The following is a 97,380-nucleotide window of genomic DNA, read 5'->3' on the forward strand; positions in this document are numbered from 1 at the left end:
GGCGAGCCGAATCGGGTCGTACAGCGGGCCGAGCGCGACGCAGCTCCCGATCTCGAGGTCGTCGCTCTCGGCGGCCATCGCCCCAAGCGTCGGCATCGTCCCGGAGAGGTAGCCGTCTTCCTCGAAGTGATGTTCGGAGACCCACGCGCTGTCCAGGCCCGCGTCCTCGATCTCGCGGGTCAGCCGTAGTACGCCGTCGTACAGTTCGCTGGGCTCGCGGTCGTCGTCGGGCCGCCGCTGGGCGGTGAACAGACCAGTCCCGAGTTTCATACTTCTGGTATCACGCGGAACCGGCTTAATGGTTGGCGAACCAGCTAGTGGTGGTGTTGTGATTCGATTTGAGTCCTTCTGTTACCGTTGAGATTACCACGAAAGCCCCTGGCGGTATCCAGTCGAAGGGCTCGCTGTGCGCGCTCCTTCCAGTCGCGTGCTTGCGTCGCCCGTCTTCCCGGATACCGCCAGCCCCTTTCATCCCCACCCGTATCGGCTGGTCGGACAGGCCACCGCGGGTGGGGATGAAAGGGGCTGACTCACTCGAGGAACCCGGCCGACGTAAGCACCGAACGAAGTGAGGCGCGCAGCGAGGCCTGGGAGTCGAGCGAGTCAGGGGCTTTCGTGGTGGTTTCGAGCGGGCCGTCGTCAAAGCGAGTGACGCATACTACCTCGAGTACACAGCCAGGCAGACGTTACAGCGCGCTCAGTGATTAATGACGGTGATCTCCTCGACGGGCCACTGGCTCAGGATCTCGACGCCGTTCTCGCGGACGACGACCATCTCCTCGACGCGGACGCCCTGCCGACCCGCGGGCTCCTGGGTCTCGACGGCCATCGTCATCCCCTCCTCGATCTCGATCGGATGGTCGGGGGAGAGCCCCCGCCAGATCAGCGGCACCTCGTACAGCTGGAGGCCGAGCCCGTGGGCCCAGTGGTTGGTGGTCATCTGCCAGTGTTCGTCCGCGTCGTAGTAGTCGGCGTGCTCGCCTTCCATATCGGGAAAGCCCTGCGCGATCTCGTCGGTCGTCGCGCCGGGTTCGATGCGCTCGAGCACGTCGTAGAGGTTGTCTCGAGCGGTCTCGTACGCCTCTTTCTGCTCCTCGGTCGGCTCGCCCATGGAGAACGTGCGGTAGTAGCACGACCGATAGCCCAGGTAGCCGATGTTGTAGAAGTCAGCGTAGACGAGGTCGCCGGGCCGGATGGCGCGATCGGTGGTGTTGGCCTGGTGTTTCGGCCAGGTGTTCGGCCCCGAGGTGAGGTAGCCGCCGCCGACGAAGGCGCCGTGGCGCCAGAGTTCCTCGACCGCTTCGCCCCAGACCTCGTTCTCTCGCATCCCCGGCCTCGCAGAATCCGTGATCCGCTGGAAGCCGGCCTCACAGATCGCCGCGACCTGTCGGAGACACTCGATCTCGTCCTCGGTCTTGACCTTCCGGGCGTCTTCCATCACCGACTGGGCCGTCCCGGGGTCGGTCTCGACGCCGCGGTCCTCGAAGGCCTCGAGGAGTCCCCGGTTGCCGACGTCGACGCCGAGTTTCTCGTCGGCGACGCCGTACTCCGCCATCGCCTCGTGGACGGTCTCGGCCATCGTCGACAGCAGGAACTGCCGCGCCGACGCGCTGCCGGAGGCCCGCGGCACGTTGCCGAGTCCGGGACAGGCGTACCGGATGTCGTGCAGCCACGGGCAGTTCGCCCGCTGGTTACTCGCGTGGTCGGCCGTATCCCAGTGGACGATATCGCCGTTCTCGGTGAGCAGCGTGTAGTGGTCCGCGCCGCTGCCGCCGGTCATGGCCAGCCCCGTCACGTAGCGGATGTTCGGATCCGAGACGAGCAACATTGCACCGAGGTCGGTCTCCCGGAGCCGCTCGAGGGCTCGCTCCTTGCGCTCCTCGCGCAGTCGCTGGGTGTTGATCCGCTCCTCCCAGTCGACGGCCTGCGTGCCGAGTGTGCCCTCCATGTAATCGCGCTCGTAGAACGTCATGGGCTGACGTATCAGGGGAGCCTACTAAATCGTACCGCTGTCGGCCGTCCGCCATCGTATAAGTTCCTCCGCGCCGAATGATAGCACATGCCAGTACCCGGATACGACCCGGAAGACATCGACGACACCCTCGAGTCGCTCCTCGAGGACGACGAGATCGAACAGCACCTGAGCGATTCGGAACTCGAGGCCTATCGGAACGGCGAGGTGGATCTGGTCGACCTGCTCGACGGGGACGAAATCCGGCACATCCTCGAGCGGAAGGACGCGTCGATCGACGTTCCAGACTGAGTCTCGAGTGGGCGTCCGGAAGCGAGGGAAGAGCCCCCGCTCAGTCGTCGTCCGCGTCCGCCCCGCAGCTCTCGCCGTGGCCCGGGACGTCCTGGCCCTCGATCGCGTGCTGGGGCGGGACGTCGATCGCCGGGCTCTCCTCGAAGAAGTTGACCGGTTGCAGTTTGAAGCTGTAGACCTGCACCGGCAGGATCGGCCAGTCCTCGGGTCGCGTGACGTGGTTCACGCCGAGCGTGTACCAGAGGACGAGGTCCTCCTGCTCGAGGTCACGGTCCGCCGCAGTCCACGCCGGCAGTCCCGCGCCGCCGGGGTGCTGGTTCGGATACCGACCGGACGGATACCGCTCGTCCTCGCGGAACGGCGTCGCCCACAGGTGGTAGCGGATGAATCCGGACCGTTTCATCACGCTCGAGTCGGGCTGAACCGCCGCCTCGACGTTGCCGCCGGGCATGAGCCGGTAGCCAGTCGACTTACCGAGCCGATTCTCCTCCGCTGGATTCACGACCTGCCAGTACCGGCCCTTCAGCGGGTCGATCAGCTCCTTCGCCGCCTCCTCGCTCGCCAGTTTCTCGCGCTTCGCGTAGAAGGCGTTTCCGCCGGGGTTGTGCGTCCGGTCGTCCGCGTCGCCCATCGGATCGAGTCCGTCCGGGCCGGCCGGGACCTGCTGATTCTCGACGCGGTAGAGCGTGTTCGGGCCGTCGTCGACGTTCGCGTCGAGCCGGAAGTTGAAGAAGTGCTGGTGGATCGGTCCGTTGAGCTGCGGCGCGACGAGTTCACCGTACCCCGAGGGATCCTCGTCCGGACCGACAGCGGAGACGCTGTCGATCCCCGTCAGCCGAACCTCGACCTCCATCGACGCGTCCTGGTAGAAGTACCAGTTGAAGATGTAGTCGTAGTTGCCGACGGCCGCGACGAACGAGACGACCAGCCGCCGGCGCCTGCGGACCTCGTCGCTTCCGGTTCGCCAGTCGCTGCGCTCCCACAGCGTGCCGTTGTCCTCCTCGTGGAGGCAGATGGCGTTCTCCAGGACGTTCGCCTCGCCGCCGGCGGTGTTCATCACCGCGTCCCAGTAGTGCATGTGGCCGAGGCAGTCGCAACCGTTCGTCAGCGACTTCGCGAGCCGGCCGATGTTGTACTCGCCGACGTCCATCGCGTTCTTGAACCGATCGTTGATGTCCGTCGTCCCGTACGGCACCGACATCTCGGCACACGACGCGCGGTCGATGATCGAGCGCACCTCGCCGTCGTCCTCGTAGCCGATGTCGTACAGGACGAGCCCCTCGCGCTGGGTCCAGCCCACCCGCATGTGCCAGCCTTGCCACTCGAGTTTCTGTCCCTCGACGCTCCAGCTCGGGCCGTCTGGCTGGTCGACGTTGTACGCCGTCAGATCCTCTCGCAGGTCGATGTCGCCCTCGCGGTAGGCCATCCCCTCCGGTGGGAACGGCTCGTCCTCGTCCGGCGGGCCGTAGTCGACGACCTTCACGACCTCCATCCGGTCGAGGTCCACGAAGGTGTGAACGCCGGTTACCGGTTTCGCGTACCCCTCGTCGCCAACGTCCTCGCTCGGCCGGAGGAAGGTCAGCCCGTGGGCCAGCCGCTTCGATCGGTCGACGCCCTCGGGGACGAACTCGTGGCCGACCGACCACGGATCGACCATCGCCCGATCGGTGTCCTCGACGCCGCGGCGCTCGAGCGCGGCCTGCCACTCCGAGTTCTCCTTGACCGTCTCCTCACAGGCGATGAACTCCTCGATCGCGATCGACGGCTGTGCGCCCTCGACGTGCTCCCACGACACCACCGTCTCGTCTCCCAGCGAAACGACGGTCTCGATCGTCTTTCGCTCCTCCCCGTCTCTGATGACGATCCGTGCTCGACGGTCCGGCGCGTCGCCGCCGTCGTCGTAGGCCGCGAGCGCGTCCTTCGTCGGCTCCGCCAGTTCGATCTTGATGCAGAGGCTCGAGTCGCCAATCTCTCGCTCCCCGGTGAGGATCTCGTAGGCGGATTCGATCTCGTCCGCCGAGAGCGGATCGAGCGGGTGGTCGGCTTCTGCCGTGTGTTCGAGTGCCATGGTCATCGGCAACACGGCCGCGGATAAATAGGTTGCCGGCTACTGACGGGTGGCCGCCGGACGCGCCGACCGAACGGGACGAGCGAAGGCGTCGCGACCGGGCAGCGGGAGGCTACACCGGCTCGAGTCCGTCCTCCTCGCGCAACACGTTGATGTACTTCCGGAAGCCCGACTCGAGGTCGTACTCGGGTTCGTAGCCGAGCTCCTCTTGGGCCTTCGTCATGTCGAGGTTCTGCGTCCAGGGGAGTTCGCCGTCGTCGGAGACGTCGATCTCGGCGTCGGGCAGGACGGACTCGACGGCCTCGGCGGCCTCCCGGACCGTCGCCAGCACGCCGCGGACGTTGTAGACGCGCTGGGTCAGTTCCGACTCCGGGGTGAAGGCCGCCTTCCGGAACGCCTGGGCGATGTCCTCGACGTGCTGCCAGTCGATCGCCTGGTCGCCGTACTCGACGCTGTAGGGCTCGCCGAGCGCGGGCTTTTCGATGATGTTCGCGAGGAAGGCCGACCCCCCGGTCTCACGGTAGGGGCCATAGGCGACTGTCGGCCGTAGCGCGACGTGATCCAGCCCGTAGTCCTCGTGGTAGACCCGGGCCTGGTGTTCGTTGTACTCCTTGGTCGCGCCGTAGAGCGTGTCGGGGTAGACGAGTTCGTCCTCGTCGACCCAGTCCGCGTCGTAGTTGTGCGGCGGCGCGTACGCCGCGGCCGAGGAGGCCCACGCGACGCGCTCGACCTGGTCGTCGAGCGTCCGGGCCGCCTCGAAGACGTTGTTCGTCCCCATGATGTTCACGTCGGCCGCCGCGCGCGGGTTCTCCCGCGCGGTCGTCGTCAGCAGCGCGGCGAGGTGGACGATGTGCGTCGCGCCGGTCTCCTTGACTGCGCGGATCACGTCTGTCGGTTCGGAGACGTCGCCGCGTCGCACCTCGACGTCGTCGGCGACGCCGAGTTTCTCGAGGATCTCCGTGTCCGTCGAGAGGTCGTAGGCCACGACGTCGTGGCCGTGCTCGAGCAGGTCCTGTACCACGTAGGAACCGATGAAGCCGGTTCCGCCAGTTACCAGTACGGTCGCGTTGTCGTCGTTCATGTCTGAGTAGTGTGCGGATCAGTCACGTATAGGTTGGTGATCGTTCGGATCGTCCGGCCGCGGAGGCGGTCTCGAGCGCCGTCACTCGTGGAGCCCCCCGACCGACTCGTAGAACGAGGAGGCCAGCGTGTCGGCCATGTCCTCCTCGCGGTCGATTCGCGCGTCGATGACGTGGGGCACGTCGGCCGCCTTCCCCGCCGCGATCGCGTCGGCGAACTCGTCGGGAGCGGTCACGCGCCGGCCGACCGCGCCGAACGCTTCGGCCGCTTTCACGAAGTCGGTGTCGTGAAACTCGACGCCGGCGATGTCGCCGTCCTCGTGTTGCATCTGGCGGACCATCCCGAGGCTGGTGTCGTTCAGGACGACGAACGTCGGCGCGACGCCGTACTCGACCGCCGTCTCGACGCTGTTCATCGTCATCGAGAAGCCGCCGTCGCCGGCGACCGCGATCACGTCCTTGCCGGTCGTCAGCGCCGCCGACACTGCAGCCGGATTCGCCCACCCCATCCCGCCGACGCCACCGCTTCCGAAGTAGGTGCGGACGGCCGGCGTCTGGAGGTAGTACAGCAGCCAGAACCGGTTGTTCCCCGAGTCGGCGGTGACGATGGTCTCGTCGTCGACGACCGCCTGGATCTCCTTGGCCGCGCGCTGGGGTTTGATCGGCGATGCGTCGCTCTCGCATTCGGGCGCGGTGAACCAGTCCCGGGCCTCAGCCGCGCGCTCGAGCGCCCACCCGTTCTCTGCGCCGCCGGCCTCGGCGAGCGCCTCGAGGCTCGCCTTTGCGTCGCCGATCAGGCCCACGTCGGCGGGGTAGACCCAGCCAGCGTTGCGGGTGTCGATATCGGCGTGGATAATCGTCTGCTCCTCCGGACGGATGAAGTCGGGCGCCTGCCAGTTGGTGTCCATCGGGTTCAGCCGGCAGCCGACGACGAGCAGGGTGTCGGCCTCGCTGACGACCCGGTTCGCGCCCTCGTGGCCGAACGAGCCCATGACGCCCGCGGCGCGGTCGTCGGTCTCCGGATACGTCGACTTCCCCAGATAGGAGGTGACGACGGCGCAGTCGTAGGCGTCGGCGACCGCCGCGAGCCGGTCGTAGGCCTGCGCAGCGTGGACCCCGTTGCCCGCGACGATCACCGGTCGGTCGGCGCGCTCTAAGGCCGCGACGGCGCTCGCGACGTCCTCGGCGGTCGGCGCGGCGTCCCAGGTCCGGCTCTGTTCGCGCGCGTCCCAGGCGGGCGGCGTCGGCTCGTCGGAAAGGTCGGCGGTGATCGCGTCGCCATCCAGAATGATCGCTGTCGGTCCAGGACGGTCGGCGACGGCGTGTTTGAACGCCAACTGCGTCGATCGGAGGGTTTCGATCGGCGTGCGCGGGAACCACCACTCCTTGGTCACGCCGTCTAAGATGCTCGGCAGGCTGAACCCGCCGTAGTCGCCTCGCGACTGCTGGTACGGCGCCAGCGTCGAGTACTCGCCGCGTTCGGATGCCTCGGTGAGGACGACCATCGGCGACGACGAGAGCCGCGCCTCCATCTGGCCGATCATCCCCAGGCTGCCGATCCACGGCCCCTGGCCGGCGAGCACTCCGGGCGTGCCGGTGAGCCGACCGTGCATTTCCGCCATGACGCTCGCCTCGCGCTCGTCGCGCGGACGGACGAGATCCACCTCCGACTTCGGGAGGTGCTCGAGCAACTCGATCACGCGCCCGCCGGGATACCCGAAGACGTACTCGACGCCGAGTTCCTCCAGGGTATCGACGAGCGCAGCGGCCGTCGTCGTCATTCCTCGTGGACGTGGACCGTCTCCTCAACGATCATCCGCGGCCCCGCGCCGAGGTCCACGTAGTCGGCAGCGTCGGCCTGGACTTCCCGTCCGACCTCGGACTCGAAAGCCTCCTCGAGCGCCGCCGTACTCTCGAAGGTGAACTCGAGGACGCCGTCGTACTCCGCGGCGTCGGGATTCGTCGGGAGGGACGTGCTGTAGCGCTGCAGCCCTGGAAGCTGGCGCGCGAGTTCCGCGTGATCTCCCTGCCACCAGGCGACGAACTCCTCGTGGCTGTACTCGTCCCTGCGGACGAGAAACTCGACCAGTTTTATCATACGACTGCACTGTTGGGTTCCCCCGACTTTGTTCTATCGGTGCACCCCGTTCACGTCTCTCGTGGGGAGTGTTCGCGCGCCCCGAATATCTATGATGGAAGCCCACGCTGGTGGGAGTATGACCGAGATGCCAGCGATCCGCGTCGATCACGTGGGTATCGCCGTCGAGTCGATGTCGGGCGCCGAAGAACTGCTGTTCGCGCTCGGCTGCGAGAAGATCCACGAGGAGCGAAGCGAGTACGGCGAGTTCACCTGGGCAACGTACGTCCTGGGCGACGCCTCGCGCCTCGAACTCATCGCACCGGCGGACGGTGGCGACTCGTTTCTGAACGACTTCCTCGAGCGAAACGGCCCCGGTCTGCACCACGTCACGCTCGAGGTCGCCGACCTCGACGCGGCCGTCGATGCACTCGAGGCGAAAGGCGTCTCCGTCGTCGATCGCGCCGAGTTCGACCACTGGACGGAGGCGTTCGTTCCACCGAGTAATCCGACCGGCGCGCTGTTCCAGTTGATGGAGTACGAGGACGGCTACGCCGAGACGCGGGCGGCTGGACGTCGACTGTTCGTACACGGTGATCCGCTCTGAGTAGCACGTGACCAGTCGCGTGAGCTTCGAAGACGAACCGCGGCGTGACCGGTTTTACAGTCTGAGCGTCGACACGACTATTTCCCTAGACGTCCATGGGATAGCCACGCATGCCCGATCACGAGGCAGTACTCGACGACGAAGAGCCGAACGCATACGAGTTCCAGCGGCTGTTCGAGCCGACGTCGATCGGCGACGTTGATCTTCGCAACCGGTTGATGATGACCGGCCATACGACGAATTACGCCAAGGGACGGGAGATCGATCAACAGTTGATCGATTACTATGTCGAGCGCGCGGAAGGTGGTATCGGGCTGATCGTGATGGCCTATCTCGCGAACCACCCGACCGCGCAGACCGGGAGTGCGATCGTCGGCTGGGACGAAGAAATGATCCCGAAACTCCGGCGGCTGACCGACGCCGTTCACGAGGCGGGTATCCCGATCTTCTGCCAGAACCTCCATTACGGTCGTCAGATGACCAGCCTTCTTACGGAGCAACCGCTGCTGTCGGCGAGCGACGTCCCCGGTCCAGTCAATCGGGAGATGCCGCGCGAAATGACCCACGACGAGATCGGCGAAATCGTCGAGTCGTACGCCAGGACTGCCGAGATCATCAAGCGTGGCGGGTTCGACGGCGTCGAGATCCACTCGGGCTACGGCGGTTACTTTCTCTCGCAGTTTCTCTCACCGTACTCGAACGACCGCGACGACGAGTACGGCGGCACGCTGGAGAACCGGCTCCGGATCGTCTTCGAAACCCTCGAGGCCGTCCGGGATCGCGTCGGCGACGAGTACGTGGTCGGGTTCCAAATCAACGCTACCGACGCAGCACCGGGCGGAATGGACATCGGGGAGTACAGCGACGTTGCACGACGACTCGCCGCGACCGGACAGGTCGACTACCTCGTTGTCAAGGCCGGAACCTACCAGAAACAGGATTACATCATCCCGGACATGCAACACGAACAGGAGTTGCTCGCTCCGCTCGCGAAGGACGTCAGGGAGGCGGTGAAAGCGGAGAATCCCGACGTCACGGTCGCGACGACGGGCCGAATCACGGATCCGCGAGCCGCCGACCGCGTGCTCCAGGAGGAGTGCGCCGATCTCGTTTCGATGACTCGGGGTCACATCGCCGATCCTGCGATCGCGGAGAAGGCGAAGGACGGCCGACTCGACGAACTGATCGAGTGTATGGGGTGCAATCAGGGCTGCATCGGCCGCGTCTACGACGGCGCGGAGTGTCGGTGCGTGCTCAACCCCGCGACCGGGTTCGAGGCCGAGCGCGGTCGCGGGACGCTCAAGCCGGCGGACTCCGTTCGAAACGTACTCGTCGTCGGCGGCGGCCCCGCGGGAATGAAAGCGGCCGAGGTCGCGGCCAGGCGAGGCCACGAAGTTGCCCTCTACGAGGCCGACGAAACGCTGGGCGGACAAGTTCGGTTCGCGAAGGAACTCGAGGGACGACGAGAGTTCGAGAAGCCGATCCTGTGGCTCCGCGAGGCGCTCGAGCGAGAGGGAGTCGAGGCTCGAACCGGGGTCGAGGTGACGCCCGCGCTCGTCGAAGAGGTCGACCCCGACGCAGTCGTCCTCGCGACGGGCTCGAGTCAGCCCGCGTTTCCGCGCGGCTATCGCGGCCACGGTATCACGGTCGAGGACGTCCCGGGATGGGCGGACGCCCGCGTGCTGTCGAGCACGGTGGTTCTCGCCCCGAACGTCGAAACGAGTCTCGACTACCGCGATCCGGGCGAACGCGTGCTCGTCATTGACGACGGCGAAGACCACTGGAAGGGCGTCGGCACCGCGAAACACCTCGCGAGCGAGGGACGGGACGTGCACTTCGCGATGATCGGCGGTGACCCCGGCGGCGCACTCACCGGGCCGACGAAGGCGAAGCTCCACCGCGAACTGTTCGACCTTGACAATCCGGTCTCGTTGCACGCGTTCGCGACGCCCGAGCGGATCGACTGGCCCGACGTGACGCTGCACGAGGCAGGCCAGACGGAGACGGTATCCGACCTCGATAGCGTCGTACTCGCCGGCTTCCACCGGGCCGACGACGGGATTCGATCGTCGCTCGAGTCGGCAGGATACGACGTTTCGATCGTCGGCGACGCGTTGGCCCCTCGGACGATCATGGAGGCGATTCACGAAGGAGAGGTCGCGGCTCGAAAATTGTAGGGCCGACCGAGTCGGCTTACTTGTTTTCGCTCGAGTCGTCAACGCCGCCGTCGGCTGCAACGGTAGGAGAGGAAACGGTCCCGCCGCGGACGCGACCGAGGTCCATCACTTCCTGAATGTCCGGATCGAGATCTTCGTAGGTGTTCGTCGACGTGACGAGCGACACCCCGACGAAGACGGCGTAGCCAATCACCATCGCGAGTTGGCCACCGAGGATGCCCAGCGGGAGACTGAATCCGAGGTATTCGACGCCGTACGCCATCACGAGCGTGAGGGCGAGACCGACGGCGCTGCCCCAGAGTGCGCCCTCCGCGGTCGCACCCCGCCAGTTGTAGGCGATCGCGACGCACGGAAACAGAACCGACGCGAAGATCGCCCAACCGGCCGCGCCGAGCACGAAGATGAGGCCGGGGAACGTCGCGGCGATGATCCCGGCGACGGCGAGGATCGCGAGCGTCGTCAGCCGACCGTAGAGGACTTCCTGGTCGTCAGTGATCTCCTCGCCGCGGTGTTCGAGGAAGTAGTCGTGGACGACCGCGGACGCGCCCATATTAAGAAACGCGTTGCTCGTCGACATGATGGCCGCGATGATCGCGACGAGGACGAACGCGATGACGACGTCCGGGGCGAACTCGAGTAGGGCAAGCGGAAGGGCCGCGTCCGGGTTTCCGGGGTCCGGGACGTGGCCTTCGAAGATCGCCGCCCGGACGAACGGTGCGGTGACCCAGTACAGCGCCGTCAGCATGTACGCAAACGCCGTGATGAACGCACCCCATCGGAGCAGCGAGACGTCCCTGATCATGTAGAACTTGGTCGTCGCGTGTGGCTGTCCGGCGACCGTGAGTTGAATGACGACGACGGAGAGCAGAAAGCCGATCGCGCCGAGTCCGTCCATTCCAAGCAGGGTGAAGTTGAAGAACTCGGGCTGTTCGGCCGAGATCGTCGTGATCATCGCGTCCGTCCCTCCGGGATAGTTCGCGATGACATAGTACGCCGTCAGAACCGCGCCAAAGACCATGAGCACGCCCTGGATCGCATCGGACCAAATCGAGGCGAGCATTCCACCGACAACGGTATAAAATCCGACGACGGCGAGGCCGATCAGGAGTGCCTCGAAGAAGCTCACAGGGAGGACCAGCGCACCGACGATACCGAGGGCTGCATACTGTGCGGCCAGATACCCCATACAACCGAGCAATACTGCGGTCGCACCGAGCAGTCGTACCCGTTCGTCCTCGAACCGGTAGTACATCGCGTCGGGAACGGTAATGGCGTCGCGAAGTTCACCCAGCATTCGCATCTTTCGGCCGAGCAACCAGTACGAGAGGACGAATCCGAACGGCGTTCCGACGGCGACAATGATCATGTATTCTAGCCCGACGACGAAGCCGGTTCCCGTTACGCCGATCATTCCCCAGCCACTCTGTATTGATGCAAACATGGCCAGCGCAACGACGAAGACGCCGCCACGCCGACCCGCAACGAAGTACTCCTCTCGATCGGTCTGATACCGACCGGCCAGTATTCCGATGGCGACCATCAATAGCGAAAAGAACACGAACAACACAAGCGCGTTCGGAGAATAGTACTCGACGCCGAGTTCTTCGCCCCACGTCTGAAGCGGAACAGTTGTCGATGGAACTATCATTCACCTGCACCCTCCCGACTGATTGTGTCGGTCGACTGTGTCTCCCGCTCTTCGATCTCGACGGTTTCGAATCGGTATCCGAAGTACAGCGCGAGGCCGAGGACGAGAACGACCAGCACGAGTATTATTTCGACGACTGGCGTCGGAAAACCGAAGAGGAAGCTCATCGATTAACCACCTCCTTCAGCGATCTGTGTCGGCTTTTTATCGCGTACTGTACGTACCGCACCACACGCTGGTCAGTGTCAACGTTCACCATTCCGTATATTCGGATTCTTTCATATTCAATAAATCTTGTCCCGAGAGAGATGTATAGGTCTTATAAGCAATCGTTCGAGCAATTTGAATGAATCTATACCGCGTTCGAACTACGGGAACAACACTTTTGTCAGCTCCAGCGAATTAATATCGTATGACAAGCAACTCGAAACACAGGCCGGTCGAAACCGTCGACACAGCGTTCGAGATCATCGACGTTCTCAAGCGCAAGGATGGCGCCGGGATCACCGAAATCGCCGACGAACTCGGACTCGCGAAGAGCACGGTCCACCGGCACGTGAAGACCCTCGAGGAGCGCGGACTCCTGCTCCAGGAGGAGCACAACTACCGCATCAGCACGTGGTTTCTAGACTACGGGGTTTACGTCCGCAACCGTCATCCACTGTTCGACGTCGTCAAACCAAAGGTGGACGAACTCGCCGCCGAAACCGACGAGAAGGTCTGGTGTGTCATCGAGGAGCACGGGATGGGTGTTCACATCTACGGCGCCGAGGGCCGCCACTCCGTGAAAACGCACGCCCGGATCGGAAAGCGAACACCCCTCCACCAGTTCGCCGCCGGCAAGGCCATCCTCGCCCATCTCCCCGACGAGCGGGTCGACGAGATCCTGACCGAGTACGGACTCGCCGCGAAGACGTCCCAGACGATCACCGACCGCGAGGAACTGAACGATCGCCTCGAGGGGATCCGCGAGAGAGGGTACGCGTTCAACCACGAGGAGTCGGTCCGCGGCGTGCACGCCGTCGGCGCACCGATCAGAGACCAGTCGGGAACGGCGATCGGCGCGATCAGCGTCGCGGGACCGGCGAACCGATTGCGCGATACGGCGTTGGCCGAGGAACTCCCGACGCTTTTGCTGGGCGCGACCAACGAGGTCGAGATCAACCTCGCTCACTCGTAGGCGCTCGCGACCGATCGAAACGGTGAACGATAGTGTTCGAGCTATTCGAACGAAAGAGTTCCGAATATCCGTGCGCTGAGCCGCCCGCTGGCGATGATCGACGATCGTTTTCGAGAGTCTATTACAACCATACCTTTGTAATGTATCGATAACGGTTACGAGTATGCGATCGATATTTCGTCGAATCCTTCGTCCACACATCGTTCCCACAGCTCGAACGAAGAGCGAGAACGGACGGAACGCGTACGATGGGGTGATCGACGAGAGTTACAGGCCGAGGAACTCCTCCGCGTTCTCCCAGAGGATCTTGCGCTGGATCTCCTCGTCGAACCCCAGTTCGGCGAACTGCTCGAGCCACGGTGCGGGCTCGAGCATCGGGTAATCGGTGCCGAACATCACCTTGTCCGAGAGGAGCGATTTCGCATAATGAAGCACCTGGTCGTCGATGTACCTAGGCATCCATCCCGAGAGGTCCATGTAGACGTTTCCCTTCTGCTGGCAGATGGCGAGCTGTTCTTTCTCCCAGGGGTAGGCCGGATGAGCGATGAGAATCTGCAGGTCGGGGTACTCGGCAGCCACGTCGTCGATCAGCATCGGGTTGCCGTACTTGATCTTCAGGCCGCGACCGCCGGGCGAACACGCGCCGAGCGTCGAGTTCCCGCCGTGGAAGACGACCGGGACGCCGAGGTCCTCGATCGTCGCCCAGAGCTCCTCGTGTTCGGAGTCGGAGGGGTCGAACCCCTGTGCGATCTGCTGGAACTTGAACCCGCTGAGGTCGAGGTCCTCGACGCAGCGGATCGCCTCCTCGACGCAGTCGTCCTTGAGCGGATCGACGGAGCCGAAGCCGACGAAGAAATCGGAGTATTCGTCGCGAACCTCCGCGACGTAGTCGTTCGGAACTGGCGGATTGCCGGTGTTCGTTTCGGCGTCCCAGCCCAACAGGACAGCGCGGCCGACGCCGGCCTCGCGATACTCCGCGATCATGTTCTCGTAGGTATCGGTCTCGAGATCGGCGCCGAATCGGTCGGCGGCGTCCTTCATCATCTGCCCGCCGGCGTCGTGGAGGAATTCGCTGGTCGGCTGATGCGCGTGCATATCGATTGCTCGCGGTTCGTCGAGCACCGGTAGAGAACTCATACTGTTCTCGAGACCGCGGTTCCATATGTATTTTTCTTATGAATATCTCGTTACTGTTCCGGAATAGATGAATACACTCGAACGAAACCGAACAGAAGGACCACATATATTGAATAGAGAAGGATGAAGTAGCTATCCGTCACTAAGAATGTCGTACAACGATCGTAGATTCCTGCGAACAGCCTGGGCGCCGCCAGCATTTCCACTCGCCTATTCAGTCGAAATTGCTCCAAACGGTTCCTGACGGTGAATTCGGGCGTTTGGATTGTACGACTGATCGGAATCTGATACGGGGGGACTGCTATGGAGTAGTAATTCTCAGTGGAGAGCTATCCTATGTGTGTAAGTTCATACTATTATCTCTATCTGGTAGCTTCGCTGTTTTTGATCTTGTGAAACGTCTACTCGAGGTGTTTGTCATCGAACCGATCCCAACGGCGAGGACTGCAGGCGGGAATCTCGAGTCGACAATCGAACGGGTCGAGAACGCAGCAGTACCTAATCGGTTAGAGGTCGACCGGTTCTCCCTCGTCTGCGGCCCGGTGGATCGCCTCGATAACCTGCATGTCGACGAGTCCGTGTCGACCGTCGGGATGGATCTCGCCGTCGGTGAGCACGCGATCCGCGAAATAGTCGAACACCTCTTGCACTTCTCGTTCTGCGTCGAACGTCCCGTGCTCGACCTCGACAGTGAGATCGCCGCGGGAGAGTCGCAGCGACGCCTCGCCGTGAAACGCCGGGTCGAGTTCGATCGTCCCCTCGGTTCCGGTGACCTTCAGGTGCGTATCCTCGTGGGCGCGCTGGCTCGAGGTCGAGATCATGTGGACGTCGTCCTCGAACAGCAGCGTCGAGGACGACCGCTCGTCCGGCACGTCGTCGAACGCCTCGTGATGCGAGGACATCTGTGACTGGACGGTGACCGGATCCTGCTGGAGCAGGTACCGTGCGGTGTTGATCGAGTAGATGCCGAGGTCCATCACCGACGTCCCGTACCCGGTGATATCCGGATCGAGCCGCCACTGGTCGTGGTCGGGGATCATCTCGAGCAGCGGCTGGCTGTTGGCGCCGTAGACGCTGACGGGGTCACCGACGAAGCCCGACTCGATGAGTTCCCGCGCCCGCCGAACGGCCGGCTCCGTCTGCATTCGGTAGGCGACCATCAGGGGGACGTCCTCCTCCTCGCAGGTCTCGACCATCTGCTCTGCGCGCTCGACCGTGGCCTCCATCGGCTTCTCGCAGAGGACCGCCTTCCCCAGTTCCGCGGCCGTCTCGGCGTACTCGAGATGGAACGCGTTCGGCGTGCCGATGTAGACCGCGTCGTAGGCGTCGCTGGCCGCTCCGTCGTGGTACTCGTCGTAACTGATCCCGTGCTCGACGTCGTTGTCTTCGGCGATCTCCGCCGCTTTCTCGGTCGAACTACTCACCAGCACCGAGACCTCGCCGAGGTCCGAAGACTCGATGGCCGGAATGGCGACGTCGACGGTCCACCAGCCGAGCCCGATCAGTGCGTAGCGGACGGTTCCGTCCTCCGTCGTCTGCCAGTCTCGCTCCTCGTAGCTGTCGATCCAGTCGTGCATCACTGAAAGGGTACTCGGAGAAGGAATAAAACCTCTTACCCGTTCCCGACGACCAGCACCGGGCGCGTCGCGAGTCTGGTGACCCCGTCGACCGTACTGCCGAGCAGCGCGCGTTTGAACTCCGAGCGGCCTCGAGAGCCGACGACGATGGCGTCTACGCCGCGCTCGCCCGCGTGGGCGACGATCTCCTCGTGCGGAACGCCGGCACGGAGACCCGTCTCCACGTGGATCCCTGCGTCGTCGGCCGCCTCCTCGAGCGCGGCCAGCGACGCCTCGGCCCGCTCTCGAAGCCGCTGTTCGGCCTCGTCCGGGTCGACGATATCGTTGTCGTATGCCGTCCGCGTCTCGACGACGGCGACTCCGTAGAGCGTCGCGTCGAGGCGTTTCGCGAGACCGATCGCGTGCTCGGCGGCCAGCGACGCGGTGTCGCTGCCGTCCGTCGCGACGAGAAGCGAGTCGTACATACGTGACCGTACGGACCACCGCGACAAAGATGTACAGGCTGAGCAGGCCAAAGCCTCGCCGTTCACACCCAGCGTTACTACCGTTCCGACCGAGTCGTCACTCGTCGGTAACCGGGTTTCGAGCCGACACCGCTGCGATGACGTTCTGGACGTACCGCATACTCGTCGCGATCGACATGATACCGTCCATCAGCGCCTGCTGACTCGCTCCGTCGGGATAGACGCGATACTCGACCTGAATCGTCTCGGCGTCTCGTAGTTCGCAGGACGTCCCCTCCTCGTCGAGAAACGTGTAGAACCCCGGCGTCGCGGCGAGCATCGGTCCGACGTACTGGAGCAACTCACTGCGGCGCTGGTCGTCCCGGAGCAGGGTTCTGGCTGCATCGGTGTCGAATCCGTTCCGGCCGACGATCCGGATCGGGCCGAACTCGGTTTCCTTGATGACGTGTACCGGGAGCTGTGAGAGCTCGACCTGGAAGTTGAACGCGGTCTCCTCGTCACTGTGACGAGTTACGGCACCGATTGCGGTGTCGTCCAACCACTCACGTACCTGCGTTTCGCTCACGTGCATCGACATACGGATCCGTCCACGGCTGCTCGAATAAGGCTTCAGCGCGCTCTAGCCTGCAAATCGAACGCGGACCGCAGGTAGGGGCGGGCCTGATCCGAGTCCGGGTCGCCGCGACTACTCGTTCTTCTTCGGCATCGTCGAGTGTCGCTTCACCGCCCGCATATCCGCCCGTTCGGAGGGCGGCGGCGCCATCGTCGAGTGGCGAGACGAGTCACTCGAGCCGCCGAGTCCACCTCCGTCGCCGGATCCGAGCAGTCCGTCGTCGTCGTCATCGTCGTCATCGTCGTCATCGTCGTCTTCCTCGTCGGCCTCACCCTCTTCGTCGTCTTCTTCGTCTTCCTCGATTGCCTCTTCGTCCTCGTCGGCCTCACCCTCTTCGTCGTCTTCTTCGTCTTCCTCGATTGCCTCTTCGTCCTCGTCGGCATCGCCCTCGTCGTCCGCGGCCGTTGCCTCCTCGAGCCGATCTCTCATCGATTCGATCTCGTCACCGAACTCTTCGAACGACGAACTCATCGCCGACCGAAGCCGATCCTCGAGTTCGTCGCTCGTGTCCTCGCTTGCCTCATCGTCGGCTTCGTCGGCGCTCGTGTCGCCGTCGGCCTCGTCCTCGGTCGTCGAGTCCTGTTCGCTCTCGTCGGTCTCGGCGTCGGTATCCTCCGTCATCGTCTCCTCCTCAGTTGTCGTCTCTCGAAGCTCGTGGATCACGTCCTCGAGTTCGTCCTCCTCCGACCGATCCGCGAGTCTCGCGAGGCGTACCAGTCGCTGGAGCTCCTCGACGTGCTCCGGCTCGCCCTTGGTGATCGCCTCCGGGAGCGTCTCGGGCTCGGTCCCGTCAGAAAGCGTTCCGAGGCCGACCGCCTCGAGCAGTTCGCCGGGGTCGGTCGACTCGATGATGTCGGCCGCCTCTTCGGCGAGTTCGGGCAGTTCGCGGTCGGCACCGTCGTCTTCGTCCGGGTCTGCCAGCGAGCCGCTTTCGGTGCTAGCTGCGTCCAGGAGTTCCGTGATTCGGTCGTGGAGTTGATCGGTCATGGTTCGATTCCGTTTTGGTACTGGTCGAAGCGGTCGAGGGGGTTACGCCGATTCGGCTTCCGCTTCGTCCCCGTCGTCCCCGTCGGACTCGTCGTCCTCCCCGTCCGCGACCGTTTCGATGATCTGTTCGGTCATCTCCTCACGGCTGAGGTTCGCCTTGACGCCGACGTCCTTGGCGACCGACTGCAGGTCCTGGTACGACATGACGCCCAGGAAGTCCTCAAGCGTTTCGCGTCGGAGATTCTCGAGGTCGTCGACGGACGGCTCGCTGGGTGCTTCTTCCTCGTCGGTCTCCGCTTCTTCGTCTGCAGCTTCCTCGCTCTCGTCTTCTTCCTCCTCGTCAGCTTCCGGTTCCTCCTCTAGCTCGTCCTCCTCTTCTTCGCCTTCTTCGTCCTCGTCGGCCTCCTCCGATTCGCCGTCGGTGAGGCTGCCGGCTACCGACGAGAGAGCGTCGTCGCCGACGACGCTGGCGATCGCCTCGCTGATCGCCGTCCGAATCGCCGACACGAGATCCGAAATGATCTCGCGGAGGTTCTTGCTCTCCTCGAGACCCTGTCTGAGGGTTTCCTGGATCTCTCCGCCGATCTGGGCGCCGATCTCGCGTCCGAATTGCTCGCCGAACTTGCGGCCAACGGCCGCACCGACGTCGCCACCGTCGAGATTGTCCTCGAGACTGCCGTCGCCGAGCAGATCCGCGACATCGACCTGTTCGGTGACTTCGTCGGTGACCATCTCTTTCAGTCCGGAGTCCTCACTCATCGGCCCCACCTCGAGCCGGTCGTACGAGAGAACTCGGTTTCATGGCTAGTCGTCTCCCTCATCCTCGTCCGCTTCCTCTTCCTCTTCGGATGCTTCGCTTTCGGACTCGTCGTCCTCGCCATCTTCGTCGTTGCTCTCGGCTTCTTCGTCCTCAGCTTCGTCTTCGTCCTCGGCTTCTTCTTCCTCGTCTTCGTCCTCGGCTTCTTCTTCTTCCTCAGCTTCGTCTTCGTCCTCAGCTTCGTCTTCGTCCTCAGCTTCTTCTTCTTCCTCCTCCTCAGCCTCTTCTTCCTCCTCCTCGTCTTCGTCCTCGCCGGGACTGAGCAGTTCCTCGACGACGAGTTCGCCGATGGTCTTTCCGAGGCTTTCGCCGATCTTTCGGCCGATGACCGCGCCGATCAGTCCACCGAGGGTCTCCCCGAGTGGCTCCTCCTCGTCGATCTCGCCTTCCCACTGGGTTCCTTCGATGAGTTCCTCCAGTTCGAGGTTCTCGGTGATCTTTTCGTAGTCGATCTGCTGGGTCAGTGATGTGGATTCCTCGCTCATTGTTATGCTTCGGACTGCGACGTTTCTTCGTTAGACTCTTCGTCCGGCTCGAGTTGGTCGATCAGTGCCTGGAGAATCTCCCGGACCACCGTCGCGACGAACTCCTCGACGGGGAGACTCGGTAGGAGTCCGCGGAGGCTCTCCTTCATCGTGCTGAGCGCGCCCCGGATTCTCTCTCCCGCCGAACTGAGTGCGGAGGAGATCCGGCCCTCGCCGTCCTCCTCGCTCTCGGCCTCTTCGTCTTCCTCTGCCTCGTCTTCCTCGTCCTCGCCCTCGTCACTGCTGAGGAGTTCGCTGACGAGTTCGCGCGGCTTGCTCACCAGAGAAGTAAGCGCCTCCTTGGACTTGCCCAGCAGCGAACTGATCGCCTCCTTGGGCTTGCTCAAAAGCGACTTGATGCCGCCCAGAAGCGCCTGCGAGCCGTCGAGCAGTCCGGTGACTGCCGACAGCAGGTTCCCGACCAGATTGCCCTCGCCCGGCCGGGCCGAGACGTCGAGCGTGACCGGATTCAGGTTGACCTCGAGGCCGAGCACGTCGAGGAAGAGCCCGTCGAGGTCGAGGTGCAACACGTTCGACGCGTCGTCACCCTCGTAGACGTCTTCCGCGTCCTCGACGTGCTCGCTGGTTTCTTCTTCCTCCTCTGCTTCCTCGTCTTCGGCTTCTTCTGCCTCCTCATCGGCTTCTTCCTCGGCTTCTTCCTCTGCTTCTTCTTCTGCCTCCTCGCTTTCCTCGTCCTCGGCTTCGGCCGCTTCCTCGGATTCCTCCTCAGCCTCGGCTGCTTCCGCTTCCGTCTCGTCGGCTTCTTCCTCGTCTTCAGCCTCTTCCGCTTCCGTTTCGTCCTCCTCGTCGGGTTCCTCGTCGGGTTCCTCCGCCTCTTCGACTTCTTCCTGTACCTCTCCGCCGTCTGTCAGTATCCGGCGTTCCGCTCGAGCCTCGTCCTCGTCCGTTCGCGGTGGAGTTGAACCAGATCCGACCGATACGCGATCCGAATACTCTTCCGAGTCGTCGGGTTCTCGCCTCCCAGTCATTATTCGACAAAACAGACGAGAGTGTCCGTTGTGGTGGTTTGCCTTGCGTATGCGACCGTTCAACGGTAGCCCGGTAATTCAAAACCTGTGAGGTGCCGAACTGTCAACTAACAATACTCGAGTTCGGCTAGTTGGGGCGTCCGAAGACGACCGCGTACTCGCCGTGTGTCACGTCTCCGTCGTGGTACGCGACGGGTTCCTCGATTGCCGCAATCGTCCCGTCGTCGACCGACGCTGCGGTGGCGATCCCCTCGAGTCGTTCACAGCCGGTCGGTCCGGACTCGAGATCGAACCAGCGGATCGCGTGCGCGTCGGGATTTCGGACCCGAAAGTTCTGGGCGCAGGGGGCGGCGACCGTCCCGCCGTCGGTCCCGAGTTCGTGGACGAACCCCTCTACCGCTGCGTCCCAGAGGACGTCACCGCCGTCGTCGAAGGCGGCGATCCGGTGCTCGTTCGGATGTCGGCGCTTGGTCTCGCGGCTCTCTTCGGCGTACGTGTTCCCGGTGACGAAGACGGCACGTCCATCGTTCGCGTACGCGTGGTTCGGGTAGGCGTACAGCGTCTCGCCGTCGATCTCGGTTTTGGTCGCCAGATCGACGGCCCACCGTTCGGCGCCGCCGGGTCCGAGCAGGTAGCCTCGCTTGTCGCCGTGGCTCGAGACCGCGATCGATTCGCCGTCGAACGAGACGTCACCGACGCGGCGGTCGCCTGCCGTACCCGGGTCCCACGTCCACGCGAGGTCGCCGGTGTCTGTCTCAAGGACGACCAGTCCGTTGTCGTGGTCGCCCATGCAGCGGTTGTAGCCGACCGCCAGGCGCTCGCCGTCGTCGCGCAGGTCGAGTGCGATCGGTGAGGCGTCGGTCTCGTACCGCCAGCGAACCGTGCCGTCCGCGTCGAACGCGAGGACCGTGCTGTGCCACCGCCGCGTCTCGCCCTCGCGCTCGTAGCGGCGGGTCGCCGCGTACAGTCGTTCGTCACCGTCGCGCCCGTCCTCGTCGACCTCGAGTGCGACGACGTAGGGGAGATAGAAGACGGAGTCTTTGACCGGATCACCGACGTCTTCGGCCGTCTCGTAGCGCCAGCGGCTCTCGCCCGTCTCGGAGTCGAGGGCGACGATCGACCCCGTCTCGCCGCGTCCGGCGACGACGACCGTTTCGCCGCGTCCGTCATCGTCCTCGTCGCCGTCGATCGTCGCGATGGCGACCGGGTGATCCGGATGGTCGACGGACCACCGGGGCTCGAGCGAGTCGGCGTCGAACGCCGTGACCGTCCCGTTCCACTGGCCCGTGACGACGGCGTCGTCGGTCGCATGGACAGCAGAACGAGTCCACATGTGCCGGCTGCGGGCGCTTTCGATCTCACCGAGGGAGCGCCGCCGAAACGCCGCGTCTCGCTCGTCGCCGTCCCGTTCGTCTCCGTCGGGTTCGGTGTCTGCCTCGGCCATACTCACTCCTCTACGGGGAACGTCTCGTGGAGCATGTCGTGGGATTCGCCGAGTCCGTCGACGACGCTCTCACCCTGGACGCGCAGGCGCTGGATCGCTCGTTCGGCGTTTCGCACCTCGAGGAGGCGCCCCCGCGTGTAGTCGTACTCGGGGTCGTCCGCGTCCATCGCGGCGACCTCCTCCTCGAGATCGACCAGTGCGGCGTCCAGATGCCGCTCGATACCCGAAAGGCTCTCGGCCTCAACGAGGCCTTCGATCGGTCCCTCGAGATGTCCCTCGAGTTCTTTTTCCGCGTGTTCGCGGGTGCTCTCGTCCCCGGCGCCGAGGACGTTCATCAGTCCGAGTCGTAGCGCTTCTATCTCGTGACAGCTCATGGTGATTCGGTGTAGTCGGTTGGATGGTGATCGGTCGGTTGCGACACGATACGACACTACAGGATCTGATCGACGAGGTCGCTGACGACGCGGTCCCTGTCGAGGTGGTCGGCGACGATCCGCTCGGCGTCGTCCGCCCCGACGTCGCCGTACCAGACACTGTCGGGGTAGACGGCGACCATCGGCCCGTCGCCACAGCGGCCGAGACACGACGAGCGCGTGATGCGCGGATCGCAGTGTTCGGAGTCGCGGGCCGTCTGTCGCAGCGTCTCGAGCACCGCGGGCGAGCCCATGTCGGCGCAGGTCCGGTTCGTACAGACCGAGACGTGCTTTCCCGGCGCGTCGTGGGTGTGGGGTTCGTCGTCGACGTCCTCGCGATCGGCGTGTGCGTCCTGGTGGGCGAGCGCGCGGAGCATGGCTCGCGCGCCGCCGACGTCTTCCTCGTAGCCCTCGAGGTCGACCTTGTACTTGCACGTGTCACAGGACATCTCGACGCTCTCCGTCCGCGCTTCCTGCCAGCGGTCGGCGAAGACGTCGAGCAGCCGGGAGTCCGTCCCCAGGGGATCGCCCGCCAGCGCGTCGACGTAGGGGTACTCGTCGTCGAAGTCGGCCGTCCAGTCCCGGATCCGCTGGGTGAGAACGCCGTCGCCGAGCATGTATGGTAGAACGACGGCCGCATCCGGCCGGTGCTTCGAGAGCCCGTGGAGGGTATCCTCGAGCGTCGGCTCCGTGACGCCGACGAACGACGCTTCGACCCGGTCGAACGCCCGGCCCTCGTACAGCAGACGGGCCAGTTTGTGTACGTCGCCGTTCGCGTCCGGATCGCTCGAGCCCCGGCCACAGACGACGACGGCGACGTCGTCGCGGTCGCGGTCGACGCCCAGTTCGTCTTCGACTGCGGCGGCCCGGTCGTCCAGCAGGTCGAGGATCGCCGGATGGATCCCGAGATGTGCGCCGTTGTCGATCTCGAGGTCGTGTGCAGCGCGGCCCTGCTCGATCGCCAGCGGGACGTCGTTCTTGACGTGACTCGCGGCGAACAGCGAGCAGTGGACGACCGTCACCCGCGAGACGAGCGACGCCAGTTCGGCGAACGCCTCGTCGATCGACGGCTCGGCGAGTTCGAGGAACGCGGCGTCGACCGGGATCTCGAGCCGGGACTCGAGGCCGGCGGCCAGTTCCCGCACCTGTTCGTTCGACTTCTCGCGCCGGGAGCCGTGTCCGATCAACAGGACGGCCTCGTCGTCGAAGGCTGCGAGCGCGTCGGTACCGGACTCGGCGTCGGTCGTATGATGCATTCGTGGGGTCCTCGGTTCGTGTGGTGTGTCGGGTTAGTCGTACGACTCCGCCTGCTCGAGGCTCCGCTCGAGCTTTCGGCGGCGGCTCGGCGCGAAGCAGCCAGTCTCCTCGCAGTTCTCGTAGAGCCACGTTCCGAAGGCGGGCGCGGCGTCGTCGTCGACGCCGAACCAGTAGCCGCCGGAGGAGGTCTCCGAGAGGTCGCCGAGGGGAGCGTCTACCGGGCAGTCGGCGATTAGCTCCCGGGTTAGCTCGAGCAGGTCCCGGTCGTCGTGGACGAACGAGATGCCGACGGTGCCGCTCTTGGACTTGAAGCAGATCGTGCCACAGCCCTCGAGCAGTCCACGGAGCAGTTCTCGGTCGTGATTCGCGAAGGCCCCGAAGCGGTAGTTGCCGCGGCCGTCGACGGGGAGGCCGAGGGCACTGCGACGGCCGAGCAGCCCCGCGTCGCCGTTCCCGCCGCTCTCACCGCCCTCGCCGGTCTCGCTTTCGTCACCGCCGATCGAGAGCGTGTACTCGTCCTCCGTCCGCGTGATCGACGTATCGTGGGCGTAGTCGCGACTGCTCATGTCGTGGTCGACGTCGCCGCCCGTGATGGCCGCCAGCACCTGCGCAGAGGTCTCGTCGTTGGTGACGACCTCGATGCGCGCACGGCTGCACCGTGCGCCGTTCGCGGTTCTCACTTCGTTCCGAACCGCGCCGTCCACCACGTCTCCGCTGCCGGCGACGTGCCCCCAGAAGTACGCGCTCGCAGGGTGGCCCGCGAGGGGGTCGTTGGGGACCTCGATCTCGAGCGAGGGGGTGGCTTCGCTCATTCGTCCACCTCTTCGACGATAATCGCGTCCGTCGGACAGGCCGCGGCGGCCTGCTTTGCCTCGTCGATGCGGTCGTCGTCGAACGTCGCGACGACCTGCCGTTCGGTATCCGTAACGTCGCCCTCGCAGTCGTAGACGGGATCTGCGTCGGGGTCGATCGTCGCGAGGCCGTCCGCTCCCTCGACGAACCGCGGGTCGCGCGTCAGACAGGCGAAGATGCCGTCGCAGGCCTCTTTCTCGATGGTGATCTGGTAAGCCGGCATGATCAGTAGTCGTACTTCGTCTCGTAGCCCCGCGGCGTGACCATCCGGTCGTCCCAGACGTAGGTGTCCTCGGTGCCGACGAGAATGGTGGTCGTCATATCGATGATCTCGCTCTCGCCGAGTTCCTCGAGTTCGCCGAGTTCGGTGATCATCACCTGCTCGTCGTCTCGACCGGCGCCGTGGACGATGCCGACCGGCGTGTCGGCGTCGCGGTGCGTGAGAAGGATCTCACAGCACTTCTGGAAGTTCTCCCGGCGCTTGCGACTCCAGGGATTGTAGATCGTGATCGTGAAGTTCTCGCTCGCGACCGAGTGCAGCCGAGATTCGATCTCGGGCATCGGCACGAGGTGGTCCGACAGCGAGACGGAGACGGTGTCGTTCACGAGGGGCGCACCCAGTCGTGCCGCACAGGACTGTGCGGCCGGGACGCCCGGCACGACGTCGAACTCGACCATCGACGCGGTCGCGCCCTTGGACTCGAGAATCTCCAGTGCGAGGCCCGCCAGCGCGTAGACGTTCGGATCGCCGCTGCCGACGATGGCGACGTCGTTGCCCGCGAGCGTGCGGTCGATCGACTCCTCGGTACGGGAGACCTCGCCGCACATCGGCGTGTCGTAGATCTCGTCGGTCTGCTCGGTGATCTCGTCGGGAATCAGCTCGATGTACGTCGTGTAGCCGACGATGTGGTCGGCCTCGAGCAGCGCCGTCTTGGCGCGCTCGGTCATCCCCTCGGCGTGACCGGGGCCGAGGCCGACGGCGGTTAGCTGTCCCGGCTCGGCGTCGAAGTCGGCGACCGTCGCCCCGACCTCCTGTTCGTGGGACTCGCTCTCGTCGTCGGTCGAGGCGCCGCAGTTGGAACCGGAAGACGACGAAGACGAGGAACTCGAGGCACCGCACTTCGAGCCGCTATCGTCGCTCGCGTCGTCCGCGCTCGAGGAGGCTCCGCAGTTCGATCCCGAGGAGGCGTCCGTCCCGGTCTCTGGTTCGGTTTCGGTTTCGGTCGTCGATGCGCCGCAGTTCGAACTCGATTCGGCGTCCGCGTCTGCGTTGGTGTCCGTGCTCATGGTTGTGTCTCGTTAGAAGTCGTCGACGTCACGCCCGCCGCGGGGGGTGACGAGGTACGTTCGGTCGTCGTTGCTCCAGGTCTCGGTCTCGTGGTTGCCGATGATCAGCGAGGTGCCCATCCCCGACACCCTGTCGTCGTGGTCGGCGGCCTCGCCGAGGGTAGTGACGAACTCGCTCTCGCCGTTCCGGCCGGCGTCGGCGCGGCCGGCGTCGTTGACGATCGCCACGTAGGCGTCGTCGGTCCGCTCCTCGCGAACGATCTCGACGGCCCGCTCGTAGTTTCGCCAGCAGTTGTAGAGGACGATCACGAAATCGGAGATGGCTGCCGCGCGCAGTTTCTCCTCGATCTCGTCCCAGCCGCGCCACTTGTCCGACAGCGAGATCGTACAGAAGTCGTTGCACAGCGGCGCGCCGACGTTGGCGGAGCCGCCCAGCGCGGCGGTCAGGCCGGGAACGATCTCGATCGGGACGTCGGTGGCGTTCTCTTCCTCGGCCATCTTGAAGACGAGGTCGGACTTGCCGTACACCGAGGGATCGCCGCCGGAGACGTGGGCGACGTCCTTTCCTTCGCGAACGTGGTCGAACGCCGCTCGAGCCAGCTCGATCTGCCGGCCCATCGTCGAGCGGATGATCTCCTGCTCGAACCCATCGTCTCGGACCGCGATGCCGTCCTCGTCCGTCTGCTCCTTCGGCAACAGGGTGCCGTCGTCGCGCAGGAACTCCTGGTAGAGACTCGAGGCGATGACGACTTCCGAGGACTCGATGACCTGTTTCGCCTTCGCGGTCATGTGGTCCGGCAGACCTGGGCCGATACCGACGACGTAGAGGGTCCCGTGGTCGTCGGGAGTGCCCCCAGTCGTCGGGTCGGCGTTCGCGTCCGTCTCCGGAGGTTCGGCGTCGGAACTCATCGACCGATCGCCACCGTGACCTCGTTCTCGTACCCGATCTTCTCGAGCACCAGTTCCTGCTCGGCACCCCCCGCAATGGCGGAGGCCTCGGAGACGCCCGGCCAGCCGATCAGTTCCTTCGACTTCGAGGGGGTCGGCCCCTCGTGTGCGAGCAGGGTCTCCTTGTCGAAGGCGACGACGCCGAGGTCGAGTTCCTGTGCGGCCTCGAGCAGTCCCTCCTCGTCTTCCTTGCGCGTCGCGGTCCCGACGAACTCGACGTCGGAGAAGTCGTAGTCGGTCTCCTCGAGGGCCGCCTCCCAGGCCGCGAGGAACGAATTCTTGCTCGCCCCGGAGACGCTCCCCGTTCCGAGCACGATACCGTCGTTCTTGTTCCGCTTGAGCACCGTCACGTCGTCGCCGACGAGCACCGCACGAGGCCCCTCGAGTCGGGCCACGGGCCCGAGGTTGTCGTCGAGGACGGCGAGGTTCGTCTTCACGGTCGAGTCGCCGTTGACGACGTGGGTGTCCATCGCCTTCGCTCGGGACTCGACACCCTGCTTGCCCGCGGCCTCGGAGGCAGTCGTCATCGCCGGCACGGCCCCCATCGTCGCCAGGTCCTGTGCGACCTGGTTGGCGCCGTGGTGGCCGCCCGTGATCGGGATGGCCCACGTCAGTTCCTCGTCGACCACGCAGATCGCGGGATCCTCCCACTTGTCGTCGAGCAGGTGGGCTGTCTTGCGCATCGCGATGCCCGAGGCCATCAGACCGATGAAACAGTCGTACTCGCCCCAGTGCTCCTCGAAGACGTCGCCGTGGTACTCGAGGATCTCGATCGCCTCGTAGCGGTCGCCGATCTCCGCTTTGATCTCCTCGGCGGTCTCCATCTTCCGGCTGAAGGAGACGATCGCGATCTCTTCGGCCACCTCGCCGTCCGAATCCGGCGTCGAGCAGTGACCGCCGTCCGATCCACCGTCGTCGTTCGTACTGTCCGTGTTCTCAGTTTCTGAGCTCATGCTGAAACCTCCATAGTACCGAAATCGTCCGTTCCACGCGCTACAGCCCCGTCCGAACCACCGTGGGGGTGGGACTGAAAGGGGCCAGTCCTATCGGCGAAGACGGCCGATACAAGGACCGCAGGGAGTGACCGACGGGAGCGACCGAGGACCGCAGCGAGGCCCTCGAGTCGATAGGACTGGGGGCTTTCGGCGCGTTTGCGGTCACGCCACTGCGACTCAGTCATCGCTCGCCTCCGTCTCACCAGCGCTTCCCGAAGAACCTCGATTCGCCCAGTCGCCGTAGAGGTAGGATCGCTCGTAGCCCGCGCCGGTCACCGCATCACCGATAACCACCATCGCTGACGCCCGATAGCCGGCTTCCTCGACCCTATCCGCAATGTCGCCGATCGAGCCGACGATCACGTCCTCGTCCGGCCAGGAGGCGTGGTAGATCACCGCGACCGGCGTCTCGGGGTCGTGGTCGTCCTCGAGCAGCCGATCCATCGTCTCGCGGACCGCGTGGGTGCCGAGATAGATACAGGTCGTCACGTCGCCCATCTCCACGAAGTCGGAGATGTGGTCCTCCTCCGGGCTCAGCGTCTTGCCCTGCGGCCGGGTGAACGCGACGTGGTTCGAGACCTCGTTGAGCGTCAGTTGCGTCCGCAGCGTCGCGCTGGCCGCAAAGGCCGAGGTGACGCCCGGCACGAAGTGGGTCGGGACGTCCTCGTGCTCGAGGGCGTCCATCTGTTCCAAGGCCGCCCCGTAGATAGCGGGGTCGCCGCTGTGCAGACGGACGACGTTGTCGCCGTCCTCGTAGGCGTCCCGCATCAACGGGATCAGCTCCTCTAAGTCCTTCCCCACGGAGTTGACGAGTTCGGCGTGATCGCAGTACTCCTCGAGAAGTTCGCTGTTGACCAGCGAGCCCGCGTGGACCACGAGGTCCGCTTCCTCCAGCAGTTCCTTCCCGGCGACGGTCAGCAGCCGCGGGTTGCCGGGACCGGCGCCGACGAACGGGATCCCCTCCTGCTCGTCGCCGGCGCTGTGCTCGAATATTCGATCGTCCAGTTCCTCGCGACGACGATCCCCCTGCGCATCGATCGCGTCCTGTGGATCGTTCTCCTCGGTGCCGGCGTCCGTCTCCGTTGTCTCGTTACTCATGATCGTGCCCTCCGCAGTCGCCGTGTTCGCAGCCCTCGGCGCGCTCGAGTCCCGCGCTCCGGTCACTTCCGGAAGACCCGCGGTCTTCCGACGTTCGCCTCGTTCCACTCGGCTCACCACCGTCGGCGACCGGCTCGCTCCCGTTCGACTTCCCGCCGCTCGAGGTGCCGTCCGCGTCGTCGGCGTCCGTCTGGAACGCCGCCGTCGCCTGTTCGATCTCGAGGTCTTCTCGCTCGGCGTACGCGAGCGTGTAGTAGTCGCGCTCGTCGATCTCCGCGGGGTCGTCGGTGACCAGGGTCTCGCCTTGCTCCATGAACAGCCGACGGCCGTAGGTCACCTCGTAGCCGGCCTCGACGAGCCCCTCGTGGGTCGCCGGCGCGTCGGTGACCTTGAAGAGGATCATCCGATCCGGCCCCGTCGGGCTGTGGCCGTTCGCGGCCTCCCGAAGCGAGAGGCCCGCGCCGGCCTCGATCTCGACGTCCAGCGCGGTCGCAAAGGCCGTCACGGCGCTGACGCCGGGGACGATCTCGAGGTCGACGTCGGGGTGGAAGGCGTCGATCGTCCGGCGCAGGTGGCCGAACGTGGAGTAGACGTTCGGATCGCCGAGCGTGACGAAGGCGACGTCGCCGTCGCGCGCGTTCGGGGCGATTTCCGCCGCGGCCTCCTTCCACGCGCTCCGTAGCTTCTCCTCGTCTTTCGTCATCGGGAAGTCGAGATCCCCGATCCGCTCCTCGGGAACGTGCTCGAGCGCGACGGTCCGGGAGAGTCGACCCGGCGAGTAGACCACGTCGGCCTCCTCGAGCACTCGCTTTCCGCGAACCGTCACGAGGTCGGCCTCGCCGGGGCCGAGCCCGACGCCGTAGAGGGTCATCCGTTGCCCCCTCCGCTCTTCGAATCGCCTTCGGCGATTCGACCGACATTGGAGCTTTGCTCCGACGAGGATCGCCCACCGTCGGCAGCGACCTTCTTGCCGTCCTCTTCGTCGTCGGCCTCGTCTGCGGTCGCGCTGCCGACCAGCATGTACACCGGGTTCTCCGAGTCGAAACTCGTCGCGCCGGCGAGTTCGTAGCCGTGGCTCACCTGGAACTGGACGACTTCCTCGAGCAGGTCGCGCTCGCGGAAGGCCTCGGTCGCCCGGCCGGCGACCTCGAGGCGCGAGACGTTCATCACGATGCGATCGACGCCGGTCTCCGCGGCGTGGTCGAGTACGGCCTCGAAGTTGCGGCTGCCGCCGAGAAAGAGTGCGTCGGCGTCTTCGGGCAGCCCCTCGGGCGCCTCCGCGTTCCGAAGTTCGACGTCGGCCCGAACCGCGTCCTCGTTCGCGGCGAGGTTCTTCTCGGTCGTCTCGAGTCGTTCGGCCTTCCGCTCGAGTGCAGTGACGCGGCCGGCTCGCTGTGCGGCCTCGATCGTGACGGCCCCCGTGCAGGAGCCGACCTCCGCGAAGTGGTCGTCCGCCTCGAGCGCAAGCTTCGATTGGACGACGGCGCGGACCTCCGGCTTGGTCGGTCCGGCCTTCGCGTCGTGTGGCAGCGCGATGGGTGGCATCACCTGTTGGAACAGAATCCACCCCTAAAACAATTGTGGTTGGGGTAGAACAACTACAGTTGCTCAGTTACAGTTTGGGTAAGGCAACCAGCGTTGTTCAGTTTCCGGAGAACGTCCGGTCGGAGACGTTCATCCGGAGCTCGCCGTGTGAGAGCGGTTTCTCCTCGGTATCGACGGTCATCCGTGCCCGGGCCTCGTGGATCTCGAGGTCCTCGGTGTCGTCCTCGAGGTCGCCGCCGGTGGTCGCGACGCACACCGCCCCGGTGTCGGTCGAGTCGAGCGTGATCCGACCGTCCGTTCGCGAGGCGACGGTCCAGCCCTCGGTTTCGGGCGACGGCTCGGCGAGTCTGGGGACGCCGTCTTCGGTTATCATCGCGTAGCCGGGGAGCGGACGACATCGACGATATTGGTGTCCGTGACCGCGGTGAGTCGCCGGTCGGCAACGGTTGGTTCTCGTTTGATTTCGAGTGGCTGTAGTGCAGTGACGAGTCCGACCCTGGGGAAGAGAACTGAGAAGATGACTGACGATAACCATCATAACCCCATACAACGACAACCAATACTGATGGTCTCCAGACGGGACGCGCTGAAACTGGCGGGTGCCACATTGGTACCGGTATCGCTACGGCCGGCCGAACGCCGCCTCAATTCGGCTCGAGCGAGCTATCGGGGGTGGACTGTGCCTGAAGAATATATCCACGTCTGGGGTCTACTTACGAAAAATCCAACAGCGGAGTTCTGGATCGCGTGGATCGACGATACTGGCGATGGCGGCGATCCACAAACGATCTACTATGGTGAGGATTCGGTAGAGGACAACGAGATCGAGGTGGATCCCGAACCGTTTGATCCGCTGGACGACACATACTTATATCGACAGCGGATCGAGAACTTGGATCCGGACACCGAGTATGACTGCGAGATCGAGGCCGAAGTCACCTCAGTCGAACACGCGTTTTCGACGCTCTCGGAGACCCCGTTGGAGGACAATATCAAAATCGCAACCATCTCCGACATCCATCCCTGGCGGGGCGATTACTACATGTACGACGTCGACCCCGACGGGCAGACGATGGAGGATATTGGGTCCGAGGACCCCGACGTGTTACTCATCCCGGGCGACTTCCCGACGACGAAGCACGTCAAGGAGGACGAAGATAACGCGGAAACAATTCTCGAGTATTTCGAGACCTACCATCACAGGCTCAACGAGCATCGGATCGTCCCGATGTTCATGTGCCCGGGGAATCACGAACTCGGGAGCAACTGGGACGGGACGTCGCACAACCCACCAGCGGACGATGACGAAGGGTTCTATTACGAACTGTTGTTCCCGAACGTTTTGGAGTACGCGGAAGACGAACACGATGGTGAGTACGGGTACTGTTGCGAGATAACGATCGCAGACAGCATCCAGATTCTCGTTCAGGACTGCATTCAGCTCTACCCCGACGAGAACGCTGAATGGACAGAGGACGTCATTCGAGAGGACGTCGACACCGTCATCCCGATGAATCACTTCGGGCTGTTCACGACGCGGTCGCACTGGAATATGGAATCGCACACGCTCGAGAACCGGAGTGAATTCCTCCCAATCTACGATGAGTATCCTGTACACATCGCCCTCACGGGACACGATCACAATCGCGGGATCACGTATCCGTTTTACTACTCCGAGGACGAGCCGACGGACGCCGAAGACTACGAGGAACTCGAGGACGGCGGATACGTGGCGATCGACGCCGATAGTAACGAAGAGGGAACGATCGTAGAGTATTCAGCCGGGTGGCCGACGATGCGGTCAACGACGTCCGATGACTGGATATTCGACGAACTATCCAGTTCGGACTACGAGCAACATTACATCGTCGAATTTTCGAACCCGGAACTGACCCTGAAGGAGAGAGATATGGATGGAAATACGCAAAACGACCACACGTACACGTTAGAGCCAGAATAATTCGAGCAGCTCAAATCCTGAAGACATCGAGGACGAAAGTGACGAGCGGAGACGGACGGTGAGAATCCCACTTACCGGGAGATCGACTCGAGGAACCGATCGAACGCCCCGCTCTCGGGGTGGACGTGGACGTAGGTGCCGAGCGACTCGTACTCGGTCAGGCCGTCGTGCTCGCCGTCGATGCCGTCGCCGCGAACGGTCTGGAAGGCGAATCGGGCGTCGTCGTCGACGTCGGCGCTCGAGTAGTGGAACTCGTGACCGCGGATCGAGTCGCCGGCGCGGGCGGTCAGCGTCCCGTCGACGGCCTCGAGTTCGACGTGATCGAGCGCCTGGTAGCGGTCGTGCATGGTCACGTCCGCCGGCAGGATGCCGGCCATCTCGCCGCGCTCGCCGTCGGCGGTCGTCAGCGACCGGCTCATCGCCATCAGGCCGCCGCACTCGCCGAACACCGGCAGGCCGTCGCGTGCGAGATCGCCGAGCTCCGCGAGCGTGCCGGCGGCCTCGAGGTCGTCGACGTGCAGTTCGGGGTAGCCGCCGGGGAGGTAGACGCCGTCGCAGTCGGGAACCGGATCGCCCCCGACCGGCGAGAACGTCACGAGGTCGGCCCGCTCGCGGAATCGTTCGATCGTGGCGGGATACCGGAAGCAGAAGGCCGCGTCGCTGGCGACGGCGATCCGGGCGTCGACCGGCTCCGGCTCCGATTCTCGCCCGGTCGATTCGGCGTCCGTCGGTTCCGCGGTCGGCGGTTCGCTTGCAACCGCGGCTAGCCGTTCGGCCTCGAGCGTCTCCGCGGCCTCCCGGAGCGCCTCCCGCGGAAGTGCTGCCTCCTCGCCCATCTCGAGGCCGAGGTGGCGGTCGGGAATCTCGAGATCGCCGTTCGGCGGGATCCGGCCGAAGTACTCGAGGTCGTCGGGTAGCGCGTCCCGAATGCCCTGCTCGTGGCGGCCGCCGTGGGCCCGCTGGGCGACGATGCCGGCGACCTCGACGTCGCGGCCGATGCGCGTTGCGTACTCGCGAAAGCCAAGCGCCGTCGCCGCGACGCTCTCCATCCCCGCGCTGGCGTCGACGACGAGGACGACGGGAACGTCGAGCGCCTCGGCGACCATCGCGGTGCTCGAGCCGTCGCCGTCGTACAGTCCCATGACACCTTCGACGACGCAGATATCGCCCTCGCCGCGGGCGTAGTTTCGCCGCAGGCCGTCCTCGCCGCAGAGCCACAGGTCGAGGGTGCGAGAGGGCCGTCCCGCGACCGCCTCGTGGTGGCTCGGATCGATGAAGTCCGGCCCGGCCTTCGCGGGCTGGACCTCGTGGCCTGCGTCCTCGAGCGCCTGGATAATCGACAGCGTCGCGACGGTCTTCCCGACGCCGGAACTGACGCCGCCGAGGACGAATCCGTTCATCATCGGTAGTTGAATTGGAACAACTGAACTTGAAGGCGTCGGTGGCTCGCGACTCGCGTCTCACCGCGACCCGGCTCGCCCCGCCTCGGAAATATTTTACTTCTCGGATTACGGAAAACTTATCGGGTAATAGTTTATCGGCTGACAGTATGAATCGCCGTACGCTTTTGGTCACCGCCGGCGGAATCACCGGACTTCTCGGTCTCGGCGGCTACCACCAGCGTCGACGACTCGGACGCTGGTCGGATCGCGACGACCTCCGGACTGCTCGCGACCTCGAGACTCCCGACCCCTTCCTCTCCGCGAGCCTCACCGTCACCGACTCTCACTTGGAATCGGCGCTCGCCGATCTCGAGAATCTCGTTGGAAATGCACGGGCGGCGTCGTCTGGACTCGAGTACGAGGAGCAACCACAGCCGGTGATCGATCGAACCGAATCTCGGTTCGAAGACGCCAGATCCGTCCGCGAAGAAATCGCCGGAGAGCTCGACGAGTTCGCGGCGCTCTCGAACGAAGAGCGACTGGACCGGCTCGAAGAGTTACGTGGTGCGCTCAGAGGAGCAGGTCAGGCGCTTGCGCTCGCGGAACTGGAGCGCGGTGAGTGCGATCCGGACGCCATCGACACAGCTCTCGATGCGCTCCGCGACGACTACGAGAGCGTCGGACGAGAACTGGACTACTACGCGTCCGACGTATCACGGGCGGTCGTCGCGTACGGTGAACTCGACGAACTGCTGGAAGACGTGCGAGTGGCGATCAATGCCGGTCAGAGAGATCTCCGTGAGGCGCCGCCGCGTTCGTATGCCAGGGTTCCGTACGGTCACGCCCGACTCGACGACGTCGAGCGGTTCGCCGAACACCTCGAGCGCGACGCTGCGGACGGTGCTGACCCCGAACTCGTCGGTGATCGTCTGAACGATCGATATCTGGCGCTCCGCGAGCGCACCGACTCGACTCTCGAGGAGGTCGACTTCGAATACGATGACGAGGTGTCTTCCTACGCGATGGACCTCTGGCTGGATCGGATCGCCCGTCAGTCAGATGGGTCCGACGAGCACGACGAAGGACGGCTCGCACTCGCGACGCGGATCGCTGCCAAACGGTACGCTCACGCGCTCTCGGTCGAGGCGTTTGAGGACGACCGAACACTCGGATTTCTGGACCAACTTCCCGCGGACGGGTTCGACACGACCGGTGCGGACGTTCGTGAGGCCAAACGGCGTGCTGGCGACGCGCTGGACGACCGGCTCGAGGCGGACGGCGACGACCGTTTGGTCCGCTACCTGTGCGTCGGAGTAGCCGACGAACTCGAGTGGCAAGACAGGCGACTCGAACTGGCGCTCGATGACATCAACGACGCCGACTCGCAGGAGTGGTCGATCGAACTCGAGCGGCTTCACCGAGGATATCTCGAGATCGCGGAACTGGCGGCAGTTCTGCCGGAGGCCTCAGCGGTCGTCGAGGAGGAGTAAGGCGCCGAACGACGACCATCCGGTACCTCCGGCTACTATAGAGCAGATACCGAAACCGAATTGGAATTCGTGATCGTCCGACTAGCCGAAACGATGAGTGAGACACCGACGGAGCCGACCGCCGCGCTGAAAGAGCGTGCCGGCGTCGTCAACGCCCTCGTCGACGGCGCACAGACCGTCCTCGTTCGCCATCCGACCCTCGACCCGGGAACGATCGCCGACCGGTTCGTCTGCTATCCGGCCTACAGCCACCAGAAGCCCGACCGCTACCAGCCTCGATACGAGGACTACTACCACCGGGCGAGCACCAAACCCGACGGCGGCGTCCCGATCCGGGCCGTCGCGGAGGTCTGCGAGGAGTTCACTGTCTCGAGCGACGACCTCGAGGCGCTCGCCCGACACTACGTCTACAGTCCCGACGGACTGCGAGACAAGTACGACCCGGACGGCGAACTGCGCGTGCTGTTGCTCCGGGTCGCCGAACTCGAGTCGCCACGGCTCGTCGAGGAGCGCGGAGAGTATCGCGGCTGTCGCGCCTGGATCGAACTGGCCGACGAGGTCGACGTCGAGCCCGCGGCGGCGTCGCCGGTGGTAGACGACGTCGCCTTCGCCGAGCGCCGGGCGGCGATCCGGAACGCGCTCGAGTGATCGATTGGCGTGAAGCGCGAACCACCGACGAACTTAACGGATCCGAACGGCTAGATCCGTCTCCACTGGTCCCTATGACCGAGGAACACGATCACCAGACCGAGCACCACCTTCAGGAGGCGATCCGGCACCTCAGCGAAGCGCAGGACGGCGACCTCCGCAAGACGAACGCCGTCGCTCTCGAGGAGGTTTCGGACACCCTGTCGACGGTTCTTCGCGAGCAGGACCGAGACGAATAGACGGTCCGATTTGCTCTTTTGTACGCCGGCAGAGATCCCATCCGAGAGGCGCTGGTACTCCCGCAGCGGCAGTGTTCAGAGACTACTGTGAGCACTCGGATTGCGGCGAGACCACCACGAAAGCCCCTCACGCGGTCGCCCTTCCGGGGTTCGCTGCGGTCCGTACGTTGCCCAGGAGGGATCGACCGCGTCGACCTCTTTCAGTCCCACCCACGATGGCTGGCCAGGCAGCCGACCCGGGTGGGACTGAAATGGGCCAGGGGCTTTCGCGGTACTCGCTCCGGGAGCAGGTCCTGCTCGCACGAACACACGAGATGGCCACGCCCTCCCCAGCCGACTCACTCGCTGACGGGCTCACGGCCGCTGGCCGTTCGCCGCTCCGCGGCGCTACGCGCCGCGCTGCGCTCGTTCGTCCCTCGCACACTGGTGTCGACCGTCCTCACTGGTGCTCACGGTTCCCTTCGGTCACCGTTCGCTTTCCGAGGTGCTCGCAGGCTCGCACCTCGCTACGTTCGGCCGGTCGACAGCGCGCGCCACCGCAGGAGGGGAGCCGGCCCAAAGTGAGACGTAGTTCACCTGTCCGTAACACGAGTTTCACGTGGTGTTCTGAATAACAAAACCGTGCTACTATCTACTGGTAATCTAAACACCGTCCCCGCCAGCGCACGGAATCCGGCACCTTCGCTCGGTTGCGGCTTCCAAAGAGCCGACCACAGCGTTATCCCGATCCTTCCCCTGAGTCACAGTATGGCACCGAAGGACGAGAGCCGGAACGGGAACGATCGTGATCCGGCGGAACACCGGCAGGACGGCGGGGATTCGAACTCGTCGCGCCAGTGTCACCGCCGTCACTGCGACGAGCCGGCACAGTTCGTCGTCCTCGAGCGATATCAGGAGGAGACCGGAAAGGGTGCCGTCGAGGCCGAAGCCGCCCTGTGCCAGGACCACACCGACGAGGAGAGTCCGGCGAACCTCGACGGCGCCTACGACGACTACGTGTTTTACGTCGAACCGATTTCGAACGGGTAAGACGAGCCGAGTCGAGCAGCAGTGAAACTCACACCGGCTGTCGCACCGCGAGCACCACCAGATCGGAGAACGGCGTCTCCGCTCGTCCGTCCCCGCCGGCGTGCTCCGATAGCTCGGCCAGCGTGAACCGATGACTCTCCTCGTCCTCGTGGGTCAGCTTCTCGAGCACCAGCGCCTCGAGGCCCGGCTCCGCACCGTTCTCGAGCAGGAACGCGGCGATATCGCCGGGCATCCGATCGTAGGGCCGGGGCAACACGAGGAGGTGCCGTTCGTGGACGGCGGAGGCGAGGCGATCCATGTCGGCCGCGAGGTCGCCGCTCTTGTGGAGCGTGACGAACTCGGTGTCCTCCATCGGCGTCCGGGCCCGACTCGCGGCCATCTGGAGGGAGGAGATGCCGGGGACGACGCGTACCGGCGTCTCCGGATCCTCACGTTCGACGGCGTCCTGCACTTTCCCGACGAACTGGTAGCCCGAGTGGTTGGGATCGCCCATCGCCACGGCGGTTCCGGACTCGCCGGCGGCGACGCGCTCGCCGAACTCCTCGAGCGCCTCGGCCTCGTCCCTGTAGCCGCAGGTCAACAGGTCGGCGTCTGTCAGGTCCTCGACGAACTCGACGACCGTGGTGAAGCCGACGACGACGTCGGCCTCCCGAATGGCTCGCTCGCCTCGAGGGGTGAGATACTCCTGGTTCCCCGGACCGACGCCGACGGCGTAGACCGGTTCGTCGGTCTCTTCGTCGATGGCTGGCTCCGCCGCTGCGGCCGCGAACGTCGCCGGATCCGGCCCTGCATCGAGGTCGTACTCGCCGCTCATCGGTCCTCGCCGTCTTCGGTCGCGTCGTCGCTCGCTCGGGCCGCTCGAGTCTCGGCCGTGAGATCCAGCTCGAGTTCGTCCGTCCGGACGTCCTTCGCGACGTGGATCAGTTCGTTCGTCAGCGCGGCTGCGAGGCCGCTGCCGCCGCGGCGGCCGACGTTGGTGATGGCCGGGACGTCGTAGGCCTCGCTGATCTCTCGGATGCGCTGGCGGCTTTCCTCGGCCTTGACGAAGCCGACCGGCGTCGCGACGATGACGGCCGGTCGGGTGCCGTTCTCGATGCAGTCCGCGAGTGCGAACCCGGCCGTCGGCGCGTTCCCGACCACCGCGATCGCGCCGTCGTAGACGCCCTGCTTGTCGAGTTCGAGCACCGAGGCGGCGGTCCGGGTCATCCCCGTCTCCTTCGCGAGTTCGGCGCCGTTGCCGATCGCCTTGCGCTTCTCGCAGTCGTGACCGCGGCCGGTGATCCCGGCCTTGGACATCGTGATGTCCGTCACGATGGTCGCCTCGTCGAGCACCGCTCGAGCCCCGGCCCGAACCGGCGCGTCCTCGTCGTCGCCCACCTCGTCGCTGCCGGTGAACTCGAGCAAGTGCTGGAACTCGATGTCGCCCATCGAGTGGACCGACTTCTGTCGAATGCGGTCGGCCAGCGTCTCGTCGGGCACGAACTGCCGAACGATGTCCATGCTCGTCTCGGCGATCTCCATCGCGTTCTGCGTCGTCGCGCCGAGATCGGCGTACTCGTCTTCGAACGCCCCCTCCCCGTCAGTCATCGTTCGTCACCTCCATCGCGGGGTTGGTCGACCGCGCCTCGAGATCGCCCTCGACCTCGAGGTTCAGGTCGCGCAAGCGGTCGACGGTCTCGTCGTCGGCGTCCCAGAGGTCGCGCTCGATCGCCTCGAGCAGCGTGTCCGTGATCGACTCGAGCGCCCATGGGTTGACGTCGCGCATCCACTCCTGGCGAGCGTCGTCGAAGGCGAACTTCTCGGCGACCTCCGCCCAGAGCGTGTCCGAGACGACACCCGTCGTGGCGTCCCAGCCGAGCGTCACGTCGACCGTCGTCGAGAGGTCCCCGGCACCCTTGTAGCCGTGTTCCTCCATCGACTCGAGCCAGTCGGGATTCAGCACCCGAGAGCGCATCGCCTTGCGAACCTTCTCCTCGTTCGTGTAGACGTCGACGTTGTCCGGATCGGAGGAGTCGCCGACGTAGGAGGCGGGCTCCTCGCCCGATATTTCGGAGACCGCGGAGATGAAGCCGCCGTGGAAGGCGTACCAGTCCGAGGAGTCGAACTCGTCTTGCTCCATCGTGTCCTCGATCTTGACGGTGGCGTCCACACTGGATAGGCGGCGCTCGAAGGCGTCGTGAGCGTCGGAAACCCGACCGCGGGAGCCCATCGCGTAGCCGCCCCACTGGACGTAGACCGATGCCAGGTCGGAGCGGTCGTCCCAGTTGCCCTCGTCGACTGCCTTATTGGTACCGGCGCCGTACCCGCCGGGCCTTGTCGTGAAGACGCGGTGTTTGGCGGCCTTCCGGGCGTCGGATTCGTCGAGTCCTTCCTCGTCCTCGAGTTCCGCCTGCTCCTCCTCGACGTGCTTTTTCACGTAGTTCAACTCCGGTGGCTCGTCGAGGTCGACGACCGCATCCACGGCATCGTGGATGACGCCCGCCGCAGCGGGGAAGGCGTCCCGGAACAGCCCGGAGACGCGCGTCGTCACGTCGATTCTGGGCCGGTCCAACTCGTCGAGCGGGATCGGCTCGACGTCGTCGATTCGGCCGGCGTCGGTCCACCGGGGCTCGACGCCGAGCATCGCGAGCACCTGGGCGATCGTCTCGCCGCGGGTCCGCACCGTGGGAGTGCCCCAGGCGACGACGCCGATCTCCTCGGGGTACTCCCCGTTTTCGCTCCGGTGGCGCTCGAGCACGCCCTCCGCGACCTCGCTCCCGACCTGCCAGGCAGACTTCGCAGGTACCTTGCGCGGATCCAGCGTGTAGAAGTTCCGCGCCGTGGGGAGCAGGTCGACGCCGCCACGGGTGGGGGCACCGGAGCCGCCCGGCGGGACGTACTCGCCCGAGAGCGCGTCGGCGGTGCGGGGAATCTCGTCCTCGGCACCCTGGACGCGCGGCTGAGCCTCCTCGCAGATGTACGCGAGGGCCTTCCGGAGGTCGTCGTGGGCGCCGGACTTCGCGCGCCCGTCGCCGATCGTCTCGAGGTCGACGACGAGCAGGTTCATGTTCACTTCGTCGTCCGGTCCTCCTTCGAGTTCCGAGACTGGAATGTCGAACTCGTGCTCGGCCAGCGTCTCCACCAGCTCGAGGCTCGTTTCGTGGACCTCGTCGGCGGCCTCTGCGTAGGTCATGCCCAGGTCCTCGTCGTAGGCTCCCGGGGAGTCGAGCATCGTCTGGTAATCGACGCCCAGCGCGCCGGCGACGCTCTCCCGGAGGCTCGGCGCGCCGGGATTCTCGAGTCGCGTCAGGGCGACGAGATACTCCGTCAGGCGCTCGCCTGCCGGCGGTTCGGACATCGTGTGCAGGCCCAGTCGAATCTGGGTGGTCTTGACGTCGGTCAGGTACTCGTGGATGCGCTCGACGAGGGTGTCGACATCGACCTCGTCGCCGTCAACGTCACCTTCGGCCAGGGTCGAGCCGGCCTCGTCGGGGCCACGGACGTCGGCCTTCTCGTCGATGGTCCCCGCAATCCCGAGCTCGACGGCGAGATCCAGTTCCGCTACTTTCTCCCGCATGAGGTCCTCGAGGTGCTCACCGTCGTCGGCGCGGGCGTCCTCCATTCCGGCCTCTCGGTACTGGTTCGCGAGTTCCTCGAGTTCCGATAACTCGTCGTACGTGCCCGCCGATCGCATCACGGGCGTCAGGTAGTCCACGATCGCCGCGTAGGAGCGGCGTTTCGCCTGGGTCCCCTCGCCTGGGTTGTTGACGATGTAGGGGTAGACGTTCGGCAGATCGTCGATCAGCTGATCCGGCGCACTCTCGCCGTTCAGACCGACGGTCTTGCCAGGGAGCCACTCGAGGCTGCCGTGGGTGCCCAGGTGAACGACGCCGTCGGCGCCGAACTCGTTTCGGAGCCAGCCGTAGAAGGCGTAGTAGTCGTGGGGTGGCTGCAGGTCCGAGTCGTGGTAGACCTTCGAGGGATCCATCCCGAACCCGCGCGGGGGCTGGACGGTAACGAGCACGTTGCCGAACTCGACGCCGGGGATGGCGAACGGGCGGTCCGGAACCTCGCCCCACTCCTCGACGACGTTCTCCTGGAACCGCTCGTCGGCGGACTCGAACCAGTCCGCGTAGGTGTCGGAGGAAACCACGTCGACCGACAGGTCGCGGACGTCTTCGGGTGCCACCCAGCGGTCCTCGAGGGTGAGCTGTGCGGTTAATTTCTCTACCAGCGTCTGGCCGTCGTCCGGCATCTCGTCGCCTAGATTGTATCCTCGAGCGTCGAGTTCCTCGAGCAAGTTCACTGTCGACTCCGGCGAGTCGAGCCCGAACGCGGTCCCGATTCCGTCGTCGCTCGGTGGATAGTTGTGGAGGACGACGGCGACCCGTTTCTCCTCGTTCGGCGTGTGGCGAAGCGCCGCCCAGTTGACCGCGAGTCGGGTCGCGTGGTCGATCCGCTCCTCGATCGGATAGTGGTGTTTCGGCGCAGAGCCGATGCCGGCTTCGTCGTCGGTGCGTTCCTTGCCCGAGATCGGATGGGTGATCACGTTGCCGTCGAACTCCGGCAGTGCGACCGAGAGCGCGAGTTCGAAACCCATCACGCCCGTGTCGCTCGACTCGTAGCGCGACCGGGAGCGCATCGTGGTGATCGTCTGGAGGACCGGGACGCCGAGTCGATCGAGGAAGACGTCCTCCGCACTCTGGCCCTCGTCGTTGGCGCTCCGGCCACGCTCGTCCATCGAGAGCGAGAACATGAACGAGGAGAGGACGGCGTCGACGACCGGTTCACCCTCGTCGTCGATCAACCAGTTGTCAGTGACCCACTCGGCGTCCTCCTGCTCCTCCGTATCGGTCGCCGGATTGCAGAAGATCGGCAGCGCGTTCGCCCCCTGCTCCTCGAGCGCCCGAACCTGCGCGTCGACGTAGCGCGTGTTCTCGTGGGTCCAGTGGGACTCGTAGAACCAGACCGCGACCGTCGGCTTCTCCGAGTCGTGGCTCTCGAGTAGTTCCTCGTACCCCGCTCCCGGATAGTCGGGGTGGTAGACGCCCTCCGTCGGCAGTTCCGTCGGCCCGTCGTACGCGAGGTCGCGACCTTCGTACTCGCTCGCGAGAAACCGACAGCAGTTCTCGACGTTGATCGTGCCGCCCTTCTCGAGGTAGTCGTAGACCTGCTCGCGGTGGTTCTCGGCGACCGTCGTGTCCTCGAAGGCGAAGGCGTCGCCGGTCGACTTCACGATCAGCGGGACGTTCGCCTCCTCGAGCGCCCCCGTCGCGTACTCGTAGCCGGGCATGCTGTCCTCGGCGCCGTGCAGCCAGAAGATCGCCGCCGCGGCGTCGCGAAGTTCCTCGACGAACGACTCGACGTCGGCTTCGTCCTCGAGGTCGCTCTCCGATCGGACGACCAGTTCGATACCCTCGAGTCGTTCGGCGGCCTCGCCGATCGACCCGAGTTCGTTCTCCGTCGCGGTGTAGATCCCGATACGTGTCATCGATTTTTTAAACCTCTGTTGTATTAGCGCAAGTATGGTTGCAAACGCCGGGGGCAAAAAGCTGTCGTCGATCCCCTTTCCGGCGATCGTCGGACAGTCCGAACTGAAGCGAGTGCTGTTGACCGTCGCGGCCAACGACGGCCTCGACGGTGCGCTGATCGTCGGCGAGAAGGGAACCGCGAAGTCGACCGCCGTTCGCGGACTCGTCGATCTGCTGCCCGCCCAGCAGGCGGTCGCAGACTGTCCGTACGGCTGTGCACCCGACGATCCGACGTTGCAGTGTGCGGACTGTCGTGCCCGCGACTCCGAGGAGGTACCGATCGAGACGCGTCCCGTTCCGCTCGTCACCCTCCCGCTGGGGGCGACTCGAGACCGGGTCGTCGGGACCCTCTCGGTCGAGGACGCGCTGGCCGGCGAGGCCGACTTCGACCCCGGCCTGCTGGCTCGTGCGAACCGCGGAATTCTCTACGTCGACGAGGTCAACCTCCTCGACGACCACCTCGTCGACGTCATCCTCGACTCGGCGGCGAGCGGCGTCAACACGGTCGAGCGAGACGGCGTAAGCGTCTCCCATCCCGCGGAGTTCACCCTGATCGGGACGATGAATCCGGAGGAGGGCGACCTTCGGCCCCAGTTGCGGGATCGGTTCGCCCTCCAGGCGACCGTCGAGGGCTGCCGGGAAGTCGACGACCGCGTCGAGATCATCGACCGAGCGCTCGCCGGCGACGGGGACGCCGACCGGGCGACCTACGCCGCCGACGTCGCGGAACTCCGGAGCGAGTTGGCCGAGGCTCGTGACCTCGTCTCGAGCGTCTCCCTTCCGTCCGAGTTCAAAGCGGAGATCGCCGAACTCTGCCTCGAGGCCGGCGTCGACGGCCACCGCGGCGACGTGGCGACCGCCCGCACCGCGATGACCCTCGCCGCGCTCGAGGGACGAACGACAGTTATCGAGTCGGACGTCCACGAGGCCGCGACCTACGCGCTCCCCCACCGACTCCGGAGCACGCCGTTCGAGGACGAACCGGATCTCGAGGACCTGCTCGAGGATCGGTTCGAAGAGGAGTCCGCTGACGAGGAAGGCAACGATAGTGAGAACGACAGCGGGGGCTCCGACGAGAGCGAGGCTGAAGACGAGCGTGACGACGGTGACACGGGAAACGAGAGCGACGGCGAGCACTGCGACAGTGAGTCCGCCGACGATACCGGGTCCGGAAACGAAGGCGACGGATCCGATGGACCGGGCGGCGATACCGGCGCTGAGTCGGACGACTCCGACAGCGCCGACCGCGGACCCGACGACGCCGAACGGCCGTCCGGTGGCGAGCCGTCGCCGTCACGGACGGGTGGGGACGAGGGGACCGACTCCGATTCCGACGACTCGAGCGAGGGATCAGGCGACGACGAGAGCGGCGGAAACGAGGAGGACAAAGAAGCCCAGCCGCTGGTCCCCGGCCAGCAGCGCGCCGACGTCGCCGGCGTCGGCGAAGCGAAGGGGCCGGACCTCGAGTCGCCGGACGTCGAGAACCGGACTCCTTCGGGGGCGGGCGGGTCGCGAGCGAGCGCGACACCGAGCGTCGATAACCGCGGTGCTCGTGTCCGGACGGAACCCGCCTCGGGCGATGGCCCCATCGACGCGGCCGCGTCGGTTCGCTCGGCCGCGGCCCGCGGCGACTCCCGCGTGGCGGAGCAGGATCTCCGGCAATCGGTCCGTACGGGCGAGACCTCGGTGACCATCGTCTTCGCCGTCGACGCCAGCGCCTCGATGCGACCGGCGATGCGCACCGCCAAGGGGGTCGTCCTCGACCTGCTGCGGGACAGCTACGAGCACCGGGACCAGGTCGCGTTCGTCGCCTTCGCGGGCGAGGACGCCGAGGTGCTGTTACCGCCGACGGACAACGTCGGTCTCGCCGCGCGCCACCTCAAGGAACTCCCATCGGGCGATCGAACGCCGCTTCCGGCGGGCCTCGAGACGGCACGTACTATCCTCGAGCGCGCGGAGACGGACGCCGCGGTCGTCGTCCTCGTGACCGACGGACGCGCGAACGTGGCCGACGGCAGTCCGACCGACACGACCCGACGGGCCGCTCGAGCGTTGCGGGGGTCGGAGACCCGCGTGGTCGTCGTCGACGCCGGCGACGATTCCCGCGCCGGACTCTCCGAACTGGTCGCCGACGAAACCGACGGCGAACTCGTTCCGCTCTCCTCGCTGTCCGCAGAAACCGTGCGCGCCGCCGCCGACCGGGCCGCAGACGAACGATAAGCAGGATCGAGGATCAACGGCGGACACTGACGGAACTGGTCCGGCTAGCAGTCGGTGCACTCCGGAGGTCTCGTCGCGTATCAATGATGCGGAATCGAGACGCTCGAAACCGGATCAACACCCATTTGAGCGGCCTCTTCCGTTATCCGACGACGAATGACTGCAGACGAGTCAGCCGCGGCCGACGAGGGCTCCGGTCGTGATATCGAGTACGACATCGACGACCGACCACCGCTTTCCGAATCGGTCGTCCTCGGGGTGCAACACTACCTCACGATGGTCGGTGCGAACATCGCGGTGCCGTTGCTACTCGCCGGAGCGATGGGAATGCCACCCGGCATCACCGCGCAGTTCGTCGGCACCTTCTTCGTGGTCTCCGGGATCGCGACGCTCGCCCAGACGACGTTCGGCAACCGGTATCCGATCGTCCAGGGTGCACCGTTCTCGATGCTCGCGCCCGCGCTCGCTATCGTCATCGTCGTTACCGCCGGCGACGCGGGTCCCGGAGCTGACTGGCAGGCGGCGCTCGTCCAGCTACAGGGCGCGATCATCGTCGCCGCGACCGTCCAGATCGCGCTCGGCTACTTCGGGCTGGTCGGGAAGCTCCGACGGTTCCTCTCCCCGGTCGTCATCGCCCCGACGATCGCGCTGATCGGCCTGGCGCTGTTCGACGCCCCGCAGATCACCGGCACCGACCAGAGCTGGTGGCTGCTCGGCCTGACACTCGGCCTCATTCTCCTCTTCTCGCAGTATCTCGAGGTCAAACACCGTGCGTTCCGGCTCTATCCCGTCATCCTGGCGCTGGCTATCGCCTGGATCGTGGCCGCAGCGCTCTCCTTCGAGGGGACGATCGGCCCGTTCTTCCAGGGAACGATCGGCCCGCTCTCGTTCGACGGCGTCCTCGGTAGCGAGCATCCGGGCCACGTTCCGCTCGGACAGGTCGCGGAAACGCAGCTACTCCTGCCGATCCACCCGCTCCAGTGGGGGATGCCGGAGGTGACGACGGCGTTCGTCATCGGGATGATCGCCGGCGTGCTCGCCTCGATCGTCGAGAGCATCGGCGACTACTACGCGGTGGCGAACCTGACCGGCGCCGCGGCGCCCAGCGAGAAGCGGATCAACCACGGCATCGGGATGGAGGGGCTGATGAACGTCTTCTCCGGCGTCATGGGCACTGGCGGCTCGACCTCCTACTCGGAGAACATCGGCGCCATCGGGATGACCGGCGTCGCCTCACGGTACGTCGTCCAGATCGGTGCCACCATCATGCTGGTCGTCGGCTTCGTCGGCTACTTCGGACAGCTTATCGCGACCATCCCCGATCCGATTATCGGCGGCCTCTTCATCGCGATGTTCGGCCAGATCGTCGCCGTCGGCATCTCGAACCTGAAACACGTCGATCTCGACTCCTCCCGGAACGTGTTCATCATCGGCTTCGCCATGTTCGTCGGCCTCGCCGTCCCCGAGTACATGGCGAACTTCGACGGGCCGCTCGAGTTCCGCGCAGCGATCGATCTCGCGGCGACGATCGCACCGTTGCTCGAGGCGGATCTCGTCGCGGGAACCGCCCTCGCCGTCTGGATCGAGGCCACCGCCCAGGCCGTCGCCGACTCGGTCTTTATTATCGGCTCGACGGGAATGGCCGTCGGCGGCCTGGCAGCACTCCTGCTCGACAACACCGTTCCGGGGACGCGCGAGGAGCGCGGCCTCGCCCAGTGGGAGCGGCTCACCGAGGACGACTCGGAATTCGAGACCGTCTGGGAGCGCTGGCTCGGCACCGACGACGACCGCTCGTAAGAATCGATGGACGGCGTCGTCCCAAGCGCGCACTCTTCTCCTGACCGCTCTTTCTCGGCCTGCGTTACACGACCGGAAAGCTATTGACGACCGTCCCCACGGAGTATGCATGGCAGAACTCCCGCTCGACGACGGCGCCCTCTGGTACGATACTCGCGGCGACGGTCCGCCACTGGTCTTCGTCCACGGCGGCTGGATGAACGGTCGTGCCTGGCAGCCACAGGTCGAGCACTTCGCGGACGACTATCGGACGATCACCCTCGACGTCCGCGGTCACGGCCGGACCGGCGCGACCGGTCTCGACCGGTACTCGATCGACCTCTTTACCGACGATCTCGAGGCGCTGCTCGACCACCTCGACCTCGAGGAGCCGATCCTTTGTGGGCTCTCGCTCGGTTCGATGGTCGTCCAGCGGTACCTCGACCGGCACCCGGATCGTGCGGCAGGCGCGATTCTCGGCGGCGCCGTCCGGTCGATGCCGCCGATCGACCTCCCGCCGGGAACGAAGCCGTTCCTGTCGCCGCTGCCGGGGATCGCAGCGTCGGCATCGATGATGGGGTCCGAGACGACGTTTCGATCGATGCTGTGTTCGATCCGGGCGACGACTGGCGAACGGTGGCTGTCGGTGGACTCCGGGGTCCGAGCGGACGCGATGGAGGCCGTCGGCGAGGTCTCGAGCGGGGAGTTCCAGAAAGTGTTCGGTGCGCTCTACCGGTTCGAGCCGCCAGCACTGGACCACGTCGAGACGCCGACGCTCGTCGTCCACGGCGACCAGGAAGCGCCGCTGGTCAAGCGACAGGGGCGCGAGATCGCCACGGAAGTCGACGACGGCGACTGGCTCGAACTGTCCAGATCCGGGCACCTCGTCAATCAGGATCGGCCGCAGGCGTTCAACGACGCCAGCACGACGTTCCTGGGACGACTGTCCCCAACGTGAGAGCGATCCCGTGCGGTTCCACGCGGAACGCACGCTGAACGCTAACGTTCACGATTGGCCATCCAATATGGTTTGGCGGTGTTGCCAAGAGGCCTGCTGCGGTAGCCTGACACGATAGGCTCCCGGTTCGATCCGCCGGTCCGTCAGCGACACCGAGATCAACACAACTCGAAGACAAATGAGTAGTAAGCCGACACCGACAGATCCGACCGATTCCGTACCGAGTACCGAACGCTGGGCGAATATCTCCCAGCACGTCGTCAACAGCTACGTCGAGGCCAACAACGCGTTCCTGGCAGCGATGGGCCTCTCCGACGCGCAGTCCTCGAGCGAGGAGTGCTCGACGACCGAACCGCCGGCCGTCGACGAAGTCGCCTACGGCGACGTCGAGTGGTCGATGGAGCGCTCGGCCGATACGCTCGAGGAGCTCGGCGTCGGCGACTCCGTCCAGTTCACCAAACCCGTCGACGAGATCGACGTCTCGGCGTTCGCCCAGGTCTCGGGCGATACCAACCGACTGCATCTGGAGGAGTCGTTCGCCGAAGAGACCCAGTTCGGCGGCTCGATCGCTCACGGCACGCTCGTCGCCGGCACCATCAGTGCGGCGCTGGCACGGTTTCCGGGGCTGACCGTCTATCTCTCACAGGACCTCGAGTTCCAGGCACCGGTCGAGATCGGCGCAACGGTCACCGCCGACTGTGAGATCGTCGAAAACCTCGGCGGCAACCGGTACCGGATCCGGACGACGGTCCGTTCGGACGAGGAGACGGTGATCGACGGCGAAGCGGTCGTCCTGATCGACGAGGCACCCGAAGAGTAGGACGACGGGTCGATCGAGGATGAACTCCGGCGGACTGGTTCTCCGTAGATAGTAGCACGGTTTCGGTATTCAGAAACGAAAAACGGCCGTTCCGTACAGGTCGAAGAAGCAACGCTGCGGTAACGCGGCAAGCGTAGCACCCGCGAGCGACCGACGGGAGTGAGCGGCCTTTTTAACGTAGATTTTTGCGCGAGTGGTTCCGCGCGAGGTCGTCGGCGCAAAGCGCCGACTGCTTGAGGGATCGAAGATCCCTCTCTGTCGGCGAAATCCCGACACCGAAAAAGGTACGTGTCTCTCTACGTGACGAATCTACCAGTTCGTATTCAAAACGTTTCGTACCTGAATCGGGCTATGCGGCCGGCAGGCGGAACGAAAACGTCGTTCCCTCGCCGGGTTCGGAGTCGACCCAGATCTCCCCGTCGTGGCGTTCGACGATCCGCTTGCAGAGCGCGAGGCCGATGCCGGTCCCGTCGTGATCCTCGTGGCTGTGAAGCCGCTGAAACACCTCGAAGATCCGGTCGGCGTCGTCCGGATGGATGCCGATCCCCCCGTCGCGAACCGAGACGACCCACGCCGGCCCGTCGTTCTCCGCGGCGGTGCCGCTCCGTTTCGAGGGGCTTCGCGCCTCGCATCGCTCGGCCGAGACGTGTATCCGCGGCGGTTCGTCGCCGCTGTACTCGATCGCGTTATCGAGTAGGTTCTGGAATAGCTGTCGCAGCTGGCTCGAGTCGCCCTCGACGCGGGGAAGCGTGGCGGCGGTGATCTCGGCGTCGGACTCGTCGATCGTTATCTCCAGATCCTGTTTCGCCGCCGCGAGTACCTCGTCCAGTTCGGTCGGCTCGAACGGATCCCCTTGCGTTTCGACCCGCGAGTACTCGAGCAGCCCCTCGATCATCGCGTTCATCCGCTCGGCGCCGTCGACGGCGAACCCGATGAACTCCTGGCCCTCCTCGTCGAGGTCGTCGCCGTATCGGTTCTCGATCAACTGGAGGTAGCTCGAGACCATCCGCAGCGGCTCCTGGAGGTCGTGAGAGGCGGCGTAGGCGAACTGTTCGAGGCGCTCGTTCGACTCCTCGAGTTGACGCCGGTACTGCCGTCGCTCGGTGATGTCCGTTTGCGTGATGACCCCGTGGCTGATCTCGCCGCTCGCGTCTCGGATCGGCATCCCGTGGAGCATGACGGTCCGACGCTCGCCGTCCGTGGTTTCGATCTCGCAGATGTCCGGCTCAGTGACCTCTTCGCCCTCGAGAACGCGAGCGAGGGTCCACTCGTCCGGATCGACCGGCTCGCCGGTGTCGGCCCACCAGCCGTTGTACTGCTCGTAGTCGGCGACGGTCTCCGCGTCGAAGACGTCGCCGCCCCAGATCTCCCTGGCGGTTTCGTTGGCCTCGACGAGTCGGCCGTCCGCGTCCGCGACGACGACGGCGACCGGCAGCAGTTCGAACAGGCTCTCGAGCTGGCGCTTGTGTCGCTGGAGTTCCTGTTCGGCGCGCTTTCGCTCGGTAATGTCGACGAGCGTGCCGGGGAACGTGACGGGGTTGCCGTCCTCGTCACACTCGACGTGGCCGCGGGCGACGACCCAGCGGAGGTCGCCCTCGTCGTTCCAGACGCGGTACTCGGACTCGTACTCGCCACAGGACTGGATTGCGTCTTCGATCCTCTCTCTGATCCGCTCGCGGTCGTCCTCGTGGATCGCCGAGACGAACTGATCGAGCGAGACACCCTCCGTTGCGGCCTCGGGATCGACCCCGAACGTCCGGGCGAGCGTGCTGCCAGTGACGAACCTGTCTTCGGGAATCTGCCACTCCCAGGTGCCGACGGCGCCGGCTTCGGTCGCGGCTTCCAGCTGTTCCTTGGCGTCGCGGACGTACTGCTCGCGCTCGAGGCGGTCGTACGCCGATTGCGCGTTCGTGGCGAGAATCTCGACGAGCTGTTGCTGTTTGTCGTCAATCTCACCGGTCGTACACGCGCCGGCGACGACGACGCCGTGATCGCCCATCGGAACGAACAGCCCGCTTCGCATCTCGGTCTCGCCCGAGTTGACCTGGACTCGAGGCGGCTCGGCCTCCGCATCGTAGCGGTAGAGCTCCCCCGCTTCGAAGGCCTGGGCGGTGCGGCTCGTTCCGTCGGGTCGCAGTTCGGTGAACCGCTGTGCGGGAAACGCTTCGTCTACCGAGTGGGCGTCCGGAACCAGCACGTCCCGATCGGGGTCGTGCTGATAACACGCGACGCAGGGGAGATCGAGCACGTTCGACGCCGTGTCGACGATGATTTCGCTGATATCGGCTTTCGTTTCGGCGCTCAGGAACAGCCGTGACGAGTCGTGAAGGCCCGTGAGCATCCCCTCGAACTCCTTGCGTTCGGTGACGTCGCGGGCGATGGCGACGACGTACTCCCGTTCCAGTTCGACGAAGGTGACGTTGACTTCTACGGGGTAGATGGCTCCGTCCTCCCGTCTGTGATAGCCGTCGAAGATTGCTTCGCCCTCGGCTCTCAGCTCCTCGACGAAGGACCGCCACGCGTCGTGGTCGGGGAGTTCGGTTTCGACGTCGGGAACCGTTAGTTGCAGGAACTCTTCACGGGAGTAGCCGTGTCGGCGACACGCCGTCTCGTTGACGTCCACGAACGCACCGGTCTCCGGATCGATTACCATGATGCTATCGGTGGAGTGATCGAGCAGGTTCCGGAACAGTTCGAGTTCCTGCTCTCGGTCCTTGCGCTCGGTAACGTCTCGAAAGTAGATCGACAGCCCCGTTTCCGACGGATAGACGTGTTCCTCGTACCAGGTATCGTCCGGTGGATGATACTCTTCGAACGAGACCGACTCCTGGGTTTCCATCGCCTCGCGGTACCGGTCTTCGAACGAGGTTCCGACGATATCCGGAAAGGTCTCCCAGAGATTCATTCCGAGCAGTTCTTCGCTCTCGACGGCGAGGATCTGCCCGGCGCGCTCGTTCGCGTGGGTGAACGTCCACTCTCGATCGAGGGCCATGACCCCGTCGGTAATCCGCCCGTAGATTTCGTCGAGTTCCACGGATAGCTCGTCCGCGCGCCGCTCGAGCCGTCGCTCGCGCTCTTTCAGGGCGGTGACGTCCTTGCCGGTCGTCACGACCCGGTCGATCTCCCCGTCGTCGGTCAGTACGGGCTTCGCGTTGACCGACAGCCAGCGGTGACTCCCGCCCGGCCGCTCGACCCGTAGCACGCGGTCGGATACCGGTTCTCCGGTCGCCAGCGTCTGTGCGAACGGATGCTCTTCGACCGGAATCCGCGTCCCGTTCTCGTCGTACACCGGTCTGTCCGACGGATCGTAACGCTCCGCGTCCTCGACGTCGAGCAGTTCCCGCCCGCGCTCGTTGATGCGCAGGATCTCGCCGTCCGAGTCCAGAACCACGATCCCGATGTGGCTGGCCTCGATAATTCGGTCGGTCAGGCTCCGCTCGCGCTCGAGTTGGGCTTCCCGCTCGTGGAGTTCGCGTTTCGTCTGCGTCCGATCGCCAACGTCGCGAACGATGCCGACGGCCCCCTGCAACGTTTCCTCCTCGACGAGGGGATTCAGCGTCAGTTCGCAGGGGACCGCTTCATCGGCGGCCGTCCGAACAGTGATCTCGATCGGCTCGGTCCGGTGCTCGTCGCGCTCGAAGCTATCGCGGATCTCTCGCTCGATTCGGTCGCCGTCGTCCAGAACCAGCGCCGCCGGCTCGCCGAGCAGTTCCTCGCGCGTATAGCCAGTTAGCTCGAGGATGGCGTCGTTGACTGCGAGAAATCGTCCGTCGGCGTCGAGCTGGTAGATCCCGTTGTCGACTGCGTTAACGAGCGTTCGATAGCGCTGCAGCGCTCGGCCACCGTCCGCATCTGCCCAGAACTCCTGATCGGTGGCGTCCGCTCGTTCACTCATATAATCATACGAACGTCTCGAGCTGAATAAGTACACCGGGACCGGTGATACAGCGCTCACTCGAGACCATCCGTCCGTTTCGGCACTCGAGATGGCGTCTCGACTACCCGGCTTCTGGCGGTAACCTCTCGTAACTGGGTTACGGAGCAGTACGCGAGCGTATTTGATCCGGGGCTACTGTGAGCGATATATGGACTCGAACACGGGCCCGTTCCGTCCCGTCTCCCGGATCGGCCCGCCTTCGACTGTTCTTGATCGGAGGGTGCCCTCGCTCGCAGATCGAGACGGAGGTGCCAGCGTCGACGGATGACTCGAGCAACAACCCGCTCTTTCCGTCCGCCGGTACCAAACCTCCGGACGGTACTTTTCTGGACGGCTGTCGTTCTCTTCGAGAGTTTGCTCGTGCTGACGTACGTCACGGTCCAGGGGGCTGAATTTGGGCTCTTTCACGTCTATCCGTTCGTTTGGCTCAACGTCGGTCTCTGGGCGGTTTGGCGGACGAATCCAAGATCCGCCCCCCGAGGGCGAACGTCGATTGCTGGAACGATCGCAGTCGGCTATTTTCTACTTCTGGGCTACGTTGGAGGACTGTTCAGCGAAGGGCACAGCCACCACGACCACCACGAGCACCTCCACGAGAGCCACGCAGAGTTCCTCTACGGTCTAGATATGACGATAACGGCACCACCGGGGTACGGGCCAGCCGTATTTTACTCGAGTCCGGATCTACTGCTGGCTGTTTCGCCGTACAATTTCGTCGGTTACGTCGCTCTCGCGTACCTGATCTATGCAGCGATACTCGACATCTACAACGCGGCTCTTCCGGGCGTCCTCGGCTTGTTCACGTGTATCACCTGTAGTTGGCCGCTCCTTGCGACCATCGCCACGGGTGCCGGGGGTGCTACCGGTGCTGTCGCAACGACCGTCTACAGCCAGGCGTACGGTATTTCGACGGTTGCGTTCGTGCTCACAGTCGGCCTGCTGTACTGGCGCCCGTTTGCTCGGGAGTGACTCGTCTGGTGAGGAGCCCCTGATTCACCCACGGCTAATCGACGCGGTAGATGATCGACGAAGGATCTCCGTGCATCCACGAGCCACCGACTCGTCGTATTCAAGAGTCAGGGTGTCAGTAGTCTCACTGCTTCCGGGGCCGTACTGAGGGCAGACGTCGAGCCACCACTCGCATCGAGAACGGCGAGGCGCCGTGAGTCCATCAGTAGTCGCCGAGGACGCCAAGCCGTCTCGCTCGGCGAGTCGCGTACTGAAAGACTGCATATCCCAACACCAGGTATCCAGCAGCGACTCCGACCAGAAGCGCGATTTCAGCCGGTGTGAATTCCCAGAGCCGGATGCCGTCGATCATCGCACGCTGGAGGAGGGCGCTCCCGTGGGCGAGGGGAAGAAATTGCAGCCACCCGAGGTCGAACGCGGGTGCGGAAATGAGCACGATAAACCCGAACTGGAGGAGGTTGAGCCAGTTGCCGATCTGTTTGTAGAGGACCGTGACTCCGCCGGCCGCGAGACCGAGTCCAAGCACCGAGACGATGCTGAGCGTGGCGATGACGACGATCGTGAACAGGTGCAGTTCCAGCGTCGTCCCGGTGATGCCGATCATCACCGCCAGGATTATCGTCGAGGTGATGAACGTCCGTACGATCTTCGCGACGCCTTTCAACAGGGCAACAGGCGCGAATCCGAACGGCGTCATCACGTGACGCTCGAGGGTCCCCCACTGAACCTCACTCCCGATATCGTTCGAGATGGAGGAGTACGCACCGACAGAAAGCGTCCACAGGAAGTAGCCGACGATGATCCCTTCGATCGAGTCGGTGAGCGCTTGCCCGGCGACCATCTGCCCGCCGTAAAAGAGCACTCCGAAAAAGAACAGCGCAACGATGATTCCCCCGATCGCATTGGCGGGATAGCGAACGAAGATCAAGTACTCCCGGTACAGAACCGCTTTCGAGAGGTGATAGTAGCCTGCGTTCCGTGGCGCGTCACCTGCGTCGGTATGTCGTGCAGTCATCGGTCCCCACTCTCGAGGGACGTCATCCCGACGAACACGTCCTCGAGATCCGGTTCGACGGTCCGCACGTGTTCGAGCGGTACGTCCTCGGCACGGAGTCGGTCCATCAGTTCGTACAGTCCATCGCTGTCCGTCGTGAGTTCGATGCGTGCACCGGGTTCCAACTGTTCGACACTGAGCGTATCGAATCGAGTCCGGAGTTTCGAAACGATCCGTCCGGTGAGACCACTGCTCGCGATCTCGATAGTATGTCGATCAGTCCCCTGGAGAAGTGCATCGACGGTGTCGTCTGCGATAACCGTTCCATCGGACATAATGAGGACACGATCACAGACCGTCTCGACGACGTCCATACCGTGACTGCTGAGGATGACGGTCAGCCCTTCCTCCTCGACGAGACGTCGCAACTCCCGTTGCAGCGTGCGTGAACTCTCGATGTCCAGCCCCAGCGTTGGCTCGTCGAGGAAGAGTATCTCCGCTCCTCCTGCGAGAACGCTCGCCAGCGACACTTTTTGTTTCATCCCACGTGATAACTCACGGACGGGAACGTCCGCCTTCTCCGTGAGCCCCAACTGTGCGAGGAGTCGGTCGTGGCGCTCGCTCACTGAATCCGGATCGACACCGCTGATCGTGGCGAAGTATCGGAGGTTCTCCCTGACGGTTAATCGCCAGTAATCGTTCCGCGCCCCTTCCAGCATCGCATCGACGTACGCGTACGCTTCACGTGGCCGGTCGTAGACGTCGATCCCTCGGATTTGAACCGTCCCTTCGTCGGGAAGAACCATCCCGAGAATCGACTTGATCAGCGTCGTCTTCCCGGCGCCGTTCGGGCCGAGCAATCCCACGATGGATCCGGTCTCGATGCCGAACGTGACGTCGTTTACCGCGGTAATTGCTTCCTCGCCATCACCGAACCGCTTGCTTAGACCGTCTACAGCGACAGCGACGTTCCGGCTGTCCGGTACCGACCTACCGACACCGTCAGAGACCTCACTCACGGACTCGATCATCCCACCGGAGCCCCTCTGATCGAACGATGACCTGTCGGCGGATACAGCGGCTTCTCTCTCCTCGAGCGTGTTGTCTGGGTGTTCCCCGCTCGCGGGCCGACTGTTGTCTCGCACGGTCACACTCGTCTTTTAAGTGAGGCTACTACAAAAACGCGAGGCCGCTATCCCAGGCCGTATTCAAATACGACCGTGAGTTATCAGCGTCCGATGAGACCACCACGAAAGCCCCTTCAGTCCCACCTCAGTCGGCTGCCTGGCCAGCCACCGTGGGTGGGACTGAAAGAGGGGTCCAGGGGCTTTCGTGGTAGACGAGAGAGGAGTCGTTGAAGGACGATTCGAAGAGACTGACGTAACGCACTCGTTACAGGGTGGAAAGCTGCGGCTCCGAGGGCCGTCAATACCGGTTCTGGACGTCGTCCATCTCGCACTGGACGCAGCGGTCGTCAGCGAAACAGGCGATACTGTCGTAGGGGCAGTCGTGCGCTTCGACGTCGACAGAGAGGCGGCGCTTCGCGTGTTCCCATTCGACCTCCCAGTCTTCGATGTCCATCTCGGCGGACGTGAATACGACATCGTCGTCTCGATCGACGATCTTTGCGACGGTGACGGAGTGCTGGTGGTCTTTTACAACGTCGATTGCGTCCGGGTACGACGAACACCGGATCTGCTTTGACTCGGCGCTGTCGTCCAAAAGACGGACTGTAATGGAGCCGTCGACCTCTTCAGTCGGATCTAATCCACCCGCCATACTCGTCTCATTGGACCGACACCGGAAAAGACCGTGCTTCGAGAACGATTTCCGCCCCAGGTGCAACGAATTTCGTGTTGTCCAATCGGATATCCGTGAACAGTGCTGTGCTGGGAGTGCTCGAGGCGCATCCGAACCGACGAAATCCCGACGTGGCACTCCGACGCGTGAACCGGCGACGAAGCCTCGAGCAGTCCACAACCGTCTCAATTTGCGTCAAGCTATTTTTCCCTCTCAGGGGCTGCTCGTTCTACGTTCTGGTCTATCCATCTACGAGATCGACGACGATTCGAGCGACGTCGTCCTCGAGATTGTAGTACTTCGTCGTCTCGGAGAAACGCTGCCGAGGGGACGATTCGTCTGTCACGCATCGGATCCACTCGCCGTCATCCTGCTCGAGCACCACCATCTCGACGAACTCCTCGCGTCGTCCGTCCTGAAGGTTGATGGTAATTTCCCCACGCATACGTTCTCATCAAAATGTTATAGTATCTGTTTTGTGGTTTGCTTGCCGAAACACGGGGAGGACTCCATCACCAGGGTACGGCCGTACAAGTGAGAGGATCGCCTCACTCGGTCCGTGACGATCCGTGTGTACGGATACGTCCTCCTCTCGCCAAGTTTTGTACTCGAGCGGGATCCTCCGGCGAACTAACGGCGTTCGCTGGTCCACAGAACGGTAGTCCATCGCCAAACGGCCGCTGCGGTGTATCTGACGATGTTCGGTCCGCAGTTCGACGCAATAGCCGGCTGGAAAAGAATCGAAGGAGCAGGAACGAGTTCTCGATTCGTGCGACTGACGCCGCTGCGCTGGCCGAAAATTACGGGCCGGCGCGAACCGTCTCTCAGTTCTTCTTTTCCTTTTCTTCTTTCTTGCCGTCCTTGCCCTTCTTTTCGTCTTTCTTGTTGTCCTTCTCGTCGTCTTTACCTTTCTTTTTGTCCTTCTTGTCACCCGCGCCTTCGCTGACGGCACTCGCGTCGGCCACCTGCACGTTCCTGTTCAGCTGGAAGTTCAACTGCTCCGCCACCGCGTCACCGTCGTCGGTAGCGTACGCGATCGCTCCCTGCTGTTCGTTGACGTTCAGTTGCTCGACGAACTGTAGCTGGTCGATTTCGGCGGCGGCCACCTGCTGTGCACTCCCGTTCCCGTTCTCGTAGGCGAGCGCCCACGACTCGTCGCCGTTCGTATCCTCCCCGTTCACCACTGCGGTCGCGCTGCAATGGGAGTCTTCGACGTTCAACCCCTCCGCCGACGCGACCTGCGCGTTGAAGTTCGCCTGGTAGCTCTCCTGTCGAGCCGTCGCGGTGCTCTCGTCGAGTCCGACGGCGATCGCGGCGTTCTGCAGGCTGATGTTCTCCTGGCCGACGCTCTGGACCTGCGTGATGTCCGCGGACGCTTCCTGGACGTTCGATTGGCTCGAGCCGTCGTCCGTTCGCTTCATCTTCTCGTCCGAGAGCTCGCCGGTCATGTCCGCGTTGGCGGTAACCTGGTCGGCCGACGTCCAGTCGAAGTTGATCGCGGTGGCGTCGGCGACCTGTTCGTTGTGGTTGAACTGTGAGCTCACCTGGTACGCCTCCGCGACGCTGCCGTCGCCGACGGCGATCGCGATAGCGACGCCCTGATCGCTGACGTTGAACTGCGAGACCTCCTGTGACTGCTCGACCGACGCCTCCGCCTCCTGGTCGTCGGCGTCGCCGATGTTCACCGCGGCGGCCTCGGCGTGCTGGTAGTTCTCGTTCGTCTGTGCGCTCTGTTGATACGCTTCGGTCTCGCTACCACCTTCGGCGATGGCGACGGCGGTGCTCTGACTGCTGTAGTTGAGCTGGTCGACCTCCTGGCTCTGCTCGATCGTCGCCTGGGCGAACTGCTCGCTCTGGTAGGTGTCCTCGCTGACGACCCAGCCGTTGAACTCCCGGTACCCAGTCTCCTCGGCGAAGACGATGTAGGCGTTGCCGACGTTGTTGAACGTCTCGCTGTTCATCTCTTCGTCGACGGCTATCGACTCGGCGCTCCCCTCCTGGGTGTTGCTGTTGTCCTGGTCGGACTGCTGGACCGCCGCCGCCTCGCCGCCGTCGATAGCGATACTGATGGCGTTGCCCTGTTGATTGACGTTGAGCTGGGACACGTCCTGGTACTGGATGACCTGCGCGGCGGACTCCTCCGATCCCGCGGTGATCTCGCCCTCGTGATTGTCGACCCACGAGTCGAGGTCGTCCTCGGACGAATCGGCTCCGAAGATCAGATACACGTCGTCGCAGCCGACGTCGTGAACCTCACCGTCGTGAGTCTCGTCCGAGTCCGCGTGCGTGGTGCCGGCCGTCGCGCCGAGTGCGCCGACGCCAAGCCCGGTCGCCGCGATTCCTTTGAGGTAGCCCCGTCGCTTCATTTCGCCGTGATTCTCATGATCTTCTGCCATGACGTGAGTTAGCAGATTCGAAGTCAGTACTCTGTTATTGACTGTGTTCCAGCGATAATTATCGGTCTACCGTGTATTTGCAGAATTGAAACCGAACGACAACGACGACAGGAAGTGCATTGTCATATGCACGGATCTGTACCAGCAGAGAATCAGATCGAAGACAGGGAGACGGCTATTGGGACGTGAGTGAAGAACGATCCGACGACAGGCGACCTCGAGTAACCACGCCGCAGTTTGCTGCAGCTGCGGAGGGGGTCAGGTGATGCCCGTCGATAGCTCGTTCACCGGCGTCATCGACGACACGACGGCCGTACTGCTCCTCGAAGCGGACGGTGACGTCGTCGAACAGCTGGCTGTCGACGTCGAGACGCTCGCGGAAGCGCTGTTCGATTGCCGCGTTTCCGGCGGCGCGCTCGTCGATCTGGAGTGCGAGCTCGAACGTGAACGAGCGCACCGCGAGCGTCCGCGGGAGACGTTCGATCACCTCTCGAGGCGACCGAGCGAACGATAGCGACGACTCAGTCTCGAAGGGGTGGATCCGGATCTCGCTATAGCAACGACTGAAACGAGTTGCACACCGATTTTCAGTGGCTACTGTAGTCTGTGCTCCCAGATCTCGGCCACCGTCTTATTGATAAGACGATAACTGACGCACCACCCGTCCTGAAATAACAAAGCAAAGCTGAGGTCCTTGCGGCACCGATCGACGAGAACGAAGAATGAGAATAGGGATTACCACTCGAGCACCCACCCTCGAGGTCGGCTCGCCTCCGTTCGATCCGGATGCCGCTGGCGGGCGCACCGTCGAAATCGACTGGAGTGACGGGGCGGAGGGCGAAGACCGATGAACGAAATGCAGTCTTCCCACGGGGAACTCGCCGATGCCGACTGGCTCCACCTGACCGACGGCGAGCAGGTCCGGTGGGCCGGCCGCCCGTCCTGGCTCACCATTGCGTCCTCGATCGCGTTCGGCGTTCTCGTCATGTCGATCGGGATCGCACTCGCAGTCTGGCTCTCGACGATCGTTCCCGGCACGGGCTTGCCCTCCTGGACGGCCTCCCTCCCGCTGGTGTTGGCCCTGATCGGCGTCGGGAAAGTGGGTTCGGCGTACCTCAACTGGATTCGGCTCCTGTACGTGATCACCGACGAGGAGATCTACGTCAAACACGGGCTGATCTCTCGAGACGTCACGCAGATTCGACTCGACAGGGTCCAGAACACCGGGTACAATCAGTCCGCACTCGAGCGCGCGCTCTCGTTCGGCGACGTCGTCATCTACACCGCCGGGACGTCGACCGAGGACGTCACGTTCCGTAGCGTTCCGAACCCAGAACGCGTCAAACGAACGCTCACCCACCTCCTGAGCGAGAGTCGATCGCCGCAGCCGAGGGACGATCTCTGAGGCGCGCCGAGATCTCGGCATCGACCTCGAAAGCGACCGGTCGACTACCTGCGAATCGCTAGCGGGGCTGACGATCGGGGGAGCGGCTCGGCTGGTACGATCAACAGCTCTGTCCGACCTCACACAGAACGGCTGATCCGCGTTCAGTTGGGTGAGTGGATCCTATTCGACATCTCACTCGGATGCTCTTCAGTCGTGAGAGGAGTCGCCAACGATCGTTGGAAGGAGTTTTCGCTGGGCCGACGCGAGGTGTTCCGCGAACGTTGCTCTGTTGATATCGAGAGCCTCGGCGACCTCCCCTGCGGTGGCCCCTCTCGGACGCTCGAAGTACCCCATCTCGAGTGCCATCTGGAGGACCTCTACCTGCCGGTTTGTGAGGATGTCACGATCGACGTGAACGAGTGTCGACTCCGATTTCGACAGTTCCGAGCGGATGATGCGCTCGACCGACATGTCGTTGTATCGCGAGCGAAGCTCCGTGAGGATCGTCCGGATCTCGTCGATCTCGGAGACGTGGAAGGTAACGAACAGCGTTCCGTCCCGCGCTTCGACGTTCGCGACCGGACAGCCGAACTGTTCGATCGACATGCAGGGACAGTCCTGCCGGTACTGTCGTTCGAATCGATAAATCTCGCTGGAGGCGTCGGTGAACACCGTTTCGATCGGAACGGAGAGCTCCGTCGGTTCCGAACCCGAATCGTCCGTCGACTCGAGGACGAACTCTTCGATCGTCCGGTCGGTGTCCGGATCGGGAGACCAGGAGATCGACCGGCTGGTTCCACCAGTCTCCCCCGAGACGTCGGCGACCGGACACTCCTGTGGCGCGTTGAACCGGAGCTCGACTCGGATACCCCCACCCATGATCCTCGTTACCAAGTCTGCGGGTGAAAGCGGACTGCAGGCACTTTCAGGGATGACCTATATTAGGTGCCCTGAAGCTGACACTCAGCGATCGTGATCGTTCCCACCCGGATCGCCAACGCTCACGACCCTATATAAACACCCACAGCTCTGTGCGAGAGGGGGTTTCCTCTCGAGTCACGGACTAGCAGCCGATGAACCCATCGAGGAGAACCCACCCGTCGAAGACCGTCCGCGGTTCATCACGAACCGACGAGCGAGAATCGTCGACCAGTCTCGCGCGAACCGAACCACGTCGACCGTCAGTTGACGCCACTCCGAGAGAGTTCTGGACCCCGTAAACGATGACCGCAGATCCCACAGCTCACGGTACCGGCACGTTCAGGGCCATCGAACTGCCCGACGGAACCGATCCAGTGTCGAAAGGAATCATACGGGCAATCGACAGGAGCGCCGGAACGGTGACCGTCGAAGTCGCCATCGACGGTCTCGGCGAGTCCCTCGCCGAGCGTATCGTCGAACAGATCCGCGGCGCCGCACTCACGCTCCCGGAGGCGGAACGCGTTCGAATCCTGCCGGCTCGGCACGAGGACAAAGACGTCGAGTTAGCTGCAGTCGAGCACGTGATCGCCGTCGCGAGTGCGAAAGGCGGAGTCGGGAAGACAACCGTCTCAGTCGCGCTCGCGCGGACGCTCTCGGCTCGAGGCTACGACGTCGGTCTGTTCGACGCGGACATTTACGGTCCGAACGTGCCACACCTCCTCGAGGACATCGAGGGTCCGGTCCTGACGAACGAACACGGCCAGCCGGTCCCCCTCGAGGGCGAGGACGGACTCGAGGTGCTCAGTCCGGGCGTCGTCGGTGGCGACCCGCCGACGGCGCGCCGGGGTGCCATCGCCTACGGGGCCGTCGAGAACCTGCTCGGACAGGGCGCCTGGACGGATCGTGACGTGATGATCATCGACATGCCGGCCGGGTCGGACGACGTAGTCGGGGCGGCGCTGGAACACGTCCCCGTCGACGGGGCCGTCTTCGTGACGACGCCGTTCGACGCGAGCGTCGACGACACGCGGCGGACGATCGAACTGTTCGAAGAGCGGGGAGTGACCCCGGTCGCGGCGGTCGTGAACATGAACAGCTTCGCGTGTGAGTGCTGTGGTCACCGAAACACCCTCTTCGAGGACCCGGTCGAGTTCGACGTGCCGGTCGTACACGAACTCCCGTTCGATCGCGACCTCCAGCGCAACCCCGGTGGCCGACGCGACTACGACGCGTTCGACGACCTCACAACGTCGGTCAGCGGGTTTCTCGAGGAGGTTCTCGGCGCCCTACCGGACGACGCACTCGATCTCAGGGGGTTACCACGCGACTGCCAGGTTCGACAGTTGAGCGACGAACTGGGAGCCGCGACGCCCGACACTCGTGTTCGGGCTGTCGTCGACGATCCGGCGTCGGTGTGTGACACGCTCCGGGACGACGTGGGCGACGTTCTCGCCTCGGTGGACCGATCGCAGATCGGCACGACCGGCGCACTGCTCGAGTTGACGCGGGGTCGGTCGACGGTGTCCGATAGAAAAGCGGCGAGACCCTGACGCCGGGAATACGATACCCCGTTATAAACTCCCACAGTCCGGTGGCTGTACGATGTTCTTCCGGCAAATGGGAGATGCTAACGCATGATTCGGGATACCAGGACGCTCGCTCGAGAGCGGCCACGAAGATGGAACTCGCGATACGGGCCGCAGGTCACCGCTGCCAGCGGCCGGTGTCGGGAGCGACCGACCGGAAGCGGTCCGGAGCCAACGCACGGGGAGACCAGTCACCACGAACGTCACCAATCATGATACTCGAACGATATCCACGGGAGCGAGCACCGAACGTCCGCTATCGTCCGACGAGGGGGTGGTTCCATGAGTAGCGGCGAAACCGAACCTGCGCAGGACACTGGCGACGAGCTCGGACGCGCGGACGAACAGCCGTCTCGTCGGTTCGTTCTCAAAGCGGGAGCAGCCGCCGCTGCCACCGGACTCGCGGGATGTGCCGGGCTATTCTCCGACGAGGATCCGGAGGTGGACGATCCGGACGACGAACCGATGAACGTCTTCGAGGAGTACCCGGACCGTGACTGGGAGGAGTACTACCGAGACATCTGGGACGTCGACGACACGTTCATGCTGACGTGTACGCCCAACGACACTCACAACTGCTATCTCGAGGCCCATGTCAAAAACGACGTCATCACCCGGCTCGGCCCGTCGATGAACTACGGCGGGGCGACGGACTTACACGGGAACGAGGCCTCCGACAGGTGGGACCCCCGCGTCTGCCAGAAGGGGCTCGCGATGATCGAACGGTTCTACGGCGACCAGCGCGTCCACGCCCCGATGGTTCGCGAGGGGTTCCGCGAGTGGGTCGAGGACGGGTTCCCGCGCGACGACGACGGCTCGATGCCCGAGGAATACGCCGGCCGGGGCACGGATAGCTGGGAGGAGGTCTCCTTCGACGAGGCCTACGACCTGGCCGCCGAGACGATCCTCGAGATCGCCGACTTCTACAGCGGCGAGGACGGACAGGAGGCCCTGCTCGAGCAGGAGTACCACGAACGGGTCGTCGAGGAGACGGGCGGTGCCGGGATCCAGACGATGAAGTTCCGCGGCGGGATGCCCCTGCTCGGGATGATTCGCCTCTTCGGCCTCTACCGCGTCGCGAATCAGATGGCGCTCGTCGACTACCACGTGCGCGACGTCGACGAGGACGAGGCCATCGGCGGTGTCGGACTGGACAACTACTCCTGGCACACCGACCTGCCGCCGGGGCATACGATGGTCACCGGCCAGCAGACCGTTGATTTCGACCTGGCGAACGTCGAGTACGCCGACAACATCGTCATCGCCGGGATGAACTGGATCACGACGAAGATGGCCGACTCCCACTGGCTCACCGAGGCCAGGATGAAAGGTGCGAAGGTGACCGGGGTCTTCACCGACTACAACGCGACGGCGACGAAGTGCGACGAGATCATCACGGTCAGGCCCGGAACGGACTCCGCGCTCTTCCTCGGCGCTGCGAAGATCATCGTCGAAGAGGACCTGTACGACGAGACGTTCGTTCGCGAGCAGACGGACCTGCCGATCCTCGTCAGGACGGACGAGAACCGGTTCCTCCGCGCCCACGAGGTCTTCGAGGACTACGAAGCCGAGGATCTCGAGAAGTCGATCGTCGTCGAGGACGACGAGGAACGTCCGGACGCGGGCACGATCGACGTCTGGGAGAACGTTCTCACCGAAGACCTCCGTGAAGGGTGGGGCGACTTCGTCGTCCACGACGCCGACGCAGACGAGTACGTCCCCGTCACGCGCGACGAGATCGGCGACGACTTCGACGTCGAGGCGTCGCTCGAGGGGACCTTCGAGGTCGAAACCGTCGATGGCGAGACCGTCGAGGTCCGCCCCGTCTTCGATCTGGTCGCGGAACACTTACTCGAGACGTGGGACGCCGAATCCACCGCCGAAGTGACCGGAACCGATCCCGACGCCGTCGAGGACCTGGCCCGCGACATGGCCGACAACCAGGGGACGACCTTGTTGCTGAAGGGAATGGGGCCGAACCACCACAACAACCAGGACCAGAAGGACCGGTCGGCGTTCCTGCTCGCGTCGCTGACGAGCAACATCGGCAACTTCGGCGGCAACATCGGCAGCTACGCCGGCAACTACCGCGGCGCCTACTTCAACGGCAACGGGCAGTGGACCGACGAGGACCCCTTCGATCCCGAACTCGACCCCGACGAACCCGCGCCGATCGACAGCCGATCGACGTCCCAGTCGGCCCACTGGTACTCCCACGGCGATCGGCCCCTCGCCGTCGACGAGGAGTACTACATGGGCGACTCCCACATGTTCACGCCGACGAAGTTCCTCTGGACGGCCGGCTCGAACTCGATCCTGGGGAACGCGAAGGGGTCGTTCGACATCATCGAGAACATGCTCCGGAACGGTCGGATCGAAGCGCTGTTCACCAACGAGTGGTGGTGGACGAAGACCTGCGAGTACTCCGACATCGTCTTCCCGGCGGACTCGTGGGCCGAGTACCACGTCCACGACATCACCGCCTCGGTCACGAACCCGTTCGTCATGGCGATGCCGGAGACCGGCCTCGAGGAGCGCATCTACGAGACGCGCAACGACGCCCAGATCTACCAGGGCGTCGCCGAGGCCCTCGCCGAACGGACCGACGACGACCGGTTCGCCGACTACTGGGCGTTCATCGACGAGGACGAGTACCAGGGCAGACCGTACCTCCAGCGAGTGATCGACCACTCCAACACCGTCGCCGGCTACGACATCGACGACCTCATCGAGCGCGCCGAAGAGGGAGAGCCCCGGCTGATCATGACCGGGACCTACCCCAAGTTCGTCGGCGGCCGTCAGACCCACGAGGACGACCCCTGGTACACGAAGACCGGCCGCCTCGAGTTCTTCCGCGAGGAGCCCGAGTTCACCGAGGCCGGCGAGAACATCCCGCTGCACCGCGAGCCCGTCGACGCGACGTTCTACGAGCCGAACGCGATCGTCGCCAGCGACGATAACCCGGCGATCGATCCCGAAACACCCGCGGACCGCGGCTGGGACGACGAGGAGTCGGTTCGCGATGGCGACGTTCGCCAGATCAGGAACGTCGTTTACACGCCTGACGAACTCACCGACACCGAACATCCGCTCCGGGCGCTCGACGACGGGTTCGAGTACACCTACATGACGCCGAAGTTCCGCCACGGGGCCCACACGTTCTCCAATTCGTTGCCGAACATCGCCGTCTGGTGGGGGCCGTTCGGCGACATGGATCGCGAAGACGAGCGCAAACCGTTCGTCGGCGAGGGCTACCTCAACATGAACCCCGAGGACGCCCAGGAAGAAGGGCTCGAGGACGGCGACTACGTCTACCTGGACGCGGACCCGCAGGATCGGCCGTACCGCGGCTGGGACGAAGACGACGAGGGGTACCACGTCGCCCGCGCGCTGATGCGCGTCCGGTACCAGCCGTCGCTGCCGCGGGGCGTCACGCGAAGCTGGTTCAACCTCAACGAGGCCTCCCACGGGAGCGTCGAGGCCCACGAGGAACGCGACGACGGCCTCGCGAGAAACGAGGAGACCGATTACCAGGCGCTGTACCGCTACGGCGGCCACCAGAGCGCGACGCGAACCTGGTTCCGACGAACTATGCTCACCGACGAGATGCCACGAAAGGAGTACGGCGGACAGAATATCGGCGTCGGCTACGCCGCGGACATCCACTGCGCCAACGGCGCGCCGAAGGAGTCGTTCGTGCGAGTCGAGCGGGCCGAAGAGGGCGGCGAAGACGGTGAAGGACTCTGGCGTCCCGCGGAGATGGGCCTACGCCCGACGTACGAGGACGACGAGATGGAACAGTACCTGAACGGCGAGTTCCTCGACACGGGGGGTGACTGACGATGCCCCAGGTCTACAACTGGCAACTCGACCGCGAGGTCGAATTCCCGTACGAAGAGGCCCGCCCGGATCGACAGTGGGCGGCTATGTTCGACCTGAACAAGTGCATCTCCTGTCAGACGTGTACGCTGGCCTGCAAGACGACCTGGACGCACGAAGAAGGCCAGGAGCACATGTTCTGGAACAACGTCGAGACCAAGCCCTACGGGTCGCATCCGGTCGGCTGGGACAAGCGAACCCTGTCGGATATGGGATCGATGGAGTGGGACGGCGACACCTACGAGGGCGACACTATCTTCGAGACCGAGGACGTCGACTGGGACGATCCGGAGAACCACCCGACAGAGGAGGACATCAACGAGGACGTCGCGGGATTCATGCCCGGAACCGACGACTGGCGCTACCCCAACCTCGGCGAGGACGAACCGGCCGGCGAGCGGATGGAACCGGACATGCACTTCGACGAGGACACGCATCCGATCTGGTTCTTCTACCTGCCGCGGATCTGCAACCACTGCACGTACGCCGGCTGTGCCGGGGGGTGTCCGGTGCAGGCCATCTACAAACGCCCCGAGGACGGCGTGGTCCTCATCGACCGCGAGGAGTGCGAGGCGCGGCTGGTCTGCAACGAGACCTGCCCGTACAAGAAGGCCCAGTTCAACCCGGCCGAGAGCATCTCCCAGAAGTGCGTCGGCTGCTATCCGAAGACCGAAGACGGACGGGCGCCGCAGTGCTTCGAGAACTGTCTCGGCAAGATCCGACTCCACGGCTACATCAACCCGCCGGAGGAAGCCGACGACAGCGATCCGACCGAAGAGCCGACCAATCCGATGGACTTCCTCGTCCACCAGAAGGAGATCGCACTGCCGCTGTACCCGCAGTTCGGCCTCGAGCCGAACGTCTACTACATTCCGCCGACGACGGCACCGGTCGACTACCTCGAGCAGCTGTTCGGTCCGGGCGTCGAGGACGCCTTCGAAACCTACCGGGCGATCGGGGACGGCGACGAACCCGCCCTCGAGGGCCTGTTGAACCTGATGGGAAGCACCGAGTGGTCGCTCACCGCGTTCGAAGTCGACGGCGACGAGGCCGTCGGCTACTACGAGGGCGACGAAGTCGGTCGGGTGCCCATTACGGAACCGCAAGCCGAACGCGACCGCGCCGACGAGGTCGACGGCGAGGAAGTCTACCGGCTCGACATCACGTAACCATGAGTGACTTCAGCATCCTCGGTGGACCACCGAGCAAGCGGGACGACGAATCGACTGTCGAAAACGGGACGGCCCGTGACGACCGCGAAACTGACGCCGATCGGAGACTTGATCCGCCACCGGGCGATGCCACGACGGCACTGCATCGCGCTCGCCTTTACTCGCTACTGGCACTCGGGCTGGAGCGGCCAGGCGGTGACGGCGGTCTGGAGACGTGCGACATTACCGCACTCGTCGACGCCGCGGCGGCGATCGACGGAACCGTCGAAGACGCAGCGACGACCGTCAGCGACCATCTCACCGACACGACGGGGCTCGCGGACCGGTGGGCGTCCCTGTTCGGCGTCGAGGAGGGACACACCGTTTCGCCGTACGAACTGACGTACCTGCCGGGGCCGCTGCTGACCAACGTCAGACAGCTCGCCGACATCAGGGGCTTTTACGACGCCTTCGGTCTCGAGGTCGGCGAGGAGATGCCGTATCGCGGCGACCACATCTGTTACCTGACGGAGTTTCTCGGCCACCTCTGCCTCCGCGAGGCACACTTGCGACGTGCAGGCGACGATGAGGGGGTCGCGGTCGTCGTCGACGCCCGTCGCACCTTCGTCGAAGACCACCTCGGCCGATGGTTCTGGCGGTTCGCCGGTGACGTAAGCGCCCACGACGACGGCGTCTACGCCGCGCTGGCTGATCTCCTGGCAGCGCTCGTCGAAGACGAGATAGCGACACTGGATCTCGATCCGGAGTGGGTACCGGACACGCTCGAGGTGACGGAGTGGAACGAGGGCATCTTCGGAGAAACCGGCCGTGGCTGTGGTGGTTGCGGGGCCGACGCCAGTGGACTCGACGGCCTAGACGGGGACCCGCAGCGCGGTGGGGTGCCGACGACCGACGATTTACCGAGAGGGCCCCGACCGGACAGGCCGAACGGATCCTGAAACGCGGTCGCATGTCCCGCGTCAGTACGGGTTTGGCCCCCGTTTATCACTGGCTTCTGTGCTGTGAGTGCGATCGTCAGGTAATATTCCCTACCGTACTGTGGACCGTACAATAGTGGGATGTTCACATATCATTCATGGAACGATGGGAACTGAGCCAGCTCGATACGAGTTCGAATGTCCGCACTGTCACGAACGAATCGTCGTCGATCCACCGATCCTGGCGGAACTGGTCAGCAATGGCTGCGTGTTTTGCGAAGCGAACGTCTCGGAGAGCGACTTCGAACCCGACGAATCGAACCGCCTGAGCCGGCACAGCACGCTCTCGAGGAGCGGTCTGTCTCACCTTACCCGTTTGGAAACACTCCCATAGCGTCATCGTTACAGTATTCTGCGCACAGCAGGCGAGCCGGATCACGAGGACACCCTCCTCACACACTGTACGGACTGATACACCGAAGTACGCCGAGAGTTAGTGGCGATGAAACGCGTCCCTGATAGCGTTTTGAAATAGTACTGTACAACTAGAGGACCGTTCGTAATTTAGTACCCCATGTGTGAGTCCCGATACACGCGTAAAGAGACGGTTCCAGTCTTCTTTACATGGTGACTACAGCGAGCGTTCCATCTCGTGTTCACCTCGCTCGCTGGCCGTCGTCTCGAACCCGGCCGATCGGTAGAGGTTCATCGCGATGCGATTGGTGCGCGAGACGGTGAGCCAGACGCGGCTCAGCCCGTTCTCCCGACCGTGTCCGAGCAGCCCGCGGATGAGCTGCGTACCGATCCCCGCGGATTGATACGCCGGTCGGACGAAGATCGCCAGTTCGGACGTGTCGTCGTATGGAACGAGGACGGCGTGCCCAACCACGTCGCCACGATGCCTCGCGACGACGTTCAGTCCGTCCTCGAGGAGGCCATCGATCCACTGCGTGATTCGGGATTCGTCTCGGGGCGGCAACCCCTGTGATCGGGAGTCGTCGTCGAAGTGAGTGTACATCTCCACCAGCGGCGCCGAGCCGCTGGTGTACTCACTGACTGTTATCGTTCGGCCTTCGTGATCAGCGAACGTCGTCGGGAGGCGCGGGAACTGTGACCGCCGGTCGGACGAGAGGACCATGGTGGATGATTGGATGGGAACACCCCTAAACCTGGCTTGCATTCCCGGTCGCTGGGAGAGAGTGAAGGGATCGCCCAGCATCCTCCTTGCACTTGGTCGTGCGAGGGGTCCCCGTCGTTCCGGGTATCTAAACGTCACGCCTCAGAAAGGTGCCAAGGATGGAGTTTTCCTCGAATGATCTCTCATCGACTGATATCAGATCATATCGGTGTCAGTGATTCGGAGACGTCGTTTTCGTTAGACAACCTGGGCTCTCGAGTTAGTATGGGGATACCGACTTGTTTGTCTTCTGAATACGTTGGTTGTGTCTATATAGTCCAATAATGGTTCTACCGTTGGATCAACTGCTGACTTGTGGATTCTCGGCCGATCCACCATATCTGGAGGACTATACTGCTCTAGATCAGTGTCTCTCTTGTTGCGGTTCGATTGCCCGATTCCCAACCCGTGAGGAGAAGACGAACGTGTTTGCGATAGTATCGACAATAGCGCGAAGGTATTGTGTAATTCGTAGAACGAGATCGGGATATCTGCGGTGGCTCGCTAGATCTTCGCCCGAGTGAATTTGCACCACTATGTTGTGGTAGCTTTGCAATTCTAACGGTAGTTAGCTATGGTCTGATTTGTTATGGGATGGTCGATTGTGGTCACCCTGCAGTAAAGTAGGAATATCGACAGTTAGTCGTCCAGTGCCGGGTTCGGGGGTCCTCTCTACCAATCCGATTCCGGTGAGACGGGTGACTACTCGGTTCATCCAGTGGTACCTACCGTTCGTGGACGAGAGTACTCTGCAACGAGGGAGACGCAGGATCACCACGTTCTCGATAAGTCCCATTGCGAGACAATCGGACTGGTCGCGGTCGCCCCTGAAGACGGCGCTTTCGGTGACGATTATCTCTCGATGGCGATGCGCCCTCTATCGATCACACTACTCCCGTCACCCTAATCGGGCCGAGGAAATCATCATCGCAGCCATCGAAACAGTCCGAAGACTACAGCTTCGATGTCCCGAACCGCCACAAGCCGCCGAGATGATGTTCAAAACCGAGAGCTCTCTATGAGGGAACCGTCCACGGGCTGTGCTCTGTCGATGACGAGCATTCGTCTGTCATCGGGAGAGTGAGTTACTCGGAGATATCGTCGAAAACCACTCGCTATATTTACTCCGTCGTTATAATACGGATTATGGACGGCACAGGTCTTAGAACAGCTCTCAAACGACTCGGTCTCTCTGAGAAGGAAGTCGAAGCGTATCTCGCCACCATCGAGTGTAGCGAAATTACAATGAGTGTTCTCGCTGATGAAGCGGACGTCTCAGTTCGACACGTCTACAAGGTCGCCGAGCAGTTGGAACAGCGAGGACTCGTAGTTGTCAACGATCACATCACACCGACGACACTACAAGCAATTCCCCCGTCTGAAGCAATATCTCAGTTGAAGGGAAACCTTTCGGCGATTGAATCGGAACTCAACTCGCGCTTCGAGGAGCATCCGTTCGAATCGAAGACGGAAGTCTTCAAATCTAAACCGACGCTTTTCAAACGTTTTCAGGAGAGTATTTCGAAAGCAGAAAACGAGATTTTGTTGTCGGTTCCGGTCGAAGCGATGCCTGGGATTGCCGATGACCTACAAGAGGCGCTCGACCGGGGTGTACTTATCCTCCTGTTAGTGACTAATACAGAAACGTCAGTCTCCAGAGTCGGCACGATCGCTTCCGTCATGCGTACCACCAAAGGAGATTTTCCTGCGATGATGTCTGTTGATCGGAGGGACGGATTTTTTTCGCCGACAGATATGTTCCGGCGTACCTCTCCATCCAGACAAGGCATCTATCTTCAACAAGATCAGTTCGTACCGATTCTAATCAGCGCCTTCCTCGGTAATTATTGGGGGGCCGGACGCGAAGCGTACATTAGTCGGCCGAGCGACCTTCCTCGAGAATACACCTCGTTTTGTCACGCAATGTTAGATGCAACGTGTAACCTGAGACGGACTACGGAACTCCACGCCGAAATAAAGGCCCGGCCTGTGTCGGGTGGGGACGGGTTTGAAACGATCGATGGACGAGTTGTCGATACAGAACAATCGATTATCGATCCGCCGTCGAACTCCCGTGCTATCAAAAATACTCTTTTTCTCGAGACCGACGACGTCGTAGTCTCTATCGGAGGACCCGGAGCATTTCTTGAGGATTTCGAAGCGAAGAGAGTTCGGCTCACGCAATAGTATCGCCCCAGTTGCCTGAAGCAGACTCCACGAGGATCCCGCTGAAACCGCCCGCTCGATTATCGGTGCAGCTATAGTAACAACTGAAACGATTTACACACTGATCGCACAGCCGTCGTGCGATCAGGTGTGCATTGACTTTCAGTGGCTACTATAGGCAACGCAGTCACCAGAGAGTCTCACGCCAGCAGACTGTTCCGATAGATCCACGTCGTTCACCCGGCGTTGAATACGTTGGGTGGAGATGTCAGTTATATTGAGAGTAGCGACGCACCTGCTTGCTGCGGTCTCATAGCAACAGCCTTCCGACCGATAAACTGCATCACGAGAGCGGACTCGAGAAGCACGACGGTTCTTGTAGTGTGATATATTAACTCAGCTTCGAGTATATGTTTGAGATCGTAGTTCAAGAGCGACTCGTCGAGTAATCTTATGCAAGGGTAACTAATTTCTTCTCTCAAGACGTGACCAAATGTAGATTTTTGATGTATAACTTCATCAAGTATAGTATAGGAATATTTCCTCGTTCTGCCAGCCACAGAGTCTTTTCTCGGAAACCCATTACACGTGCATGGGTGTAAAAATCATACTCATTTGATAGATCTAGTCGAAATAGGTTTACAAACGTACTGCCGTAAATGACCTCCTATCTCAAACATTTTACTTCGGAACCTGTCTTGCTGAAAATTGGAAGGGTACAGAACGCCAGTAATCACCAACCGAGCGCGCCCCAGCGCGAGCGGTGGCCCTGTCGCGTCGACGGCGATCTGCTCCCAAGAGTGAAGACACGACGATCGTATACGTCGCCGTCGTGACCCATGCACCCTTCCGCAAAACGGGTGCTAGCAGCGGCGAGCGAACAACCGAATTCAACGAGTTTCTCAGAATCGCAGACAGCGCCATGGCGGGTAATACCGTCTCTTGGAAGACCGCCTGGCGATGCGGATCAAGTAGCTCCTTCCGTTCACGCCGACGGTGTCTCGAACTATACTCTCCAGACACGCATCTGAAGCGCGCTCGAGAAACTGAACTCCACATGCGCGAAGATTACTTAGAGAGAGAGAGAGTTCTCGACCAGGAAGGATTGGGACTTCGAGTCAGAGACGTTCAGTTGAGCACATAGATCGTTCCGGCTTATTTGACTGGCCTTGCTCTGACAGCATATTTCAAAATAGTCGATCAGCGGGAAACACACTATCTCCGATACAAACACTCTCCGAAATATTATTAACAATTACAATAGTAAATATTTATAATCTATATTCACAGGAAAAATTTTATATTACTCGAAATTAGAATAAAGATTGCTATGCCAAGAGAAGAGTCAAATCCTGGCTCGGGACGACGATCGTTTATGAAGACAGCGGGTACGCTCGGCCTCGCTACAGCTGCCGGCTTCCCTCTCACGACGGGAAGTGCTGCTGCGCTCGAGGTCGACGAACCAGCCCAGTGGACCGAAAGCGATGTCGATCAGATCGAACTGACCGACGACAACACCGCTCCAGTGGTCGACCACGAACCCGACCAGATCTCCGAGGACCGCCTCGTATGGGACACGTGGCCGCTCCGGAACCGGGACGGATCGATGGCCCAGTTCAACGGCTGGCAGATCATCTTCTCGCTGACCGCGGATCCCGGAAGGCCGGAGATTGACACGCCGGGTGACCGTCACAACTGGGCACGCATCAGCTACTTTTACTCGCGAGACGGCAAGAGCTGGCAGGAAGGCGGACTCGTCTTCGAGGATGAAGACTGGTACGGCAACCAGCAGTGGGCCGGAATGGCGATATACGACGAAGAGGAAGACCAGATCTACCACTTCTACACCGCCTCCGAAGAGATCGATCCGGAGCGGTTCCCGCGCATTCAACAGGAGCCGCCGGGACAGCGTCTCGCGCTCGCGAAGGGCCAGACCGTCGACGCCGGTCCCAACGGCGTCGAACTCGTCGGCGAGAACGACCACCACATCATCGGTGAGGCCGACGGCGAAATGTACGAGACGGTCCACCAGTCCAGCGGAATCATCTTTGCCTTCCGCGACCCGTGGTACTTCCAGCACCCCGAGACCGGCGAGGATCTCCTGCTGTTCGAGGGGAACACGCCGACTCCTGGATACGACGACCCGAACCATCCGAAGAACTTCAACGGCAATATCGGCGCCATGCGGGCGACGAACGACGACCTTACCGAGTGGGAACTTCTCCCGCCAGTGCTCGAGTCCGTCGGTGTCAACCAGCAACTCGAGCGTCCTCACTTCGTCTTCCAGGGTGGCAACTGGTACCTGTTCACGATCACCCACGAGTTCACGTACGCGCCCGGCCTTTCGGGCCCCGAGGCCCTGCATGGGTGGGTCAGCGACTCGATGTACGGCGACTACGAGCCGCTCAACGAGAGCAGTCTCGTCGTCGCGAATCCGACAGAAGCCCCGCTCCAGGCGTACTCCTGGGATACGATGCAACACGGCTCCAACGCGGTCGCTCAGAGCTTCCTGAACTGGCAGGGCGTTGAATCCGACGCAGAACTCGACCAGATGTCCGACCAGGAGCTGATGGACGCATTTGGCGGCACGCTCGCTCCGAGCCTGCAGATCAACCTCGACGGCGACGAGACTCGTATCGTCACCGAAAAGGCCGACGGCTACGTCCCGCCGTCCACCGGACGTGGTGGCGGGCAGGGACGCCAGCAATAACCGCATACACTGTGCCAAGCAGCGAAGAACGACCCGATCCCCCTAATCCGTTTCGTCACCAATGTCAAACGATAACACTAGCCGTGAAATGAACCGTCGAACCGTCCTCAAAACAGCAGGAGCCCTCGGTGTTACCGCCAGCGTCGGCATCCCTGCCGCTACTGAATCCGCTGTCGCCGTCGAGGGAGGCGAATCCGCTCACTGGACAGAAGAGCACGTCGAAGAGATCGAACTGACCGACGACAATACCGCGCCGGTGATCGACCACGAACCCGACCAGATCTCCGAGGACCGCCTCGTCTGGGACACGTGGCCGCTCCGGAACCGGGACGGATCGATGGCCCAGTTCAACGGCTGGCAGATCATCTTCTCGTTGACAGCCGACCCTAACAGACCGGAGGTCGACGTCCCGGGTGACCGACACGATTGGGCACGCATTAGCTACTTCTACTCGCGAGACGGCAAGAGCTGGCAGGAAGGGGGCGTTGTCCTCGAGGAGGACGAGTTCCTCGGTGATCAGACGTGGGCTGGATCGGCGATGTACGATCCTGACGAAGAACAGATCTATCACTTCTACACTGCCGCGGACTCGTTCCCGGACGTCCGTCAGCGCCTTGCGGTTGCCGTCGGCGGCAGTATCGAAACCGGGCCACACGGAGTCGAAATTACGGGCCCGCAGGAGCACCACATCATCGGCGAGGCAGACGGCGAGATGTACCAGACCTTCGAACAGGGTGACGAACAGGGGATGGCTCACGCGTTCCGCGACCCGTGGTACTTCCAGCACCCAGAAACCGGCGAAGATCTCCTGGTATTCGAAGGGAACACGCCGACGGGTGCGACGGTTCCCGGTCAGGATAGCTGGAACGGGAACATCGGTGTCATGCGGGCGACGAGCGACGACCTCACCGAGTGGGAACTCCTCCCGCCGGTCCTCGAAGCGGTTGGGGTTAATCAGGAGCTCGAACGGCCCCACTACATTTTCCAAAACGGGAACTGGTATCTGTTCTTCATCACACACGAGCACACGTATGCACCCGGTCTCCAGGGGCCCGAAGGGCTCCACGGATTCGTCGGCGATTCGATGTACGATCCCGACATGGAGCCGCTCAACGAGAGCAGCCTCGTCATCGCGAACCCTGAAGAGGAGCCGTTCCAAGCGTACTCCTGGGATGCGATGCAACACGGCTCGAACATGGTGGCCCAGAGCTTCCTGAACTTTCGCGGTGATATCGATAGCCTCGACACGATCGGAGACCGTTCCCCGGAGGAGCAAAGAGAGATCTTCGGCGGTACGCTCGCCCCGAGCCTGAAAGTCAATCTCGACGGCGACGAGACGCGGATCGTCACCGAAAAGGCCGACGGTTACGTCCCACCGTCGGGTGGCCGAGGCGGCAACGGACGATAACGTCGCAAAACGGCCTTCGGGCCGTACTGACTCGATCACACGAATCGCCGAACGGCATCGTGATCGGTCAGTAACTCGACGGAACGTCCGCTTTCGGTCGGGCGACCAGTCCGCCAGACGACCGAACCGTCGTCAGTCGCGATCTCCGTGCTGGCTAGCTGAGCAGTCGATCGAAAAGATTCCCGAGCGTTCCGTCGAAAGAACGCATTCGTCGCTCGTTCAGCAACGCGGCCACACGGTGCTCGAAGGAAATCGAATCGCCATTCCAGTACAATGATCGATGACTTTCTTTCATTGTATTTTCCGAGATCGTTATGTATTTGTAGCTCCGCGGTCGAGTCGTAGTCGATGTGGAACTGCGACCGCCAGAACCGGGTAAGCCGTCGGCGCTGGTTGACAGGTGTCGGAGGTGCCGCTTTCACGACCGCACTCGCCGGTTGTTCGAGAATACGTAACGACGGCGATGAGGACGCTACTCCCGAGCCGGTCTCCGACGCGTTGCTAGCACGGTGGACGTTCGACGACGACGGACGGACCGTCACGGAGTCCGTTACCGGTGCGACCACGGAACTGACCCACCGGAGCGACGACCCGAGTCGCGTCGATGGGATCGCCGGTCGGAGCCTTCTCTTCGACGGCTACTCGACCTGGGCGGAACACCCGCCGGATGAGCTCGAGGATCGACTGGACGGCCCCCTCGAGGAGCTAACGATCGACGCGTGGATCGCTCCCCGATCGTTCAGCGACACGGATCGGCTCGATACGATCGTCGAACGGATCGATCGAGAGCGAGACCGGGGGTTCGCGCTTGGCGTCGACCGCGACGGCGCGTGGTCGTTTGGAGTCGGACTCGGCGATCGTCTCGAAACGATCCGAGTCGACGATCCACCGGTCCCGCTCTACGAGTGGGTTCACCTGACGGCCGTCTTCGACCGGCCGAGCGGAACGGTCGAGGCCTACCGCGACGGCGAACTGGTCGCAAGCCAGGAATTCGATGGCGATGCTGTCGCCGCCGCAGACGCCCCGCTCGCCCTCGGCCGTAACGCCGACACCGCGGTGCTCGAGGAAGCAGAAATATTCGAGCAGAACCTCTTTGACGGCGCGATAAGCCAGCTCGAGCTGTACGGTGAGGCGCTCGAGCCGGAGACGATCGCCGACAAGCACGAGGCGGAACACGACCCTGTGTCGGCCGTCGACTACGGGTCCCTCGTTACGGAGCCGGATCGCTTCGAGGGTGATCAGCACCGACCCGCGTTTCACGCGATCCCGCCTCGTCACTGGATGAACGAGCCACACGGGCCGCTGTACTACGACGGTCAGTATCACCTGTTCTACCAGCACAACCCGAAAGGGCCGTACTGGGATTACATTCACTGGGGCCACTGGGTGAGCGAGGACCTCGTCCGCTGGCGCCCGGTTCCCGAAGCACTTCGTCCGGCGGAGGACGCGCTCGACCCGACTGGCTGCTGGGCCGGTGACGCGGTTCTCGACGAGAACGGGGAGCCAGCGATTCTGTACACCGTCGGGATCAGCCGCGATTCAGACGCGCGACCCGATCAGGCGATTGCGAAGGCGACGGCGACGGATCCCGACGATCCGGATCTCGTCGAGTGGGAGAAGACCACTACAGATCCAAGCGAACTGCCGTTGCCGGCGCCGACCGACGACGGCCTGTATCCCGCTGATTGGCCAGACACCGCGGCCTATCCGCCGGATTTCCGCGATCCGCACGTTTGGACCGAAGACGGGGAGTGGTTCTGTCTCGTCGGATCGTCGTTTCCCTCGGATGGCCACGGGACGATTCTGCTCTACCGCTCGCCGGACTTCGCCGAGTGGCAGTACGAAGGGCACCTGTTCGATCCGGGAGAGTTCGAACACGAGGCCTACCCGTTTCTCGGGGACGTCTGGGAACTTCCCGTGCTCTTGCCGGTTGGGGGCGACGGGTGGGACAGCGACAAACACGTTCTCTGTGTCAATCCCGTCGGCGGTGAGGCGGACGTCGACGTCTACTACTGGATCGGTGAATGGGACCCGAACGCGGGCGAATTCTCCCGGGACCACGATGAGCCCCGATTGATCGACTACGGTGACTCCCACTTCACCGGTCCCAGCGGCATGGTCGATTCGAATCCGGAGTCGGACGACCGATCGCTGCTGTTTACCATCAGCCAGGATTATCGGCTGCCTGAACACCACTTCGACGGCGGATGGGCTCACAACGCCGGGCTACCCCTGGAGCTGTCGCTCCACGACGACGGTCGACTGCGGGTCGAACCGATCGACGAACTCCGGACGCTCAGGACCGAGAAACGGTACGAAGCGTCCGACCGTTCACCCGCCGAAGTCAACGAGGAACTGGCAGACGTCGATGTCGACCGAGTCGAAGTACGCCTCGAACTCGAGTCGAACGGAGCACAACAGTACGGGCTCAGTCTCGAGCGACCGAACGGCGGAGACGAGGAGACGACGCTGACCTACGACGAATCGACGGGGACTGTTACCGTTGATCGACGCGACAGTACGGCCGACTCGGACCTGCTCGCCGATGCGGAAGCGAACAGCGAACTCACACACCAAACAGACGCCGGTATCGACGACGAAAATCTGGCGTTGCACCTCTACCTCGACGGATCGATGATGGAGTGCTACATAAACTCCCGCCATAGCGTTACGACGAGACGGTACTCGACGAGCGAGGAACCCGATCGTCTTCGGATCGTTCACGACGATGCAGTGGCGGTCCGTTCGATGGAGATCTGGGAACTGGATGCCCTCGATGAGGGTCGGTAACGGCTAGTCTTCGCTCGGTTTCGACCTTTGCCCGTCTACTCTTGCTCGAATCACTTCGATACCGGGAGCCGGCGTACTATCGTCGTAGTCGTAGTTGGAGGATCAGTACTTCCCAGACGATCTAGCAGAAAGAGACGCCCGTGTCGCCACCAACCAGCCCCAGAGGGACGATTACGAGTCTTGTCGATACCGGCAGCGCCGTCGAGACGCTTGCTGTGAACTGCACGATAGCAAGACCTGACGAACGTCATCAAACGGCGGGCGCACGTAACTTTGCGAGCACGAAGCAATACTACGCGAAATGATACGATTGAGTACCCGGCTCCATCCAAACATCTTATCAGTTTTAGACACTGTACTCGAGTCAGTATGGTTCGGTGTCGAGCGGCCCGACCGACGGTTCGTAATTGAGTAGAGAGAACCGATTTGTAGCCGACAGGTCGAAGCGGGCCGGATCAGGTTACGATCGACGACACTATGGTCCAACCGATGATGGGCGCGACTGGCTGTACACCGCTCTCGATCCCGAAACTATCGAACGTCTCCATGCAACGCGCTATTCGACGCGAACAACAGCACTGACGGAAATCTCTCTTCGGAAACTCACAGAGAAATCCGACGGCCGAGACGCCCTGTTTCTCCTCGATTCAGTATCGACACTCAAGGCGGGCCTCCACCGTCACGGCCTCCGATCTCGAGACGAGGATCACGAAACACGAAATGCTGTCGAACGTCTTTTTTGGAGATAAAACGAGATACCATCTAGTTTAGAAACTGTTTTGCACACCGCCGATCCGGAAATCCCCGAAGCATGGCTTCAGAGCCACGCATACTACTGTAATCCGCTAGTCTGGACGACATCTCGCTCCAACAGCAATTATTTTGTAGCAGGACGGTTGTCAAATGGTATGACGGGTGAAACAGACGAAGGGGCTCTCCGGTCGGTACTGGTTGACAACGTCGGGTTGTCGCCGTACGAGGTCGATGTGTATCTCGCGTTGCTCCGGCGCGGGCGCCAGACCATGTCCGAACTCTCGTCGGCCAGTGACGTTCCACAGCAACGGGTGTACGACACGGTCGAGACGCTTCGCGAACGGGGATTTGTCCAAACGGTCGACGACCATCCAGCCGAGGCGTACGCAATCGAGCCAACGGAAGTGATCTCTCCGATCCGAAACCGGCTCGAAAGCGCCGAGAAATCGCTCGAAAGCCTCTACGAGTCGGTCGACGACGTGGAGGGCGGCGTGCGCGTTTTTTCGTCTGCATCGACGATTCGCCGATACGTGGAACGAGTCGTCGACGCGGCCGAGACGACGCTTCTGATCCTCGTCCCAGTTCGTTCACTCGACGTTCTCGACGCGATTCAACTCCCCGAGGATGTCAATATCCAGTTGCTCGTCGCGGGTCTCGACGGATTGCTACACGACGACCAGTTTGACGCCGATCTCGACGTTCCCGCAGCCGTCGACGAGCTGCGTGGGGTTATGACCGACGAGCCGCTCGTCCTCGTCGCCGATGGAACGACCTGCTTTGTGCGACTGGACTCCGAAGACGACGAGGGAGAGGGGTGGGGCTACTACGTTGCGAACCCCGAACTGGCGTTTATGATCGATCGCTACCTCGTCCAGACACGCTGGTCGCGCGGGATCCCACACGAGACCGTCGATAGCGGTCGAGACGAGCCCGAGTTTCCGAGTGAGTACGTACGGATCGGGAACTGTCTCGCCGACTTGGACCGGGCTGCCCGAACGCGACCGCTGGAGTCGTTCTCGGTTGCGTTCGAGGGGTACGAAGTGGAATCAGGAGAACCCGTTTCCGCCGAAGGAACGCTTGTAGACTACTACCACTCCGAGCACGACCGCCATGCGTACGTCGAACTCGAACTCGACGAGTCGGACGACGGGACTGTCGTCCGAGTTGGTGGCTGGAAGGCGTTGACCGAGGATTATGAGGCGCGCCGCTTCACAATCTTCGACCGCACCCGCGAGAAGGGATTCGAGCTCGACGCCGAAACGCGGGCGTACCTCGATACGTGTCGAGAGTGGGACCTCACGGACGTCGAGTCCCAGTCGGTGGTGACGGGTCTCGATGGATACGTCGACCGAATGCGCGAGTTTGTCGATTCGCGTGGGCCCGGTGGCTCGTACAAACCGCTTCTGGAGTTCGAATCGGTGAAAGAACGGCTCGTCGAGGCGAGTTCTATGACGCGTTCGCCAACGTTCGAGTGGGTGGAGACGGAGACCAAACCAGGCGGACATCCAGCGCATGCCGGTTCGATATTTAGCGCCTTCGACTACGACGTCTCGATGATTGGAACGTTCGGGGAACCGACCGCTGACCCGTTCCAGTTGGCCTTCCCGGATGCCGACTTCTTCTCGGTTGGTAACCCGTCGACGACCGACTACGTGCAGTTCGAGACCGGGAAGTTGCTGATACAGGATCGTGACGTGGTCGCTGGCCTCGATTACGAGACGATCCGGGAGCGAGTTACGATGGACGCGCTTGCCGAAGCGATAGACGGTGCGTCGCTGATGAGCCTTTCAGGGTGGGGTACTGTTCCCTCGATCCCCAGCATTCTGGAGTGCCTCGTCGACGAGGTCTGGCCGCTTACCTCGTCACCCCCCGAACAAATCCTCCTGATGGCCGGAACGGTCGAGTTGCTTTCGGAGACGGATCTCCCGGCGGGGATCGCCACGCTCGACGAAGTCGATTCCATCGTTCCGATCACGCTCGTCACGACGCGAAAGCAAGCACTCCACTACGCGCACGTATTCGGTGAGGAACCGACCAATTCGATTCCGCGACTGGCCGACATCGTTCAGCGACGGTTGAACCTCTCGCGGGTCGCAGTCCATACACCGTACGAGGCTGCGCTCGCTACCGAACGGGATACGATCGCCGCCCGCGGCCACCTCCAAGAGTTCACGTACGGCAGCGGAAACGCCGAGGACCACTTCGCTGCTGGATTCGCTATCGGCCAGCTAGAGGGACTTTCGGACGGCGCCTCGCTCGTCCTCGGAAACGCTACCGCGAGCTACCACAACCAGTTCGGATCGATTCCAGACCCCGACGACCTCGATTGGTACCTCACGGAGTACGACGAACTTCCGAACGAGTAAGGACCGGTTTCGGATTTTCGGTCCCGAGTTAGTGCTGTAAAGACGTCCGGCCGCCTGTTCGGGTCGAGGCTTCCTTGCCTGTCGTTCCCACACCTTCACGGCTGGTGTGAAGTTGAATCCCTGGGAAGACTTAAATGCCGCTGCGTAACTTGCAGTCCCTGTCCCGTGGTATCTATCAACAACTTACAGGAGTACTCTTGTAAACACACGTCGAACTCGCCGCATTCGTTCTTCGAGAGGAGGAAGCCGACATGGAGCGGATAGTGAGATAACAGATCAATCGTCTGGTTGGAGAAGAGCGGAGTGCAGAACGTGTCCCGAAAATAGTATCGGATGTGATATAATTCTGGATGTGAATGAAACCGCATCTCGAGTTTATATACCGATAACGAATAACACGTGGAGTCATCTACTGAACCACCGGACGGCAGTGGGTGAGTCCGGTAAAATAGGGGGAGATGGACCCGCGGATTTCCATTGGTGATAGAAAGATTAATTATCCATCTTCTGAATTGTGAGTGTGTAATGTCAGAACGTTCATCGAGCCGATACGTTGATCGCCGGAACGTAATTCGGGGTGTTGGTGCGGCCGGGATTGCCGGGCTGGCAGGCTGTATGAATAGTGACGCCGAACTTGACGGCGCCAATGGCGATGGGGATCCGGATGCAGACGTCCAAATCGAGTTCGGAGAGTACTTCGGCGGCACGGAACAGGACGAAATCAAGTCGCTCGTCCAGGAGTTCAACGAAACGCACGACGACATTCACGTCAGTATGTCGAACATCCCGTTCGACGAGTTTTTCGACGCCATCTTTACCGGTGTTGCGTCGGGTGAGGCTCCGCACGTCGCGTCGTACTGGATGTCGACCCTCCGATTCATGGAGTCAGAGGGTGCGATCCGTCCCGTCGACGACTGGGCGGAGCTCGGGCCGGACGATTATTACGAGAGCGTCCAGTCGGCCATGACACTCGATGAGGAGCTCTACTCGTTCCCGATGGATATTCACGGAAACATGCTGATTTCGAACGATACCGTGCTCGAGGAGGCCGGTGTCGACGAGATTCCGGAGGATTTCGAGTCGTTCCGCGAGGCCTGTGACGCCATTCAGGAAAACACCGACGGGCGGTCGTTTGCGGCGATGGAGGGCGGTGCGTCGATCCTCGGCATGCGGACCTTCCACACGGCACTCGTCCAGGAAGGGGGACAACTGGTCGAGGGCGGCCCCGGTGATTACGAGGTCGTCTACGACGGTTCCGAAGGACAGGCAGCGATCGACTTCCTCGACAACGTCACCGGAGAATACGGCTGGGACGAACCAGAGGTCGACGACCCGGACGAGCGGTTCAACCTCTTCCTCGAGGACGAACTTGGCTTCATGCTGGCCGGCAACTGGCACGTCAACACGTTCCAGGACGAGGACGGAGAGGTTCCCGAGGATCTCGAGTACACGTTCAGCAAGCCATACGTCTTCCCGGGCGGCGAGCCAGCCACGTTTGCGGAGAGTACCGGATTCATCTTCCCGGCCGACGACTCCCACACCGACGAGGAGATCGCAGCGGCCGTCGAGTTCGCCGAGTGGATCACGACGAACAATCCACTGTGGGCCCAGACGGCGGCACACCTCCCGGCGTCGCCCGAGGTCGCCGAGTCCGAGGAGGTCACCTCGGCCAAGTACTACGACGAACTGGGGATCGTCCCAACCGTCAAGGAGATGGCCGAGGCCGGCGAAATGAGGTACCTGCCTCGAATCCCGTCTGATCCCTACGAGACGGCTGTCTCCGGCCCGCTGGTCGATGCCTATGCCCAGAACACCGACCCTCAGGAAGCGCTCGAGGCCTCCGCCGACGCGCTCCGAGACCGGTTGTCGTGATCGATATGTCGGAATACAGTTCAGTAGTTTCGACGCCCGCAGTCGCCGAGTTCCCGATCGCTCAGACCGCTACTTCGGTCTGTCCGACCAGAACTACCGACGAGCGGTGTACCGAACCTCGGTTCCCACACACCTCTCACCTACATGGCTGAAACCTTTTCGAGTGATCTTCGTGCGGATCAACGGCGCGAAGTGGAGACGTTTCGACGACAGCGCGAGCAACTTTCCGGTGACCCGTATCGACCGGCATATCACTTCTCGCCTCCCGGCGGAATCGTCCACGATCCGAACGGTGCCTGCTACTGGAACGGGCGATACCACCTGTTCTACCAGTTCCGGCCGCCGGATCTCCCGGAAGACGTCCCCTGGGTAGAAGCGATGCACTGGGGACATGCGGTCAGCGAGGACCTCGTTCACTGGCAGGACCTTCCGATCGCACTCTCGCCGGACACGGGTGCAGAGAAGAGCTGTTACAGCGGACAGGCGCTCGTCGAGGACGACCGAGTCGTCTTCATGTATCATGGACCGGGCTCCGGGAACTGCATCGCCACCGCCGACGATCCGCTACTGGTGGACGTCGAGAAATCGGCCGACAATCCGGTGATTTCCGAGGCGGGAGGCGACGATCCCTTTACCGTGTTCGATCCCGAGATCTGGCGCTCGTCGGACGGCTCCTACTACTCGCTGTCGGGAACGCACTCCGGCGAACAGTTCGTCGACTCGGAGCCCGCCGTCTACCTCTTCCGGTCGGACGATCTCACTAACTGGGAGTACGTGGGTCCGTTTTTCGAAGACGGGAGCCACACCGACCCGGGAGAAGACGCCGCAGTGCCGAATTTCCTCGAGATCGACGGCCGACACGTCCTTCTCTGTTTCAGCCATCGACGGGGCGCACACTACTTCGTAGGCGACTACGACCGGTCGGCCCATCGATTCGAACCGGAACGACACGGGCGGTTGACACACGGCCCGACGACCCACGATGGGTATATCGGCGATCCGAATCCCGGGAATCTTCACGCACCCTCGGTACTGGACGGTCCGGAGGACAGGCAAATTGCCTTCTTCAACCTCAACGCCGGCGCCATGCTCGACGGCTGGGGCGAAGTCGTTTCGCTTCCCCGCGAACTCGGCCTGAGTGACGACGGAACTCTCACCGTCGCTCCGGTCGACGAACTCGAGCGTCTCCGGTGCGATCACCGATCGGCCGGGGAGCAGACGATTCCATCGAACGACGAACTGCTCTTTGACGACGACGCTGGCCGGGCCCTCGAAATCTCGGCAACGATCGATCCCAAAGACGCCGGCAGAGTCGGGCTCACGGTCCTCCGGTCGCCGGAGCGCGAGGAGGTGACCGAAGTCACCTACTACCCGCACGTCGACTGCCTCGGCATCGACGCGACGCGGTCGAGTACGCGGTCGGACGCCACCGTTCGCCCGGCCGAAGAGGGGCCGTTGCGACTCGAGGACGACGAGCCGCTCGAGCTCCGTGTGTTCGTCGATCGGAGCATCGTCGAAGTCTTCGCTAACGGCCGTCGCTCGTTGGCAGCCCGGGCCTATCCGGGCCGTTCGGACAGCACCGGGCTCTCGTTCTTTGCCCGCGGCGGCGAAGCGAGACTCCGATCGCTGGACGTCTGGGAGATGGCATCGATCTGGTAAACGAATGATCGATGACGATCCGTCGTGCCATCCGACACGACGCGGACTCCTCGGGACAGTCGTGGCAGTCGCCGCAACCGGGTGCTCCGACGACGGGGATACACCACCCACCGAGTCGGAGCCCAACGCGGGCTCGTCGGACGTCGACGAACCGCCGGACCCTTACCGTCCGCAGTACCACTGCGCGGCGCCAGAGGGCTGGATGAACGACCCGAACGGGACAGTCTACTACGACGGAGCGTACCATCTGTTCTACCAGGCGGGAGAGGAACGCCGTCGCTGGGACCACGCGACGAGCGAGGATCTGGTCCGCTGGGAGCACCACGGCACGAAACTCTCGGTCGAGGACGGAATCCAGCAGTTCTCCGGGGGTGGTGTCGTCGACGACCGAAACGCTGCAGGATTCGGCGAGGACGCGCTCGTATTCACGTACACTGGCCACCACGAAGACGACGGTGTGCAGGACCAGCGGCTCGCGTACAGCCACGATGGGGGCGAGACGATCGAGAAGTACGACGGGAATCCGGTTATCGGCAGCGATGTCGGAGCGTTCCGCGATCCCAACGTGTTCCGCTACGAACCCGACGGGGGGTGGCGCATGGTCGTCTCCCGGGTAGAATCCGCGCCGGATCGGCCGGCGGGGATCGAAATGTACCGATCCGACGATCTCCGCGAGTGGCAGTACCTGAGCACGTACGAACTCACGCACGCGATGGAGGCGACCGCGTGGGAGTGTCCCGACCTGTACGAGCTTCCCGTTGCGGGCACCGACGAGAGGCGATGGGTCCTTACCGTCTCTGCGGACTGGGACCGCGAAGTCCACCATATCGGGCAGTTCGATGGCACCGAGTTCACGGCAGCGCGGCGCGTTCCCGCCGACCAGGGGTTCGACTTCTACGCCGGTATGACGTGGTCGAACGAGCCCGAAGGGCGGCGACTGCTTGTCGGGTGGCTGAGCAACTGGGCGTACGCCCACGACGTGCCCGATCTCGGCTGGCAGGGCGTTCAGTCGTTCCCGCGGCGTGTCACCCTCGTCGACGAGGGTGAGGGTCTCGAAATTCGCCAGCGGCCCGCCCGAGAGCTGGAGGCGATCCGGGGTGCGACCCTCGCAACCCTCGAGGGTGAGACGGTCGCTCCCGGCGACGATCCGCTCGAAGGAACCGACGTTACTGGACGGGCACTGGAGATCGAGGCGACGATCGCTCCAGGCGACGCCGACATCGTCGGTGTCGACATCCGAGCCAGCGAGGACGAGGCCACGAAACTTCGATACGATCCGCACGCTGGGCGGCTGGTGTTTGACCGGTCCGAGTCGGGAGCGTTCTTCTCCGCCGACGAACACGGGATCACGTCCGCTTCGATTCCGGCACTGGACGACGGCCGACTCGAGCTTCGGTTAGTTGTCGATCGGTGCTCCGTCGAGGCGTTTATCAACGACGGCCGGGCGGTCGTCTCGAACCTCATCTATCCGGACTGGAACTCGACGGCAGTCTCGCTCGTCGCCTCGGGTGGCGAAGCCGAAGTGGAACGGTTCGTCGCGCACCAACTTACGACGGAAGCGGAGCGATAACTGGTGCAGATTCTGCGGACGATTACCCCTCAGTTCTGATTTTAATAATGATAATATTTAATAACAATAAGGTGGATCACATTGTCGTTCGCGGGGACGGACCGGTTACGACCTTCACCGGCTGGTGCGGTCGCGGCCAGTCGCGTCCAGCGGACAGATGTACCATGGTTAGAAATCACGGATCGACGAACGATTCAACCCGACGCTCGACGAGTGACTACTACGGACTCAAACGACGAGACTTCCTCAAAAGCGGGCTTCTGGCGGCTCTGCTCGGCGTGAGTCCGTCGACGATGACGCCGACTGCGGTTGCGTCGGCGACCGAGACGGATGGATCCTCTCAGCCGTATCGACCCAACTACCACTTCGCGCCCAATCACGGCTGGATGAACGACCCGAACGGGACGGTCTACTACGACGGAGCGTACCATCTGTTCTACCAGGCCGGCGAGGACGAGCGGCGCTGGGATCACGCGGTGAGCGAGGACCTGCTCACCTGGAGGGAACTCGGAACCAAACTCCCGGTCGAGGAGCGGATCGAGCAGTGGTCCGGCGGCGGCATCGTCGATAGCGAGGACACCGCTGGCTTCGGCGAGGATGCGTTCGTGTTCCACTACACAGGTCACTTCCAGGACGAGGATCGGCAAGACCAGCGGCTTGCGTACAGTACGGACGACGGACGCACGTTGACGAAGTACGGTGAAAATCCCGTCATCGAAAGCGACGATGATGCGTTTCGCGACCCGAACGTCTTCTGGTACGAACCCGACGGGAGGTGGCGGATGGTCGTCGCGCGCGTCGACGACGCGCGGGATCGACCGAAGGGGGTGGAGATCTACGAGTCGGACGACCTGATCGACTGGACGTACCGCAGCACGTACGAACTGGACGGTGACGTCAGCGTCGAAACGCCAGATCTCTACGAGCTACCGGTCGAGGGAACGGACGAGACACGATGGGTCCTCACTATCTCCGCCGACTGGGACCGCGTCGAACATCACATCGGTCACTTCGACGGTACTGAGTTCACAGTCGACCGTATCGTACAGGCCGATTATGGTTGGGACTTCTATGCTCCGATGTCGTGGTCCGGCTCGCCGGACGGGACACACCGCTGGGTCGCGTGGATGAGCGAGTGGGAATACGCACACGACGTGCCGGACAACGGTTGGCAGGGTGTCCAGACGATTCCCCGGCGGACGACCCTCGTCGGCGGCGGCGACGGCATCGAGATCCGTCAGCGGCCCGTCGAAGCGGTCGAAGCCATCCGCGAGGAGCGACTCGCCTCGCTCGAGTCCGAGACGGTCTCGGAGAACGAAGACCCGCTCGCGGACGAACCGGTCGCGGGCCGCACGCTCGAGATCGACGCGACGATCGATCCGGGAAACGCCGATGCAGTCGGCCTGCGGGTGCGCGAATCCGACGGACAGGCTACCGTGATCGAATACGACGTCGACGAGTCTGAGCTCGTCTTCGATCGTTCCGAGTCCGGCGAGTTCTTCGGCGGTGGCGACGAGTACGACGTCGCTAGAGCGACGCTCGAGCCACGATCCGATGGCACCGTCCGCCTCCACCTACTGGTCGACCGATGTTCGGTCGAGGTTTTCGCCAACGATGGCCGGCTCACGATGTCTCACCTCGTCTATCCCGACTGGGAGAGCACGGGTGTTTCGTCGTATGCGGAGGGCGGTACCGCCGAGTTCGTCGAGTTCGAGGCCCACGAACTCCACGCGGAGCAGAACTGGGACCACGCTGGGATCGTCAACGCTGGCGGGAACGTGTACACCTCCGGTGAGGGGACGACCTTCCGACAGGACCAGTACTACCAGAACGGAGCGGCCTTCGAGTTCGACGACGCGATCGGTCGCACGCGATGGGACGAGGTGTACCGGACGGAGCGAGTCCACGAAGACCTCTCGTACCAGCTCCCGCTCGGCGAGGACGTCTACGACGTGGTGCTCCACTTCGCCGAGAACCACTTCGACTCGACGGGCGAGCGAATCTTCGACGTGGTCGTAGACGACGAAACGGTCGTGAACGATCTCGACATCTACGATGCGGTCGGCGGCGATGCTGCCCTGCGGACGCCCGTCTCTGAAGTCGTGGTCGACGACGACTCGCTTCCCATCGCATGCCCCGCGTCGAACGATGGGGGGAAACTCTCGGCCATCGAGGTAACGAGCAGCGGCCACGTAAACGTCGGTGCAGACGAGTTTTACACGACCGCCGACGAGATCACCTACGCACCGGATCGGTACTATTCGGGAGGCGGAACCTACGCGACCGACGATTCGATAGATGGAACTGACGACGACGAACTGTATCGGACAGAGCGGACCGCCGAGACGCTCGTCTACGAACTACCCGTCGGAAACGGTGTCTACGACGTCGAACTTCACTTCGCGGAGATCTACTTCGAGGAACCCGGCCAGCGCGTCTTCGACGTCTCCGTACAGGGCCGGACCGTTCGATCCGATCTCGACGTCTACGACGAAGTCGGCGGCAACACCGCGCTCGTCGAGCGCGTCTCGAACGTCACCGTTCACGACGGGATCCTGCGCGTCACGGCCGAGGCCTCGGTCGACAACGCGAAGATCAGCGCCATTCGGGTGACGACTCCGGGCGGCATCGCTTCGTGGACGTTCGACGAAGGGGACACCGAGTGGACGCGCGAAGCCGTGTCGAGCGTTCCGAACCGAGTCGCACACAAGGGCGACCGGGACCCGCTGTGGTTCGACGGCATCGACGATCGGAGCCTGCTGTTCGACGGGTACACGACGCGAGCCGAATGGCACGCGCTGGAACTCGATGCGCCAGCCCGCGAGGAACTCGCCGAACTGACCGTCGACGCGTGGGTTGCGCCGCGTTCGACCGGTGCTGGGACCGACAACGTCGACACGATCGTCGAACTCGCCGACCGGGACGCCGGACGGGGATTCGCTCTCGGCGTCGACGATCACCGCCGATGGGCGTTCGAGATCGGTCTTGGCGACGACTGGCGGACGATCCGCGTCGAAGAGGGCGCGCTCATCGACGTTTACGAGTGGACCCAGCTCACGGCAGTGTTCGACGGCCACGTCGGCGAGGTCCGCCTCTACAAGAACGGCGAGCTCGCGACGACCGAGACCGTCTCCACGGACGGCTCCGGCCCGGCGACGATCGTCCCCGCCGATGGATTCCTTCGGCTTGGGCGGAACGCGGATACGGACTACGTGCAGGAGACGTTCGCCACCGACGCGTTCAACGGCGCGATCGCCAGGATCGATCTACACGACGAAGCGTTCGACGATGGAGCGGTGCTCGACGCACACGAGGCGACGGTCGACGAACTGCCACCGATCGGGTATACGGACCTCACGGTCAACCCGGAGCAGTTCGACGGCGACGACTATCGGCCGCAGTTCCACCTCATTCCGCCGACACACTGGATGAACGAACCGCACGCACCGCTGTACTACAACGGCCAGTACCACCTGTTCTATCAGCACAATCCGAAGGGACCGTACTGGAACTATATCCACTGGGGCCATTGGGTAAGCGAGGATCTCGTCTACTGGGAACCCGTCGAGGACGCGCTCCGACCCGAGGCCGGCGTCGATCCCGGCGGTTGCTGGTCGGGTGACGCCTTCGTCGACGACGACGGCGTTCCTCGCCTCCTCTACACCGCGGGCACCGACGAGGACTCGGCGGCCCAGGAGGTCCACGAGGCGATTGCCGCCGACACCGACGACCCGGATCTGATCGACTGGGACAAGCGTGGACCGGTCATGAAGCAGCCCGATGACCCCGGACTCCGCGACGACGACTTCCGCGACCCGCACGTCTGGCTGGAGGGCGGTGAGTGGTTTGCACTCGTCGGTTCCGGCCTCGAGGACGGGGACGGCGGGACCGCCCTGCTGTACCACTCGCCGGACGCCGAAGAGTGGACGTACGAGGGTCGGTTCCACGAACTGGAGACCCCCGAACAGTACGCTCATCTCGGTGAGGTCTGGGAACTTCCCGTCCTGCTCCCGCTCGGTTCCGACAGCGACGGGACGGAGAAGTACTTCTTCTGTATCAACCCGCATGAGGGCGACGCTGACGTCGAGGTGTACTACTGGATCGGCGAGTGGGATGCGGAGAGTCGAACGTTCACTCCCGACTTCGAGGAGCCGCGACTGATCGATGAGGGCGCCAATCACTTCACCGGACCCAGCGGCTTCGTCGATCCCCAGGGTGACTGGACCGATTACGACCCGGAGAGCCACCGGTCGATCCTGTTCACTATCGCGCAGGACTATCGGCTGCCCGAACTGCGACACGACTGGGGGTGGGCGCACAATGGTGGCGCGCCGGTCGAACTCTCTCTGACCGACGACGAACTGCTGGCCGTCGAGCCAATCGAGGAACTGGCCTCGCTCAGACAGGAGAAGCTCCTCGAGATGAACGACGCGGATCCCGCGCTCGTCAACGACGCGCTCGAGAACGTCGAAGCAGATACCGTCGAGATGCGACTCGTCCTCGAATCGGAGGGGGCCTCGCAGTACGGTTTCGTCTGCCGCCGAACGCCGGACGGTGAGGAGCAGACGCTCGTCTTTTACGACGAGGAACTGCACGACGGCGAAATCCGGACCGACAGGACCGAGACGAGTCTCGACGATGACCTGATGGAGTGGGAAGCCGAACGGAGCGACCTCGAAACCACCGGACCGGTTCCTGGCTTCGATCACGCCGTTGAACCGCTCGAGCTCCGGGTGTTCGTCGACAAGTCGTTGATCGAGTGCTACCTGAACGGGCTGAAAAGCGTCACGACGCGCGCGTACCCGTCGCGAGAAGACGCGAACGAACTCCGGCTTTACCACGACGGCGATCTCACCGTCCGCTCGATCGAGATCTGGGAGATGGACGAGGTCGAGTTCGGTCCGAGCCAGGGTGCCGAAATCGAAGACGGTGGTACCTACTGCATCGAGAACGTCAACAGCGGAAGGGTTCTCGACGTCGAGGAACCGGACAGTGGCGACGGCGCGAACGTCCAGCAAGCCGACCGGACCGACGAGGGAAAACAGCGGTGGACGGCTCACGAGGTCGACGACGGCGTCTACCGGTTCGAGAACGCCGCCAGCGGCCGCGTCCTCGACGTCGAGGACGCTGGCGTCGAGGACGGTGACTCGCTCGTGCAGTGGGAGTGGTGGGGCGGCGACAACCAACGGTGGACCGTAGCCCGACTCGACGACGGCAGCTATCGCGTCAAGAACGCCAACAGCGGCAAGACCGCGGAGATCGACGAGGGTTCGACCGCCGATGGTGCCGACGTCGTCCAGTGGGAGTGGTGGGAGGGCGACCACCAGCGCTGGCGATTCGAACGGGACGACTGAGACACCGCAGCCTCGTTCGACGACGCTTTTCTCGGACTCTCGTGGTGTATCGATCGGCGTCCGACCTCGAGATTGCCACGATAGTGACAACTGAAACGGTCTACACACCGACCGCACTGTCCGCGGTTCTCACTCACTTCGTTCGCTCACGGGTCGTTCCTCCCCGTTCGCGGTCCGCGGTTCTCACTCACTTCGTTCGTTCCGAACCGCGCTCGCTCCGAACCGCGCTCCCGTCGTGCGATCGAGTGTGCACTGACTGTCAGTGGCCACTATCACTTCGTGAAGCGTTGCACTCGTTCGGAAAGAGGGAAACCCACCCTCGAGAATTACGCTGCGTTAGCTTCGGTAACCATCCGATGCTGGAACGAGAACGCCAGCATTGGATACAGCAATACGAAGCCAATCGTAAGCAGAAGCGTCGCGAGCAGGACGATGAGCGTCACCAGTCCCGTAAGTAGCGCGAGGGTCGGATGGGCAGCCGTCCACCGGATCCCCAATTTTATTGCCTTGGCAGGGGCCGTGCCGTCGGCCAGCTCGTAGAAGGTTGGGACCATGACTAACCCGGCGTAGAGGCCAACGTAGAGGCTGACGAAGAAGAGTCCGGTCGTGAGCAGTCCGGGATTCGAGAGGTGAGCGACGGCGTAGCCGGCGGCGATGACGAAGAACAACGGTGGGACGAGGCCGTAGAGCGTTGCCGGGACGAACTGGCTCCGGACGGTCCCGAGAAGTTCGTTCAATTCGACGCGGTTCCGATCGGAATCCAACTGACGGACCGCGACGTAGGCACCGAGCGTCGCCGGACCGATTGTAACGACCGGTACCGACGCGAGGAACCAGCAGACGCTAACGAGGGTTAGCGTGTGACTGTTACCGTAGACGAACCGACCCGTCGAACGGAGGGCGTCGGCAAACTGATTGGCGTCTGTACCGTCGGCAGCCATTATCCGGTCGTTCCCTGTAGTTGGACGCTCGAGATAAGCTTCTCCTGGAACAGGAGGAAGACGATGAACAGCGGCAGCGAAACGATCGCCAGCATCGTCATCAGTCGGTTTGCGAACTCACCATAAACTGACTGGAGTGTAACTGCGCCGATCGGAATCGTGTACATTGCATCGCTGTTGAGCACGATCAACGGCCAGAGGAACTGATTCCACGACCAGACGAAGGTGAAGAGCCCGAGTGCCGAGAGAATCGGCACCGATAGCGGGAGGATGATCTGTGCGTAGATTCGGAAGGTAGAGAACCCATCCATTCGCGCGGCCTCCTCGAGTTCCTCGGGGATATCACGGAAGAACTGGTAGAGGAGGAACACGCCGAGCGGGCCAGCAGTGAACGGCAGAATTACTGCCCAGTAGCTGTTCATCATGCCCAGTTGGTTGATCACCTGGAACAACGGGATGATGTTGACGAACGCCGGCACCATAAAGCTGGACACGATGATCCCGAGCACGAGCTTTCGGCCGGGCCACTCCAGCCGCGTTAGCGAGAACGCGATCAGTGAATCAAAGACCAGGACGAGCAGCGTCGTCACCGTCGCGATGAGCAGCGTATTGAAGATCCAGCGGTAGATGAGCGGCTGTTCGAACAGCACCCAGGACCAGTAGGCGAAGGTAACGTCCTCGGGAAACCAGGAGAAGGATCCGAGTTCGTCGGTCGGAGTGATCGACAGTACGAACATCTGGTACAGCGGGATCAGGAAGAGGATCCCAAGCCCGTACGCCGTTACGTAGGTCGCAAGCGTTTCGATAGCCGGTACGTCGAATTCGAAATCGTGTTCGGTTGGGTTGCGTAAGCTCATGTCAGTTCACCGTTTCTTCGATGACGTAGTAGTTGACCAACGATATCGCAATCAGGATTACCATGATGACGTAGCCGACTGCGGCGCCGTAGCCGAGATCGAAGGTTCGGAAACCGAGTTCGTAGAGGTAGAACACAGCCGTCTCCGTCGACCCAGCTGGACCGCCGTCGGTCATTACGAACGGCTGGCCGAACACCTGGAACTGCAGGATCGTGCCGGCGATGACACAGAAGATAATCGAGTTCTTCATCTGGGGAATAGTGATGTCCCAGGTCATCCGGATCGTACCCGCGCCGTCGAGTTTCGCGGCTTCGTAGAGGTGCTCCGGGACGCTCTGCCGAGCGGCGAGCAGGATGGCGAAGAAGAACCCGACCTGCCACCAGACGGTCGTGAGCGCGAGACCGGGCATCGCCAGGGACGTATCGCTGAGCACCCGGCCGAACAACCACGCGGTATACTGCGTGAAGACGCCGTTGGCACCGTACATCTGGACCCACAGGAGGCCGACGATGGAGACGGTCGTCACGTACGGGACGAAGTACGCGAACTGCAGGAACCTCGTTCCCTTGATACCGCGGTTGACGCCGAGGGCCATCACCACTCCGAGGACGGTCATCGCGGGGACGGTGAGGAACACGAAGTAAAACGTCTGTAAGAGGGCAGTGTGGAACCGGCCGTCAGCGATGATCGTTCGGTAGTTCTCGAGTCCGACGAATTCGGACTGATCGGGGTTGAGAAAGTTCCACTCGAAGAAGCTCATGTACAGCCCGTAGACGAGCGGGACGGCGAGAAAGACGACGAAGACGATGAGATAGGGGGCGGCGAACAGCAGGCCTTCGATCGTCTCCCGATCGACGTAGTCGCCGCCGAGTCGGTCGAGCAGCCGATGGTCACTCGTGGACATGGTTACTCCTCAGCGCTCCGGCCGCCGTCGGTAACTGCCGTCGGCTTCTCGGTCGTCTCCTCGGCGAGCAAGTTCTCACCGCTCGCTCGATCGAAGACGTGGAGTTCGGACTCGGGGAACTCGAGGTGAAGCCGAGATCCCTCTTCCGGTCGTCGATCACCGGGAACGCGAACCGTCCACTCGACGTCCTCCGAAACGAGGTAGAGGTAGTTGTCGCTCCCCTCGTGTTCCACGACGTCGAGCGTAACCGGGATCCGATTGTCACCGGGTTCGGCTTCGACTGTGACGTCCTCCGGGCGAATTCCAAGTTCGAGTTCCGCCCCACCGTCGCCCTCACGGACGCGGTCAGCGATCCGGTCGGAGACGCGGTACTCGAAATCCGCACCAATCAGCACGTTCCCCTCCATCTCGACTGTTGCAAAGTTCATCGATGGACTCCCGATGAAGTCGGCGACGAATCGATTGGTGGGGTTGGCATACACTTCTTCGGGCGTCCCGACTTGTTGTATCTCGCCTTCGTCAAAGATGACGATGCGGTCTGACATCGTCATCGCTTCCGTCTGGTCGTGCGTAACATAGACGGAAGTCGTCTCGAGATCCTCTTGTAGCCGCTGGAGTTCGGTCCGCATGCTCATCCGAAGCTTGGCGTCCAAGTTCGACAGTGGCTCGTCGAAGAGGAATACTTCGGGATCACGAACGATAGCGCGGCCCGTCGCAACCCGTTGTTGCTGCCCTCCCGAAAGACTCCCGGGCTTCTTCTCGAGTTGATCGCCGATACCCATCATCTCGGCCGTTTCTTCGACCCGTTGGTTGATTTCTTCCGTCGAAAGGTCTGTCGTCAACTTGAGGCCGTAGGACATGTTCTTCTGCACCGACATATGCGGATACAGCGCGTAGTTCTGGAACACCATCGCCACGTCCCGACGCTGCGGCGGTACGTCATTGACGACGCGATCCCCGATACGGATCTCACCGTCAGTAATGTCTTCCAATCCGGCGATCATCCGAAGGAGCGTCGACTTTCCTGATCCCGACGGACCGACGATAGTAAGAAACTCGCCGTCTCGTATCGTCAGCGACACCTCGTCGACTGCTAGAATCGAGTTACCTTTCGGATCGTATAGTTTACTCACGTCTGTACAGGTGATCTCGCTCATCGCAATCAATAATTGCTAGACTTTCATTTGAATCTTTTGTTGAGCTTCTTATAGAGGACCCTATAGTGTACGTCTGTCGACCCAAAGCGAACCAGAAACTACTACCGGGTACTCAATACGGATGTTTGACATCCGGAGCGACCCAGTGAATTCGGTCCAGCTCACCGTGACGTCGACTGGTGGGAACTGGCCACGGGACTTCAGGATCTCTCCGAGCAGCGACTCTATGTACGTCTGTCGTCAGCACAGCCACGATATCAAATCGTTCGCATCCGATTCTGATACCGGGACCTTCTTCAAGATCGCTCTCTCTACTCGACTAAGGCCCCTGTTTGCATAGAATTTCGGCACCGTCTAGTTAGCGCAGTTTGAGGAACGAGCAGGTCGTGGAGTTAGCTTGGAATGATGCTCGCAGACCTGCTCAGCGAGTGCTACGCGGCGGAATTTAATGAATCTTGGGAGCGGGAGCGGACGGCGACGCCCGTCAGGGTGTTCGCCGTCCGTCTCCACGCGACCGGGTGTTCGCTTCGGGAGACACAAGCGATTCTTCGCTTGATCGGCGTAAAACGCTCTCACCAAGCAATCTGGCATTGGGTACATCGGCTGGCTGACAGCGTTTCAGACCCGCCGACGTCCACGAGAGCTCCGCTCTCGTGCGGCCCATCAGAACGCCTCGCGTTCTGAGGACGGCGAAGCCGTCGCGGGTCGCCATTGATAAGACCGCTGTCAAGATTAACGGCGACTGGTCTTGGGTGTGTGTTGCAATAGACGTAGACTCTAGGCTTATTCTCGATGTCGCAGTGTTCGGACGACGAGGCACCGATCCAGCCGCTGCGTTCCTGCATCGATTGACCGAGAAACACGATCTCTCCCAGACAATATTTCTCGTCGATGGCTACGGATATCTGACTGCCCTCTCTCGATTGGGGTTGAGCGGTCAGCTCGACTACGTCGACCGAAACCGCATCGAGAAGTGGTTTCACACCTTGATGATGAGGGTTGACCGCTTCCACAACTCATGGGTGGGCAGTCGGGCGAGCGTCAAGGAGTGTCTTGAGCATTTCATACATTACTATAACACACAACGACCGCACCAGTCACTCAACGGACAGACGCCAGCGGAGGTGCTAAACTAGACAGTGCCGGATTGCCGAGTATGTCTGACCACCAGTAAAAGAGTAAGACAATAACTGCCATTAGAAACCCGTATACAGCTCCGGATACGAGGGAGTCACTGGAAAAATAAGAGACGAGACCTATTGCTATTGGCAAAATCAATATAAGTCCAATTGTCTGCTTAAGTGCAAGGTCAATATCCATCTCAGCCATTATCTGACAATAACTGTTCTGCTATGTATTCTCTTCGCCGTTCAATTCGCACGTGTAGTGAGCGGATTATTCACTGGATCCGGTGTGAAACAAATTCGGTCGTTGTGCTGCACTAATACTCTATATTCAGCAGGCTGTTTTTGACAGATTCTATAGGAAGCAGTCAGACAGTGCTGAATAGAGAGCGCGAGTGTCGCACGAGATCTGGCTTGATTTGTGAAGGCTGGTGATTGATCAGTGCAAATCCGTTTATTCCCAAATAGAGGCCGTTCCTAAGCAGTAGAATAGTGCTATCCATCCGAGAAAGAGTCCTGCAATCACCACCAGGAAA

The 97,380-nt window shown here is 62.9% G+C and carries 77 protein-coding genes and 1 pseudogene (1 of these 78 running past the window's edge); 33 read left to right on the forward strand and 45 right to left on the reverse strand.

Going from position 1 to position 97,380, the window contains the following annotated elements; translation table 11 throughout:
- On the reverse strand, positions 1-270 hold the 5' portion of the coding sequence (locus CV102_RS15410; RefSeq protein ID WP_148858905.1) for an LLM class flavin-dependent oxidoreductase. It extends 738 nt beyond the left edge of the window; 270 of the gene's 1,008 nt are visible here — the first part of the coding sequence; the start codon lies at positions 268-270; the stop codon falls past the left edge of the window.
- A 427-nt stretch (positions 271-697) separates the two neighbouring features.
- Positions 698-1,972, reverse strand: coding sequence for a M24 family metallopeptidase (locus CV102_RS15415; protein WP_148858906.1), 1,275 nt, complete (start codon positions 1,970-1,972; stop codon positions 698-700).
- Between the two features lie 87 nt (positions 1,973-2,059).
- Between CV102_RS15415 and CV102_RS15420 the strand changes: the two genes are divergently transcribed.
- Positions 2,060-2,263: a hypothetical protein gene (locus CV102_RS15420; RefSeq protein ID WP_148858907.1), complete on the forward strand. Its 204-nt coding sequence runs from the start codon at positions 2,060-2,062 to the stop codon at positions 2,261-2,263.
- A 40-nt stretch (positions 2,264-2,303) separates the two neighbouring features.
- Here CV102_RS15420 and CV102_RS15425 read toward each other — a convergent pair whose 3' ends face one another.
- The 4 genes from CV102_RS15425 to CV102_RS15440 form a co-directional block, all read right to left on the reverse strand.
- The gene (locus CV102_RS15425; protein WP_148858908.1) at positions 2,304-4,331 is read right to left on the reverse strand and encodes a primary-amine oxidase; all 2,028 of its coding nucleotides are present in this window, start codon (positions 4,329-4,331) and stop codon (positions 2,304-2,306) included.
- A 112-nt stretch (positions 4,332-4,443) separates the two neighbouring features.
- The gene (locus CV102_RS15430; RefSeq protein ID WP_148858909.1) at positions 4,444-5,412 is read right to left on the reverse strand and encodes an NAD-dependent epimerase/dehydratase family protein; all 969 of its coding nucleotides are present in this window, start codon (positions 5,410-5,412) and stop codon (positions 4,444-4,446) included.
- Positions 5,413-5,493: 81 nt separating this feature from the next.
- On the reverse strand, positions 5,494-7,191 hold the full coding sequence (locus CV102_RS15435) for a thiamine pyrophosphate-binding protein (protein WP_148858910.1): 1,698 nt from the start codon (positions 7,189-7,191) through the stop codon (positions 5,494-5,496).
- Positions 7,188-7,508, reverse strand: a complete 321-nt coding sequence (locus CV102_RS15440) for an EthD family reductase (RefSeq protein WP_148858911.1) — start codon at positions 7,506-7,508, stop codon at positions 7,188-7,190. Before CV102_RS15440 ends, CV102_RS15435 begins: the two co-directional genes overlap by 4 nt.
- Positions 7,509-7,626: 118 nt before the next feature.
- Between CV102_RS15440 and CV102_RS15445 the strand changes: the two genes are divergently transcribed.
- On the forward strand, positions 7,627-8,094 hold the full coding sequence (locus CV102_RS15445; RefSeq protein ID WP_148858912.1) for a VOC family protein: 468 nt from the start codon (positions 7,627-7,629) through the stop codon (positions 8,092-8,094).
- Positions 8,095-8,204: 110 nt separating this feature from the next.
- Positions 8,205-10,271 (forward strand): oxidoreductase, encoded by a 2,067-nt coding sequence (locus CV102_RS15450; protein WP_148858913.1) that lies wholly within the window; start codon positions 8,205-8,207, stop codon positions 10,269-10,271.
- Between the two features lie 16 nt (positions 10,272-10,287).
- Here CV102_RS15450 and CV102_RS15455 read toward each other — a convergent pair whose 3' ends face one another.
- Entirely contained in the window at positions 10,288-11,919 is a 1,632-nt protein-coding gene (locus CV102_RS15455) for a sodium:solute symporter family transporter (protein WP_148858914.1), read from the reverse strand.
- The gene (locus CV102_RS26050; RefSeq protein ID WP_187432992.1) at positions 11,916-12,086 is read right to left on the reverse strand and encodes a hypothetical protein; all 171 of its coding nucleotides are present in this window, start codon (positions 12,084-12,086) and stop codon (positions 11,916-11,918) included. Before CV102_RS26050 ends, CV102_RS15455 begins: the two co-directional genes overlap by 4 nt.
- A gap of 245 nt (positions 12,087-12,331) precedes the next feature.
- On the opposite strand from CV102_RS26050, the gene CV102_RS15460 reads away from it, so the two are divergent.
- Positions 12,332-13,099 (forward strand): IclR family transcriptional regulator, encoded by a 768-nt coding sequence (locus tag CV102_RS15460; RefSeq protein WP_148858915.1) that lies wholly within the window; start codon positions 12,332-12,334, stop codon positions 13,097-13,099.
- A gap of 267 nt (positions 13,100-13,366) precedes the next feature.
- Here the strand turns inward: CV102_RS15460 and CV102_RS15465 are convergent, their stop codons facing one another.
- The 20 genes from CV102_RS15465 to CV102_RS15560 form a co-directional block, all read right to left on the reverse strand.
- Entirely contained in the window at positions 13,367-14,236 is an 870-nt protein-coding gene (locus CV102_RS15465; protein WP_148858916.1) for an amidohydrolase family protein, read from the reverse strand.
- Between the two features lie 506 nt (positions 14,237-14,742).
- Entirely contained in the window at positions 14,743-15,813 is a 1,071-nt protein-coding gene (gfo6, locus tag CV102_RS15470; RefSeq protein WP_148858917.1) for a D-xylose 1-dehydrogenase Gfo6, read from the reverse strand.
- Positions 15,814-15,848: 35 nt separating this feature from the next.
- Positions 15,849-16,277: a universal stress protein gene (locus tag CV102_RS15475; RefSeq protein WP_148858918.1), complete on the reverse strand. Its 429-nt coding sequence runs from the start codon at positions 16,275-16,277 to the stop codon at positions 15,849-15,851.
- 97 nt (positions 16,278-16,374) lie between these two features.
- On the reverse strand, positions 16,375-16,854 hold the full coding sequence (locus CV102_RS15480) for a hypothetical protein (protein WP_148858919.1): 480 nt from the start codon (positions 16,852-16,854) through the stop codon (positions 16,375-16,377).
- Between the two features lie 108 nt (positions 16,855-16,962).
- Positions 16,963-17,877 (reverse strand): hypothetical protein, encoded by a 915-nt coding sequence (locus CV102_RS15485; RefSeq protein ID WP_148858920.1) that lies wholly within the window; start codon positions 17,875-17,877, stop codon positions 16,963-16,965.
- A 42-nt stretch (positions 17,878-17,919) separates the two neighbouring features.
- Complete coding sequence (locus tag CV102_RS15490; protein ID WP_148858921.1) at positions 17,920-18,636, reverse strand: hypothetical protein; 717 nt, start codon at positions 18,634-18,636, stop codon at positions 17,920-17,922.
- A gap of 45 nt (positions 18,637-18,681) precedes the next feature.
- Positions 18,682-19,179, reverse strand: a complete 498-nt coding sequence (locus CV102_RS15495) for a hypothetical protein (RefSeq protein WP_148858922.1) — start codon at positions 19,177-19,179, stop codon at positions 18,682-18,684.
- Between the two features lie 2 nt (positions 19,180-19,181).
- Positions 19,182-20,207 (reverse strand): hypothetical protein, encoded by a 1,026-nt coding sequence (locus CV102_RS15500; protein WP_148858923.1) that lies wholly within the window; start codon positions 20,205-20,207, stop codon positions 19,182-19,184.
- 127 nt (positions 20,208-20,334) lie between these two features.
- Entirely contained in the window at positions 20,335-21,651 is a 1,317-nt protein-coding gene (locus CV102_RS15505; RefSeq protein WP_148858924.1) for an outer membrane protein assembly factor BamB family protein, read from the reverse strand.
- A 2-nt stretch (positions 21,652-21,653) separates the two neighbouring features.
- Entirely contained in the window at positions 21,654-22,025 is a 372-nt protein-coding gene (locus CV102_RS15510; protein WP_148858925.1) for a DUF3209 family protein, read from the reverse strand.
- A 56-nt stretch (positions 22,026-22,081) separates the two neighbouring features.
- Positions 22,082-23,320 (reverse strand): CbiX/SirB N-terminal domain-containing protein, encoded by a 1,239-nt coding sequence (locus tag CV102_RS15515; RefSeq protein WP_148858926.1) that lies wholly within the window; start codon positions 23,318-23,320, stop codon positions 22,082-22,084.
- Between the two features lie 33 nt (positions 23,321-23,353).
- Positions 23,354-24,133 carry a cobalamin biosynthesis protein gene (locus CV102_RS15520; RefSeq protein ID WP_148858927.1) on the reverse strand — a complete coding sequence of 260 codons (780 nt, stop codon included), beginning with the start codon at positions 24,131-24,133 and terminating at the stop codon, positions 23,354-23,356.
- The gene (locus tag CV102_RS15525; RefSeq protein WP_148858928.1) at positions 24,130-24,396 is read right to left on the reverse strand and encodes a ferredoxin; all 267 of its coding nucleotides are present in this window, start codon (positions 24,394-24,396) and stop codon (positions 24,130-24,132) included. The genes CV102_RS15520 and CV102_RS15525 overlap by 4 nt, the downstream gene beginning before the upstream one ends.
- A gap of 2 nt (positions 24,397-24,398) precedes the next feature.
- A complete protein-coding gene (cobJ, locus tag CV102_RS15530) occupies positions 24,399-25,460 on the reverse strand; it encodes a precorrin-3B C(17)-methyltransferase (RefSeq protein WP_148858929.1) in 1,062 nt (353 codons plus the stop codon).
- Positions 25,461-25,472: 12 nt separating this feature from the next.
- Complete coding sequence (locus tag CV102_RS15535; protein WP_148858930.1) at positions 25,473-26,369, reverse strand: precorrin-3B C(17)-methyltransferase; 897 nt, start codon at positions 26,367-26,369, stop codon at positions 25,473-25,475.
- On the reverse strand, positions 26,366-27,361 hold the full coding sequence (cbiG, locus tag CV102_RS15540) for a cobalt-precorrin 5A hydrolase (RefSeq protein WP_148858931.1): 996 nt from the start codon (positions 27,359-27,361) through the stop codon (positions 26,366-26,368). The genes CV102_RS15535 and cbiG overlap by 4 nt, the downstream gene beginning before the upstream one ends.
- A 219-nt stretch (positions 27,362-27,580) precedes the next feature.
- Positions 27,581-28,501, reverse strand: coding sequence for a cobalt-precorrin-4/precorrin-4 C(11)-methyltransferase (locus tag CV102_RS15545; protein WP_148858932.1), 921 nt, complete (start codon positions 28,499-28,501; stop codon positions 27,581-27,583).
- A complete protein-coding gene (locus tag CV102_RS15550) occupies positions 28,494-29,372 on the reverse strand; it encodes a cobalt-factor II C(20)-methyltransferase (protein ID WP_148858933.1) in 879 nt (292 codons plus the stop codon). The genes CV102_RS15545 and CV102_RS15550 overlap by 8 nt, the downstream gene beginning before the upstream one ends.
- Positions 29,369-30,046, reverse strand: coding sequence for a precorrin-6Y C5,15-methyltransferase (decarboxylating) subunit CbiT (cbiT, locus tag CV102_RS15555; RefSeq protein ID WP_148858934.1), 678 nt, complete (start codon positions 30,044-30,046; stop codon positions 29,369-29,371). Before cbiT ends, CV102_RS15550 begins: the two co-directional genes overlap by 4 nt.
- A 97-nt stretch (positions 30,047-30,143) precedes the next feature.
- The gene (locus CV102_RS15560; RefSeq protein ID WP_148858935.1) at positions 30,144-30,419 is read right to left on the reverse strand and encodes a hypothetical protein; all 276 of its coding nucleotides are present in this window, start codon (positions 30,417-30,419) and stop codon (positions 30,144-30,146) included.
- Between the two features lie 306 nt (positions 30,420-30,725).
- Between CV102_RS15560 and CV102_RS15565 the strand changes: the two genes are divergently transcribed.
- The gene (locus tag CV102_RS15565) at positions 30,726-32,006 is read left to right on the forward strand and encodes a metallophosphoesterase family protein (protein ID WP_187432993.1); all 1,281 of its coding nucleotides are present in this window, start codon (positions 30,726-30,728) and stop codon (positions 32,004-32,006) included.
- Between the two features lie 71 nt (positions 32,007-32,077).
- On the opposite strand, the gene CV102_RS15570 is transcribed toward CV102_RS15565, so the two are convergent.
- The gene (locus tag CV102_RS15570; protein ID WP_148858937.1) at positions 32,078-33,406 is read right to left on the reverse strand and encodes a cobyrinic acid a,c-diamide synthase; all 1,329 of its coding nucleotides are present in this window, start codon (positions 33,404-33,406) and stop codon (positions 32,078-32,080) included.
- Positions 33,407-33,555: 149 nt separating this feature from the next.
- Between CV102_RS15570 and CV102_RS15575 the strand changes: the two genes are divergently transcribed.
- The 4 genes from CV102_RS15575 (at position 33,556) to CV102_RS15585 (ending at position 36,794) form a co-directional block, all read left to right on the forward strand.
- A complete protein-coding gene (locus CV102_RS15575; RefSeq protein ID WP_148858938.1) occupies positions 33,556-34,878 on the forward strand; it encodes a hypothetical protein in 1,323 nt (440 codons plus the stop codon).
- Positions 34,879-34,971: 93 nt separating this feature from the next.
- Positions 34,972-35,526, forward strand: a complete 555-nt coding sequence (locus CV102_RS15580; RefSeq protein WP_148858939.1) for a DUF1802 family protein — start codon at positions 34,972-34,974, stop codon at positions 35,524-35,526.
- A gap of 74 nt (positions 35,527-35,600) precedes the next feature.
- Positions 35,601-35,765: a hypothetical protein gene (locus tag CV102_RS26055; protein ID WP_187432994.1), complete on the forward strand. Its 165-nt coding sequence runs from the start codon at positions 35,601-35,603 to the stop codon at positions 35,763-35,765.
- A 747-nt stretch (positions 35,766-36,512) separates the two neighbouring features.
- Positions 36,513-36,794, forward strand: a complete 282-nt coding sequence (locus tag CV102_RS15585) for a hypothetical protein (RefSeq protein WP_148858940.1) — start codon at positions 36,513-36,515, stop codon at positions 36,792-36,794.
- Between the two features lie 28 nt (positions 36,795-36,822).
- On the opposite strand, the gene CV102_RS15590 is transcribed toward CV102_RS15585, so the two are convergent.
- The 3 genes from CV102_RS15590 to cobN are packed head-to-tail and all read right to left on the reverse strand — an operon-like array spanning position 36,823 to position 42,264.
- Positions 36,823-37,608, reverse strand: a complete 786-nt coding sequence (locus CV102_RS15590; RefSeq protein WP_148858941.1) for a cobalt-precorrin-7 (C(5))-methyltransferase — start codon at positions 37,606-37,608, stop codon at positions 36,823-36,825.
- Positions 37,605-38,381 (reverse strand): precorrin-8X methylmutase, encoded by a 777-nt coding sequence (locus tag CV102_RS15595; RefSeq protein WP_148858942.1) that lies wholly within the window; start codon positions 38,379-38,381, stop codon positions 37,605-37,607. Before CV102_RS15595 ends, CV102_RS15590 begins: the two co-directional genes overlap by 4 nt.
- Positions 38,374-42,264, reverse strand: coding sequence for a cobaltochelatase subunit CobN (cobN, locus tag CV102_RS15600; RefSeq protein WP_148858943.1), 3,891 nt, complete (start codon positions 42,262-42,264; stop codon positions 38,374-38,376). The genes CV102_RS15595 and cobN overlap by 8 nt, the downstream gene beginning before the upstream one ends.
- Before the next feature lie 34 nt (positions 42,265-42,298).
- On the opposite strand from cobN, the gene CV102_RS15605 reads away from it, so the two are divergent.
- From CV102_RS15605 to CV102_RS15620, 4 genes are all read left to right on the forward strand, one after another.
- Positions 42,299-44,524, forward strand: a complete 2,226-nt coding sequence (locus tag CV102_RS15605) for a VWA domain-containing protein (protein WP_148858944.1) — start codon at positions 42,299-42,301, stop codon at positions 44,522-44,524.
- A 156-nt stretch (positions 44,525-44,680) separates the two neighbouring features.
- On the forward strand, positions 44,681-46,321 hold the full coding sequence (locus tag CV102_RS15610) for a uracil-xanthine permease family protein (protein ID WP_148858945.1): 1,641 nt from the start codon (positions 44,681-44,683) through the stop codon (positions 46,319-46,321).
- A gap of 109 nt (positions 46,322-46,430) precedes the next feature.
- On the forward strand, positions 46,431-47,258 hold the full coding sequence (locus CV102_RS15615; RefSeq protein ID WP_148858946.1) for an alpha/beta fold hydrolase: 828 nt from the start codon (positions 46,431-46,433) through the stop codon (positions 47,256-47,258).
- A 178-nt stretch (positions 47,259-47,436) separates the two neighbouring features.
- Positions 47,437-48,078 (forward strand): MaoC family dehydratase, encoded by a 642-nt coding sequence (locus CV102_RS15620; RefSeq protein ID WP_148858947.1) that lies wholly within the window; start codon positions 47,437-47,439, stop codon positions 48,076-48,078.
- Between the two features lie 349 nt (positions 48,079-48,427).
- On the opposite strand, the gene CV102_RS15625 is transcribed toward CV102_RS15620, so the two are convergent.
- Entirely contained in the window at positions 48,428-51,973 is a 3,546-nt protein-coding gene (locus CV102_RS15625; RefSeq protein WP_148858948.1) for a PAS domain S-box protein, read from the reverse strand.
- A gap of 306 nt (positions 51,974-52,279) precedes the next feature.
- Here CV102_RS15625 and CV102_RS15630 point away from each other — a divergent pair, with 306 nt between their 5' ends.
- On the forward strand, positions 52,280-52,984 hold the full coding sequence (locus tag CV102_RS15630; RefSeq protein ID WP_148858949.1) for a DUF7546 family protein: 705 nt from the start codon (positions 52,280-52,282) through the stop codon (positions 52,982-52,984).
- Between the two features lie 202 nt (positions 52,985-53,186).
- On the opposite strand, the gene CV102_RS15635 is transcribed toward CV102_RS15630, so the two are convergent.
- From CV102_RS15635 to CV102_RS15655, 5 genes are all read right to left on the reverse strand, one after another.
- Complete coding sequence (locus tag CV102_RS15635; protein ID WP_148858950.1) at positions 53,187-53,999, reverse strand: ABC transporter permease; 813 nt, start codon at positions 53,997-53,999, stop codon at positions 53,187-53,189.
- A complete protein-coding gene (locus tag CV102_RS15640; RefSeq protein WP_394349490.1) occupies positions 53,996-55,129 on the reverse strand; it encodes an ABC transporter ATP-binding protein in 1,134 nt (377 codons plus the stop codon). The genes CV102_RS15635 and CV102_RS15640 overlap by 4 nt, the downstream gene beginning before the upstream one ends.
- A gap of 274 nt (positions 55,130-55,403) precedes the next feature.
- The gene (locus CV102_RS15645; RefSeq protein WP_148858952.1) at positions 55,404-55,757 is read right to left on the reverse strand and encodes a hypothetical protein; all 354 of its coding nucleotides are present in this window, start codon (positions 55,755-55,757) and stop codon (positions 55,404-55,406) included.
- A gap of 262 nt (positions 55,758-56,019) precedes the next feature.
- Positions 56,020-56,223, reverse strand: coding sequence for a hypothetical protein (locus tag CV102_RS15650; RefSeq protein WP_148858953.1), 204 nt, complete (start codon positions 56,221-56,223; stop codon positions 56,020-56,022).
- 379 nt (positions 56,224-56,602) lie between these two features.
- Entirely contained in the window at positions 56,603-58,174 is a 1,572-nt protein-coding gene (locus CV102_RS15655; protein ID WP_148858954.1) for a hypothetical protein, read from the reverse strand.
- 265 nt (positions 58,175-58,439) lie between these two features.
- On the opposite strand from CV102_RS15655, the gene CV102_RS15660 reads away from it, so the two are divergent.
- From CV102_RS15660 to CV102_RS15665, 3 genes are all read left to right on the forward strand, one after another.
- Complete coding sequence (locus tag CV102_RS15660; RefSeq protein WP_148858955.1) at positions 58,440-58,688, forward strand: DUF3006 domain-containing protein; 249 nt, start codon at positions 58,440-58,442, stop codon at positions 58,686-58,688.
- A 208-nt stretch (positions 58,689-58,896) separates the two neighbouring features.
- On the forward strand, positions 58,897-59,025 hold the full coding sequence (locus CV102_RS27030; RefSeq protein ID WP_267903127.1) for a hypothetical protein: 129 nt from the start codon (positions 58,897-58,899) through the stop codon (positions 59,023-59,025).
- The gene (locus CV102_RS15665) at positions 59,022-59,579 is read left to right on the forward strand and encodes a PH domain-containing protein (protein WP_148858956.1); all 558 of its coding nucleotides are present in this window, start codon (positions 59,022-59,024) and stop codon (positions 59,577-59,579) included. The genes CV102_RS27030 and CV102_RS15665 overlap by 4 nt, the downstream gene beginning before the upstream one ends.
- 189 nt (positions 59,580-59,768) lie before the next feature.
- Here CV102_RS15665 and CV102_RS15670 read toward each other — a convergent pair whose 3' ends face one another.
- Complete coding sequence (locus CV102_RS15670) at positions 59,769-60,440, reverse strand: helix-turn-helix domain-containing protein (RefSeq protein WP_148858957.1); 672 nt, start codon at positions 60,438-60,440, stop codon at positions 59,769-59,771.
- A gap of 344 nt (positions 60,441-60,784) precedes the next feature.
- On the opposite strand from CV102_RS15670, the gene CV102_RS15675 reads away from it, so the two are divergent.
- The 5 genes from CV102_RS15675 to CV102_RS27405 all read left to right on the forward strand — a co-directional run bounded on the left by CV102_RS15675 (position 60,785) and on the right by CV102_RS27405 (position 68,430).
- On the forward strand, positions 60,785-62,032 hold the full coding sequence (locus tag CV102_RS15675) for a P-loop NTPase (protein ID WP_148858958.1): 1,248 nt from the start codon (positions 60,785-60,787) through the stop codon (positions 62,030-62,032).
- A 318-nt stretch (positions 62,033-62,350) separates the two neighbouring features.
- Complete coding sequence (locus CV102_RS15680; protein ID WP_148858959.1) at positions 62,351-65,908, forward strand: molybdopterin-dependent oxidoreductase; 3,558 nt, start codon at positions 62,351-62,353, stop codon at positions 65,906-65,908.
- Between the two features lie 2 nt (positions 65,909-65,910).
- Positions 65,911-67,116 (forward strand): 4Fe-4S dicluster domain-containing protein, encoded by a 1,206-nt coding sequence (locus tag CV102_RS15685; RefSeq protein WP_148858960.1) that lies wholly within the window; start codon positions 65,911-65,913, stop codon positions 67,114-67,116.
- 2 nt (positions 67,117-67,118) lie between these two features.
- Positions 67,119-68,057: a TorD/DmsD family molecular chaperone gene (locus tag CV102_RS15690; protein ID WP_148858961.1), complete on the forward strand. Its 939-nt coding sequence runs from the start codon at positions 67,119-67,121 to the stop codon at positions 68,055-68,057.
- 145 nt (positions 68,058-68,202) lie between these two features.
- On the forward strand, positions 68,203-68,430 hold the full coding sequence (locus tag CV102_RS27405; protein ID WP_148858962.1) for a DUF7560 family zinc ribbon protein: 228 nt from the start codon (positions 68,203-68,205) through the stop codon (positions 68,428-68,430).
- Positions 68,431-68,667: 237 nt separating this feature from the next.
- On the opposite strand, the gene CV102_RS15700 is transcribed toward CV102_RS27405, so the two are convergent.
- A complete protein-coding gene (locus CV102_RS15700; RefSeq protein ID WP_148858963.1) occupies positions 68,668-69,174 on the reverse strand; it encodes a GNAT family N-acetyltransferase in 507 nt (168 codons plus the stop codon).
- 1,185 nt (positions 69,175-70,359) lie between these two features.
- Here CV102_RS15700 and CV102_RS15705 point away from each other — a divergent pair.
- The 9 genes from CV102_RS15705 (at position 70,360) to CV102_RS26390 (ending at position 91,861) form a co-directional block, all read left to right on the forward strand.
- On the forward strand, positions 70,360-71,400 hold the full coding sequence (locus CV102_RS15705; protein ID WP_148858964.1) for a TrmB family transcriptional regulator sugar-binding domain-containing protein: 1,041 nt from the start codon (positions 70,360-70,362) through the stop codon (positions 71,398-71,400).
- A 1,354-nt stretch (positions 71,401-72,754) separates the two neighbouring features.
- Positions 72,755-74,089 (forward strand): glycoside hydrolase family 68 protein, encoded by a 1,335-nt coding sequence (locus CV102_RS15710; RefSeq protein WP_148858965.1) that lies wholly within the window; start codon positions 72,755-72,757, stop codon positions 74,087-74,089.
- A gap of 88 nt (positions 74,090-74,177) precedes the next feature.
- Positions 74,178-75,497, forward strand: coding sequence for a glycoside hydrolase family 68 protein (locus CV102_RS15715; protein WP_233710710.1), 1,320 nt, complete (start codon positions 74,178-74,180; stop codon positions 75,495-75,497).
- Between the two features lie 348 nt (positions 75,498-75,845).
- Positions 75,846-78,287, forward strand: coding sequence for a LamG-like jellyroll fold domain-containing protein (locus tag CV102_RS15720; protein WP_148858967.1), 2,442 nt, complete (start codon positions 75,846-75,848; stop codon positions 78,285-78,287).
- Positions 78,288-79,195: 908 nt separating this feature from the next.
- The gene (locus CV102_RS15725; RefSeq protein ID WP_148858968.1) at positions 79,196-81,406 is read left to right on the forward strand and encodes a TrmB family transcriptional regulator; all 2,211 of its coding nucleotides are present in this window, start codon (positions 79,196-79,198) and stop codon (positions 81,404-81,406) included.
- Between the two features lie 615 nt (positions 81,407-82,021).
- Positions 82,022-83,278 carry an extracellular solute-binding protein gene (locus CV102_RS15730; RefSeq protein ID WP_187432995.1) on the forward strand — a complete coding sequence of 419 codons (1,257 nt, stop codon included), beginning with the start codon at positions 82,022-82,024 and terminating at the stop codon, positions 83,276-83,278.
- Positions 83,279-83,470: 192 nt separating this feature from the next.
- Entirely contained in the window at positions 83,471-84,937 is a 1,467-nt protein-coding gene (locus CV102_RS15735; RefSeq protein WP_187432996.1) for a glycoside hydrolase family 32 protein, read from the forward strand.
- A gap of 4 nt (positions 84,938-84,941) precedes the next feature.
- Positions 84,942-86,507 carry a glycoside hydrolase family 32 protein gene (locus CV102_RS15740; protein WP_148858971.1) on the forward strand — a complete coding sequence of 522 codons (1,566 nt, stop codon included), beginning with the start codon at positions 84,942-84,944 and terminating at the stop codon, positions 86,505-86,507.
- Positions 86,508-86,671: 164 nt separating this feature from the next.
- Positions 86,672-91,861, forward strand: coding sequence for a malectin domain-containing carbohydrate-binding protein (locus CV102_RS26390; protein WP_222863701.1), 5,190 nt, complete (start codon positions 86,672-86,674; stop codon positions 91,859-91,861).
- Positions 91,862-92,187: 326 nt separating this feature from the next.
- On the opposite strand, the gene CV102_RS15760 is transcribed toward CV102_RS26390, so the two are convergent.
- From CV102_RS15760 to CV102_RS15775, 4 genes are read right to left on the reverse strand one after another with little or no spacing between them, the layout of a single operon-like run.
- Positions 92,188-92,802: a DUF624 domain-containing protein gene (locus tag CV102_RS15760; protein WP_148858972.1), complete on the reverse strand. Its 615-nt coding sequence runs from the start codon at positions 92,800-92,802 to the stop codon at positions 92,188-92,190.
- The gene (locus CV102_RS15765) at positions 92,802-93,659 is read right to left on the reverse strand and encodes a carbohydrate ABC transporter permease (RefSeq protein WP_148858973.1); all 858 of its coding nucleotides are present in this window, start codon (positions 93,657-93,659) and stop codon (positions 92,802-92,804) included. The genes CV102_RS15760 and CV102_RS15765 overlap by 1 nt, the downstream gene beginning before the upstream one ends.
- Position 93,660: 1 nt before the next feature.
- A complete protein-coding gene (locus CV102_RS15770) occupies positions 93,661-94,563 on the reverse strand; it encodes a carbohydrate ABC transporter permease (RefSeq protein WP_148858974.1) in 903 nt (300 codons plus the stop codon).
- 2 nt (positions 94,564-94,565) lie between these two features.
- Positions 94,566-95,720, reverse strand: a complete 1,155-nt coding sequence (locus tag CV102_RS15775) for an ABC transporter ATP-binding protein (protein WP_148858975.1) — start codon at positions 95,718-95,720, stop codon at positions 94,566-94,568.
- Positions 95,721-95,841: 121 nt separating this feature from the next.
- Here CV102_RS15775 and CV102_RS27235 point away from each other — a divergent pair, with 121 nt between their 5' ends.
- Complete coding sequence (locus CV102_RS27235) at positions 95,842-96,060, forward strand: beta-propeller fold lactonase family protein (RefSeq protein WP_148858976.1); 219 nt, start codon at positions 95,842-95,844, stop codon at positions 96,058-96,060.
- 62 nt (positions 96,061-96,122) lie between these two features.
- Positions 96,123-96,856 (forward strand): annotated as a pseudogene (locus tag CV102_RS15785) (IS6 family transposase).
- Here the strand turns inward: CV102_RS15785 and CV102_RS15790 are convergent.
- On the reverse strand, positions 96,822-97,049 hold the full coding sequence (locus CV102_RS15790; RefSeq protein WP_187432998.1) for a hypothetical protein: 228 nt from the start codon (positions 97,047-97,049) through the stop codon (positions 96,822-96,824). The pseudogene CV102_RS15785 and the gene CV102_RS15790 sit on opposite strands and share 35 nt — an antisense overlap.
- Positions 97,050-97,380: the final 331 nt, after the last annotated feature.

Source organism: Natronococcus pandeyae (assembly GCF_008122205.1).
Lineage (GTDB): Archaea > Halobacteriota > Halobacteria > Halobacteriales > Natrialbaceae > Natronococcus > Natronococcus pandeyae.

What these genes read in the sequence shown, in the direction of transcription:
- CV102_RS15560 (WP_148858935.1), bottom strand. Translation starts at nt 30,419, where the DNA reads ATGATAACCGAAGACGGCGTCCCCAGACTCGCCGAGCCGTCGCCCGAA.
- CV102_RS15650 (WP_148858953.1), bottom strand. Translation starts at nt 56,223, where the DNA reads ATGCGTGGGGAAATTACCATCAACCTTCAGGACGGACGACGCGAGGAG.
- CV102_RS15790 (WP_187432998.1), bottom strand. Translation starts at nt 97,049, where the DNA reads ATGGCTGAGATGGATATTGACCTTGCACTTAAGCAGACAATTGGACTT.
- CV102_RS15725 (WP_148858968.1), top strand. Translation starts at nt 79,196, where the DNA reads ATGACGGGTGAAACAGACGAAGGGGCTCTCCGGTCGGTACTGGTTGAC.
- CV102_RS15425 (WP_148858908.1), bottom strand. Translation starts at nt 4,331, where the DNA reads ATGGCACTCGAACACACGGCAGAAGCCGACCACCCGCTCGATCCGCTC.
- CV102_RS15585 (WP_148858940.1), top strand. Translation starts at nt 36,513, where the DNA reads ATGGCACCGAAGGACGAGAGCCGGAACGGGAACGATCGTGATCCGGCG.
- CV102_RS15575 (WP_148858938.1), top strand. Translation starts at nt 33,556, where the DNA reads ATGAATCGCCGTACGCTTTTGGTCACCGCCGGCGGAATCACCGGACTT.
- CV102_RS15665 (WP_148858956.1), top strand. Translation starts at nt 59,022, where the DNA reads ATGAACGAAATGCAGTCTTCCCACGGGGAACTCGCCGATGCCGACTGG.
- CV102_RS15545 (WP_148858932.1), bottom strand. Translation starts at nt 28,501, where the DNA reads ATGAGTAACGAGACAACGGAGACGGACGCCGGCACCGAGGAGAACGAT.
- CV102_RS15700 (WP_148858963.1), bottom strand. Translation starts at nt 69,174, where the DNA reads ATGGTCCTCTCGTCCGACCGGCGGTCACAGTTCCCGCGCCTCCCGACG.
- CV102_RS15720 (WP_148858967.1), top strand. Translation starts at nt 75,846, where the DNA reads ATGTGGAACTGCGACCGCCAGAACCGGGTAAGCCGTCGGCGCTGGTTG.
- CV102_RS15690 (WP_148858961.1), top strand. Translation starts at nt 67,119, where the DNA reads ATGAGTGACTTCAGCATCCTCGGTGGACCACCGAGCAAGCGGGACGAC.
- CV102_RS15495 (WP_148858922.1), bottom strand. Translation starts at nt 19,179, where the DNA reads ATGAGCGAGGAATCCACATCACTGACCCAGCAGATCGACTACGAAAAG.
- CV102_RS15710 (WP_148858965.1), top strand. Translation starts at nt 72,755, where the DNA reads ATGAAGACAGCGGGTACGCTCGGCCTCGCTACAGCTGCCGGCTTCCCT.
- CV102_RS26055 (WP_187432994.1), top strand. Translation starts at nt 35,601, where the DNA reads ATGACCGAGGAACACGATCACCAGACCGAGCACCACCTTCAGGAGGCG.
- CV102_RS15435 (WP_148858910.1), bottom strand. Translation starts at nt 7,191, where the DNA reads ATGACGACGACGGCCGCTGCGCTCGTCGATACCCTGGAGGAACTCGGC.
- CV102_RS15775 (WP_148858975.1), bottom strand. Translation starts at nt 95,720, where the DNA reads ATGAGCGAGATCACCTGTACAGACGTGAGTAAACTATACGATCCGAAA.
- CV102_RS15685 (WP_148858960.1), top strand. Translation starts at nt 65,911, where the DNA reads ATGCCCCAGGTCTACAACTGGCAACTCGACCGCGAGGTCGAATTCCCG.
- CV102_RS15490 (WP_148858921.1), bottom strand. Translation starts at nt 18,636, where the DNA reads ATGAGTGAGGACTCCGGACTGAAAGAGATGGTCACCGACGAAGTCACC.
- CV102_RS15535 (WP_148858930.1), bottom strand. Translation starts at nt 26,369, where the DNA reads ATGAGTTCCGACGCCGAACCTCCGGAGACGGACGCGAACGCCGACCCG.
- CV102_RS15520 (WP_148858927.1), bottom strand. Translation starts at nt 24,133, where the DNA reads ATGAGCGAAGCCACCCCCTCGCTCGAGATCGAGGTCCCCAACGACCCC.
- CV102_RS15430 (WP_148858909.1), bottom strand. Translation starts at nt 5,412, where the DNA reads ATGAACGACGACAACGCGACCGTACTGGTAACTGGCGGAACCGGCTTC.
- CV102_RS15590 (WP_148858941.1), bottom strand. Translation starts at nt 37,608, where the DNA reads ATGAGCGGCGAGTACGACCTCGATGCAGGGCCGGATCCGGCGACGTTC.
- CV102_RS15450 (WP_148858913.1), top strand. Translation starts at nt 8,205, where the DNA reads ATGCCCGATCACGAGGCAGTACTCGACGACGAAGAGCCGAACGCATAC.
- CV102_RS15740 (WP_148858971.1), top strand. Translation starts at nt 84,942, where the DNA reads ATGATCGATGACGATCCGTCGTGCCATCCGACACGACGCGGACTCCTC.
- CV102_RS15525 (WP_148858928.1), bottom strand. Translation starts at nt 24,396, where the DNA reads ATGCCGGCTTACCAGATCACCATCGAGAAAGAGGCCTGCGACGGCATC.
- CV102_RS15760 (WP_148858972.1), bottom strand. Translation starts at nt 92,802, where the DNA reads ATGGCTGCCGACGGTACAGACGCCAATCAGTTTGCCGACGCCCTCCGT.
- cobJ (WP_148858929.1), bottom strand. Translation starts at nt 25,460, where the DNA reads ATGAGCACGGACACCAACGCAGACGCGGACGCCGAATCGAGTTCGAAC.
- CV102_RS15670 (WP_148858957.1), bottom strand. Translation starts at nt 60,440, where the DNA reads ATGGGTGGGGGTATCCGAGTCGAGCTCCGGTTCAACGCGCCACAGGAG.
- CV102_RS15570 (WP_148858937.1), bottom strand. Translation starts at nt 33,406, where the DNA reads ATGAACGGATTCGTCCTCGGCGGCGTCAGTTCCGGCGTCGGGAAGACC.
- cbiT (WP_148858934.1), bottom strand. Translation starts at nt 30,046, where the DNA reads ATGCCACCCATCGCGCTGCCACACGACGCGAAGGCCGGACCGACCAAG.
- CV102_RS15610 (WP_148858945.1), top strand. Translation starts at nt 44,681, where the DNA reads ATGACTGCAGACGAGTCAGCCGCGGCCGACGAGGGCTCCGGTCGTGAT.
- CV102_RS15635 (WP_148858950.1), bottom strand. Translation starts at nt 53,999, where the DNA reads ATGACTGCACGACATACCGACGCAGGTGACGCGCCACGGAACGCAGGC.
- CV102_RS15680 (WP_148858959.1), top strand. Translation starts at nt 62,351, where the DNA reads ATGAGTAGCGGCGAAACCGAACCTGCGCAGGACACTGGCGACGAGCTC.
- gfo6 (WP_148858917.1), bottom strand. Translation starts at nt 15,813, where the DNA reads ATGCACGACTGGATCGACAGCTACGAGGAGCGAGACTGGCAGACGACG.
- CV102_RS15580 (WP_148858939.1), top strand. Translation starts at nt 34,972, where the DNA reads ATGAGTGAGACACCGACGGAGCCGACCGCCGCGCTGAAAGAGCGTGCC.
- CV102_RS15645 (WP_148858952.1), bottom strand. Translation starts at nt 55,757, where the DNA reads ATGGCGGGTGGATTAGATCCGACTGAAGAGGTCGACGGCTCCATTACA.
- CV102_RS15475 (WP_148858918.1), bottom strand. Translation starts at nt 16,277, where the DNA reads ATGTACGACTCGCTTCTCGTCGCGACGGACGGCAGCGACACCGCGTCG.
- CV102_RS15455 (WP_148858914.1), bottom strand. Translation starts at nt 11,919, where the DNA reads ATGATAGTTCCATCGACAACTGTTCCGCTTCAGACGTGGGGCGAAGAA.
- CV102_RS27235 (WP_148858976.1), top strand. Translation starts at nt 95,842, where the DNA reads ATGTTTGACATCCGGAGCGACCCAGTGAATTCGGTCCAGCTCACCGTG.
- CV102_RS15630 (WP_148858949.1), top strand. Translation starts at nt 52,280, where the DNA reads ATGACTCGAGCAACAACCCGCTCTTTCCGTCCGCCGGTACCAAACCTC.
- CV102_RS15715 (WP_233710710.1), top strand. Translation starts at nt 74,178, where the DNA reads ATGAACCGTCGAACCGTCCTCAAAACAGCAGGAGCCCTCGGTGTTACC.
- CV102_RS15730 (WP_187432995.1), top strand. Translation starts at nt 82,022, where the DNA reads ATGAATAGTGACGCCGAACTTGACGGCGCCAATGGCGATGGGGATCCG.
- CV102_RS15770 (WP_148858974.1), bottom strand. Translation starts at nt 94,563, where the DNA reads ATGTCCACGAGTGACCATCGGCTGCTCGACCGACTCGGCGGCGACTAC.
- CV102_RS15485 (WP_148858920.1), bottom strand. Translation starts at nt 17,877, where the DNA reads ATGACCGATCAACTCCACGACCGAATCACGGAACTCCTGGACGCAGCT.
- CV102_RS27405 (WP_148858962.1), top strand. Translation starts at nt 68,203, where the DNA reads ATGGGAACTGAGCCAGCTCGATACGAGTTCGAATGTCCGCACTGTCAC.
- CV102_RS15460 (WP_148858915.1), top strand. Translation starts at nt 12,332, where the DNA reads ATGACAAGCAACTCGAAACACAGGCCGGTCGAAACCGTCGACACAGCG.
- CV102_RS27030 (WP_267903127.1), top strand. Translation starts at nt 58,897, where the DNA reads ATGAGAATAGGGATTACCACTCGAGCACCCACCCTCGAGGTCGGCTCG.
- CV102_RS15420 (WP_148858907.1), top strand. Translation starts at nt 2,060, where the DNA reads ATGCCAGTACCCGGATACGACCCGGAAGACATCGACGACACCCTCGAG.
- CV102_RS15765 (WP_148858973.1), bottom strand. Translation starts at nt 93,659, where the DNA reads ATGAGCTTACGCAACCCAACCGAACACGATTTCGAATTCGACGTACCG.
- CV102_RS15510 (WP_148858925.1), bottom strand. Translation starts at nt 22,025, where the DNA reads ATGAGCTGTCACGAGATAGAAGCGCTACGACTCGGACTGATGAACGTC.
- CV102_RS15615 (WP_148858946.1), top strand. Translation starts at nt 46,431, where the DNA reads ATGGCAGAACTCCCGCTCGACGACGGCGCCCTCTGGTACGATACTCGC.
- CV102_RS26390 (WP_222863701.1), top strand. Translation starts at nt 86,672, where the DNA reads ATGGTTAGAAATCACGGATCGACGAACGATTCAACCCGACGCTCGACG.
- CV102_RS15620 (WP_148858947.1), top strand. Translation starts at nt 47,437, where the DNA reads ATGAGTAGTAAGCCGACACCGACAGATCCGACCGATTCCGTACCGAGT.
- CV102_RS15445 (WP_148858912.1), top strand. Translation starts at nt 7,627, where the DNA reads ATGACCGAGATGCCAGCGATCCGCGTCGATCACGTGGGTATCGCCGTC.
- CV102_RS15705 (WP_148858964.1), top strand. Translation starts at nt 70,360, where the DNA reads ATGGACGGCACAGGTCTTAGAACAGCTCTCAAACGACTCGGTCTCTCT.
- CV102_RS15675 (WP_148858958.1), top strand. Translation starts at nt 60,785, where the DNA reads ATGACCGCAGATCCCACAGCTCACGGTACCGGCACGTTCAGGGCCATC.
- CV102_RS15655 (WP_148858954.1), bottom strand. Translation starts at nt 58,174, where the DNA reads ATGGCAGAAGATCATGAGAATCACGGCGAAATGAAGCGACGGGGCTAC.
- CV102_RS15625 (WP_148858948.1), bottom strand. Translation starts at nt 51,973, where the DNA reads ATGAGTGAACGAGCGGACGCCACCGATCAGGAGTTCTGGGCAGATGCG.
- CV102_RS26050 (WP_187432992.1), bottom strand. Translation starts at nt 12,086, where the DNA reads ATGAGCTTCCTCTTCGGTTTTCCGACGCCAGTCGTCGAAATAATACTC.
- CV102_RS15440 (WP_148858911.1), bottom strand. Translation starts at nt 7,508, where the DNA reads ATGATAAAACTGGTCGAGTTTCTCGTCCGCAGGGACGAGTACAGCCAC.
- CV102_RS15480 (WP_148858919.1), bottom strand. Translation starts at nt 16,854, where the DNA reads ATGTCGATGCACGTGAGCGAAACGCAGGTACGTGAGTGGTTGGACGAC.
- CV102_RS15465 (WP_148858916.1), bottom strand. Translation starts at nt 14,236, where the DNA reads ATGAGTTCTCTACCGGTGCTCGACGAACCGCGAGCAATCGATATGCAC.
- CV102_RS15415 (WP_148858906.1), bottom strand. Translation starts at nt 1,972, where the DNA reads ATGACGTTCTACGAGCGCGATTACATGGAGGGCACACTCGGCACGCAG.
- cobN (WP_148858943.1), bottom strand. Translation starts at nt 42,264, where the DNA reads ATGACACGTATCGGGATCTACACCGCGACGGAGAACGAACTCGGGTCG.
- CV102_RS15595 (WP_148858942.1), bottom strand. Translation starts at nt 38,381, where the DNA reads ATGACTGACGGGGAGGGGGCGTTCGAAGACGAGTACGCCGATCTCGGC.
- CV102_RS15605 (WP_148858944.1), top strand. Translation starts at nt 42,299, where the DNA reads ATGGTTGCAAACGCCGGGGGCAAAAAGCTGTCGTCGATCCCCTTTCCG.
- CV102_RS15500 (WP_148858923.1), bottom strand. Translation starts at nt 20,207, where the DNA reads ATGACTGGGAGGCGAGAACCCGACGACTCGGAAGAGTATTCGGATCGC.
- CV102_RS15550 (WP_148858933.1), bottom strand. Translation starts at nt 29,372, where the DNA reads ATGACCCTCTACGGCGTCGGGCTCGGCCCCGGCGAGGCCGACCTCGTG.
- CV102_RS15505 (WP_148858924.1), bottom strand. Translation starts at nt 21,651, where the DNA reads ATGGCCGAGGCAGACACCGAACCCGACGGAGACGAACGGGACGGCGAC.
- CV102_RS15660 (WP_148858955.1), top strand. Translation starts at nt 58,440, where the DNA reads ATGCCCGTCGATAGCTCGTTCACCGGCGTCATCGACGACACGACGGCC.
- cbiG (WP_148858931.1), bottom strand. Translation starts at nt 27,361, where the DNA reads ATGAGCTCAGAAACTGAGAACACGGACAGTACGAACGACGACGGTGGA.
- CV102_RS15515 (WP_148858926.1), bottom strand. Translation starts at nt 23,320, where the DNA reads ATGCATCATACGACCGACGCCGAGTCCGGTACCGACGCGCTCGCAGCC.